Annotated in this window: 70 protein-coding genes, 1 pseudogene and 1 riboswitch; of the genes and pseudogenes, 27 read left to right on the plus strand and 44 right to left on the minus strand. The window is 73.8% G+C overall.

Features of this window, described 5'->3' with window-relative positions; genetic code table 11:
• Positions 1-444 precede the first annotated feature (444 nt).
• Positions 445-894, plus strand: a complete 450-nt coding sequence (locus ACIRSU_RS25750; protein ID WP_403796523.1) for a PTS glucose transporter subunit IIA — start codon at positions 445-447, stop codon at positions 892-894.
• Positions 895-978: 84 nt separating this feature from the next.
• Positions 979-2,649, plus strand: a complete 1,671-nt coding sequence (gene ptsP / locus ACIRSU_RS25755; RefSeq protein WP_403796525.1) for a phosphoenolpyruvate--protein phosphotransferase — start codon at positions 979-981, stop codon at positions 2,647-2,649.
• A gap of 72 nt (positions 2,650-2,721) precedes the next feature.
• Here ptsP and ACIRSU_RS25760 read toward each other — a convergent pair whose 3' ends face one another.
• The gene (locus ACIRSU_RS25760; RefSeq protein WP_403796527.1) at positions 2,722-3,657 is read right to left on the minus strand and encodes a hypothetical protein; all 936 of its coding nucleotides are present in this window, start codon (positions 3,655-3,657) and stop codon (positions 2,722-2,724) included.
• Between the two features lie 28 nt (positions 3,658-3,685).
• Entirely contained in the window at positions 3,686-5,038 is a 1,353-nt protein-coding gene (locus ACIRSU_RS25765; RefSeq protein WP_403796530.1) for an MFS transporter, read from the minus strand.
• 48 nt (positions 5,039-5,086) lie between these two features.
• On the opposite strand from ACIRSU_RS25765, the gene ACIRSU_RS25770 reads away from it, so the two are divergent.
• Positions 5,087-6,406 carry an aminotransferase class I/II-fold pyridoxal phosphate-dependent enzyme gene (locus ACIRSU_RS25770; RefSeq protein ID WP_403796533.1) on the plus strand — a complete coding sequence of 440 codons (1,320 nt, stop codon included), beginning with the start codon at positions 5,087-5,089 and terminating at the stop codon, positions 6,404-6,406.
• Between the two features lie 105 nt (positions 6,407-6,511).
• Here ACIRSU_RS25770 and ACIRSU_RS25775 read toward each other — a convergent pair whose 3' ends face one another.
• On the minus strand, positions 6,512-8,485 hold the full coding sequence (locus ACIRSU_RS25775) for an acetoacetate--CoA ligase (RefSeq protein WP_403796536.1): 1,974 nt from the start codon (positions 8,483-8,485) through the stop codon (positions 6,512-6,514).
• Positions 8,486-8,700: 215 nt separating this feature from the next.
• Between ACIRSU_RS25775 and ACIRSU_RS25780 the strand changes: the two genes are divergently transcribed.
• A complete protein-coding gene (locus tag ACIRSU_RS25780; protein ID WP_403796539.1) occupies positions 8,701-11,196 on the plus strand; it encodes a TIM-barrel domain-containing protein in 2,496 nt (831 codons plus the stop codon).
• A 179-nt stretch (positions 11,197-11,375) separates the two neighbouring features.
• Here ACIRSU_RS25780 and ACIRSU_RS25785 read toward each other — a convergent pair whose 3' ends face one another.
• Positions 11,376-11,894, minus strand: coding sequence for an NUDIX domain-containing protein (locus tag ACIRSU_RS25785; RefSeq protein WP_403796542.1), 519 nt, complete (start codon positions 11,892-11,894; stop codon positions 11,376-11,378).
• 68 nt (positions 11,895-11,962) lie between these two features.
• Here ACIRSU_RS25785 and ACIRSU_RS25790 point away from each other — a divergent pair, with 68 nt between their 5' ends.
• From ACIRSU_RS25790 to ACIRSU_RS25800, 3 genes are all read left to right on the plus strand, one after another.
• On the plus strand, positions 11,963-12,832 hold the full coding sequence (locus ACIRSU_RS25790) for a M15 family metallopeptidase (RefSeq protein ID WP_403797485.1): 870 nt from the start codon (positions 11,963-11,965) through the stop codon (positions 12,830-12,832).
• A gap of 184 nt (positions 12,833-13,016) precedes the next feature.
• Positions 13,017-13,487, plus strand: a complete 471-nt coding sequence (locus ACIRSU_RS25795; RefSeq protein WP_403796545.1) for a Zn-ribbon domain-containing OB-fold protein — start codon at positions 13,017-13,019, stop codon at positions 13,485-13,487.
• Positions 13,484-14,671 carry a lipid-transfer protein gene (locus ACIRSU_RS25800; protein WP_403796548.1) on the plus strand — a complete coding sequence of 396 codons (1,188 nt, stop codon included), beginning with the start codon at positions 13,484-13,486 and terminating at the stop codon, positions 14,669-14,671. Before ACIRSU_RS25795 ends, ACIRSU_RS25800 begins: the two co-directional genes overlap by 4 nt.
• 41 nt (positions 14,672-14,712) lie before the next feature.
• Here ACIRSU_RS25800 and ACIRSU_RS25805 read toward each other — a convergent pair whose 3' ends face one another.
• The 4 genes from ACIRSU_RS25805 to ACIRSU_RS25820 are packed head-to-tail and all read right to left on the minus strand — an operon-like array spanning position 14,713 to position 19,055.
• The gene (locus ACIRSU_RS25805; RefSeq protein WP_403796551.1) at positions 14,713-15,324 is read right to left on the minus strand and encodes a GTP-binding protein; all 612 of its coding nucleotides are present in this window, start codon (positions 15,322-15,324) and stop codon (positions 14,713-14,715) included.
• Positions 15,305-15,724 carry a DUF742 domain-containing protein gene (locus ACIRSU_RS25810; RefSeq protein ID WP_403796553.1) on the minus strand — a complete coding sequence of 140 codons (420 nt, stop codon included), beginning with the start codon at positions 15,722-15,724 and terminating at the stop codon, positions 15,305-15,307. Before ACIRSU_RS25810 ends, ACIRSU_RS25805 begins: the two co-directional genes overlap by 20 nt.
• 14 nt (positions 15,725-15,738) lie before the next feature.
• The gene (locus ACIRSU_RS25815; protein ID WP_403796555.1) at positions 15,739-16,179 is read right to left on the minus strand and encodes a roadblock/LC7 domain-containing protein; all 441 of its coding nucleotides are present in this window, start codon (positions 16,177-16,179) and stop codon (positions 15,739-15,741) included.
• Positions 16,176-19,055, minus strand: coding sequence for a nitrate- and nitrite sensing domain-containing protein (locus tag ACIRSU_RS25820; RefSeq protein ID WP_403796557.1), 2,880 nt, complete (start codon positions 19,053-19,055; stop codon positions 16,176-16,178). Before ACIRSU_RS25820 ends, ACIRSU_RS25815 begins: the two co-directional genes overlap by 4 nt.
• A 460-nt stretch (positions 19,056-19,515) precedes the next feature.
• Here ACIRSU_RS25820 and ACIRSU_RS25825 point away from each other — a divergent pair, with 460 nt between their 5' ends.
• Positions 19,516-19,899 (plus strand): hypothetical protein, encoded by a 384-nt coding sequence (locus ACIRSU_RS25825; RefSeq protein WP_403796559.1) that lies wholly within the window; start codon positions 19,516-19,518, stop codon positions 19,897-19,899.
• A gap of 22 nt (positions 19,900-19,921) precedes the next feature.
• On the opposite strand, the gene ACIRSU_RS25830 is transcribed toward ACIRSU_RS25825, so the two are convergent.
• Together ACIRSU_RS25830 and ACIRSU_RS25835 are read right to left on the minus strand one after the other, a co-directional pair.
• Complete coding sequence (locus ACIRSU_RS25830; protein WP_403796562.1) at positions 19,922-20,569, minus strand: response regulator; 648 nt, start codon at positions 20,567-20,569, stop codon at positions 19,922-19,924.
• Positions 20,554-21,834: a sensor histidine kinase gene (locus ACIRSU_RS25835; RefSeq protein ID WP_403796563.1), complete on the minus strand. Its 1,281-nt coding sequence runs from the start codon at positions 21,832-21,834 to the stop codon at positions 20,554-20,556. Before ACIRSU_RS25835 ends, ACIRSU_RS25830 begins: the two co-directional genes overlap by 16 nt.
• 152 nt (positions 21,835-21,986) lie before the next feature.
• On the opposite strand from ACIRSU_RS25835, the gene ACIRSU_RS25840 reads away from it, so the two are divergent.
• Entirely contained in the window at positions 21,987-22,433 is a 447-nt protein-coding gene (locus ACIRSU_RS25840) for a hypothetical protein (protein ID WP_403796566.1), read from the plus strand.
• Between the two features lie 7 nt (positions 22,434-22,440).
• Here ACIRSU_RS25840 and ACIRSU_RS25845 read toward each other — a convergent pair whose 3' ends face one another.
• The 5 genes from ACIRSU_RS25845 to ACIRSU_RS25865 all read right to left on the minus strand — a co-directional run bounded on the left by ACIRSU_RS25845 (position 22,441) and on the right by ACIRSU_RS25865 (position 31,091).
• Positions 22,441-27,297 (minus strand): hypothetical protein, encoded by a 4,857-nt coding sequence (locus ACIRSU_RS25845; RefSeq protein WP_403796569.1) that lies wholly within the window; start codon positions 27,295-27,297, stop codon positions 22,441-22,443.
• A gap of 59 nt (positions 27,298-27,356) precedes the next feature.
• A complete protein-coding gene (locus ACIRSU_RS25850; RefSeq protein ID WP_403796572.1) occupies positions 27,357-28,256 on the minus strand; it encodes a hypothetical protein in 900 nt (299 codons plus the stop codon).
• Entirely contained in the window at positions 28,253-28,765 is a 513-nt protein-coding gene (locus ACIRSU_RS25855) for a hypothetical protein (RefSeq protein ID WP_403796576.1), read from the minus strand. Before ACIRSU_RS25855 ends, ACIRSU_RS25850 begins: the two co-directional genes overlap by 4 nt.
• Positions 28,762-30,288: a hypothetical protein gene (locus ACIRSU_RS25860; protein WP_403796578.1), complete on the minus strand. Its 1,527-nt coding sequence runs from the start codon at positions 30,286-30,288 to the stop codon at positions 28,762-28,764. The genes ACIRSU_RS25855 and ACIRSU_RS25860 overlap by 4 nt, the downstream gene beginning before the upstream one ends.
• Before the next feature lie 107 nt (positions 30,289-30,395).
• Positions 30,396-31,091, minus strand: a complete 696-nt coding sequence (locus tag ACIRSU_RS25865) for a GntR family transcriptional regulator (RefSeq protein WP_403796581.1) — start codon at positions 31,089-31,091, stop codon at positions 30,396-30,398.
• A 65-nt stretch (positions 31,092-31,156) separates the two neighbouring features.
• Between ACIRSU_RS25865 and ACIRSU_RS25870 the strand changes: the two genes are divergently transcribed.
• The 3 genes from ACIRSU_RS25870 to ACIRSU_RS25880 are packed head-to-tail and all read left to right on the plus strand — an operon-like array spanning position 31,157 to position 33,410.
• Positions 31,157-31,927 (plus strand): LamB/YcsF family protein, encoded by a 771-nt coding sequence (locus ACIRSU_RS25870; protein ID WP_403796584.1) that lies wholly within the window; start codon positions 31,157-31,159, stop codon positions 31,925-31,927.
• The gene (locus ACIRSU_RS25875) at positions 31,924-32,550 is read left to right on the plus strand and encodes an allophanate hydrolase subunit 1 (protein ID WP_403796586.1); all 627 of its coding nucleotides are present in this window, start codon (positions 31,924-31,926) and stop codon (positions 32,548-32,550) included. The genes ACIRSU_RS25870 and ACIRSU_RS25875 overlap by 4 nt, the downstream gene beginning before the upstream one ends.
• Positions 32,547-33,410, plus strand: a complete 864-nt coding sequence (locus tag ACIRSU_RS25880) for a biotin-dependent carboxyltransferase family protein (RefSeq protein ID WP_403796589.1) — start codon at positions 32,547-32,549, stop codon at positions 33,408-33,410. The genes ACIRSU_RS25875 and ACIRSU_RS25880 overlap by 4 nt, the downstream gene beginning before the upstream one ends.
• 9 nt (positions 33,411-33,419) lie before the next feature.
• On the opposite strand, the gene ACIRSU_RS25885 is transcribed toward ACIRSU_RS25880, so the two are convergent.
• The 6 genes from ACIRSU_RS25885 to ACIRSU_RS25910 form a co-directional block, all read right to left on the minus strand.
• Complete coding sequence (locus ACIRSU_RS25885; protein ID WP_403796591.1) at positions 33,420-37,025, minus strand: hydantoinase B/oxoprolinase family protein; 3,606 nt, start codon at positions 37,023-37,025, stop codon at positions 33,420-33,422.
• Positions 37,022-37,909: an SGNH/GDSL hydrolase family protein gene (locus ACIRSU_RS25890; protein WP_403796594.1), complete on the minus strand. Its 888-nt coding sequence runs from the start codon at positions 37,907-37,909 to the stop codon at positions 37,022-37,024. Before ACIRSU_RS25890 ends, ACIRSU_RS25885 begins: the two co-directional genes overlap by 4 nt.
• Positions 37,906-39,033: a glycosyltransferase gene (locus tag ACIRSU_RS25895; protein ID WP_403797487.1), complete on the minus strand. Its 1,128-nt coding sequence runs from the start codon at positions 39,031-39,033 to the stop codon at positions 37,906-37,908. The genes ACIRSU_RS25890 and ACIRSU_RS25895 overlap by 4 nt, the downstream gene beginning before the upstream one ends.
• Before the next feature lie 119 nt (positions 39,034-39,152).
• Entirely contained in the window at positions 39,153-40,283 is a 1,131-nt protein-coding gene (locus ACIRSU_RS25900) for a glycosyltransferase family 4 protein (RefSeq protein ID WP_403796597.1), read from the minus strand.
• Positions 40,284-40,692: 409 nt separating this feature from the next.
• Positions 40,693-42,114, minus strand: coding sequence for a HEAT repeat domain-containing protein (locus tag ACIRSU_RS25905; RefSeq protein ID WP_403796600.1), 1,422 nt, complete (start codon positions 42,112-42,114; stop codon positions 40,693-40,695).
• Between the two features lie 240 nt (positions 42,115-42,354).
• A complete protein-coding gene (locus ACIRSU_RS25910; RefSeq protein WP_403796602.1) occupies positions 42,355-42,753 on the minus strand; it encodes an ankyrin repeat domain-containing protein in 399 nt (132 codons plus the stop codon).
• Positions 42,754-43,106: 353 nt separating this feature from the next.
• Here ACIRSU_RS25910 and ACIRSU_RS25915 point away from each other — a divergent pair, with 353 nt between their 5' ends.
• Positions 43,107-43,301 (plus strand): hypothetical protein, encoded by a 195-nt coding sequence (locus ACIRSU_RS25915; protein ID WP_389213023.1) that lies wholly within the window; start codon positions 43,107-43,109, stop codon positions 43,299-43,301.
• Positions 43,302-43,338: 37 nt separating this feature from the next.
• On the plus strand, positions 43,339-44,961 hold the full coding sequence (locus tag ACIRSU_RS25920) for a hypothetical protein (RefSeq protein ID WP_403796605.1): 1,623 nt from the start codon (positions 43,339-43,341) through the stop codon (positions 44,959-44,961).
• Between the two features lie 257 nt (positions 44,962-45,218).
• On the opposite strand, the gene ACIRSU_RS25925 is transcribed toward ACIRSU_RS25920, so the two are convergent.
• Positions 45,219-46,718 carry a PLP-dependent aminotransferase family protein gene (locus ACIRSU_RS25925; RefSeq protein WP_403796608.1) on the minus strand — a complete coding sequence of 500 codons (1,500 nt, stop codon included), beginning with the start codon at positions 46,716-46,718 and terminating at the stop codon, positions 45,219-45,221.
• Between the two features lie 140 nt (positions 46,719-46,858).
• On the opposite strand from ACIRSU_RS25925, the pseudogene ACIRSU_RS25930 reads away from it, so the two are divergent.
• From ACIRSU_RS25930 to ACIRSU_RS25945, 4 genes and pseudogenes are all read left to right on the plus strand, one after another.
• Positions 46,859-47,485 (plus strand): annotated as a pseudogene (locus tag ACIRSU_RS25930) (YitT family protein); the annotation flags it as partial.
• Between the two features lie 227 nt (positions 47,486-47,712).
• Positions 47,713-48,477 carry a glycerophosphodiester phosphodiesterase gene (locus tag ACIRSU_RS25935; RefSeq protein WP_403796611.1) on the plus strand — a complete coding sequence of 255 codons (765 nt, stop codon included), beginning with the start codon at positions 47,713-47,715 and terminating at the stop codon, positions 48,475-48,477.
• A 50-nt stretch (positions 48,478-48,527) separates the two neighbouring features.
• A complete protein-coding gene (locus ACIRSU_RS25940; protein WP_403796613.1) occupies positions 48,528-49,904 on the plus strand; it encodes an MFS transporter in 1,377 nt (458 codons plus the stop codon).
• A 255-nt stretch (positions 49,905-50,159) separates the two neighbouring features.
• On the plus strand, positions 50,160-50,534 hold the full coding sequence (locus tag ACIRSU_RS25945; protein ID WP_389213013.1) for an RNA polymerase-binding protein RbpA: 375 nt from the start codon (positions 50,160-50,162) through the stop codon (positions 50,532-50,534).
• Between the two features lie 281 nt (positions 50,535-50,815).
• On the opposite strand, the gene fxsA is transcribed toward ACIRSU_RS25945, so the two are convergent.
• The 4 genes from fxsA to ACIRSU_RS25965 all read right to left on the minus strand — a co-directional run bounded on the left by fxsA (position 50,816) and on the right by ACIRSU_RS25965 (position 54,801).
• Positions 50,816-51,409, minus strand: a complete 594-nt coding sequence (fxsA, locus tag ACIRSU_RS25950; RefSeq protein WP_403796616.1) for an FxsA family membrane protein — start codon at positions 51,407-51,409, stop codon at positions 50,816-50,818.
• Positions 51,410-51,489: 80 nt separating this feature from the next.
• Complete coding sequence (locus ACIRSU_RS25955) at positions 51,490-52,266, minus strand: polyprenol monophosphomannose synthase (RefSeq protein ID WP_403796619.1); 777 nt, start codon at positions 52,264-52,266, stop codon at positions 51,490-51,492.
• 404 nt (positions 52,267-52,670) lie between these two features.
• Positions 52,671-54,293, minus strand: coding sequence for an amidohydrolase (locus ACIRSU_RS25960; protein WP_403796622.1), 1,623 nt, complete (start codon positions 54,291-54,293; stop codon positions 52,671-52,673).
• Between the two features lie 67 nt (positions 54,294-54,360).
• A complete protein-coding gene (locus ACIRSU_RS25965) occupies positions 54,361-54,801 on the minus strand; it encodes an Lrp/AsnC family transcriptional regulator (protein ID WP_189976755.1) in 441 nt (146 codons plus the stop codon).
• A gap of 224 nt (positions 54,802-55,025) precedes the next feature.
• Here ACIRSU_RS25965 and ACIRSU_RS25970 point away from each other — a divergent pair, with 224 nt between their 5' ends.
• Positions 55,026-55,418 carry a hypothetical protein gene (locus ACIRSU_RS25970; RefSeq protein ID WP_403796624.1) on the plus strand — a complete coding sequence of 131 codons (393 nt, stop codon included), beginning with the start codon at positions 55,026-55,028 and terminating at the stop codon, positions 55,416-55,418.
• A gap of 82 nt (positions 55,419-55,500) precedes the next feature.
• On the opposite strand, the gene ACIRSU_RS25975 is transcribed toward ACIRSU_RS25970, so the two are convergent.
• Both ACIRSU_RS25975 and ACIRSU_RS25980 read right to left on the minus strand, forming a co-directional pair.
• Complete coding sequence (locus ACIRSU_RS25975) at positions 55,501-56,601, minus strand: phosphotransferase family protein (protein ID WP_403796626.1); 1,101 nt, start codon at positions 56,599-56,601, stop codon at positions 55,501-55,503.
• Positions 56,602-56,611: 10 nt separating this feature from the next.
• Complete coding sequence (locus tag ACIRSU_RS25980) at positions 56,612-57,733, minus strand: hypothetical protein (protein WP_403796629.1); 1,122 nt, start codon at positions 57,731-57,733, stop codon at positions 56,612-56,614.
• Between the two features lie 277 nt (positions 57,734-58,010).
• Here ACIRSU_RS25980 and ACIRSU_RS25985 point away from each other — a divergent pair, with 277 nt between their 5' ends.
• Positions 58,011-58,253: a hypothetical protein gene (locus tag ACIRSU_RS25985; RefSeq protein ID WP_403796632.1), complete on the plus strand. Its 243-nt coding sequence runs from the start codon at positions 58,011-58,013 to the stop codon at positions 58,251-58,253.
• Here the strand turns inward: ACIRSU_RS25985 and ACIRSU_RS25990 are convergent.
• The 3 genes from ACIRSU_RS25990 to ACIRSU_RS26000 form a co-directional block, all read right to left on the minus strand.
• A complete protein-coding gene (locus tag ACIRSU_RS25990) occupies positions 58,216-59,409 on the minus strand; it encodes an acyl-CoA dehydrogenase family protein (protein WP_403796635.1) in 1,194 nt (397 codons plus the stop codon). The genes ACIRSU_RS25985 and ACIRSU_RS25990 overlap by 38 nt on opposite strands.
• A gap of 571 nt (positions 59,410-59,980) precedes the next feature.
• Positions 59,981-63,169, minus strand: coding sequence for a DEAD/DEAH box helicase (locus tag ACIRSU_RS25995; RefSeq protein ID WP_403796637.1), 3,189 nt, complete (start codon positions 63,167-63,169; stop codon positions 59,981-59,983).
• 82 nt (positions 63,170-63,251) lie between these two features.
• Complete coding sequence (locus ACIRSU_RS26000; RefSeq protein ID WP_403796640.1) at positions 63,252-64,637, minus strand: peptidase C39 family protein; 1,386 nt, start codon at positions 64,635-64,637, stop codon at positions 63,252-63,254.
• Between the two features lie 186 nt (positions 64,638-64,823).
• Here ACIRSU_RS26000 and ACIRSU_RS26005 point away from each other — a divergent pair, with 186 nt between their 5' ends.
• Together ACIRSU_RS26005 and ACIRSU_RS26010 are read left to right on the plus strand one after the other, a co-directional pair.
• A complete protein-coding gene (locus ACIRSU_RS26005) occupies positions 64,824-65,453 on the plus strand; it encodes a uridine kinase (protein ID WP_403796643.1) in 630 nt (209 codons plus the stop codon).
• A gap of 306 nt (positions 65,454-65,759) precedes the next feature.
• Positions 65,760-67,649, plus strand: a complete 1,890-nt coding sequence (locus tag ACIRSU_RS26010; protein ID WP_403796646.1) for an AAA family ATPase — start codon at positions 65,760-65,762, stop codon at positions 67,647-67,649.
• On the opposite strand, the gene ACIRSU_RS26015 is transcribed toward ACIRSU_RS26010, so the two are convergent.
• The 10 genes from ACIRSU_RS26015 to ribD all read right to left on the minus strand — a co-directional run bounded on the left by ACIRSU_RS26015 (position 67,646) and on the right by ribD (position 76,253).
• On the minus strand, positions 67,646-68,716 hold the full coding sequence (locus tag ACIRSU_RS26015) for a hemolysin family protein (RefSeq protein WP_403796649.1): 1,071 nt from the start codon (positions 68,714-68,716) through the stop codon (positions 67,646-67,648). The two genes, ACIRSU_RS26010 and ACIRSU_RS26015, sit on opposite strands and share 4 nt — an antisense overlap.
• Positions 68,713-70,053 (minus strand): hemolysin family protein, encoded by a 1,341-nt coding sequence (locus ACIRSU_RS26020; RefSeq protein WP_403796652.1) that lies wholly within the window; start codon positions 70,051-70,053, stop codon positions 68,713-68,715. Before ACIRSU_RS26020 ends, ACIRSU_RS26015 begins: the two co-directional genes overlap by 4 nt.
• Before the next feature lie 231 nt (positions 70,054-70,284).
• Entirely contained in the window at positions 70,285-70,737 is a 453-nt protein-coding gene (locus ACIRSU_RS26025) for a PH domain-containing protein (protein ID WP_403796655.1), read from the minus strand.
• 120 nt (positions 70,738-70,857) lie between these two features.
• On the minus strand, positions 70,858-71,706 hold the full coding sequence (gene hisG, locus ACIRSU_RS26030) for an ATP phosphoribosyltransferase (RefSeq protein ID WP_403796658.1): 849 nt from the start codon (positions 71,704-71,706) through the stop codon (positions 70,858-70,860).
• A gap of 51 nt (positions 71,707-71,757) precedes the next feature.
• Positions 71,758-72,030: a phosphoribosyl-ATP diphosphatase gene (locus tag ACIRSU_RS26035; RefSeq protein ID WP_116162050.1), complete on the minus strand. Its 273-nt coding sequence runs from the start codon at positions 72,028-72,030 to the stop codon at positions 71,758-71,760.
• A 34-nt stretch (positions 72,031-72,064) separates the two neighbouring features.
• Positions 72,065-72,550 (minus strand): 6,7-dimethyl-8-ribityllumazine synthase, encoded by a 486-nt coding sequence (ribH, locus tag ACIRSU_RS26040; RefSeq protein WP_046907436.1) that lies wholly within the window; start codon positions 72,548-72,550, stop codon positions 72,065-72,067.
• A 34-nt stretch (positions 72,551-72,584) separates the two neighbouring features.
• Positions 72,585-73,865 (minus strand): bifunctional 3,4-dihydroxy-2-butanone-4-phosphate synthase/GTP cyclohydrolase II, encoded by a 1,281-nt coding sequence (locus ACIRSU_RS26045; protein ID WP_403796662.1) that lies wholly within the window; start codon positions 73,863-73,865, stop codon positions 72,585-72,587.
• Complete coding sequence (locus ACIRSU_RS26050; protein ID WP_403797490.1) at positions 73,862-74,458, minus strand: nicotinamide riboside transporter PnuC; 597 nt, start codon at positions 74,456-74,458, stop codon at positions 73,862-73,864. Before ACIRSU_RS26050 ends, ACIRSU_RS26045 begins: the two co-directional genes overlap by 4 nt.
• 44 nt (positions 74,459-74,502) lie before the next feature.
• A complete protein-coding gene (locus tag ACIRSU_RS26055) occupies positions 74,503-75,123 on the minus strand; it encodes a riboflavin synthase (protein ID WP_403796665.1) in 621 nt (206 codons plus the stop codon).
• Positions 75,124-75,125: 2 nt separating this feature from the next.
• The gene (gene ribD, locus ACIRSU_RS26060) at positions 75,126-76,253 is read right to left on the minus strand and encodes a bifunctional diaminohydroxyphosphoribosylaminopyrimidine deaminase/5-amino-6-(5-phosphoribosylamino)uracil reductase RibD (RefSeq protein ID WP_403796669.1); all 1,128 of its coding nucleotides are present in this window, start codon (positions 76,251-76,253) and stop codon (positions 75,126-75,128) included.
• 180 nt (positions 76,254-76,433) lie between these two features.
• Positions 76,434-76,563, minus strand: a riboswitch (FMN riboswitch).
• Between the two features lie 253 nt (positions 76,564-76,816).
• Here ribD and ACIRSU_RS26065 point away from each other — a divergent pair.
• Positions 76,817-79,183 (plus strand): chitinase C-terminal domain-containing protein, encoded by a 2,367-nt coding sequence (locus ACIRSU_RS26065; protein WP_403796672.1) that lies wholly within the window; start codon positions 76,817-76,819, stop codon positions 79,181-79,183.
• 117 nt (positions 79,184-79,300) lie between these two features.
• Here ACIRSU_RS26065 and ACIRSU_RS26070 read toward each other — a convergent pair whose 3' ends face one another.
• Positions 79,301-80,425 (minus strand): ROK family transcriptional regulator, encoded by a 1,125-nt coding sequence (locus tag ACIRSU_RS26070; protein WP_403796674.1) that lies wholly within the window; start codon positions 80,423-80,425, stop codon positions 79,301-79,303.
• A 128-nt stretch (positions 80,426-80,553) separates the two neighbouring features.
• Here ACIRSU_RS26070 and ACIRSU_RS26075 point away from each other — a divergent pair, with 128 nt between their 5' ends.
• The 3 genes from ACIRSU_RS26075 (at position 80,554) to ACIRSU_RS26085 (ending at position 84,066) form a co-directional block, all read left to right on the plus strand.
• Positions 80,554-81,762 carry an MFS transporter gene (locus ACIRSU_RS26075; protein WP_403796676.1) on the plus strand — a complete coding sequence of 403 codons (1,209 nt, stop codon included), beginning with the start codon at positions 80,554-80,556 and terminating at the stop codon, positions 81,760-81,762.
• Between the two features lie 89 nt (positions 81,763-81,851).
• Positions 81,852-83,291 (plus strand): uracil-xanthine permease family protein, encoded by a 1,440-nt coding sequence (locus tag ACIRSU_RS26080; RefSeq protein ID WP_403796678.1) that lies wholly within the window; start codon positions 81,852-81,854, stop codon positions 83,289-83,291.
• A gap of 73 nt (positions 83,292-83,364) precedes the next feature.
• Positions 83,365-84,066 (plus strand): DUF5995 family protein, encoded by a 702-nt coding sequence (locus tag ACIRSU_RS26085; protein ID WP_403796681.1) that lies wholly within the window; start codon positions 83,365-83,367, stop codon positions 84,064-84,066.
• Positions 84,067-84,075: 9 nt separating this feature from the next.
• Here the strand turns inward: ACIRSU_RS26085 and ACIRSU_RS26090 are convergent, their stop codons facing one another.
• On the minus strand, positions 84,076-85,773 hold the full coding sequence (locus tag ACIRSU_RS26090; protein ID WP_403796684.1) for a flavin monoamine oxidase family protein: 1,698 nt from the start codon (positions 85,771-85,773) through the stop codon (positions 84,076-84,078).
• Between the two features lie 58 nt (positions 85,774-85,831).
• Positions 85,832-86,638, minus strand: a complete 807-nt coding sequence (locus ACIRSU_RS26095; protein WP_403796685.1) for a carbon-nitrogen hydrolase family protein — start codon at positions 86,636-86,638, stop codon at positions 85,832-85,834.
• A gap of 349 nt (positions 86,639-86,987) precedes the next feature.
• Between ACIRSU_RS26095 and ACIRSU_RS26100 the strand changes: the two genes are divergently transcribed.
• On the plus strand, positions 86,988-87,539 hold the full coding sequence (locus ACIRSU_RS26100) for a Repetin (protein WP_403797492.1): 552 nt from the start codon (positions 86,988-86,990) through the stop codon (positions 87,537-87,539).
• Positions 87,540-87,680: the final 141 nt, after the last annotated feature.

The following is an 87,680-nucleotide window of genomic DNA, read 5'->3' on the forward strand; positions in this document are numbered from 1 at the left end:
TCACCCTCGCGGGCTTTCCTCCGGGCGCTTCCTTCGTTTCCGACTCTATCAGATCTTTCCGATCCGATTTCCTCGGTGCTTTCCGGTCCCTTTTCCTGGCGTTTGCCTTTCGGGCCCTTCCGGCGGGGTCAAACACTACCAGGCTTTCTCGGCCCCTCTGACCACACCCTCCGCGAGCATGCAGAGGTGTAGACCACTGAGGTTAGGATCTGGCTTGATAGGCGCTGCGGACTCACGACTCAGCGTCGCGTTGGAGTCACGCAGGAGTACGACAGTACATCCCACCGTCACTAGACGCAAATCGTTTCCGGTAGTCCCTAGGTCCGCCAACCGGTACATCTCGTGCGGAACTAGGACTTCCTATGACATAGGCTTCTGAACCAGTACGCCGTCCAGGACAGGTAGTGACGGCGTAACACGATCTCCGCCCCTGGGAGGCATCCCATGACATCCGTGACGTCGCCACTCGCTGGACGCGCCATCGGTCTCGCCGCTGTACCCGACCCCGTCTTCTCCGGTGCGATGGTCGGTCCTGGCACCGCCATCGACCCCGTCCGTGAGCCCGGCGAGGCGGTGTCGCCCGTCGACGGGATCATCGTCTCTCTGCACCCGCACGCGTTCGTCGTGGTGGACGACCAGGGCCACGGTGTGCTCATCCATCTCGGCATCGACACCGTTCAGCTCAACGGCGAGGGCTTCGAGCTCCTCGTGAACAAGGGCGACACCGTGCAGCGCGGACAGGCGGTCGTGCGGTGGAACCCCGGCGCTGTCGAAGCGGCCGGCAAGTCCGCCATCTGTCCGATCGTGGCGCTCGAAGCCACGGCCGACTCTCTCTCCGATGTCGTCGAGGCCGGGGACGTGAAGGCCGGCGACGCGCTCTTCTCCTGGAAGTGACCGCCGGCTCGTCCTTCCGACGAGCGCGCATACGACATTGAAACGACGCGGCGGCCCGGCCGCCGCTCTATCGGAGACGGTGAGATGGAGACAACGCTGCGAGGCGTCGGTGTCAGCCATGGGGTGGCCATCGGCGAGGTCCGGCACATGGGCACGGCGGTCCTGGAACCGCCGGCCAAGCAGATTCCGGCCGATGAGGCGGAGCGCGAACAGGGGCGCGCCCGTCAGGCCGTGGAGGCTGTGGCAGCCGACCTGATCGCTCGGGGCAATCTGGCCGGCGGCGAGGCCCAGGCGGTGCTCGAGGCCCAGGCGATGATCGCGCAGGACCCGGAGCTGATCGCCGACGTCGACCGTCGGATCGCGGTCGGCAGCACTGCCGAACGCGGTATCTACGACGCGTTCTCGCACTACCGGGAGCTGCTCGCGGGTGCCGGTGAGTACATGGCCGGCCGGGTGGCAGACCTGGACGACGTGCGGAACCGGATCGTGGCGCGCCTGCTGGGCGTACCGATGCCGGGTGTGCCGGACAGCGACGAGCCGTACGTGCTGATCGCCCGGGACCTGGCGCCGGCCGACACCGCGCTGCTGGACCCGGCGCTCGTGCTCGGTTTCGTGACCGAGGAGGGCGGGCCGACCAGCCACAGCGCGATCCTCGCGCGGGCGCTGGGTGTGCCGGCCGTGGTCGCGCTGCCGGGTGCGGGCGAGCTGGCCGAGGGCACGGTCATCGCGGTGGACGGTTCCACGGGAGAGATCTTCGTGGAGCCGAGCGAGGAGAAGAAGGACGCGCTGACCCGCGCGGCCGAGGAGCGGAAGGCCGCGCTGGCCGCCTCCAGCGGTCCGGGGGCGACCTCGGACGGGCACAAGGTGCCGCTGCTCGCGAACGTGGGCGGTCCGGCGGACGTGCCGGCGGCGGTCGAGGCCGGTGCCGAGGGCGTGGGTCTGTTCCGTACCGAGTTCCTGTTCCTGGACGACAGCGCGAAGGCGCCGTCGGAGGAGAAGCAGATCGAGGCGTACCGCAAGGTGCTCGAGGCGTTCCCCGAGGGCCGGGTGGTCGTGCGGGTGCTCGACGCGGGAGCGGACAAGCCGCTGGACTTCCTGACGCCGGCGGACGAGCCGAACCCGGCGCTCGGCGTGCGGGGTCTGCGGACGCTGCTCGACCACCCCGAGGTGCTGCGGACCCAGCTGACGGCGCTGGCGAAGGCCGCCGAGGGTCTGCCGGTGTACCTGGAGGTCATGGCGCCGATGGTGGCCGACCGTACGGACGCCAAGGCGTTCGCGGACGCGTGCCGTGCGGCGGGGCTGCGGGCGAAGTTCGGCGCGATGGTGGAGATCCCGTCCGCCGCGCTGCGGGCGCGCTCGATCCTGCAGGAGGTCGAGTTCCTGTCCCTGGGCACGAACGACCTGGCGCAGTACACCTTCGCCGCCGACCGTCAGGTGGGTGCGGTGTCGCGGCTGCAGGATCCGTGGCAGCCGGCGCTGCTCGATCTGGTGGCGCTGTCCGCGGAGGCCGCCAAGGCCGAGGGCAAGAGCTGTGGTGTGTGCGGTGAGGCCGCCTCGGATCCGCTGCTCGCGTGTGTGCTGACGGGTCTGGGTGTCACCTCCCTGTCGATGGGTGCGGCGTCGATTCCGTATGTGCGGGCGACGCTGGCGAAGTACACGCTGGCGCAGTGCGAGCGTGCGGCGGCCGCGGCGCGTGCGGCGGACACGGCGCACGACGCCCGGATGGCCGCGCAGGCGGTGCTGTCCGGGGAGTGATCCGGCGGACCGTGACCGGTTCGGTTGTCTAAGGGGCTTCCCGCCACGAGGTGGCGGGAAGCCCCTTCGGCGTCAGTGGGGGTGGTGGCCTGGGTCGTCGGGGGTGAGGGGGAAGCCGGCGCGGTAGTCGACGTGGGGTTCGGGGCTGATGGGTTCGCCGGTGCGGGCGTCGGTGCAGTAAGCGTCGAAGACCTCGGCCTCGGTGAGCGGGACGAGCCGGCCCTGGTGGAGGCGCCAGCCGTGGAGGCGGTCGGGGGCGCCGGGGGTGCTGGTGCGCAGGACGACGCCGCCGGGGGTGGAGCGGGCGATGCCGGCGGCGAGCACGGTGACGAACTCGGCGCCTTCGGCGGTGTCGAGGCGGGCGGGGCCGGAGCTGTCGCGGGTGGTGTGGAGGAGGGCGATGAGCTGGTCGCCCTCGGCGGGGACGCTGCAGACGAGGTGGTGGGTGCCGGGTCCGGCGGCGTCGAGGAGGCGCAGCAGGAGCTGGGAGGCACGGTCGAAGGAGGCGCGGCCGATGTCCTGTCCGCAGTCGGCGCAGGTGCCGGCGTCGGTGAGGAGCATGGTGGCGTACTCCCAGGTGGCGCGGCGGACGGCGGTGTCGACGAGGAGCGGGACGAGGGCGTCGAGGGGCTGTCCGGTGTAGGTGACGCGGGGGCCGCCGGCGGCGCGTTCTGCGGTGTAGCGGCTGCGGCTGGCGGGGTGGTCGGGGTCGAGGCCGGTGTCGGCGCAGTAGTCGGCGTACTCCTCGGGGTCGAAGAGGGCGACGGTGGTGTGGCCGACCTGGGCCGCGAGGGTCTTGAGGAGTTCGTCGACGTGGGCGAGGTAGCGGGCGTGGTCGTCGAAGGCGAAGGACGCGTACTGCCTCATGGCGGTGAAGTCCTCCTCGTCGGCGAGGAGGGCGACGGTGCCGGCGATCTCGCGGCGCAGCGCGCGGCGGAGCGCGGTCGTGGTGGTGCGGGTGGTGCGGGCCTGGCCGGAGGCGCCGGGTGTGCGGTGGTGCTGGTTCATCTCTCCCCCTGGGTGTGGGCACGGTCGATCAGTGCTCACTCACCGTAACTGTCGGCACTGACAGTGACGACTGCTCGGCCGGGGCGGTCGGGGCGGTCGGGGCAGCTGGGGCAGCCGGTTCGGCCGGAGCCGGGGGGTCCGCCCGTTCGACGCGGTCGCGGATCAGCCGGTACTGGGCGGCTCCGGTGGCGACGAGGGCGAGGCCGAGGACGGGCCAGGCGAGGGCGCCGGCGGTCATGACTCCGGTGACGAGGAGGGGTCCGGCGAAGCGCTGGCCGGACTGGGCGAGGCCGTGCACGCCGAGGTAGGAGCCCTGGGCCTCGGCGGGGGCGAGGGCGACGGAGAGTTCCCAGGAGGCGGTGGCGTGGATGATCTCGGCGAAGGTCAGCGCGATGACGGCGACGGCGAGGGCCGTGATGGCGAGGGCGCGGCCGCCGGCCGCGGAGGCGGCGAGGGCGAGGGTGCCGACGATCCAGAGGCCGACGAGCGGGACGATCAGGCGCCGGGCTGCGCGGGTGGTGGCGCCGAAGCGGGCGAGCGGCACCTGGAAGAGGACGACGAGGACGGTGTTGAGGACCAGGAGCAGCGGAGCGAGGCCGACGGGGGCGGTGGTGGCGTGGACGATCCAGAGCGGGACGGCGACCTGGAGGATCGTGTCGTCGAGGAAGAGGGCGGCGTCGGTGGCGGTGTAGGCGAGGAAGGTGCGGTCGCGCCAGGGGTTGGCGGGGCGGGCGGCCTTGGTGTGCCCGTCGGTCGCGGTGGCGACGACGCGGGCGGGGGCCGGGGGTTCGGCGCAGCGCAGGGTGAGGAGGGCGATGACGAGGTAGGTGACGACGTTGCCGACGAGGAGCAGTCCGTAGGCGCGGGTGCTGCCGGTGGCGAGCGCGGCGGCGGCGCCGAGGCCGCCGAGGGACCAGCCGATGTTGACGGTGGTGCGCTGGATGGCCTGGTAGCGGACGCGGTCGGGACCGGCGATCCGGGCGGCGTAGAGCTTGATGAGGACGCTGCCGGCGCGGTCGGGCAGGGCGCCGAGTGCGGAGTAGAGGGTAAGGAGGAGGAAGTTGTCCGTGGTGAGGAGGGCGAGGAGGGCGGCGCCGCGCATGAGTTGGGCGGCGGCGATGATCCGGACGAGGGGGAAGCGGTCGGCGATGCGGCCGGCGAGCGGCGCGCCGGCGATGCCGACGCCGCCGGCGACGGTCATGAGGAGGCCGACCTGGCCGAGGCCGAGCCCGGACACGTAGGTGAAGTAGAGCGCGGTGCAGCCGGCCCAGAGGCCGGTGCCGGTCTTGTCGATGATGCTGACGACGAGCATCCGGCGGCCGTCGCGGCCTCCGGGTATGCGGTCGAGAGCGGTGCGGTGCCACGCGGTACGACGGCTCACTCGGTTCCCCCTTGACAACGAGCTTTGTATTGATACATAGTTCAGTACGTGGCAACACAATATGCGATCACAGGGGCGACGGCCAAGGGGATTGCCGCGTCCGTCGAGCGCGGGGTGACCGAGGGCGAGCTCGCGCCGGGTGACGCGCTGCCTCCCGTACGACGGCTCGCCGACGAGCTCGGCGTGAGTCCGGGCACGGTGGCGACGGCGTACAAGGAGCTGCGGCAACGCGGTCTCGTCGTCACGCGCGGCCGGGGCGGCACGGTGGTCGCGGAGGCGCCGTCGGTGGCCTCGCGGCGCCCGCCGCGGGTGCCGCCGGGCCTGGTCGACCTGGCCACCGGCCTGCCCGACCCCGCCTTCCTGCCGGTGCTCCGGCCTCCCGCCGAGGTGCGCCCCGCCTTCGGCTCGCACCGCGCCGTGCCCCGGCTCACCGCGCTCGAGGAGCTGACCGTCGCCTGGTTCGCACGGAGCGGCGTACCGGCGGAGCGGGTGACCTTCGCGCACGGAGCGCTCGACTGCATCGCCCGGCTGCTCTCGGTCGAGCTGCGCCCGGGGGACGCCGTGGCCGTGGAGGATCCCGGCTTCCATCATGTCCTGGACCTGGTGCCGGCGCTGGGGCTCCGGGCGGTTCCGGTGACCGTGGACCGCGAGGGCATGGTGCCCGAGGCGCTGCGGGTGGCGCTGCGGGCCGGGGTGCGGGCGGTGGTCGTCACCCCGCGCGCCCAGTGCCCCACCGGAGCCTCCTTCTCCCCCGCCCGGCGCGACGAACTCGTGGCGCTGCTGCGGGAGTACCCAGAGGTGCTCGTCGTCGAGGACGACTACACCGTCGAGATCGAGGCTCCGCCCGCGCCCACGCTGGCCGCGGCCGGCCTGGAGCGGTGGGCGCAGGTGCGGACCGTCTCGAAGCGGCTCGGCGTCGATCTGCGGTGGGCCGGGGTCGCGGGTGATCCGGTGACCCTCGCACGGCACGACGGCCGGATGGTGATGACGTCGGGCTGGGTCAGCCACATCCTGCAGGAAACCGTCCTCGGGCTGTTCTCCGACCCGGCGGTTTCCCGCCTGGTGGCGGCCGGGGAGGCCGCGTACACGGAGCGGCGGCTGGCGCTGGCCGGCGCGCTCGGCTCGTACGGGATCCGCACGGTCGGGGACAGCGGGATGAACCTCTGGGTGCCGGTCCGCGACGAGTCCGCGGTCGTGAACGGGCTTCGGACGCACGGCTGGTGGGTGGCGGCGGGCGCCCGGTTCCGGATCGCCGCCCCCACGGCCGTACGGATCACCACGGCGACGCTGCAGCCGGCGCAGGCGGAGCGCCTCGCCGCGGACTTCGCGGCGGTGCTCGGCGACGTGCAGGCGACGTACGGGGGTTGAGCCCCGGGGCCGGGAAGCCGAGAAGGCGAGCCGGCGGGACGGCGGGACGAAAAGGCAAGGCGAGAAGGGCCCCGCGCACCCGCGCGGGGCCCTTCGTCGGGTGGCTTACTGGGACTTGCGGGTGCGGGCCAGCTCCTCGTAGAAGGAGAGCAGGTCGATGTTGTCGACCGAGCCCGGGTTGACCGCCTTGGCCATCGGGGTGCCCTGGAGGAGGCGCTTGACCGGGACCTCGATGCGCTTGCCGGTGAGGGTGTGCGGGACCGCCGGGACCTCGATGATGTCGTCGGGGACGTGGCGCGGGGAGAGCTCGGTGCGGATCGTGCGCTTGATGCGGCCGATCAGCTCCTCGTCGAGGGTGGCGCCGTCGGCGAGGTGGACGAAGAGCGGCATCCAGTAGCCGCCCTCCGGCTCCTCCAGGCCGATGACGAGGGACTCGCGGATCTCCGGGAGGCGCTCGACGGCCTCGTAGATGTCGGCGCTGCCCATGCGCACGCCCTGCCGGTTCAGGGTGGAGTCGGAGCGGCCGTGGATGATCACCGAGCCGTGGTCGGTGATCGTGATCCAGTCGCCGTGCCGCCACACGCCCGGGAACATCTCGAAGTAGCTGTCGCGGTAGCGGCTGCCGTCGGGGTCGTTCCAGAAGTGGATCGGCATGGACGGCATCGGGTTGGTGACGACGAGCTCGCCCACCTCGCCGACGAGCGGCTTGCCCGAGGGGTCCCAGGACTGCAGGTCGGTGCCGAGGCAGGCGGCCTGGAGCTCGCCGATGTGCACCGGGAGCGTCGGAACGGCTCCTGCGAAGCAGGAGCAGACGTCGGTGCCGCCGCTCACGGAGGCGATCCACAGGTCCTCGCGGACCTCGTCGTGCAGCCAGCGGAAGCCGTCGGGCGGCAGCGGGGAGCCGGTGGTGGCCACGCACTTCACCCGGGACAGGTCGAAGTCACGGCCGGGGTGCACCTCGGCCTTGGCGCAGGCCATGACGTACGCGGCGGAGGTGCCGTACAGGGTGGCGCCGGTGCGCTCGGCGACGCGCCACTGGGCACCGGTGTCCGGGTAGCCGGGGCTGCCGTCGTACAGGACGACGGTGGTGCCGGTGAGCAGACCGGAGACGAGGAAGTTCCACATCATCCAGCCCGTGGAGGTGTACCAGAAGAACACGTCGTCCGGGCCGAGGTCGCAGTGCAGGCCCAGCTGCTTGACGTGCTCGACGAGGATGCCGCCCTGGGACTGCACGATCGCCTTGGGCAGGCCGGTGGTACCGGAGGAGTACAGCACCCACAGCGGGTGCGAGAACGGGACGTGCTCGAAGACCGGCTCGGTGTCGGCGGCGGTCAGCGCGGACCACTCCAGGGTGCCCTCGGGGGCCGGGGTGCCGAGCAGCGGGATGTGCACGACTGCGCGCAGCGACGGCAGCTCGGCGCGCAGCTCGGCGACGGTGTCGCGGCGGTCGTGCTCCTTGCCGCCGTAGCGGTAGCCGTCGACGGTGAACAGGACGACCGGCTCGACCTGCTGGAAGCGGTCGAGGACGCTGCGGGCGCCGAAGTCGGGGGCGCAGGAGGTCCACACGGCGCCGACGGCGGCGGTGGCGAGGAGGGCGACGACCGACTCGGGGATGTTGGGCAGATAGCCGCTGACGCGGTCGCCGGGCCGGACGCCGAGGCCGCGCAGCTCGGCGGCGAGGGAACCGACCTGGCGGCGCAGCTCGGCCCAGGTGACCGGCTTCGGCTCATGTGTCTCGTCCACATGGAGCAGGGCCGTGTCGTGGGGGCGCTGCTCGGCGGCGCGCAGCGCGTGCTCGGCGTAGTTGAGGGTGGCGCCGGGGAACCAGTCGGCGCCGGGCATGGCGCGGTCCCCGAGGACGCGCTCGTACGGGGTGGCGAAGCGGAGGTCGAACCATTCGGCGACGGCTGCCCAGAAGGCTTCGAGTTCCTCGACGGACCAGCGGTGCAGGGCCGCGTAGCCGCCGTCCGCGGGCGCTCCGTGGCGCTCGGCGGCCCAGGCCTGGAAGCGGGTGACGGCGGCCGCGGCGACGCGGTCCTCGTCGGGCTGCCAAAGCGGCTCGGTCTGCGCTGATGTCATTGGGTCGGCTCCCTGGCTGTACGCGGGGTCTGCGTGTGTCGCGCGCACGTGCGGGGTGTGCGCGTGACGCGGCTGACAGGGACGATGCCATGTGATCCTCTTTCGCACCAGGGTTCCCCGCCCATGGTCCGGTAGCTGAATATGTGCTCCCACCACGGGTGAACGGCAGTTGAACGAACCTCGCACGCCCCTTCGCGGATGGCAGGGTGAGCTGCATGGACGGTCGTGAACTGGTGCGTTCGGTGCGGGAGCTGGGTTCGGTGCAGGGGTTGCGGGCGGTGCGGTCCGCGTGGCGGCAGCGGCGTGCGGACGCGCGGGCGCTGCCGCGGCGGGGTGCGGAGAGGGCCCGGGTACCGGGTGCGGTGGCGGACGTGGAGTCGCTGCCGGGCGGCGGAATCATCCGTTTCGCCCGCTCCGAGCTGCGGGTTTCGGTGTCGGCGGGCGGCACCGTGTTCTGGGGCTGGGACGGGGCGGGGCCGCTGCCGTCGTACGCGCTGGCGGGCGAGCCGCCCGAGCCCGACCCACGGGCCGTCCTGGAGCCGGACACCGACGGCGGCTGGCGGGTGGTCTCGGAACGGGTGACGGTCGCGGTGTCCCGGCACGGGGCGGTGGAGGTGCGCACGCCCGGCGGGGTGGTGCTGCGCCGGGACCTGCCGCCGCGCTGGTGGGAGCCGGTGCGGGAGGGCTCCATAGGGCAGGGCGCGGAGGGCGGGGTCAAGAGTCCCGCGGGGCAGGGCGGGGCGGCGAGTCCCGCAGGGCAGGGCCAGGCGGCGAGTCCCGCAGGGCAGGGCCAGGCGGCGAGTCCCGCGGGGCAGGGCCAGGCGGCGCGGTGGGTGCAGCGCAGTGAGGTGCCGGCGGACGCGCGGTTCTTCGGGCTCGGCGGGCGGGCCGCCGGGCCGCGGCTGCGGGACGGCTCGTACCGGCTGTGGAACACCGACCCCAAGGGCAGCTTCTCCCCCGGCGACGACCCGCTGTACATCACCATGCCGGTGCAGCTGGTGGTCGCGGACGCCGGCACGCATCTGGCCTTCTACGACAACAGCTGGGACGGGCGGGTGGTCCTCGCCGAGGGCGAGGAGGGCGCCGGATCCGGGCACGACCGGCCGGGCACCAGCGAGGTGCGGATGGACGGCGGCCCGCTGCGCTGCTGGGTGGTCGTGGGCCCGCCCGCGCGGGTGCTGCACGGCTGGGCGGCGCTGACCGGCGCGCCCGCGCTGCCGCCGGCCTGGGCGCTCGGGCCGCAGCACGCGCGCTGGGGCTTCGGCAGCGAACGGGAGGTGCGGCGGGTGGTCGACGGCTACCTGGACCGGGGCCTGCCGTTGTCCGTGCTGCACCTGGACATCGACCACTACGACGGGCACCGGGTGTTCACCGTCGACCGGGAGCGGTTCCCCGATCTGCCCGGGCTCGCGGCGAAGCTGCGCGAGCGCGGGGTGCGGCTCGTGTCGATCGTCGACCCGGCGGTGAAGGCGGAGCCGGGCGATCCGGTCTACGACGGCGGGCGGGCCGCCGGGGCCTTCGTCCGCGACGACCGGGGCGACGAGGTGCACGGCGTGGTGTGGCCGGGCGAGTGCGCCTATCCGGACTTCACCGATCCGCAGGCGCGCGAGTGGTGGGGCGCGCTCTACGAGGAGCGGCTGCGACAGGGCTTCTCCGGGTTCTGGCACGACATGAACGAGCCGGTCTCCTTCGCCCCCTTCGGCGACCAGACGCTGCCCCGCTCCGCCCGGCACAGCCTGGAGGGCCGCGGCGGCGACCACCGCGAGGCACACAACGTCTACGGGCTGACGATGGCGCGCGCCGGTTACGAGGGGCTGCGCCGGCTGCGGCCGGAGGAGCGCCCGTTCCTCTTCTCGCGCTCCGGGTGGGCGGGGATGCAGCGGTACGGGGGGACCTGGTCGGGCGATGTCTCTTCGGGCTGGCCGGGGCTCCGGGCGTCGCTGGCGCTCGTCCTGGGGCTCGGGCTGTGCGGGGTGCCGTACTCGGGGCCGGACGTGGGCGGCTTCGACGGCAGCCCGACGCCGGAGCTGTTCCTGCGCTGGTACCAGCTGGGGGCGTGGCTGCCGCTGTTCCGCACCCATGCGGCGATCGACGCGGGCCGTCGCGAGCCGTGGGAGTTCGGGCCCGAGGTGCTGGAGCACGCGCGTGCCGCGCTGACCGAACGGGAGCGGCTGCGGCCGTACTTCGTCACCCTGGCCCGGCTCGCCCGGATGACCGGCGCGCCGTACGTACGGCCGGTGTGGTGGGGCACGCCGGAGGACCGCGCGCTGCGGGACTGCGAGGACGCCTTCCTGCTCGGCGACTCGCTCCTCGTCGCCCCGGTGCTCTCACCGGGCACGGACCGGCGGGCGGTGCGGCTGCCGCGCGGGCGTTGGTACGACACGGCGACCGGCCGGTCGTACGAGGGCCCGGGCCAGGTCCTCCTCGACGCGCCCCTGTCCCGGGTGCCGGTCCTCGCGCGGGCCGGCGCGGTGGTCCCGGTGCGGGGCGAGGACGGCGAGGAGCTGGTCCTGGAGGTGTGGGCGCCGGCGGCGGGGCGTACGGGCGGCGGACTGGTGGTGCGGGACACCGGGGACGGCTGGGAGCCGGCGGAGATCGAGCGGTACCAGTCGCGCCTGGTGGACGGGCGGGTCGTGGTGGAGCGGGTGACGGACGAGGGGGTGGAGGAGGCGGGGCTGCCGGTGCGGGTGCGGGGGCTCGGGGAGGGGTGACGGGATCCGGGATCCCGGATTTCGGATCCAGGATTTCGGATCCAGGAGCCCGGGTCCGGGGCGCTGGATCCGGGGCGCTGGATCCAACGTCCGGGATACAGGAGCCAGGGGATTGGATCCGGGAGATTGGATCCAGCGCCCCAGATCCCGGATCCCGGACGTTGGATCCAACCGCCCACTCAGCCGTACGCCCCCGCGAAGAAGCGCCGCACCGCCTCCGTGTGCAGCGGGAACGCCAGCTCCTCCGGTCCGTACAGCAGGTGGTGGCCGCTCGTCTCGTCCGTCACGGTCGACGGCGGGAGGGCGCCCGCCGGGCGGGGCGGGAGGAGGCCGAAGAGGAGGAGGTGGCCGGGCGGGGAGCTGAGGGCGTCGGCGAGGCGGACGTCGTCGGCGGCGGCCTCGATGCCGGTCTCCTCGCGCAGTTCGCGGACCACGGCCTCGTGCCAGTGCTCGCCGTAGTCGACGAAGCCGCCGGGCAGGGCGATGCGGCCGACGTGGGGCCGGATGGCCCGGGTGATGACGACGAGGGCGGTGCCGCGGGGCGTGGTGACGGGGAGCAGGGCGACGGCGACCGGGAGGGGGTTGCGGTAGGCGGTGGTGCCGCAGGAGGGGCAGGTGCGCGGCCAGTCGGCGTCGGCCGGGTAGCGGGCGCCGCACGTGGAGCAGTGGGCGTGCGGGGACAGCGGGGATTCGGTCACGGGGCCGACGGTATGCGATCACCCTTTCCCGGCGCTGCCGGAACTGGTAGACGGGGCGCATGACTCGACTGACTGGACTCGCCTCCGCCTTCCGCGCGCTCGGCGCGCTCGCCGCCGCCGGTCTGCTCGCCGCCACCGCCGCCGTACCCTCCGCCGGTGCCGCGCCGGGTGCGGCCCCGGGTGCGGCCCTGGTTGCGACCCCGGATACGGCAGCGGGTGCGACGCCGGAGCCCAAGGCGCCGCCGGAGTTCGTGGCGCTCGACCGGGTGGACCCGACGATCCTTCAGGAGATGCGCTATCCGACGGCGCACAACTTCGTCGGGGATCCGGTCGACGGGTACCGGCAGCCGGTGTGCATCCTGACCCGGCCGGCCGCCGCGGCGCTGCACCGGGCGCAGGTGGGGCTGCTGGCCCGGGGCTACACGCTGAAGGTCTACGACTGCTACCGGCCGCAGCGGGCGGTGGACCACTTCGTGCGGTGGGCGAAGGACCTGGCGGACGAGCGGATGAAGAAGGAGTTCTATCCGCTGGTGGACAAGTCGCGACTGTTCGCGGACGGTTACATCGCGGAGAAGTCCGGGCACAGCCGCGGTTCGACGGTGGACCTGACGATCGTGCGGCTGCCCGCCGCGCCCACGCGCCGCTATGTGCCGGGCGAGCCCCAGGTGGAGTGCTTCAGGCCGCAGGCGGAGCGGTTCCCGGATAACTCCGTGGACATGGGCACCGGTTTCGACTGCTTCGACACGCTCTCCCACACCGACGACCCGCGGATCCAGGGCGTTCAGCGCGCCAACCGGGACCTGCTGCGCGGCGCTCTCACCGAACAGGGTTTCGTCAATCTGCCGGAGGAGTGGTGGCACTTCACGTTCAAGCCGGAGCCGTTCCCGTCGACGTTCTTCGACTTCCCAGTGGCGCGGCGGTCGGTCGCGGGGCGCTGACGGAGGCACCGACGCACCGTCACCGGAGCGCACGGGAGTCATCCCCCGGTCCCGCCCGGGAGTCTTCTCCCCTCCCGCGCGGGCGTCTCCCCTTCTCCCACGCGGGCGTCTTCCCTCCTCCCGCACGGCCGTGCCAGACTTCTGATGCTCCGTCAGATGCCGGAGCCGACGGGAGGGACTACGGATGGCAGGCACGCGCAGGCCCGTGGTGACTGGCTGGTTCACCGACGACGTCCCGGACAGCGGGTTCCGGCTGCTCGGCACCCGCTGCACCGCCTGCGCGTCGGTCTTCTTCCCGCGCGTGGACGACTGGTGCCGCAATCCGCGCTGCCCCGGCGGGGGCGAGCTGGCCGGGACCCCGCTCTCCCGGCGCGGCACGATCTGGTCGTACACCGACGGCCGCTACCGCCCGCCCGCGCCGTACGTCTCCGATCCGGACGCGCCCTGGGAGCCGTACACGCTGATCGCGGTGGAGCTGGCGGCCGAGGCCATGGTGGTGCTGGGGCAGGCGGCGCCGGGGGTGCGGACGGCGGATCTGGCCGTCGGCGCGGAGGTCGAGCTGGTGCCGGGGGTCCTGAACGAGGACGACGAGCACACCTGGACCACCTGGCAGTGGCGCCCCGTGGGTCCGTCCGTGGAAGGGGGCCGGGCATGAACGACGTCGCCGTGCTCGGTGCCGGGATGCATCCGTGGGGCAAGTGGGGCCGCAGCTTCGTCTCGTACGGCACGGCGGCGGCCCGGGCCGCGCTCGCCGACGCCGGTCTCGACTGGTCCGACGTCACGTCGGTCGTCGGCGCCGACACCGTGCGCGGCGGCTACCCCGGTTACGTGGCCGGGGCCACCTTCGCGCAGGCGCTGGGCTGGCAGGGCGCGCGGGTGACCAGCGTGTACGCGGCGTGCGCGTCCGGGGCGCAGGCCGTGGGCACGGCCCGGGCGCAGATCCTCGCCGGGCTCGCGGACGTGGTCCTCGTGGTGGGCGCGGACGCGGCGCCGAAGGGTTTCTTCGCGCCGGCGGGCGGCGACCGGCCGGACGACCCGGACTGGCTGCGGTTCCGCGTCCTGGGCGCGACCAACCCCACGTACTTCGCGCTCTACGCCCGGCGCCGGATGGCGCTGTACGGGGACACGCCGGAGGACTTCGCCCTGGTGAAGGTGAAGAACGCGGCGGCGGGCGCGCTCAATCCGCTGGCCCGGTACCGGAAGGCGGTGAGCGCGGCGGAGGTGGCGGCGTCGGCGGTGGTCGCCGATCCGCTGCGGCTGCTCGACATCTGCGCCACCTCGGACGGGGGCGCGGCGCTGGTCCTGTCGAGCATGGAGTTCGCGCGGCGGCACGGGCGGCCGGACCCGGTGCGGATCCGGGCGGTGTCGACGGTGACCCCGACCTACCCCAGGACGGTCCTCGACCTGCCCGACATCGCCACCGACTCGGCCGTCGCCTGCTCCCCCGCGCCGCACACCTTCCGGGCGTCGATCGCCCGCGCCGCGTACGAGGAGGCCGGGCTCGGGCCGGAGGACCTGTCGCTCGCGGAGGTGTACGACCTGTCCACGGCGCTGGAGCTGGAGTGGTACGAGGACATCGGGCTGTGCGGGGCCGGTGAGGGCGCGAAGCTGGTACGGGACGGGGTCACCGCCCTCGGCGGGCGCGTCCCGGTCAATCCGAGCGGTGGCCTCGCCTCCTTCGGCGAGGCCGTGCCCGCGCAGGCCATCGCGCAGGTCTGCGAGCTGACCTGGCAGCTGCGGGGCACGGCGGGCGACCGGCAGGTGCCGGGCGCGCGGGCCGGGATCACCGCGAACCAGGGCCTGTTCGGCCATGGTTCGGCGGTGGTGGCGGTCCGGTAGGACGTACGGGACGGTCGGGCCCGCGGGTTACGGCGGGTGGCCTAGCGGGTCGCGGCGGCCGTGGGGTGTTCGGCCAGGACCAGGGCGTGCTGGACGACGGCGACGAGGACGTTCTTGACGGACTCGCGGTCGCGGGCGTCGCACATCAGCAGTTCGACCTCGGGGTCGAGGTCCAGGGCGCCGCGGACGGCGTCCGCCGGGAAGCGGCGGGCGCCCTCGAAGCAGTTGACGGCGACGGTGAAGGGGATGCCCCGGCGTTCGAAGTAGTCGATGGCGGCGAAGCTGTCCTCCAGGCGCCGGGTGTCGGCGAGGACGATCGCGCCGAGCGCGCCCTGGGCGAGCTCGTCCCACAGGAACCAGAAGCGGTCCTGGCCGGGCGTGCCGAACAGGTAGAGGACGAGGTCGTCCCGGAGCGTGATGCGGCCGAAGTCCATGGCGACGGTGGTCGTGGACTTGTTCTCGATGCCGTGCAGGTCGTCGACCGGCCGGCCCGCCTCCGTGAGGACCTCCTCGGTCCGCAGCGGCCGGATCTCGCTGACCGCGCCCACCAGCGTGGTCTTGCCCACCCCGAAGCCACCCGCGACAAGGATCTTCAGGGTCATCGGCTCGACCGGCGGGTGGGTGCGGCTGGTGCTAGAGCGCCCGAAGGCCATTGATCACCTCGCGAAGGATGCTCACGTCCGGCAGTTCGGCCGGCGGAACGGGGCGGGTCACATGGACAAGCTGGTCGTCGACGAGGTCGCCGACGAGGACCCGTACCACCCCTACGGGGAGGTCGAGTCCGGCGGCGAGTTCGGCGATCGACTGCGGCTGCTCGGAGCAGCGTTCGACGATATCCACGTGCTCGGGGGACAGCGTCTGGTCGCGGCCGGGGTCGTCGGCCGCCGGTTCGGGCACGACCACCGCGATCAGGTCCATCCGGTGCTGGCCCGCGGCGCTGGTGCGGCCGCGGGTCATGGCGTACGGGCGGACCACCGGGCCCGCCTCGTCGTCGTACCAGTGGCGTGCCGGGTCCTCGTGGGACCGGTCCGCGCCTCTCATGCCGTCACTCATGCCGTCCCCCTTACTCATCCTCCGGTGGGCAGCCCGGACCGGGGCGCCGTGGTGAGGTGGGCACCGACCCTCTTGACCATGAGGGTCATCTCGTACGCGACCTGGCCGACGTCCGAGTCGGCGTCGGCGAGCACGGCGAGGCAGCTGCCGTCACCGGCGGCGGTGACGAACAGGAAGGCGTCCTCCAGCTCGACGACGGTCTGCCGGACCCTGCCCGCCTCGAAGTGGCGTCCGACGCCCTTGGCCAGGCTGTGGAAGCCGGAGGCGACGGCGGCGAGGTGCTCGCCGTCCTCGCGGGTGAGGTCCTGGGAGGCGCCGGTGGGCAGGCCGTCGCTGGAGAGCACCAGCGCCTTGCGGATGGAGCCGACGCGCTGGACCAGTTCGTCGAGGAGCCAGTTCAGCTCCCCGTTGCCGTGGGTGGAGCTGTGCGGTGCTGCGGCGTTCGGTGCGGTCATCGACCGTCCCCCTCGGGTGTCGTTCCTGGTGCTGTCGTTCCTGGCGCTGTCGTGCCGGCCGCGGTCGTGCCGGCTGCCGTCGTGCCCGGCGGCGTCGTGCCCGGTGCCGTGATGTCGGACCCCGTCGTGCCGGACCCCTTCGTCCCGGGTCCCGCCGTGTCCGGTCCCGCCGTGTCCGGTCCCGACATGTCCGTTCCCGCCGGGCAGGCCGGTGTGGCCGGTTCGGCGTTGCGGCGCCGGCCGCGCTGCCAGCCGCGCTGCATGGCGGCCATCCGGCTGCGCACCTCCTCGGCGTCGCGCTCGAAGGAGTCGGGCTCGGCGGCGCCGGCGGCCGGGAGCGGTTGCTCGCCGGTCCGTTCGCCGCTCTCGCGCAGCTGGGGCGCGAGGCTGGCCTGGCGGACGCGGCGGGGCAGCCCGGCGAACGGGGCCGGTCCCTCCTTCGGTCCCGGCGCCGGTGCCGTTCCCTTCCCTGGTCCCGATCCCGGTCCGGGTACGGGGACGAGCGTGGGCGCGGGGCGGACGCGGGCCAGCTCCATCGTGTCCTCGGGGCCGGGGGCGCCGGAGGTGCCGGAACCGGTGTGCGACCGGCCGCCCGGCTCGTCGAGGCGGCGGCCGTGGTCGACGACGAGCGTCGGCGGGCGGCGGCGGGGCAGCGGGCCGGCGTCGTCGGCCGACTCGCCGGCCGCGGTCGGGTGGTGCCGGTGCTGGTCGCCGCGGCGGCGGTGTTCGCGCGCCCGGAACAGGCCGCCGCGCTCGCTGTCGGTGTCGAGGAGGTCGTCCGCCCCGCCGAGCAGCTCGTCGAAGGCGTCGCTGCCGAGCGGCGGTTCGAGTTCGACGGGGCCGTCCAGGGCCGGGCTCGGCACCTTGGTGAGCGCGGGGCGCCGGCTGGGCAGTACGTCCGGGCCGGTGGCGTGCCCGCTCTCCGCGTCCGCGCGGTCGAGGTTCTTGCGGTCCAGGCGGAAGCCGGCGCCCTGCGTCTCGGGGGCGTCGGTGAGCAGCGCGGCCGGGATGAAGACGACCGCGGTGGTGCCTCCGTACGGCGAGGGCTGCAGCGAGACGCGGACGTTCTGGCGCTGGGCGAGCCGGCTGACCACGAAGAGGCCGAGGCGGTCGGTGTCGGAGAGCTCGAACTCGGGGGTCTCGGCGAGCCGGAGGTTGGCGTCGAGCAGGGCGTCGGGGTTCATGCCGAGGCCGCGGTCGTGGATCTCCAGGGTGAAGCCGTTGGCGACGCGCTCGCCGAGCACCTGGACCGCGGTGTGCGGGGGCGAGAACACGGTGGCGTTCTCCAGGAGTTCGGCGATGAGGTGGGTGAGGTCGGCGACGGCGGGGCCGCCGACGCCGAGCCGGGGCAGCCGGCGGACCTCGATGCGCTCGTAGTCCTCGACCTCGGCGACGGCCGCGCGGACCACGTCCATCAGCTGGACGGGCTTGCGCCACTGGCGCGAGGGGGCGGCGCCGGAGAGGATCACCAGGCCCTCGGCGTGCCGGCGCATACGGGTGGTGAGGTGGTCGAGCCGGAACAGGTCGGCGAGTTCGTCGGTGTCCTCGGTGCGCCGTTCCATGGTGTCGAGCAGGGTGAGCTGGCGGTGCAGCAGGACCTGGTTGCGGCGGGCCAGGTTGACGAAGACCTCGGAGACGCCGCGGCGCATGTCGGCCTGCTTGACGGCGGCCTCGACGGCGGCGCGCTGGAGGGTGTTGAGGGCCTGGCCGACCTGGCCGACCTCGTCCTCCTCGTACCGCAGGTGGGGCACCTCGGTCTCGACGTCGACGGGTTCGCCGGCGGCGAGGCGGCGCATGACGCTGGGCAGCCGGACGCCGGAGACCTCCTGGGCCTCCTTGCGCAGCCGGCGCAGGTCGCGGACGAGTTCGCGGCCGATGCGGACGGAGACGATGACGGAGACGAACAGGGCGACGAAGCCGAGGACGCCCGCGATGCCGGCCTTGATCAGCACGTTGTACGCGACGGGCTGGACGCGCTCCTGATAGCGGTCGCCGGCCGCGGTGTTGTCGTGGGCGAGGGCGTCCAGGACGGGCGTCGCCTGCTGCTGCCAGCGTTCGGCGGAGACGGCGCGCGGGTGGTCGGTGGCGCCGGCGTCGATGAGCGACTCCTCCGCCTTGCGCAGCGGCGCGGTGTCGGCGCCGGCCCAGTACTGCTCGAAGCGGTCGCGCTCGGAGACCGGCAGGATCTCCAGGTTGGTCTCGTAGAGCAGCTTGCGGCCGGCGACGAGGTCGGTGATGGTGCGGACCTCTTCGGCGGTGACGCGTTCGGCGATGAGCGCGGAGACGGCGAGGGCGTCCTCGCGGGAGAGGAGTTCGCGGGCGCGGGTGATGCCGACGAGGGCACGGCCCTGCTTGTCCATCTCGACGTTCTCCAGCGCGTGGAGGCTGAGCAGGAGGCTGTAGCAGGGGTCGACGAGCCGGCTGTAGAAGTCGAGGGCCTGCATCCGGCCGATGCTGCGGTTCTCGACGGAGCGGCGCAGCGCGGAGAGTCCGTCGAGGCCGTCGAGGACGGTGGCGAGCCGCCGGGCGGTGATCGGGTCCATGTCGCCCTTGACGCCGGGTTCGGCGGCGTTGCGGCGGATGAGGGCGATCTGCCGGTCGGTGGCCTCGCGTTGTTCGCGCAGCCGGGTCATGGCCTCGGCGGCGCGGGGGTCGGCGAGGTAGACGAGGGACTGGCGGCGTTCCTTCTGGATGACGCGCGCGGTGTCCTCGATCGGGTAGCCGATCTTCTTGACGATGTAGCCGACGTCGAGGAGCTGACGGGCCTCCCGGCCGGTGAGTACCGTCGCGAAGCCCCACAGGCCGGTGAGGGAGACGAGCGGCACGAGCAGCAGTGCCACGATCTTCCGGCGGATGGACTTCCCGCGAAAGCGCATGGCCTCCCCCAGCTCGGCCTCCGCGGCCGCGGAGGCTCCTCACATCGTCGCGACCGGCGTCAACACGTGGGGTCAACACGCGGCGTCAATCTTCGGCTTCAAGTAAACGGCGGCGCGAGCCTACTACTGCATCACAGCCATCTCGAAGACACGTCCGGACGATTTTCAGCCGGTCGAGTGAGTGTTGATCATGAGATGTCCCGGTATTCGGGGAGTTGGGTTCCGCCAGTGTGGCGTAGGACACCTGACAGTCCGGTGACAGTCCGGCATTTTCCGTCCCTGGACAGATGGCTGGAATTGTTCGTTCCGCTCGCACGCGCTGATCAGGCGGCGAGGACCCCGGCGAAACCTTTTCCCACCCTCGTGCGTCATTCTGTACCGGGGAGGGTTGTGTCCGCGTAAAGCGGCCGAAGACGGGCAGCCGACCTGAAGACGTTCGGTGGTGGGGAGTGACAGCGCGATGGAGCACGAGGCGCGGCCGGTGCGGCAGTTGTGGGTGGAGGACGAGAAGGGCCGGCGCCGGATGCCCGATCCCGTGCGCACGGCCGCGGTCCGGGCCGTGCTGCTGACCTCGGTGACGCTGATCCTGGCGACGGTGGCGTTCCTCTGCTCGGTCACCGGATCGTGGATCGCGTTCCCGGCGACCGTCGCGGCGGTGGCGGGCACGGTGGTGACGACCTGGAGCGTGCTCGACGTCTGGATCACCCGCCAGGTGTGGCGGCAGCGCAACGGGGTCGTCTCGGAGCCGAGCAGCGCGGAACGCAAGCCGCGGCGCCAGCGCCGCAAGGAGGAGCGGGCCGCCGAACGGACCGCCGACGCGGGGGCGCTGTCGGAGGCGACCTAGCCCGACTCCCGCCCGACTGCTCCTAGTTGTTCTCCAGGTACGTGAGGACCGCGCGGACGCGACGGTTGGTGTTGTCGTCGTCCGTGATGCCCAGCTTGCCGAAGAGCGACGTCGTGTACTTGCCGACGGAGCCCTCGCTGAGGAAGAGGCGCCGGGCGATGGCCTGGTTGGACAGTCCCTCGGCCATCAGGCCGAGCACGGCGTGCTCGCGCTCGGTCAGCCGCTGCAGGCCGCGGTCCGGGGCACCGCCGGACAGCAGCTTGGCGATCACCGCCGGGTCCAGGGCGGTCCCGCCGTCCGCGACGCGTTCCAGGGCGTCGATGAACTGGTCGGCGTCGAAGACGCTCTCCTTCAGCAGATAGCCGACGCCCCCGGAACCGTCGGCGAGCAACTCACGAGCGTACAACTGCTCGACGTGCTGGGAGAGGATCAGGACCGGCAGTCCGGGCATCTCGGCGCGGGCGGCGAGGGCCGCCCGCAGACCCTCGTCGGCCTGGGCCGGCGGCATACGGACGTCGATGACGGACACGTCGGGCCGCCAGGTCCGCAGGGCGTCGAGCGTCTCGGGCCCGGTGGCCGCGGTGGCGACCACCTCGTGCCCGAACGCCTCGATCAGGCGGACGAGTCCGTCTCGCAGGAGGTAGAGGTCTTCGGCTACGAGTACGCGCATGGCACCGCCATCCTGACACGGGTCGGGCCGTCGGCGGGGCTGGTGATCTCCAGAGTGCCGTCGAAGACCGCGAGGCGGCGGCGCAGTCCGTCGAGCCCGCCGCCGGGCCGCGGTTCGGCGCCGCCGCGCCCGTCGTCCTCGACCTCGGCGACGATGCCGTGGTCGTCGCGGGTGAGCGTGACGCGGGCGCGGCCGGCCCGGGCGTGCTTCACGGCGTTGGTCAGCAGCTCGGCGACGCCGAAGTAGACGGCGGACTCGATGGGCGGCTCCAGGCGGTGCGGGTCGTTCCCCAGGCCCTCGGCGAAGGTCGCGGTGACGGTCACGTCGAGCGGGACGTCCAGGGCGAGGGCGCGGACCGCGTCGACCAGCCCCCGCTCGTTCAGTACGGGCGGGCTGATCCCCCGGACGAGCTCGCGCAGTTCGGCGAGCGAGGCGGTGGCGCCGGCCCGGGCGTCCCGCATGAGGGCCCTGGCCACCTCGGGGTCGGTCGCCATCAGCCTCTCGGCGGTGGCCAGGGAGAGCCCGAGCGCGACGAGCCGGGCCTGGGCGCCGTCGTGCAGGTCCCGCTCGATACGGCGGAGCTCGGCGGCCTGCGCGACCGTCACGTCGGCGCGCTGGGCGGTCAGTTCGTCGACCCGCTCGGCGAGGGCCATCGCCCGGGAGGGGCGCAGGAAGCGGACGGCGACCGGCCGGACGGGCCGCCAGGCGTACGGGGCGGAGCCGACGGCCAGGCACAGGCCGAGCGCTCCGGCGAGCCGGGCCGCGGGCTCCGGCCGGGTGAGCCCGAGGACGGCCGCCGCCAGCCCGGCCGGCGGGAGGGCCGCGACCAGTCCCGCCGTCCAGGGCGCGAGGACGGTGAAGCGGACGTCACGCCAGACGGCCGGGTCGCGCAGGCGGAGCCGTAGCCTCTGGTCCATGAGGGCGTCGCGGCGGGTGCGCTCGTACGAGAAGCCGTTCCACCAGAAGCCGGTGGACAGCCGCGTCACCGGCGCCGCCTGCAGATACCCGTCGGGGACGACGGTGCCGGTCCAGCGCGCGACGAGGAAGCGGACCGCCCCGCAGACCGGGCGGGACAGGGCGAAGGTGCCCACGGCCACCAGCACGAACGGCAGCAGCCAGGACCAGGGGTTGGCCGCTCCCCCGTGGATGCCGAGGGCCACGGCGGCGGCCCACACGGCCGGGACGAGCAGGGTCACGGCCGCGACGAGGCAGGCTCGTACGAATCCCACGCCTGCCCGTGCCGCCCACGCGCCCAGCTGTCTCATGGCTCTCCCCGTCGCGATGCCGATCAGTGGTTCCACTGTGCACCGCGCGGGGCCCGCCCGTGGCCTGCTCGGCCGGGGAGTGGGGCCGGCCCCACCCTGTCGTGGGTCCAGGCCGATACCGGGTCCTGGGCCCGCTTCGTAGCGTCGTCGGCATGGAAACCGAGACGAACACGAACGCCCACGCCGGCCTCGACGCCGGGGCCCGTACCGCCGTCAACACCGCCTTCGCCACCGTCAGGCGCTGCTTCGCGCTCTACGGCGCGCTCGCCACCGCCGGTCTCGTCGGCGTCGTCGTCCTCGCCGCCACCGGCCACATGGTCAACACCTTCATGTGGATCAGGGCGGTGCTGCTGCCCCTGGTCGCCGTCGTGCTCCACCGGCAGGCCGTCGCCGCCTCGCGGGGCTCGCGGCGGGCCTACGAGCGGGTGAGCCAGGTCTCCGTCGTCCTGCCGGTCGCGATCGTCGGCGTGGACCTGATCCCGGGTGTCTGCCCGCTCTGGTACGCGGCGACGCAGGTGGTCTGCATGCTGCCGGTCGTCGCCGTCGCGGTCGTCTCCCGGGGATCCGCGGTGCGTGCCGCGTTCCCCGGGAAGCGCTGAGCCCTCGTCACTCCTCGGCCGAGGCGGCCGCCTCCACCGGGGTGCGGCGGAACATCCGGGTCGCCGTGATCTCGCCGTGGATGGTCTCGCCCTCCGCGCTCGGCTGCGGCAGGCCCGGCCGCAGGTGCTCCTCGACGCTGATGTACTTCAGGCCCGCCCGCAGGTCGGCGTCGTTGCGAAGCCGGATGACCAGCGGGAACTCGGCGAGGGCCGTGGTGTCGAACAGGCCGGTCGTGTAGAGCAGCTGGACGCCGAGCGCGTCGGACACGGCCCGCTGGAGTTCCAGGAGGTACGTGGCGTTGGCGCGGCCGATGGGGTTGTCGAGGAACAGGGTGCCGGCGTGCCGGTGCTTGTCGCGGCCGCGGTCGTTGGAGCGGAGCGCGGCCATCGTGCAGTAGAGGGCGATGGCCGCGGTGAGCAGCTGGCCGCCGGAGAAGACGTCGCCCATCTGCCCGACGGGGACGCGCTCGGCGCGCAGCACCGCGTCCGGCTTGAGGATCTCGACGGCGATGCCGCGCGGTTCGAGCGCCGCCTGGACGCCGCGGAGCAGCAGGGACATGCCGTCGCGGCGCAGGTCGGAGTTCTTCTTCACGGCGGCGCGGGTGGCCTCGTCGATCACCTCGCCCAGGCGCTCGGTGAGCGTGGCCTGGTCGGGCTCCTCGAAGCGGATGCGCAGGAACTCCTGGCCCGACCACTCCCCCAGGCCCTCGGGCAGCCGGGAGAGGCGCTGGGCGGAGCGGAGCGTGGCGAGCGAGGACTCGACGAGCCCGCGCAGCCGGTCGACGATCGAGTCGCGGTTGCGCTCCAGCTGCGCCAGCTCGTCGGTGAGCACCCGCAGCCGGGGCGCGAACGCCTCGGCCCACTTGGCGGCGTGCTCCGGCAGCGCGGCGGCGGGCAGTTCGCGGATCTGCTGCCGGGCCGGGGTGCGGACCTGCTCGAAGCGGTTGGAGTTGGCGTGCCGGACGAGGATGTCGCCGGCCTCGCGGACGGCGGCGTCGGCGGCCGACAGCTCGGCGGCGCAGCCGCGCAGCGAACGGCGGGCCTCGGCGGCCGAGTCGCGGGCCTCGGCGAGCGGGCCGGGGTACGGCTCGGGCTCGTCCTGCTCCTCCTCCGTGTGGTCGCGGAGCAGGTCGCGAAGGAGCGCCGCGGTCTCGTCGAAGCCGCCGGCGGCGTCCTCGGCGGCCCGGTGGGCCTGGAGCAGTCCGGCGTGGGCGGCGCGCGCGGCCTCCAGGGCGTCGGTGCGGGCGCCGAGTTCGGTGGTGGCGGTCCGGAGCAGGGCCTGGGCGTGCTCGGCGTCGGCCGGGATGAGCTCCTCGGGCAGCTCGGTGTGCGCCTCGCCGTCCTCGGGCGCGAGGCGCTCGGCCTCGCCGCGCAGCCGGCCGAGCTTCTCGCTCGCCTCGGAGGTGCGCGTCTCCAGCTTCTGGACCAGGGCCTCCGCGCGGGCGGCGGCGGCCTGCCGGGACGGGCCGTCGGCGCCGTCGGTGGACTCCAGGAGCTGCTCGGCGCGGGTGCGGACCTTGTTGGTGAGCCGGTCGAGCTCGGCGAGGGCGGCGGACTCGTCGCTCTCGGCGCGGGCCTGCTCGGCGCGCAGGTCGGCGCCGACGCCGACCTTCTCGTACACCTGGGAGGCGGCGCGGTACGCCTCGCGGAGGGTGGGGAGCGCGGCGCGCGGGGCGTCGGCGTCCTCCTCCGGGAGGTTCTCGGGGGCGCCGGCGATCTCGGCGCGCTCGGCGCGCAGCGCGCGGGCGGTGCGGTGGGCGTCGTCGGCGGCGCGCTGGGCGGCGCGGCGGTCCTCGTCGGCGGCGCGGGCGCGCTCCAGGCAGGTCTGGGCGCGGGCCTCGGACTCGGCGGCCTCGTCGGCGAGTTCGCGGAGCTTCGCCTGCCAGGCGGAGCGCTCGCGCAGCCGGAACGCGAGGCCGGCGAGGGCGTCGGCGGCGCGGCGGGCGCGCTGGGCGGCCTCCTGGCGCTCGTCGCGCACCCGGGTGGCGTCCGCGGCGGCCTCGTCGGCCTCCGCCCGGACCGTACGGGCCTCGGCCAGCGCGGCGATCGCCGCCTCGGCGGCCGTGCGGGCGGTGGCGGCGGCGGCCGCGAGCTCGGCGAGCATGCCCGGCGGGCAGTCGGCGCGCCAGGCGCCGATGCGGGCGGCCAGCGAGCGGTCGCCGGTGAGCCGGGCGGCGAGGGTGCGGATCTCCTCGTCGCGGGCGGCGGCGCGGGCGCGCAGCGCCTGGCGCTCCTCGTCGGCGGCGTGCTCGTCGTGCATGGCCGGGTTCGGCGGGACGAGGAAGACGTCCGTCTCCTGCCCGCTCTCCGGCGCGGGCACCGGGGCGAGCAGGGCGGCGGCGGTACCGACGGCGACGGTGGAGCGGGGCAGCAGTGCGGCGCCGCCGAGCACCTCGCGGGCGCGGGTGTACGAGACGGGGTCGGTGATGACGACGCCGTCGACCAGCTCGGGGCGGGCGGCGAGGACGGCCGCGTGGTCGGCCGGGTCGACGGCCTGGGCCAGGTAGCGCCAGCCGGGGAGGGCCGGGATGCCGTGCTCGCCGAGGTACTCGACGGTGGCGAGGACGTCGGGGCCGGGCGGCAGCAGGCCGCCGTCGCCGAGGGCGCCGAGGATGCGGTTGTCGTCGGCGGCGGCGGTGCGCAAGTCGAAGAGCTGGCGCTCGGCGGAGGCGATGGACTGGTCGAGCAGGGCGCGCAGGTCGTCGGCGGTGCGGTCGAACTCGGTGACGGTGAGGGCGCCTCGGGCTGCGGGCTCGGAGCCGGCCGCGAGGCCGAAGGCCGCGCCGGCGACGGGCGCACCGGCGGCCGTGGTGCCGGCCGCGGCGCCGGAACCGTCCGGGGCACCGCCGCCGGTCACGGAACCGGCGCCCGGGCCGCGGGCGCCGTCGCGGTGGCCGTGACCGTCTTCGGCGCGGCCGGCACCCGCGTCGCCCTGCGCGCCACCGGCGGCCGGGGAGCCGGCGCCCGAGGCGGCGGACCGCTGGCCCGGCAGCGCCGAGCCGCCGGTGCCCGGCGTCGCGCCGGGCAGGGAGAGCAGTTCGGCCAGGCGCGGGTCGGCGGCCAGGGACTCGGCGGCGCGGCGCTCGGCGTCGTAGGCGTTCTCGGCGGCCTCGGCCGCGTCGGAGGCGCGGGCGGCGGCGAGTTCGGCGCGGGATTCGGCGGCGGCTGCCTCGCGGGCGCGCTCGGTGGCGGTACGGGCGGCCTCGCGGGCCGCGTCCCAGGCGGCGACGGTGGTCTTCTCGGCGTCGCTGGCGGCGAGCGCGGCGCGGGCCGGGTCGGCGTCGGGCGCGGTGTCGTCGAGCCAGCCGGCCCGGACGGCCTCGGCGGTCTCCTGCTCGACCTCGGCGAGCCGCTGGCGCAGGTGGCCGGCCTCGCTGCGGGCCCGCTGGGCCTCGGTGGCGGCGGCGGTGGCGTCGCGGTGGGCGGTCTCGCCGGCCTCCTGGAGGGCGGCCGAGCGCTCCTCCTCCTCGGCGGCGTGGCGCTCGCCCTCCTCGGCGGCGGAGGCGAGGGCCCGGACGAGGTCGGCGGCGGCCTTGGCGCGGGCGGCGAGGGCCGGGGCGGCGTCCCGCTCGGCCTCGCGGATGGCGGCCGCGACGCGCGCGGAGCGGTCGCTCGCGGCGCGGTGGCGGAGCACGGACTCCGCGGCCTGCCAGGCGGAGTGCAGGGTGCGGGCGTCGATGAGCTCGCGGCGCTGCGCGGCGGCACCCTTCTCGGCGGCGGCGAGGGCCAGCGAGGCGTGCCGGTAGGCGAGTTCGGCGGCGACGAGGGAGGCGCGGCCGCGCGCGGTCTCGGCGTCGGAGACTGCGTGCGCGGCGGAGGTGACCTGCTGGGCGAGTTCGGCGGCGCGGCCGCGTTCCTCGCCGGCGCGGGCGGTGAGCCGGCGGGCGAGGGTGCGGGTGCGGCGCTCGGCGCCGGCGTGCACGTCGCGGGCGCGGGCGCGGGTCTCGGCGGCCTCGACGATGCGGTTGAGGAGGTCGACGGAGCCGGCGGTGAAGTCGCGTTCGGCGGTGAGTTCGGCGCGCCGGCCGAGCTTGTTGCCGAAGCCGCTGACGAGGTCGGCGAGGCCGTCGGTGTCGCGGGTGTCGGTGACGGCGCGCAGCAGCAGGTCGGTGAAGTCGGAGTCCTTCTTGACCGCGAAGAGGCCGGCGGCCTCGCCCTCGTCGGCGTTCATCTCCCGCTGGTAGCGGAAGAGTTCGGGGTCGAGGCCGAGGTCGCCGAGGTGCTCGTTCCAGCGGTCGTGGATCTCCTCCCAGGAGACCTCCAGGTGCGGGTACGCCTTGCCGGCCTCGGTGAGGGCGTCGCGGAAGCCCTTCATGGTGCGGCGCCGGCCGGTGGCGCCGGAGGCGCCCTCGACGGGCGGGCGGACGGAGGTGGCCTCGGCGACGGGCAGGTTGTCGAGGCTGAGCCCGGGGCCGGGGCGGAAGGAGTACCAGGCCTCGGCGAACTTGCGCGGGTCGTTGGAGACCTGGCGGCCGCGCCACTCGCTGACCTTGCCGACGACGACGAGTTCGCCGGTGAGGGTGTGCTGCCACTCCAGGGCGACGTGGCCGCAGTCGTCGGCGAGCAGGAACTTCCGCAGCACGCCGGAGCTGGCGCCGCCGAGGGTGTTGCGGTGGCCGGGGAGCATGACCGAGAAGATCAGCTTGAGCAGGACGGACTTGCCGCCGCCGTTCTCCAGGAAGAGCACGCCGGCGGGGGCGGGGCGGCGCGGCGGGCCGACCGGCTCCTCCTCGAAGAACTCCGCCTGGGTGGGCGCGGGGTGGGGCACGGGCGCGCCGACCCCGCGCAGGTCGAGGACGGTGTCGGCGTAGCGGGCACCGGCCGGGCCGATGGAGTAGAGGCGGACCCGGGACAGCTCGTACATTGCGGCGGACTCTCGTGCTGGGAGTGGTCGGTTACGCGGGGCGGTGACGCGGGGCGCTGTTACGCGTGGAAGGGCAGGCCGGCGTCGGCGGCGAGCTCCAGGTCGTCGCCCTCGGGCGGCGGCAGGAGGGTCGCGGAGCCGTCGCTGACCGGGACGACGCCGAGTTCGAGGAGTTCGGCCATGGCGGCGCTGCCGGCCATGTCGCGGACCTGGAGCTGGTAGCGGGCGGTGGTGCGGTAGGAGCCGCCGGACTCGTCGCCGGTGCGCTGGAGGAAGCCGGAGTCGGTGAGGAAGGCGACGGCCTTGCCGACGATGCCGGTGGTGGAACCGGCCAGGCGGCGGGCGTCCTTCGTGGCGCCGGTGGAGCTGCGCCGGGCGTAGATCCGCCAGGCGGCCTCCAGACCGGGGGCGTCGGTCTCCGGATCGGTGTTCTCGCCCTGCTGCTCGGCGCGCTCTTCGAGGCGGCGGCACGCCTGGCGGACGAAGGCGTCGACGCCGTTGACGGTGAGGCGGCCGATGTAGCCGTCGTCGGCGAGGTCCTCGGGACGCGGGAAGGCCATGGTGGCGACGGCGAGGTGGGCGAGGCCGTGCAGGAAGCGGTCGGCGGAGTCGGTGGAGGCGCGGCGGGCGTAGTCGCCCATACGCACGGCGAAGACGGAGTCCTCGGCGGCGGTGACGGCCATGCCGGCGCGCGGGGAGACCTCCAGGACGACCAGGCCGAGGCCGGTGGCGACGGCGTCGGCGAGCCGCGCGAAGCCGGGGTCCTCGCGGTAGCGGCGGAGCAGTTCGCCGTACTCGGCGTCACGGGCGGGCAGCAGCTTGGGCTGCAGCCCGAAGGCCACGAGCCGGGCGGCGTCGGCCGCGTCGGCGGGGGTGAGCGCCGCCGGGGCCGCGGCCGGCGTCTGCGGGGCCTCCGGCTCGCTCCACGCGTCGGTGTGCTCGACGTGGTGTTCGCTCACGGCTGGGGCTCCTCGGTGCGGCGGTTCGGTGACTCGGTGGCGGGGGCGGGGGCGGGCAGGGGCAGTCGTACGGGCGTCACGGTGACGGGCGGCACGGTGGCGGCCGGCTCGGCCGCGGGCCGCTGGTTCCGCGGCAGCGGTACGGGCCGCACGAAAGCCCGCGGGGTGGGCGCGGCCGGGGTGCGGACGTCGACGCCGCGCACCCGGGGCCCGTCGCCGGGCACCGGCTCCTCCACCGCGTCGCCCGCGCTCGGCCGGCCGACGGTCACATGGGCCACGCGGGGGCCGGGGACGGGGCGGGAGGGGGTGGCGGGTGCCACGTCGGGGGCGGTCGCGTCGGGGGCGGTCGCGTCCGAGGGGCTCTCGCCCGCCGCGGTCGCGTCCGCGGGATTCTCGGACTGCAGGGCCTCGCCCGCCGGAGTTCCGTCCGTCGACGTCTCGCCCGCCCGGGTCTCCTCCTGCGCCGTCTCGTCCTGCGCCGTCTCGTCCTGCGGGCCGGGCGGGGTCACGTGGCCTCCGTGCGGTCGGCGGCCATGCCCACGGCGTCGAGGAGGGCGGTGCCGACGATGAGGTCGGCGCCGCCGAACTCGGGGTCGTCGAGGGTGGTGCCGTCGTCGACGGCGAAGAGGAGGCGCTCCTCTCCCTGGCGGTAGGCGGTGCCGACCGGCGGGCTGGCGGCGTGCACGGCGAGCAGGGCGACGAGGTAGGGCAGGTCGGGGTCGAGGCGGCGGGCGTCGGCGAGGAGGCCGGAGAGCCGGCGCGGGGCGTCGTGCTCCAGGTCGAGCAGCTCCATCGCGGTGGCCAGCTGCTCCTCGCTGAAGCGGCTGTCGTCGGGGGTGGCGATCAGGTCCGGCTCGGGCATCTCGGCGCCGAGGTGCTGGCGCTCCACGGGCGGGGTGAGGAGCAGGTCGACGAGGTCGGTGACACGGACCGCGGTGGGGGTGCGCAGGCCGGTGCCGTGGGCGAAGAAGGCGTCGGTGACCCTGGTGGCCTGCTCGACGGGGAGCGGCAGGATCGGGGCGACCAGCTGCCCGTACAGGTCGAGCCCGGTGTAGACGGTCGGTGTGGCGAACGCCTGCCGGTCCTGTTCGGCGCGGAAGAGCGGTCCGGCCTCCAGGAGGCGGGACTGGAGCTGGGTGTGGCGCCGGATGCAGTCCTTGACGATGTCGACGAGCTCGGCGGCGCGCCGCTTGTGCTCTTGGTCCTCGGCCTCGTCGCGGGCCTTGCGGATGTTGGTGAGGATCGCGTTCTCGTGGCGGTAGCGGTCGGCCACGTGGTCGAGCGCCTCGGCGATCATGTCGGGCACGGCGTTCAGCCAGTCGACCGCGCGGACGTTGCGCCGGGTGGCCTCCAGGGTGCGGCGGAGGGTCTCCGCGTACTGCACGGTCCGGTAGCGGGCCTGCTCGGCGGCGAGCTGGGCGTCGGCGAGCCGGCCCCGGCTGATCAGGACCTCCAGCTTGACCTCGGCGGCGATCTGGGCGCTGGTGACGTCGGTGTCGAGGGCGCCGACCAGCACGTTGACGGCCTCGTCGGTGGTGCGCAGATAGACCCCGCCGCCGTAGCCGGGGACCTCTTCGACGAGCTTGAAGTCGTAGTCACGGCGGGTGTAGACGCCGTCGGCGCCGAAGGTGCCGTAGACGGCGCGGAAGCCGCGGTCGACGCTGCCGACGTTGATCAGGTTCTCGAGGACCCAGCGGGCGACCCGCTCGTGCTCGGCGGCGGGGCGCTCGGGGGCCTGGGCGGCGACGCGGGGCAGCAGCCTGGCGATTATCTGCTCGTGGTCGGCGCCGGTGTCGAAGTCCATGTTGAGCGTGACCAGGTCGATCGCGGCGAGGGCGACCTCGGCCATCGCGTAGACCGAGTACTCGCCGGCCAGGTTCGCCTTGCGCACGTCCAGGTCGTGCAGCGGGGCGGTGCACGCGAGCGCGCGGAGCCGCCGCGCGAGCCCTTCGTCGGCGGCCGGGCCCTGCGCGGGGCGCGGCCCCGCGCTGAGCTGGGGCGGAGCGAAGTCCGTCGAGGCAGGCGAAGTCACGGTGCACAGATTAGGTCCTCGCACTGACAACGGTCGAAACGGCGCTTATACGGCCCGGGTCGCGGCCCCGGCCCGCGCGCCGCCCCGCCGCGCACCCGTGAGCCTCGTCACTTTCCCCGCTCGTCGACCGCCCTGGCGTACGCGTCCGTGATCAGTGTGCGGGAGTCGTCGAGGTAGCGGGCGAGGAGCCGTTCCGCCCGGTCGCGCCGACCCGCCTGCAATTCGTCCAGAATCTCCCGGTTTCGGGCGAGGTAGGGCTCGTGGAGTCCGCGGGGGTCGCCCACGGTGTGGAAGGCGAGCCGGAGTTCGGCGAGCACGCCCCGCATCAGTTCGTCGGTGCGGGCGCTGCCGGCCAGGGCGACGAGTTCGCGGTGGAAGTGGATGTTGGCGGTGGAGACGCCCGTCCAGTCCCCGGCCGCGGCCGCGCGCTCGCCCTCGGCGACGGCGGCGGCGAGCTCGTCGAGCGGGTACGGCGGCTCGCCGAGGCCGCGTACCACGGCGCACTCGACGAGCCGCCGGGTGCGGTGGATGTCGGCGACGTCGTCGACGGTGAGGACCCGGACGAAGACGCCCCGGTTGAGCCGGTGGACGAGCAGCCGTTCGTGCGTGAGCAGCCGGAACGCCTCGCGCAGGGTGTTGCGGGAGACGCCGAGCGCGCCGCAGATGCCGTCCTCGGAGAGGCGGGTGCCGGGTGCGAAGAAGCCCTCGGCGATGCGGCTGCGCAGGATGTCGGCGACCCGTTCCGCCGTGCTGGTGCGGCCCAGCAGGGCGCGGTCCTCGTGGAGTTCGCCGGTTCCGTCCATGGTGCCTTTCTTACATCGCGGACCCGACTCTTGTCGGATTGTTGAACGATCCTTACATTGCCTGAATGACCCGGGACTCGATCGACCTCAACGCCGACCTCGGCGAAGGCTTCGGCCGCTGGACGCTGACCGACGACGAGCGGCTGCTCTCGGTGGTCACCAGCGCCAATGTGGCCTGCGGCTTCCACGCCGGCGACGCGGCCACCATGCGGCGCGTCTGCGAGCTGGCGGCGGAGCGCGGGGTACGGATCGGGGCCCAGGTCTCCTACCGCGACCTGGCCGGTTTCGGGCGGCGCGCCATGGACGTACCGGCGGCGGAGCTGGCGGCGGAAGTGGCGTACCAGATCGGGGCCCTGGAGGTGTTCGCCCGCGCGGCCGGCTCCACGGTGGCCTATGTGAAGCCGCACGGGGCGCTCTACAACCGGGTGGTGCGCGACGAGGAGCAGGCGGCGGCGGTCGTCGACGGGGTGCTGCTCGCCTCGGGCGCCGCCGCCCTGCCCGTCCTCGGGCTGCCCGGCTCCCGGCTCCACGAGGCCGCTGTGAGGGCCGGACTGCCGGTGGTCGGCGAGGCGTTCGGCGACCGCGCCTACCGGGCCGACGGCACCCTGCTGCCAAGGGACCGGGAGGGCGCCGTGCTGCACGACGCCGACCAGGTCGTCGAACGGTCCGTGTCCATGGCCCGGTTCGGGACGGTCACGGCCCACTGCGGGCAGGCGGTGGCCGTACGGGCGCGCTCGCTGTGCCTGCACGGCGACACGCCCGGCGCCGTGGACCTGGCCCGGCGGGTGCGGTCCACCCTGGAGTCCGCCGGGGTCGTGGTGGAGGCGTTCGCGTGAGGGCGCGCGAGGTGTTCCGGGTCGGCGAGCACGGGCTGCTCGTCGAGCTGGCGAGCGGCGAGGCCATGGAGGCGTTCCACGCGGAGCTGCTGCGCCGCCGGGCGGAGGGCGTGCTGCCCGGTGTACGGGAGATCGTGCCGGCGGCCCGGACCGTGCTCCTGGACGGGGTGGCCGCGCCGGAGCGGCTGGCGGCCGAGCTGCGCTCCTGGGAGGTTTCCGAGGGGCACGCGCGCGTGGCGGCGTCCGTGGAGCTGCCGGTGCGCTACGACGGACCGGATCTGGCCGAGATCGCCGCGCTGTGGGGGGTGTCCGTGGAGGCGGCGGTGCGGATCCACTCGGAAACCGAGTTCCGGGTCGCCTTCTGCGGGTTCGCGCCGGGCTTCGGCTATCTCACGGGCCTCGGCGCGCGGTACGAGGTGCCGCGCCGGGCCACGCCGCGCACCGCCGTGCCGGCCGGGTCGGTCGCGCTCGCGGGGCCGTACACGGGCGTGTATCCGCGCTCCTCGCCGGGCGGCTGGCAGATCGTCGGCACGACGGACGCCGTCCTGTGGGACACCGGCCGCGAGCCGGCCGCGCTGCTCTCCCCCGGCACCCGGGTGCGCTTCACGGCGGCGGGCCGATGACCGGCCGCGAGCTCGCCGTCGTACGGGCCGGGGCGCTGACCACCGTGCAGGACCTGGGCCGCCCGGGCCACGCCCATCTCGGGGTGCCGCGCTCGGGTGCGCTCGACCCGGACACGGTACGGCTCGTCAACCGCCTGCTCGGCGACGACGAGGACCGCGCCGTCCTGGAGACCACGCTCACCGGCTGCGCGGTGCGGCCGCGCTGCGCGGTGACGGTGGTGGTGGGCGGCGCGCCGTGCGCGGTGACCGTGGACGGCCGGCCGGCCGCCTGGGGCGCGCCGGTACGGGTCGGGCCCGGGCAGTTGCTCGACGTGGGCGCGGCGGTGCGCGGGCTGCGCTCGTACGTCGGGTTCGGCGGCGGGATCGCCGTCGAACCGGTGCTCGGCAGCCGGTCCACCGACCTGCTGTCCGGCCTCGGGCCGGCGCCGCTGGCGGACGGGGCGGTGCTGCCGCTGGGGACGGACCCGGCCGTGCGGGGTCGGGTCGACGCTCCGCCGTGGCCGGGCCCGGCGGACGAACTCGTCCTGCGGGTCCGGCTCGGCCCGCGCGACCGCTGGTTCACGCCCGATGCCCTTCGGGCGCTGTCCACGCGCGCGTGGCGGGTCTCCGCGGCGAGCAACCGCATCGGACTGCGCACCGAGGGCCCGGCCCTGGAGCGCGCCGTGGCGGGTGAACTGCCCAGCGAGGGCATGCCCCTGGGCGCGGTGCAGGTGCCGCCGGACGGGCGTCCGGTGGTGTTCCTCGCCGACCATCCGACGACCGGCGGCTATCCGGTGGTCGCGGTGGTGCGGGAGGAGGACCTGGCACGGGCGGCGCAGGCGGTGCCGGGGACGGCGGTGCGTTTCGCCCCGTACTGCTGACAACCCGGCTCACAGCGGTGGCGGGCCGTAGCCCCCGCCGCCGGGCGTGCGGACGACGAGGACGTCGCCGGGGCCGACGTCGGTCGTGTCGACGCCTTCGAGGCGGTCGACGGTGCCGTCGGCGCGCTCCACGGTGTTGGCGCCGAGCGCGCCCGGTTCGCCGCCCGCCATGCCGTACGGGGGGACGCGGCGGTGGCCGGTGAGCAGGGCGACCGTCATGGGCTCCAGGAAGCGGATGCGGCGCTCGACGCCGGCGCCGCCGTGCCAGCGGCCGCGGCCGCCGCTGTCCTCGCGGACGGCGAAGGAGTCGACGCGGACGGGGTGGCGCCACTCCAGGATCTCGGGGTCGGTGAGCCGGGAGTTGGTCATGTGGGTCTGGACGGCGTCGGCGCCGTCGAAGCCGTCGCCGGCGCCGGAGCCGCTGGCGACGGTCTCGTAGTACTGCGTGCGGTCGTTGCCGAAGGTGACGTTGTTCATCGTGCCGGAGCCCTCCGCCTGGACGCCGAGGGCCGCGTAGAGCGCGCCGGTGACGGCCTGGGAGGTCTCGACGTTGCCGGCGACGGTGGCGGCGGGATGGGCGGGGGCGAGCATGGAGCCGGGCGGGACGCGGACGTCGAGGGGCTCCAGGCAGCCGCTGTTGAGCGGGATGTCGTCGGCGACCAGGGTCCGGAAGACGTAGAGGACGGCGGCCATGACGACGGAGGTGGGCGCGTTGGCGTTGCCGTCCTGCTGGGGCGAGGTGCCGGTGAAGTCGAGGACGGCGGAGCGCTGTCGGCGGTCGACGCGGACGGCGACCCGGATGACGGCGCCGCCGTCGGTCTCGTATCGGCAGGAGCCGTCGTGGAGCCCGGCGACGATCCGGCGCACGGACTCCTCGGCGTTGGCGCGCACGTGCCGCATGTAGGCGTGGACGACGTCGAGGCCGAACTGGGCGACGGTCTTGCGGAGCTCCTCGATGCCCTTCTCGTTGGCGGCGATCTGGGCGCGCAGGTCGGCGAGGTTGGTGTCGGGGTCGCGCGAGGGGTAGGGGGCGCCGGTGAGCAGCGCGCGGGTCTCGGCCTCGCGGAACCTGCCGTCGCGGACCAGGAGCCAGTTGTCGAAGAGGACGCCCTCCTCGTCGACGGTGCGGCTGAAGGCGGGCATGGAGCCGGGGGTGATGCCGCCGATCTCGGCGTGGTGGCCGCGGGAGGCGACGAGGAAGCGCAGTTCGCTTCCTGCTTCGTCGAAGACGGGGGTGACGACGGTGACGTCCGGGAGGTGGGTGCCGCCGTGGTACGGGTCGTTGATGGCGTACACGTCGCCGGGGCGCAGCCCGCCCTCGTTGCGGCGCAGCACCTCTTTGATGGACTCGCCCATGGAGCCGAGGTGGACGGGGATGTGGGGGGCGTTGGCGATGAGGTTGCCGTCGGGGTCGAAGAGCGCGCAGGAGAAGTCGAGGCGTTCCTTGATGTTGACGGAGTGGGCGGTGTTCTCCAGGCGCACGCCCATCTGCTCGGCGATCGCCATGAAGAGGTTGTTGAAGACCTCCAGGAGGACGGGGTCGACGTCGGTGCCGGCGGCGGTGCGCGTGGGGCGCGGGGTGACGCGGCGCAGCAGCAGGTGGCCGCCTTCGGCGGCGGTGGCGGCCCAGCCGGGGTCGACGACGGTGGTGGCGTCGGCCTCGGCGAGGATCGCGGGGCCGGTGACGGTGTCGCCGGGGCGCAGCTCCTCGCGGCGGTGCAGCGGGGTGTCGGCGGCCGCTCCGCCGCTGTACATGGTGACGGTGGCGCGGGCCGTGGGGGCGCCCTCGCGGCTGCTTTCGGACGCCTCTGTGGGGACGACGACGGGGCCGTGCGGTCCGGCGGTTCCGACGGCCTCCACGGAGACGGCCTCGACGACGATCGGCACGTCCATGGTGAAGGCGTACCGCTCTCGGTGGAGGGCTGTGAACCGGGTTTTCATCTCTTCTGCCGGAGCGAGCGGCACCGCGAGGCTCGCGTCGGTTTCGGCGTAACGGAGCAGCACGCGCGCGCGGGTGCTGATCGCCTCCTCGGGCAGTCCGTCGGCGCGCAGCTCCTCGCTCGTGCGGTCGGCGAGCTCGGCGCACAGCCGCTGGACGCGCTCGGCCGTGCCGTCGGCGTCGAGTTCGGCCTCGACCGACCGCTCGCGCATGGCGGTGGCGTCGGCGAGCCCGATCCCGTACGCGGAGAGGACACCGGCGAGCGGCGGTACGACGACGGTGTCGATGCCGAGCGCGTCGGCGACGGCGCAGGCGTGCTGGCCGCCGGCGCCGCCGAAGCTGGTGAGGGCGTAGCGGGTGATGTCGTGGCCGCGCTGGACGGAGATCTTCTTGACGGCGCTGGCCATGTTGAGGACGGCGATCTCCAGGAAGCCGGCGGCCACCTGCTCGGGGGTGCGGCCGCCGCCGACCTCGGCGGCGAGGGCGGTGAACCTCTCGCGGACGACGTCGGCGTCGAGCGGCCGGTCGCCGTCGTCACCGAAGACGGCGGGGAAGTGGTCCGGCTGGATCCGGCCGAGCATCACGTTGGCGTCGGTGACGGTGAGCGGGCCGCCGCGCCGGTAGCAGGCGGGCCCGGGGACGGCGCCGGCCGAGTCGGGGCCGACGCGGTAGCGGCTGCCGTCGTAGTGGAGGACGGAGCCGCCGCCCGCGGCGACGGTGTGGATGCTCATCATCGGGGCGCGCATCCGCACGCCGGCGACCTGTGTACCGAGTTCACGCTCGAACTCGCCCGCGTAGTGCGACACATCGGTGGAGGTGCCGCCCATGTCGAAGCCGATGACCCGGTCGAAGCCCGCTTGTCCGGAGGTACGGGCCATGCCGACGACGCCGCCGGCGGGGCCGGACAGGACGGCGTCCTTGCCGCGGAAGTGCGCGGCCTCGCGCAGGCCGCCGTTGGACTGCATGAACATCAGGCGGATGCCGGCGAGTTCACGGGCGACCTCGTCGACGTACCGGCGCAGGATCGGCGACAGGTAGGCGTCGACGACGGTGGTGTCGCCGCGCGGGACGAGCTTGATGAGCGGGCTGACCTCGTGGGAGCAGCTCACCTGGGTGAAGCCGGCGGCGCGGGCGAGTGCGGCGACGCGGGTCTCGTGGGCGGGGTGGCGGTAGCCGTGCAACAGGACGACGGCGGCGGAGCGCAGCCCGTCGCGGTGGGCCGCGGCCAGGGCGGCGGCGACGGCGTCCTCGTCGAGCGGGGTGACGGTCCCGCCGCGGGCGTCGACCCGTTCGGGGACCTCGATCACGCGCGCGTACACGGCCTCGGGCAGCACGATGTGCCGGTCGAAGAGGCGCGGGCGGTTCTGGTAGGCGATGCGGAGGGCGTCGCGGAAGCCGCTGGTGATCAGCAGGACGGTGGGTTCGCCGCGGCGCTCCAGGAGGGCGTTGGTGGCGACGGTGGTGCCCATCTTGACGACCGCGACCCGGTCGGCGGGCACGGCCTCGCCGGGGTCGAGGCCGAGCAGCAGCCGGATGCCGGCGACGGCGGCGTCGTCGGGCCGGGCGGGATCGTGCGAGAGCAGTTTGCGGGTGACGAGCCGCCCGTCGGGGCGCCGGCCCACGACGTCGGTGAAGGTGCCGCCGCGGTCGATCCAGAACTCCCAGCGTCCGGTCATGCCCTCATTGTGGCCGCCAGCGCCTGGGCGAGGGCGTGGTCGGCGCGCGCGTCGAGGCGGTCGCGGGTGCCGGTGGCGGAGTAGCGGACCTCGGTGGCGGCGAGCGCGAGCAGCTGGGGCAGCAGGTCGCCGCAGCGGCGTACGACCCAGGCGGTGCCGGCCGTCGCCAGCCAGACGACGGCGTCGGCGCGGGTGGGCGGCGGTTGCCTGGGTTCGCGGGAGGGCGCCGCGCCGTGGGCGAGGCCGCGTTCGCGGAGCAGCGCGTGGAAGGCGGCGGCGATGGTGCGGTGGCCGCGTTCGCCGGGGTGCAGCCGGTCGGCGCTCCACAGGGTGCGGTCGTCGGTCCAGGCGGGCGCGTCCAGGTGCAGATGGACGGCGCCGTAGCGGGCGGACAGTTCGTGCGTGACGGCGTTGACGGCCCGTTGCCGGCGGGCGAGGGGCCGGGCGAGCGGCGCGGGCAGGCCGAGCATCCGCCCGGGATCGGGCAGACAGGCGGTGAGCAGGACGGTGCCGGTCGCGGTGAGTTCGGCGCAGACCCGGTCGAGGCGGCGCGCGAGCAGGCCGATGTCGAAGGTGCGGCGCAGCGTGTCGTTGACGCCGACGACGACGGACGCGAGCTGGGGCCGCAGCGCGAGCGCCGCGGGCAGCTGGGTCTCGGCGACGTCCCGGCTCTGCGCCCCGCTCGACGAGAGGTTGCTGAAGGCGACCTGCCCGTGCTCGCCGGCCAGGCCTTCGGCGAGCAGTGCGGCCCAGCCGCGCCAGGCGTCTCCGACGCGGTCGCCGACGCCCTCGCTGAGGGAGTCGCCGAGCACGACGAACCGGGTGATCCGGGGTGCGGTCGGCGGCGCGGCCTTCTCCTCCACGCCGGAGAGGCCGGCGGTCATCGCGGCGCCTCCTGGCGGGCGTCGTGGGCGGCGAGGAAGGCGGCGGTGGCGCGGGACCAGGAGAAGAGTTCGGCGCGGCCGCGGGCGGCGGCCCGGCGGGCGGGTTCGTCGCGGGCGAGGAGCGTGCGGACGGCGCGGGCGAAGGAGACCGGGTCGTCGGCGGCGCAGGCGCCCGCGTCGGCGACGACCTCGGGGAGCGCGGAGGAGGCGCTGCAGACGACGGGCGTGCCGCAGGCGAGGGCTTCCAGGGCGGCGAGGCCGAACGTTTCCGCGGGCCCCGGGGCGAGGCACACGTCGGCCGCGGCCTGGAGGTCGGCCAGCTCCTCGCGGTCGCCGACATGGCCGAGGAACCGGACCGGAAGCCGCTGCTCCCGGGCCCGCCGCTGCAGGGCGCCGCGCAGCGGTCCGTCACCGGCCACCACGAGCGCGGCCCGCAGCCCCTGCGCGCGCAGCACGGCGAGGGCGTCGAGGGCGGTGCCGGGGCGCTTCTCCACGGAGAGCCGGGAGCACATCACGAGCAGCGCCCGCTCGCCGGCCGCGTACCGCGCCCGCAGGACGGCGCTGCGCCGCCCGGGCCGGCAGCGGTCCAGGTCGACGCCGAGCGGCGCCCGGACGACGTTGCGCGCCCCGATCCGTACGAACTCCCGCTCCGCCCACTCGGTGGTGCAGACGATCCGGGAGTACACCCACGCGGTGCGGCGGTTCAGCCGGTCGGCCGCCCGGGCCGCGACCGGTGCCGGCAGGCCCCAGGTGCGGAGCACGCCGTCGGCGGTCTCGTGGGAGACCATCACGGAGGGCACCCGGGCGCGCCGGGCCCACTCCCCCGTCCAGCGCAGGGTGGTCCGGTCGGAGACCTCCAGGCGGTCGGGGGCGAGCTCCTCCAGGAGCCGGCGCAGCCGGCGGCGGTCGGCGAGGACGCGGTAGCCGCCGGTGCCGGGCAGCTCGGGGCCGGGCAGGGTGATCACCCGGCCCTGCGCGGTCTCCCGGTCGCTCGGCCGGTCGCCGGGGACGACGAGGACGGGTTCGTGACCGGCGGCCAGGTAGCCGCGGCCGAGCTGGTCGAGAGCGGTGCGCAGGCCGCCGGAGGTCGGGGTGACGAAGTTGGCGAGCCGCACGATCCGCAACGGGCCTCCGGCGCTGTCGCGCGTGCCGTGACGGTCGCCGTGCCGCGTGCCGTCGCCTCGCTGCCCGCCCTGGTGGTTGCCGTGCCGGTGGCCGCGAGGGGTGTCATGGCGGGTGTCGGTCACGCCGCCACCGCCGTCCGCTCCCGCAGCACCTCCAGGTAGTGGCCGATCAGCTCGTCGCCGACCGCCTCCCAGGTGCGCTGTTCGACCGCGGCGCGCCCGGCCCTGCCGTATGCGGCCCGGAGCGTCGGTGCGGCGGCCAGCGAGGCGACGGCCTGGCGCAGCGCGTCCGCGTCCTCGGGCGGGACGAGGAGTCCGGTGCGGCGGTGGGCGACCAGGTCGAGGGGGCCGCCGGCGGCGGGCGCGACGACCGGGACGCCGCTCGCCATGGCCTCCTGCACGGTCTGGCAGAACGTCTCGTACGGGCCGGTGTGCGCGAACACGTCGAGCGAGGCGAAGATCCGCGCGAGCTCGTCGCCGGTGCGGCGGCCCAGGAAGACGGCCCCGGGCAGGGCCGCCCGCAGCCCCGGCTCGCTGGGGCCGTCGCCGACGACCACGACCCGTACCCCGGGCAGCCCGCACACCGCCGCGAGCAGGTCCACCCGCTTCTCGGGCGCGAGCCGCCCCACGTACCCGAAGAGCGTCTCCCCGCCCGGCGCGAGCTCGCGCCGCAGGGCCGCGTCGCGCAGCTCCGGCCGGAAGCGCGCGGTGTCGACCCCGCGCCGCCAGATCCGGACCCGCCCGATCCCGTGCGCCTCCAGGTCGCGCGCGGCGGCGGTGGAGGGCGCGAGGGTCCGGTCGGCGGCGCCGTGCACGGCCCGCAGCCGGCGCCAGGCGGCGGACTCGCCGCCGCCCACGTACGTACGGGCGTAGCCGGCGAGATCGGTCTGGTAGACGGCGACGGCGGGCAGCCCGAGCCGGGCGGCGGCGTTCATTCCGCGCACGCCGAGCACGAACGGGCCGGCCAGGTGCACGAGGTCCGCGCGGTGCGCGGCGATGGCGTGGGACACCCGGCGGCTGGGCAGCGCCACCCGCACCTGCGGATAGCCGGGCAGCGGCAGCGACGGCACCCGCACGACGGGGCAGGGTGCGGCGGCGTCCGGGTCGCCGGCGGCGGTGACGGGGACGGCGGGGGCGACCACGAGCGGGGCGTGGCCGCGGCGGACGAGGTGGCGGGCGGTCTGCAGGGCGGTGTGGGCCACACCGTTGACATCGGGCGGGAAGGACTCGGTGACGATGACGACACGCATACGGGTGTTCTCGTCGCGTTCGGCGTGTCCCCGTCAAAGTGGATCTGGACGGGCGGGGAACGTCCCATGAGCGTTTACCGCGCCGAGGGCACGGGGGACGCCGACGCCCGCGCGGCCGCGGGGGTGGCCGGAAAGCGGCCACCCCCGTCGTACCGCGGAAACGCGGAGCCCCGAGGGGCGTGCGGATCCTAGGGGGTGTCTTGTCGATCAGGCCGGATCAGGGAGCGGCGTCTGGTGCATGGGGTCTCCCCAGGCCCGCAGGGCCTAGGGGACGCATCGCAAGGCGGAGGAGGGAGTCCATGCGGAGCATCGGCGACCGACGACAACGCGGCGAGGCGCGGTGCTGGGGGCACCTCCCAGGCGAAGCTCTGGGGGAGTCGCGAGCCCGGCATGATCGGCGAGACACCCCCTAGACCTGGAGGTCCAGGTCCGGTCCTATCCGCTGGCGCACGGCCGTCTGGACCTCCGCCTCCTCGGCGGGGTCGACGGCGAGGCGGCGCAGTCGCTCGGCGACCCGGACGTCACCGGTCTCGGCGTGCAGGGCCGCGACCTCGCGGGTGGTCTCCTCGCAGTCCCAGAGGCATTCGACGGCGAAGCCGGTGGGGAAACCGGCGTCCGTGGCGGCGAGGGCGCGGGCCGTGCGGCCGCGCAGCTCGGAGGAGGCGGTCTCGCGGTAGACGTGGCGCAGTACGGGCGCGGCGCAGGCGATGCCGAGCCGGCCGGCGCCGTCGACGAGGGGGTAGAGCGCGGGGGCGTCGGGGCCCTGGGAGCGGATCGTCTCGCGGAGGGCGCCGAGGACGAGGGGGGAGTCCTCGGAGCCGCCGCGGCAGGCGAGCGTCCCGGCCGCGGCGGCGCCGAGCGCGTCGGGGCGGTGGATCCAGCCGCGGGCGCGGTCGACGGCGGCCTCGCCGCTCATCCTCCCGTACGCGGTGACGGCGGCGTCCGCGACGGTGCGCGGGCCGTCGTTGACAGCGAGTTCGACGAGGTCGAGGACGGCGGGGTCCTGGGCCTCGGCGAGGTAGTGCAGGGCGGCGCAGCGGGCGCCGTCGGGGCCGCTGCGGGCCGCGTCGAGGATCGTCCCGCGGTCTTCGGGGCCGGCGACGGCGACCAGGCAGCGGGCGGCGGGCAGATGCAGCTCGGCGCCGCGTTCGTGGCCCTCCTGGGCCCAGTCGAGGACGGCCCGGACGCTCCAGCCGGGGCGCGGCCCGGTCGGGGTCAGCTGCCGCTGCCAGCGGTCGAAGGAGCCCTGTTCGCGGGCGGCCCGGATGCGGGCGCCCACGGATGCGCGCGGGTCCTCGGCCCACAGCCGCCACGGCCGCGGCTCGTAGGCGTCGCGGACGGTGGCGGCGAGCTCGGCCTCGCCCTCGGGGGTGGCCGGGAAGCGGGCGAGCACGGGCAGGGCGAGGGCGCGCAGGCCCGCGTCGTCGTCGCGCAGCGCGAGCTCGTCGAGGGCCCAGGCCCAGTTGGTCCCGGCGGCGGCGTAGCGCCGCAGGAGCAGCAGGGCGTCCTGGCGTCCGTACGAGGCCAGGTGACCGAGGACGGAGAGCGCGAGCCCGGTCCTGGACTCCTCGTCGTCGAGGTGGTCCTCGGCGCCGAAGAGGTGTGCCTCGATCTCCTCCAGACCTCCGGCGAGGTCCAGGTAGAGCCGGGCGTAGTAGAGGGAGCGGTTCTCGACCCGCCAGTCCTGGCGCGGGTCGTCGAGAACGCAGTGGTTGAGGGCCGCGAGGGCCTCGGCACGTGGCGCGGCGAGCGCATGCAGGGTGCCGTCGCCGCGGCCCCGCTGCAGCAGACCGAGCAGGGTGCCGCTCGGCGCTATGACTGGATCGAACATGGAAGACGCCTCACATCAAGCTGTCGACACGACCGGGGGGAATCCGGGATGAACCGGGTCAGGCTGTTCGCCTAGGCCGTGCGGCAACATGTCGGCCGCCCGTCGTCCTGCGCTTGCCAGTGACCATCTTCCTCTGCCTCTCGTCGGTGGCCCCATCCGGGCCCGACGTCATGATGACCCACCCATTTCGCCACCGCGACCACATTTACGGCACCGTCTCACCTGGGGTTCAGCCCGCGTTCACCGAGCTCCGAACAGTTCCAGGAGTTCGGTCTTGCCAAACATCCGCGCGGTGTCCACGGCGGACGGAGTCCCGGCTTCCGGATTCGCCCCGCCGGCGAGCAGGGCCCGGACGACGGTGTCCTCGCCCTTGAAGACGGCACCGGCGAGCGGGGTCTGGCCTCGGTCGTTGGCGCGGTCGGCGTCGGCGCCGCGGGTCAGCAGGGCGGTCACGGCCTCGGCGTGGCCGTGGTACGCGGCGAGCATGACGAGCGAGTCGCCCTTCTCGTTGCTGAGGTTCGCCGGGACACCGGCGTCGAGGTACGCGGCGAGGGTCACCGCGTCGCCGGTGCGCGCGAGGTCGAAGACCTTGGAGGCCAGCTCGACGACCTCGGGGTCCGGGGTCTCGTTCTCGCTCATGGTTCACAACCGCCCTTCGTGCTTGACCTGCCGCCTGCCCGGCCTGCTATCTGCCCGGCCTGCTGCCTGCTTGACCTGCGACGCACGGCAAGCGCGGCCGTACGAGTGAATCGACAGGGTACTGCCCGCGACACGACATGAGGCGGCGTGTCCGCGGCAAGGATGATCGCGGTCCACGACGGCGGGGCGCACTATCGCAAACCATGCGATTCGCCACCCGGAGAGGGGCCCGGCGTCCGCCGGTCAAGTGAAAACGCGAATGATTCACCCATTTGCACCTTTAGTCATATAGATACTTGCCGTGAACTTGGAAGGACTCATCGTGACTGTCCCCTCAATCAGGAGAACCGCTCATGATCCTGTCCTTCTCAGTCGTCGTCCTGCTCGGCATCGTCTCCTTCCTGTTCTTCAAGAAGGACGGCCTCAAGGTCTCGCACGCGCTGGTCTGCTCGCTCTTCGGGTTCTACCTGGCGGGCACCGCCATCGCGCCGAGCATCACCGCCGGCGGTCAGAGCCTCGCCAGCCTCCTCGGCGGGATCAAGTTCTGACGCCTCTCCACCCCTTCCACCCCTCCAGGAGTACGACGTGGCCCGGCGACCACTCCCCCGCATTCTGAGCAGCGGCACCGCACAGATCGCTCGCAGCCGAGAGATCGCGCGCACGGCCGCCGACAGCGCCACCGACGTGCTCCATCCGCTGATCACCATCTCGCGTGGTCTGCGGAAGCTGGCCGCGACCGCGCGCGCCAAGTGGGCCGCGACCCCCAAAGAACGGCGTGGTCCCACGCTGTTCCTGGTCGCGGCCTGCGTCCTCGTCGTCGCCCTCGTGCCGTACGGACCGCTCCTCGCGCTCGTCGCGCTGATGGGCGCGGCCGCCTGGCAGGGGCGGGAGCGCCCGGTCGTCAAGACCGGACCCGACGACGCCGAGGTCGCCCGGCTCCAGGGCCTCTACGAGGCCCTGGTGCCCTATCTGTCGCTGCCCGAGGACCCCGAGCCGCTCTTCACGCACGGCGGCGACTGGGCCGCCGCCTTCGCGGACCACGCCTTCGACGAGGACGGGCGGCTCACCCGGCTGCGCATCTCCTACCCCCCGTACTTCCCCGACGGCGAGCCCGCCGCCCGGGCGCGCGTCGAGCAGCTGCTGCACGCCAAGTCGGGGCGCGGCCGCGAGTACCTCTTCGAGTGGGACGAGGAGGGCAACCGGCTCACGATGCGGGTGCTGCCCGCCCTGCCCACCACCATCGCCGCCCAGCGCTTCGTCACCGTGCCCGGCGAGACGGTGCTCGGCTTCACCGACGCCGACGCCGTGCAGCGGACCGTGCCGGTCCGGGCCTCCGACGGCACCGAGGACGCCCCGGCCGTCGTCTGGCGCACCGGCCCCCGCTCCACCGAGCCGCACCTGCTCGCCGTCGGCCAGCCCGGCAGCGGCACCACCTCCCTGCTCCGCTCGATCGCTCTCCAGGCGCTCCCGCACGGCGACGTCCTCGTCATCGAGGGCGGCGGCACCGGCGAGTACGCGTGCCTCGTCGGCCGGGACGGCGTGCTCGCCGTCGAGTGCGGCCTCACGGGCGCCCTCGCCAGCCTGGAGTGGGCCGCGCACGAGACCGAACGCCGGCTCGTCGCCGCCAACCGGGCCCGCCAGTCCGGCCACCCGGCTCCCGAGGACACCCGGCGCCCGCTGTGGATCCTGCTCGACCGGCCGAGCGTCCTCGGCGACCTCGCCGCCGCCGACGGCCGCCCCGACCCGCAGGACCTGCTCCAGCTGCCGCTCCGGCACGGGCGCGCCGCCCAGGTCACCGTGGTGGTCGCGGAACAGTTCGACAGCCTGGACACGCTGACCGAGACGGTACGGAGCCACACCCGCGCCCGGGTCGTGCTCGGCCCCGCCGCCCCCGACCAGATCGCCGCGGTCCTCGGCACCCGCCCGCACACCACCCCGGTCCCCGACGTCCCGCCCGGCCGCGGCTACGCCCGCCTCGGCACCGGCCCGGTCCTCCGCCTCCAGGTGCCGGCCACCCCGGACCCGTACGACGACGCCACCAGCGAGGCGCACCGCCAGGCCGTCCTGGAGCTGCTCCCCGAGCGCCGGACGACCGCGGGCTCGGCCCCGGAGCTCGGCCTGGAACCGGACCTGGACGCGGACACGGCCCCGACGCTGCGCAAGGAGCCGGGGGCGGCGGTGCCGTCGCCGGTGCCGGCGGAGGGCTGAGGCCGGATCGGATAGTGGATGCGGGATGTCGGATCCATGGCGTTGGATCCAACATCCCGCATCCCGGATCCCGGATCCCGCATCCTGGATCCCGCATCCTGGATCCCGGATGTTGGATCCCGGATGTTGGATTCCGGACTCGGGATGTTGGATCCCGGACTCGGGATGTTGGATCCCGGATGTTGGATACGGAAGAGGGCGGCCGCACGTGATCGGTGCGGCCGCCCTCTTCGTACGCCCTGCCGCGTACCCCGCCGTCAGGCCACGAAGGAGCGGGGGCTCTCCACGCCCGCCCCCGCGCCCGACTCGACCAGGCGGGCCGCGGCGGCGAGGCGGGCGGCCGCCTCCTCGGCGACCGGGCCGCTGACCGTGAACGGCAGCCGGATGTAGCCCTCGAAGGCGCCGTCGACGCCGAACCGCGGGCCCGAGGGGACCCGGACGCCGACCCGCTCGCCCACCTCGGCGAGCCGCGAGCCGGAGAGACCGCCGGTGCGCACCCAGAGCGTGAGGCCGCCGCGCGGCACCTCGAACTCCCAGTCGGGCAGCTCCTTGCGGACGGCGGCCACCAGGGCGTCGCGGTTCTCCCGGGCCTGGGCGCGGCGCAGGGACACGGCCTGCTCCCAGCCGCCGGTGTGCATCAGCCAGTTGACGCCGAGCTGCTCCAGGACGGGGGTCCCGAGGTCCGCGTAGGCGCGGGCGGCGACGAGCGCGCGGATCACGTCGGGCGCGGCCCGCACCCAGCCGATCCGCATGCCCGCCCAGAACGCCTTGCTCGCCGAGCCCACGGTGAGCACGGTGGCGCCGGACGGGTCGAAGGCGCAGACGCGGCGGGGCATCTCCAGGTCGTCGTCGAGAAACAGCTCGGTCATGGTCTCGTCGACCACGAGCACCGTGCCGGCCGAGCGCGCGGCCTCGACCAGCTGGCGTCGCTGGTCCTCGTCGGCGAGGGCGCCGGTGGGGTTGTGGAAGTCGGCGACGACGTACGCGAGGCGGGGCGCCGCATCCCGCAGGACCTGCCGCCAGCGGGCCAGGTCCCAGCCGCGCAGCCCCTCGGCCATGGCGACGGGGACGAGCCGGGCGCCGGTCTCGCGCATGAGCTGGAGGATGTTCGCGTACGACGGGGACTCCACGGCGATCCGCTCGCCGCGGCCCGCGAAGAGATGGCAGATCGCGTCGATGGCACCCATGGCGCCGGTGGTGACCATGATCTGCTCGGGCATGGTGGGGATACCGCGCTCGGTGTAGCGCTCGGCGAGCATCTGGCGCAGCGCGGGCAGCCCGGCCGGGTAGTCGCCGTGGGTGTGCGCGTACGGCGGCAGTTCCTCGAGGGCGCCCTGGACGGACCGGGTGAGCCAGGGCTCGGGCGCGGGCAGCGCGGCGCAGCCCAGGTCGATGAGGGAACCGAGGGACTCGGGCGGCAGTGGTTCCAGGCCGCGGGCGGGCAGCGGGTTGCCGGCCGGGACGGCGGTCCAGCTGCCGGCGCCGCGCCGGGACTCCAGGAAGCCTTCGGTGCGCAGCGCCTCGTAGGCGGCGGCTACGGTGGTACGGCTGACGGTGAGGGCGAGCGCGAGCTCGCGCTCGGCGGGCAGCCGGGCGGCGACCGGGACGCGTCCTTCGAGGACGAGCAGCCGGATGCCGTCGGCGAGGGCGCGGTAGGCGGGCGGCTTGCGTGCGCCGGGCGTGGCGGGCCTGGTCTGCTGGGCCTGGAGTTGCCGGGCGAGCTGCGCCGCACCCACGGCCGAAGTCCACTGGGCCATGGAAATCAGTCCACCTTCCGCGAATTGGCCATGGTTGGCGTGATGCCCCCCGCCACAGAGTGGCATGCGCCAGTCCACCTGCACCACCCGGGCCCTCATCCACGCCCTGGTTCGACGCCATCACCCAAGGGGGCATTTCCTTGTCCATCGCCTCCGGTCTCCGCGGCCGGCACCTCACCCGCCGGCTCGTCCAGCTCTACGCCGGCCTCACGCTCTACGGGGTCAGCTCGGCGCTGCTCGTCCGCGGCGGCCTGGGCCTGGAGCCCTGGGGCGTGCTCCACCAGGGCATCGCCGAGCGCGCCGGGCTCAGCATCGGCGTCGTGTCGATCATCGTCGGCGCGATCGTGCTGCTGCTGTGGATACCCATCCGGCAGAAGCCGGGCCTCGGCACGGTCTCCAACGTCTTCGTCATCGGCCTCGCGATGGACGGCACCCTCGCGCTCGTGCCGGAGACGGACGGCCTGCCGACCGGAATCGCCCTGATGGTGCTCGGCATCGTCCTGAACGGCGTCGCGACCGGCCTCTACATCGCGGCCCGCTTCGGGCCCGGCCCGCGCGACGGTCTGATGACCGGCCTGCACCGGCTGACGGGGCGGTCGATCCGGCTGGTCCGGACCGCGATCGAGGTGGCGGTGGTCGCGACGGGCTTCCTGCTCGGCGGTTCGGTGGGCGTGGGGACGGTCGTGTACGCGCTGTCGATCGGCCCGCTGGCGCAGTTCTTCCTGAAGGTGTTCGCGGTGGCGGAGCCGGATCCTGGATCCGATGTCCGGGAGGTTGGATCCACGATCCAGGAGGCTGGAGCCACGATCCAGCAGGTTGGATCCACGATCCCGGAGCTTGGATCCACGATCCACGACGCTGGATCCACGATCCCGGAGCTTGGATCCACGATCCACGACGCTGGATCCACGATCCCGGAGGTTGGATCCAATCCTCACGTTCCGGCGTTCAGCCCGTCTACCGCCGAGTAACCCGGGCAGGCCATACTGCGCCCGTGACTCGCGAACGCCACCCCTACCTCGACCACCCGGCCACCCTCCCCTTCGCCCACCGTGGCGGCACGGCGGACGGTCTGGAGAACACGGCGGCCGCCTTCCGGCGGGCCGCCGCTGCCGGTTACCGCTATTTCGAGACCGATGTGCACACCACCGCGGACGGCCGGCTCGTCGCGTTCCACGACTCGACGCTGGACCGGGTGACGGACGCCAAGGGCCGGATCCGGGATCTGCCGTGGTCGGAGGTCCGGCAGGCGCGGGTGGCGGGCAAGGAGCCGCTGCCGCTCTTCGCGGACCTGCTGGACGAGTTCCCGGAGGCCCGCTGGAACGTGGACCTGAAGGCCGAGTCCGCGCTGGTCCCGCTCGTCGAGCTGATCCGCAGGGCGGATGCCTGGGACCGGGTCTGCGTGGGCTCCTTCACGGAGTCCCGGATCGCGCGGGCCCACAAGCTCGCCGGGCCGCGCCTCGCGACCTCGTACGGCGTGAAGGGTGTCCTGGGCCTCCGGCTGCGCTCGCTCGGGATCCCGGCGGCGCTGCGCGCGGGCGCCGTCGCCGCGCAGGTGCCGGAACGGCAGGCGGGCATCCCGGTGGTGGACCGCCGCTTCGTCCGGGAGGCGCACGCGCGCGGCCTGCAGGTCCACGTCTGGACCGTGAACGAACCGCAACGTATGCACGCCCTCCTGGACCTTGGCGTGGACGGCATCATGACCGATCATCTGGAGACGCTGCGCGACGTCCTCACGGACCGAGGACTGTGGTTCTGAGCGCGCGGACCACCACGGGGACCCACGGGGACGAACGAAAGGGCGCGGCCTTGACCGACGTCGACACGACCGAGCAGCGGGACGACGGCCAGGCCGCCGATCCGGCCGCCCGGCGGCGCGAGCAGCACGGCTGGTATTTCTACGACTTCGCGTGCTCGGTCTATTCGACCAGCGTCGTCACGGTCTTCCTGGGCCCGTATCTGACCGCGATCGCCAAGGCCGCGGCGGACCGGGACGGCTTCGTCCACCCGCTCGGCATCCCGGTGCGGGCCGGTTCCCTCTTCGCGTACTCCGTCTCCTTCTCCATCGTCGTCGCCGTCCTGGCGATGCCGCTGGTCGGCGCGGCGGCGGACCGTACGGGCCGGAAGAAGCCGCTGCTCGCGGCCTCGGCGTACGTGGGCGCGGCGGCCACGACCGGGATGTTCTTCCTGGACGGGCACCGCTATCTGCTCGGGGCGTTCCTGCTCATCGTGGCGAACGCGTCGCTGTCGGTGTCGATGGTGCTCTACAACGCGTACCTGCCGCAGATCGCGGAGCCGGACGAGCGGGACACGGTCTCCTCGCGCGGCTGGGCGTTCGGCTACACCTCGGGTGCGCTCGTCCTAGTGCTCAACCTGGTCCTGTTCTCCGGCCACGACTCCTTCGGCCTGTCCCAGGGCATGGCGGTGCGGATCTGTCTGGCCTCGGCCGGGCTCTGGTGGGGCGCGTTCACGCTGGTGCCGCTGCGACGGCTGCGCGACCGGCGGACCGAGCGCGCGGACGGCGGACACGGTGAGGGTGCGGTCGGCAGCGGCTGGAAGCAGTTGGCGGCGACACTGCGGGACATGCGGCGGCATCCGCTGACGCTGTCGTTCCTGCTGGCGTACCTGATCTACAACGACGGGATCCAGACAGTGATCTCGCAGGCGTCGGTGTACGGCTCCGAGGAGCTGGGCCTGGACCAGACGACGCTGATCACCGCGGTGCTGCTCGTGCAGATCCTCGCGGTGGCGGGCGCCCTCGCGATGGGGCGGCTGGCCCGCTCGTACGGGGCGAAGCGGACCATCCTCGGCTCGCTGGGCGTGTGGACGACGATCCTGGCGGCCGGCTACTTCCTGCCCTCCGGGGCGCCGGTGGCGTTCTTCTGCCTGGCGGCGGCGATCGGCCTGGTCCTGGGCGGCAGCCAGGCGCTCTCGCGGTCGCTTTTCTCACACCTGGTGCCGCGCGGCAAGGAGGCGGAGTACTTCTCCGCGTACGAGATGAGCGACCGGGGGCTGAGCTGGCTGGGTCCGTTGGTGTTCGGTCTCGCGTATCAGCTGACCGGGAGCTACCGGGATGCCATCATCTCTCTGGTGATCTTCTTCGCCGTCGGTTCCGTGCTGCTCGCGCGGGTCCCGGTGAGGCGCGCGGTGGCCGAGGCGGGCAACCCCGTACCTGCCCGGATTTAGACGCGGAAGTGAATGGGCGGTAGTGTACGCCTTTGGCCTGCCAGGCGGACCGTTACTGCGTGCTGACTTAGTGAAGACGCTAGGTGACATCTGCTGCCAGATGTGACAAAACGGGCAATGGTGGGTACAAAAACGGGCGGCACGACGGGCGACGCATGACCGGGAACGGGAATCTTTACCGCCGACCGGACGTTGACCGGATGACGACGACAGCGACACCTGTCCTGTGGGCGACAAGCCCGGGAGGCACGATTCATGAGTGAGCGAGCTCTTCGCGGCACGCGCCTCGTGGTGACCAGCTACGAGACGGACCGCGGCATCGATCTGGCCCCGCGCCAGGCCGTGGAGTACGCATGCGAGAAGGGCCATCGTTTCGAGATGCCCTTCTCGGTCGAGGCGGAGATTCCGCCGGAGTGGGAGTGCAAGGTCTGCGGAATCCAGGCACTCCTGGTGGACGGAGACGGCCCCGAAGAGAAGAAGGCCAAGCCGGCGCGTACGCACTGGGACATGCTCATGGAGCGGCGTACCCGCGAGGAGCTGGAGGAGGTGCTGGCCGAGCGGCTGGCGGTCCTTCGGTCCGGCGCCATGAACATCGCCGTGCATCCGCGCGACAGCCGGAAGTCCGCCTGACCCCAGTCGGGCGGAGGGCCGCACGGCCATACGAGAAACGCCGCGGGGCCCGGTACACGATGTGTGTACCGGGCCCCGCGGCGTTGCCGTATCCCGCGCGTCGCCGTAGCCCGCGCGCTGCCGGGGCCCCGTGGCGTTGCCGTACCCCGTCGCACGAGCCCGTTGCCGTACCCCTCGTACGAGCCGGAGAGCCGCGCGTACGAGCCCGAGCCGGGGCCCGGCCGGCGCCGTATACGCCGCGAGGGCCCGGGTAAGCCGGGCCCTCGCGGCGCTCAGGAAGCTCAGGGCATCAGCGGCGGGCGGTCGTCCCGGGGCTCACGCGGGCCCTGGGACGCGTCCTCGCGGATGACCTCACCCTGCACGACCTTCCCGTCCGGGCGGTGCATGCGGGCCTGCCGGAAGGCGTCCTGGAGGCTGCCCGGCGCGGCGGCGCCCATCCGCCGCTCCACGGTCTTCTCCGCGTACCGCCCGACGGCCGTGCGGACCTGCGGGATCAGGAGCAGCAGACCGGCCGCGTCGGAGAACAGGCCGGGGATCATCAGGAGCAGTCCGCCGAGCATCAGGAAGCCGTTGCGGTCCGCCGCGCCGGCCCGGTCGTCGGGCTGCGGCACCTCGCCGCGCCGCGCCGCCTCCTGGGCCCGCTGGAAGGTCCCCGTGAGGTTGGCGAAGGCGCGTCGGCCGGCCCGCTTGATCACGGCGGCACCGAGCACGGCACCGGCGACGAGCAGCAGGAAGACGGTGACGCCGCCCACCGCGTTCGCCACGACGGTGAGCAGCCAGATCTCCAGGACCAGCCAGACGGCGAGGCCCAGCGGGAGGAACGTGCGCGCCCGGGAGCGCTGAGGGGCGAGGGGGGCAGATGCGCCGGTCGTCATGCCCCCCAGTGTGCCTGGGAGCCCGCAGGAACGTCGTAAAGGAGACATCAGTACGGGATCGGCCCCCCGGGGGCGGCGCCTCAGGAGGACTTGCGGCCGAGCAGCCTGCCGACCTTCTCGGCCCGGGCGGTGAGGCCCCAGCCGGTGACCCGCCACAGCGCCTCGACGACGATGTTGCGGCTCATCTTGGAGTCGCCGATCTCGCGCTCCACGAAGGTGATGGGGACCTCCACGACGTGGAAGCCGGCGGCGACGGCGCGGCGGGCGAGGTCCACCTGGAAGCAGTAGCCGGCCGAGGCGACGTCGTCGAGGCCGAGGCCCTCCAGGGTCTCCTTGCGGAAGGCCCGGTAGCCGCCGGTGACGTCGCGGATGGGGACGTCGAGCATCAGGCGGGAGTAGAGGCTGCCGCCGCGGGAGATGAACTCGCGGGACTTGGGCCAGTTCACGATGCGGCCGCCCGGCACCCAGCGGGAGCCGAGCACCAGGTCGGCGCCCTTGAGGGCGGTGAGCAGCCGGGGCAGCTCCTCGGGCTGGTGGGAGCCGTCGGCGTCCATCTCGACGAGGACGCCGTAGCCGTTGTCCATGCCCCAGCGGAAGCCGGCCAGGTAGGCGGCGCCGAGCCCCTCCTTGCCCTTGCGGTGCAGGACGTGGACATGGTCGTCGTCGGCGGCGATCTCGTCGGCGAACTTGCCCGTGCCGTCGGGGCTGTTGTCGTCGGCGACGAGGATGTGCGCCTCCGGCACCGCCTTCCGCACGCGCGCGACGATCGGCCTGATGTTCTCCGCCTCGTTGTACGTGGGGATGATCACCAAAGCCTTGCCGAGCGGGCCGTAACGCCTCTGGCCACCGTCGTTCACTACTGCCCCTTCGGGATACGTACGCGAGCCCCCACCATAGCGAGCCCCACGCACGAAGTGCGGGATCGGGGCCCGGCGTCCTTCGGGCCGACCCGGGACCCGCTGGCTGCGGATCGGCCGAGGCCGTTGTCTACTGAACGCCGGTACCCCACCCGGGTCGCACCCTCCGCCGGAAAAACCTTCCCTCGCCCCCGAGGCGCGGGCGGCGTTCGGTGCCTGCGTGGAGGTCTGCAACCGGTCGGACGTCCGTGGTGGACGGGCCGAACCTACCGGCCGCCGACGGCCTGCTGTCAACACCCGTTTGACCTGCGGCGATGAGCCGTCCCTGCTGACGCCCCAGGAGGATCCGCAGGTCAATGGGCGGGCCCGGAAAAAGCCGGACGGCCGTACGAAATGTGCTCACATCACTCGTTCGGCCGGACGAACACGGTCTGCCCGGAGACGACGGTCGAGAGGCAGACCGGGAGCTCGGATCCGGGGGACAGATCCGGCAGGCCGGGCGTTCCGGAGCGCGGGTCGGTCGACCAGCGGGCCACCCGGTCGTCGGGCGCCTGCACCACCAGCTCACCGGTGCGCCAGATCGCGTAGTCGGCGGGCGCGCCGGGCACCAGGGTGCCGGCGTCGTCGCGGCCGACCGCGCGCCAGCCGCCGCGGGTGTGCGCGGTGAAGGCGGCACGGACGGAGACCCGGTGCTCGGGCGTCCGGTGGAAGGCGGCGGCGCGCACGGTGCCCCAGGGGTCCAGCGGGGTGACGGGGCTGTCCGAGCCGAAGGCGAGCGGCACGCCGGCGCGGAGCAGTGCGGCGTACGGGTTGAGGGTGCGGGCCCGCTCCACGCCGAGGCGGTCGGCGTACATGCCCTCGTCGCCGCCCCAGTACGCGTCGAAGGCCGGCTGCACGGAGGCGGTGAGGCCCAGCTCGGCGAAGGCGGCGATCGACTCGGGGCTGAGCATCTCGGCGTGCTCGACGCGGTGCCGGGCGGAGCGGATGCGGGCGAGGCCAAGCTTCTCGGAGGCGGTGCGGACGCCCTCGACGACCGCGTCGACGGCGGCGTCGCCGATGGCGTGGAAGCCGGCCTGGAGTCCGGCCTCGGTGCAGGCGACGACATGGGCGGCGATCGCGGCCGCGTCGAGGTGGGCCACGCCGGCGTGTCCGGGGCCGGCGTGGTCGGCGTACGGCTCGTGCAGGCAGGCGGTGTGGGAGCCGAGGGAGCCGTCGGCGAAGAGGTCGCCGGCCGCGCCGAGCGCGCCGAGCGCGCGGGCCCGCTCGATGTCGAGGTCGGCCCAGTAGCCGACGATCCGGGGGCCGGGCTCGCTGCGGGCGAGGTCCATCAGGCCGGTGAAGTCGTCCTCGGAGGAGATCTCCGGACCGCCGCACTCGTGCAGGGTGCCGATGCCGAGCGAGGCGGCGTGCTGCCGGGCGGCGCGCTGGGCCTCGCTGCGCTGCCGCGGGGAGAGCGCGGCGTAGGCGGCGGCGCGAGCGGCGTGGTGGGCGTCGCCGGTGAGCGGCTGCTGCCCGTCGTGGAAGCCGTCGAGCGCGCGGATTCCGGGGACGAGGTCGAGCAGGGCGGTGGTGACGACGGCCGAGTGGACGTCGATCCGGGTGAGGTAGAGCGGGCGGCCGCCGGTGAGCTCGTCGAGCTCGGAGCGGGTCAGCGGGCGGCGCTCGGGCCAGCGGGCGGCGTCCCAGCCGTGGCCGATGAGGATCCGGTCGGCGGGGCGGGCCGCGGCGTGGGCGCGGATCCGCTCGGCCGCGTCGGCGAGCGAGGCGGCGGCGGACAGGTCGAGGCCGGTGAGGGCGAGACCGGTCGCGGTGGTGTGCACATGGGCGTCGACGAACGCGGGGGTGACGAGCGCACCCTCCAGGTCGACCACCTCGTCCACGCCGGTGGCGAAGGCGTCGGCGGCGCCTTCCGAGCCCACCCAGGCGACGTGCCCGCGCTCCACCACCATGGCGGTGGCGAAGGGGTCGGCAGGGCTGTGGACTTCTCCACCGCGCAGCAGCACGGTGCGGTGTTCGTACGCGCTCATCCCACCAGGCTAGGACCTGGTGGGGGCCGCTTTGTCCGCCGGGCCCCGGATGCGGGGCCCCGGCCCCCTAGATGCGGGGCGGCCTGGCCTCGTACGGGGTGGACAGGACGACGGTGGTGCGGCTGGAGACGTGGGCCTGGGAGCGGATGCGGCTGAGCAGGTGCTCCAGCTCCAGGGGGGTGGCGACGCGCACCTTGAGGATGTAGTTCTCCTCCCCCGCGACGCTGTGGCACGCCTCGATCTCGGGGATGTCGGCGAGCCGGTCGGGGGTGTCGTCGGGGGCGCTGGGGTCGAAGGGTTTCACCGAGATGAAGGCGGTGAGCGGCAGGCCGACGGCCTCCGGGTCGACGACGGCGGCGTAGCCGCGGATGACTCCGCGCTGCTCGAGCCGGCGGACACGCTGATGCACGGCCGAGGTGGACAGGCCGGTGGCCTTGCCCAGGTCGGTGTAGCTCATGCGCCCGTCCTTGACCAGCAACTCGACGATCTGACGATCCAGCTCCTCCATGCGGTGACCCTATTGCCCCGGAGGGGCCGGAGGACAGCCGGGGGCGACCCGTATGCCACGGATCGGACATCCGCGGGGCACCTGCGAGCGGCATGTGACGAACGCCACAGGATTCGAGAGGCCTCGGGCGGGACCTCACGGTTATGCAGTGGCCCGTATGGGAATTGCTTGTTGTGGTCGAGGCCGATCGGATCCGGCCGACCCGTTCGAGGGGGAGATTCTCCATGCAGGAGCCTGTTGATTCCGTCGGCACGTCCGTCGACCCGTCCGAAGAGACGCCCGACGAGCTCGACGCGTACGACACCTTTGAGATGTTCCGGGTGATCTGCCCGGAGTGCGACCAGCCGATCGCGCTGCTCGCGGACGAGGACGTCCTGCCGGAGCACGCGCTCTGCCCGACGCCGTGGAACCCCTTCGTCCTCACCGTCTGCTCCGGTACGGGCCGGCCCGCCGCCGACCTCAGCCCCGCCGACGAGACCCTTGAGGTCCAGGAGCAGGACACCGCGCTGCTCCTGACGCTGCCTCAGGGCCTGGACTGGCGGATGCAGCCGTTCTCGCACGTCGGCGGCCCGGGTTCGCGCCCGGTCAAGCGGACCTCGCTGCGCCGCGCCGCCTGACGCGCGACTCGCCGGACCGGCTCGCGCCGGTCCGGCTGTCACCGGTCCCTCGCCACGGGTCCGGCCGTCACGGGACCGGCCGTCACCAGTAGCGTCCCCGCACCATCGCCGCGAGCGTGGCGTGGTGCAGGATCAGGCCGTCGGGATTCTCCGGCACCTCCACCTCGCCGAAGTACGCCTGGCGGTACGCGATCCTGAGCATGACGATGGCGTGCCGCAGCGCCGCGTAGAGGGTGTGGAACTCCATGTCCCGGGGCGTGTGCCCGGTGAGTTCGGCGTACCGCCGCTCGATCGCGTCGCGGCGCAGGAAGTCCGGCAGGCCGGGCTGGCCGAAGCCCACCGTGAGGTCCTGGAAGAAGCGGTGCAGGTAGACCGTCCAGCCGAGGTCGACCTCGCGCGGGGCGAAGGCGGCCATCTCCCAGTCGAGTACGGCCGCGGGCCTGAACCCGTCGTAGACGATGTTCCCGATCCGGGCGTCGCCCCAGGTCAGCACCGCCGGCCCGGGGTCCGCGGGCCAGTGCCGCTCCAGCCAGTCGAAGGCCGACTCGATGAGCGGTGAGGGCGCGAGGCCCTCCACCACCCAGGCGTAGTACGCCCGTTGGGCGTCGACGTGCCGTCGCAGCGGGTCCCCGGCGCCTTCCGGACCCTCCGGAAGCAGGAACTCCGCCTCCTTCGCCGGGAACTGGTCGTGCAGCCGCGCCAGGATGCCGACCGACTCGGCCTCCAGGACGGCCCGTTCGGCGTCGCTCGCCGCGTGCAGCCAGTTTCCCTCGTACGTGTAGGGCATCACGTCCGGCGGCACCCGTCCCTCCGCCCGCGCCATCACGAAGAAGGGCGCACCGAGCGGTCCGGGGTCCTCCTCCAGCCACAGCACCCGGGGCACGGGCACGTCGGTGTGCTCGGCGACCAGCCGCATCACGCGGTGCTGGCGGGCCATGTCGTACACGGGGAAGACGGTGTACGCGGCGGGGTCGGCGGCCAGCCGCAGCGCGCAGCCGCGGACCGGGGCGTCCGGATGCTCCAGGTCGAAGAGCAGCGTCTCGCTGGACATGCCGTTCGAGCCGGGTACGGCGAGGCCGGCGACCCGCGCGCCGGGCAGGCGTGCGTCGAGCCAGGCGGTGAGGCGGCGGCCGAGTTCCTCGGGGTCGCGGGTGGTGGTGCGGGGGCGGGGCGCCGATGTCATGTGCGGCTCCTCACGGGGCTGTCGAGGTGTGGTCGGCGAAGCCGCTGGGGTCGTGGCGGCCGAAGGAGCCGTGCTCGAAGATGCCGTGACCGACGCGGCCGTCGAGGGTGAAGCGGGCGGCGTGGTCGGTGACGCCGAACGCGGCCAGGGGATGGGCGGACGGGTCGGAGAGGTCGTACACGCGCCGGTCGGTCCAGTCGCGGCCCTGCCAGCTGCCGTGCTGCCAGTCGGGCGCGGGCGGGTAGCCGGCTCCGACGGCGAGCGGGGAGGACGCGAGGATCTCGACGCCTATCTCCAGGGGTTTGCCGGCCGGGTCGGTGAGGTGGACGACGGCGCGTTCGGGGTCGCGGGTGCCGGAGCGGTAGGTGATGTCGGTGCGGGGCCAGCCGAGTTGGGTGTCACGCCGGCCGTCCCGTACCAGCAGCGCCTCGTTCAGCGTGCGGTAGCCGTCCGCGTCCTCCTGGGCGATGACCATGAGGAAGCGGTCCTCGAAGCGCATCGGGATCCAGAGCCAGTGGAATCCCTCGGGGCGGAACTCCTCGGCGCGGCCCGGCTCTTCGCCGGGCAGCGGCCGGACGCCCCAGCTGCGGTCGCGGGTGCCGGTCCACTCCCCCGCCGTGACGGTGAACTCCTCGCCGCCCGCCCGGATCACGCCCGCGCAGTGGCCGGCCTGCACGAAGCGGCGGCCCTCCAGGGTGAGGCGGTCGCCGCGGCGCTGGGTGTGGTGGGGCTCCCAGACGGCGGGGAAGTCGCCGGTCCAGGTGAGGTCGAAGGAGAGCCCGTCGGGGTCGTGCGGGTCCGGGTCGCAGTGCAGGCCGAGCCGGCGCAGCGGTTCGTCGACGGTGATGCGGAGCGGGCCGACGGCCAGGTTCATCCGGTCGTCGCCGAGGGCGTCGGAGGCGCGGACGGCGTGCAGCCGGTCGCCGGTGCGCAGGGTCGCGTAGGCGTCGACGACGCCGGCGTTGGGGTAGACGCCGAGGCCGGCGATGAGCAGGGCGCGGCCCTGGTGGTCGAAGACGTGGAAGATGCACCGGTCGTAGGCGTTCCGGTCGCCGCTGACGTGGTGCTTCATGGAGAGCGGTGCCTGGTGCACGGGGTATTCGTCGAGCGGGACGGGCCGGTCGTCTGACACGTGTTACCTCCTCGGCGTCGAATCGGATCTGACGGTATGTCAGATATCCTGCCGAGGGCCAGAGTCGTGCACGGCGGGAAGGTCCGGGGACGCGTCGAACTGCCTCTCGACCACGTCCGGCGGTGACCGGGGGTACGGCCGGACCGTTGGTCACGGCATGACCACGCTGTATACGACACCCAGCGGATACGGCCGGCACCGACAGTCCGAGCCGCGCTTTGAAGAATCGGTTCAGCAGGCGGCGTCCGCAGCGGCGCCGACGCCGGTGCCCACACCTGTGCCCGTACCCACGCCCGTGCCCGTACCCGCGCAGGCGGCGCCCGCTCCTCCGCCCCCGCCCGCACCGCACCCGTCCGACCCGCCCATCTACTCGGCGGTGCTCCAGCTGTGGGCCAGCCACGGCCGGACCCTGCCCGGCCACCGCGACCAGGAGTGGAGCCGGCTGGCGGCCGGACCCGTCTGGGCCGACCGGACCGTGCGGGTCAGCGGGATTCTGGTCCGGCCAGGTGACGCGCGATGACGACCCGCTGGATCTGATTGGTGCCCTCGACGATCTGGAGCACCTTCGCCTCCCGCAGAAACCGTTCGACGGGGAAGTCCGCGGTGTAGCCGTAGCCGCCGAGCACCTGCACCGCGTCCGTCGTGACCCGCATCGCCGCGTCCGAACAGAACAGCTTCGCCATGGCCGCCTGCTTCCCGAACGGCCGGCCCTCGTCCCGCAGCCGCGCGGCCTCCAGATACAGCGCCCGCCCGGCCTCGATCTGCGTCGCCATGTCCGCGAGCAGGAAGCGCAGGCCCTGGAAGTCCGCGATCGGCCGGCCGAACTGGCGCCGCTCCCGCGCGTACGCCACGGCCGCGTCCAGCGCGGCCTGCGCGACGCCCACCGCGCACGCGGCGATCCCGAGCCGCCCCGAGTCCAGGGCGGCCAGCGCGATCGCGAAGCCCTGGCCCTCCGCCCCGATCCGCCGCGCGTCCGGCACGCGGACGCCGTCCAGATGCACCTGCGCCGTCGGCGAGCCCTTCATGCCCATCTTCCGCTCCGGCGCGGCAGCGCTCAGGCCGGGCGCGTCCCCCGGCACCAGGAAGGCGGTGATCCCCTTCGGGCCCGCGCCGCCCGTGCGCGCCATCACGGTGTAGAAGTCCGCGATGCCGCCGTGCGTGATCCACGCCTTCGTGCCGTCGAGCACCCAGTCTCCCCCGCCGTCCCGGACCGCGCGGGTGCGCAGCGCGGCCGCGTCCGAACCGGAGGACGGCTCGGACAGGCAGTACGCGCCGAGCAGTCCGCCGCCCAGCATCGCCGGGAGGTGCGCGGCCCGCTGCTCGTCGGTGCCGAACGCGGCGAGCGCGTGGCAGGACAGGCTGTGCACGCTCACCCCGAGCGCCACGGTGAGCCGGGCGGCGGCCAGCTCCTCCAGGACCTGGAGGTAGACGGCGTACGGCTGGTCGCCGCCGCCGTACGCGGATTCGTACGGGAGGCCGAGCAGGCCGGAGGCGGACAGCAGCGAGAACAGCTCGCGCGGGAAGTGCCCGGCCGCCTCCTCCTCGGCGGCGCGCGGCGCGATCTCGCGTGCGGCGATCTCCCGTACCAGGGCGAACAGCTCCCTCGCCTCCTCGGTGGGCAGCCGCCGCTCCACGGGCTGCGGGGCGTGATCGGCGCGGTCGGCGCGGTCGGGCATGGCGGCGCACTCCTCCCTCTCGGGGCCCGGCCGGCGCCCTCACGGGCCCGCCCGGGCTTCGACACTGCGCCGATGCTGCCTCGGGACAAGGCGCGCGAGGGGGCGGCGGGCGCGGTGGCGGGTGGAGTATGCCCGTTCGGCGGGCGGCTGAGACGGTACGGGCACGGGCCGGCCGCCGGCGCCGCCTCACTCCCGGCCCGGTCCGGGAACCCGGCTGTCCCCGCCGCGCACGCATCAGCGTCCGGTCCGCGACCGCGGCCGTCCGAGGCAGGCGCGGATCAGCCGTCCGGTCCGCGACCGCGGCCGTCCGGGGCGGGCGCGGATCAGCCGTCCGGTCCGCGACCGCGGCCGTCGCCGCCACGCGCACCTCAGCCATCCAATCTCCGGCCGCGGCCGTCCGGAGCGGCCGGCATCAGCCGTCCGGTCCGCGGCCGCATCTGTCCGAGGCGGTCGCGCCGTAGCCGTCCGGTCCACGGCCTGGCTGTCGCGCCGCGCACCCATCAGCCGTCCGGTCCCAGACCTCGGCCGCCCGTGTCGGGCACGGCCGCCCGCGTCAGCCGCGGCCGCCCGGTCAGGCGCGCATCGCCGCGTACTCCCCGAGCCACCCTGCCGCCAGCCGGTCGCTGCGGGTGAAGACGGCCGCGCCTCGGCGGCCCGCCGACGGGTCGGCCGGGTCGGCGGGCGGCAGGAGCAGTGTGGTCTCCTCTCCGTCGGCGACGTGCCGGGCGGTCGTCGCGCCGTTCCACAGGTGGACCACGGCTCCGGGCGGGGCCCATACGTGGACCGCGTCGTCCGTCAGGGTGAGGCGCGTGCCGGTGGCGCGCTCCGCGAGGAGGGCGCGGTAGCGGTCCGGGGGCAGGGCGCAGTCGCCGGGCGGGGTCGTGCCGTTCCAGTCGGGCGCGTCGATGCCGCGGGCCCGGGCCGCGCTCCACAGCCGAGGGACGAGTTCGGGCGCGAGCGGGGCCGTGGCCATGCGCTCGCACATCCAGAGCAGGCGTCCGGCTCCTCGGCGCACCCCCAGGGTGCGCCAGCGGATGCGCAGCGCGAGGTCGCCGGCGACGACGGCCACCCAGGGGTGGACGGTGCCGAGCGGGCCCTGCGCACCGAGCCAGGCCAGATAGCGCCGGGCCTCCTCCAGGATGCCGGTCATGGAGTCCATGGGGATGCCGAGGACGTAGCCGGGGCGGCCGCGGAAGAGGCGCGGACGGGTCGCCACGAGGAGCAGGACCGCGCGGGACAGGTCTCCGGCCTGTGGCCGCTGCTCGTCGTCGGCCGGAGCCGCTCCGGCCACCGGTTCCTCCGCCGGGCCGAGGCCCCAGGGATCGCCCGGCTCGCCGTCCGACGCGTCCGCCTGCTCGGTGTCCCGCAGGACGCGGCGCAGGGCGGCCTTCGCCCGCTCGGTGAACGGCGCCTGTTCGAGTACGGGCAGGCGGGTGCTGAGCAGGGCCGCGAGCAACTGCTCGGCGGCGCGCGGATCCTCGGGGACCGGCGCTTCCCGCAACGCCGTCGTGAGGTCGTCGGCGAGCATGGCGTCGACCATGAAGCGACTGGTCAGCCGGCCCAGCGGGCTGGGCTCCAGGCGGTCACCGTCGTCGGCGGGCCGCAGACAGCCCACGGAGGTGAGGAACTGCGCCGCCTCGTGCAGCGGTTCGACGCTGTCGTGGCCCTGGTACGCGGCGAACGTCCCGGCCCACCAGCGCTCGGCCTCGTCGAGCGTCGACAGGCGCTCCTGCACGGCCTCGGCGAGGAGATGGTCGGCGAGGTGGTCGTCGAGCCGCGACCGCACGGTGTATCCGGCGGCCAACCGCGCCTGCCAGTGCGCCCGTTCGGCCGGGTCGGTGAGCAGGAACGCCCAGCCCTCGCGCTCTCCGGCGCCGATGCGGCCGGCCCGGCCGAACATCTGCTGGACCATGGACACCTCGACGCGGTCCAGGCCGATGGTGGTGTCGGCGACGATCACCGCGCGGGCGGGCAGGTTGACGCCGGCCGCGACGGTGGAGGTGGCGACCAGGACGTCCGCCTCGCGGGCGCGGAAGGCCTGCTCGGCCTCGCGCTTGTACGGCCAGTCGCGGTAGTGCAGCCGTACGCCGGCCTTGGTGCACAGCCGCTCCACGGCCTCGGCGTCGTCGGCGTCCACGCCGACGACGGGCACGCCGCGGTCGGCGGCCAGCGCGAGCGCCGTGGACCGCACCCGGCGCTTGCTGCCGCAGAAGACGAGGACGCTGCCGCCGTCCTCGGTGACCTGCCGGGCGATGCGTACGGTCGCCTCGGTGCGGACGGCGGCCCGTGCGGCCCAGTCCGTCTCGTCGACCGGGGGCAGCAGGGGCAGTTGCCAGGTGAGCCGGGTGGGGCGCCAGGTGGTGCGGACCAGGCGGGCGCCCAGCCACTGGGCGACCTCGTCCGCGTTGGCGACCGTCGCGGACAGGCCGACGATCCGGGTGGCGGCGCTGTCCTCGCGTACCCGGGCGAGCAGCGCCTCCAGTACGGCTCCGCGCGTCGGGTCGCCGAGCAGATGGATCTCGTCGACCACCAGGCAGCCGACCTCCGCGAGGGCGTCCCGCAGTGAGCCCGCGCGGCAGATCGCCTCGAACTTCTCGGTGGTGGCCACCCACACGTCGGCCGACCGGATCAGCTCCGTGTCCACCGCGGCCTCACCGGTCAGGCGCACCACCCGCAGCCCGCGGCGGCGCCACAGCGCGAGCTCGCGGTCGAGTTCGTCGGTGAGCGAGCGCTGCGGCACCAGCCAGGCCGCCTTGCGTCCGCGGGCGTGCGCCTCAAGGGCCGCGACCATTCCGATCGGGGTCTTTCCGGCGCCCGTCGGCGCCACCACGACCAGATGCCCGGTGCCTTCGAGCACCACCGGGACGGCGGCGGCCTGCACCGGGTTGAAGGACGGGTGCGGCAGCAGCCCGGCCCAGTCGTGCGGCACCAGTTCGCCGACGGGCAGGTACGTGTCACCGTTACCGTCGCCATCGCCGTCCGGTAACTCCTCCAGCGCGTCCCACTGGGCGGCGAAGGCGTCCCTGGCCGCCGTCGCCCAGGGCCCGGCGGCGGGCGCCGCGCCGCCAGGACCGGCCACGACCAGCTCCGTACGGCCACCGGTGTCGCCGACCGTGCCGACCTGACCGGCCTCCTCCCAGTAGCGGCTGACCCGGTACGGGACAGCCCGCTCCTTCAGCCACGTCCGCAGCGGCTCGTACTCCGGGCCGTCCGGAAGGATCACCCGCACGTCCTCGGCCGCCGCGAGCGCCGCGTCGGCCGGGCGCCACGCGGGATCGGCCACCGTGCACCACAACAGCGCGCGCTGCTCGGTCCCGTCCGGCACGGCCAGGTCGTCCGGCCACGCCGGGCCACGGCCCGCGCGCGTCCCCGGGCGCGGCTGCGCCGGGACCCGGACGGTCACGGTCACGGCCCGCGCCGGACGGGAAGACCCGGTCCCGGTCGCCTTCCCGGCCTGGCGGGGCACGGCGTCGGTCAGCTGGTCGTACCGCTTCACGCCGAGATCCGCGAGGGTGAAGGCCGTCGGGCAGGCGGGGCAGACGAGCGCCGTGTACTGGTAGGTGCGGCCCTGGGACTCGTACGGTCTGCGCAGCGCGTGCAGTTCGCCGCCGCAGGCCGGGCAGCGGCGGTCGACGGTCTCCTCATGGCTCCACCCCGGCTCCGCGAACCGCGCCGGGAACTCTCCGCCCAGCGTGACCCCCCACCGCTCCCGAGCCAGGTCGGTGACGGATCCCTGCACGCCGGCCTCGTCACTACGCATGATCCGACTGTGGCATCCCAAGATCACGGCGCGCACGCGGTTCGCGAGGTTTCCCCCGATCAAGCGGCCGCCGCGAGCCCGCTCACCACACCCCCACCGCCTCAAGCGCCTTGCGCTGTACGGGAGTCGGGCGGTCCGGGAAGTACAGGTAGCAGACGCCTCCGGTGCCCGAGACCACCTTCCCGCTCGCGTTGTAGCGCTTGGTGCGGAGCCAGATGTTCTCCCATTCGCGCCGCTTGTAGATCCGGCGGACGGCCTCGTCGCCGGGTGAGGCCGGGTCGTTGGCGATCACGTCGCCGTCGGCGGTGAAGCCGATGACGGTCATGAGGTGACCCGAGGTGCCGTAGCCGGCGCCGGTCAGTTCGTCCTTGCGGAAGGACTGGGAGGTGATGGCCGGGATGCCGGCCCGGATCAGGGTCTCCAGGTCGGTGAGCGAGCGGAGCCGGGTCACGACGGCGTTCATGTCGGGGTAGGTGGCGGCGTAGGCGGCGTTGAAGGGCCAGTTGCCGCAGCCCGCGTACTGGTAGTCGTAGGTGAAGCGGGCCGCGTGGCAGACCTGGGGGTCGGCGTACGACGGGTTCACCCAGGCCAGGTCCTCGGCGGCGGGGCGGCGGCCCCAGTACTCGACGATCATCTGGGAGGAGGTGGGGCTGCACCACGCCTCGCCGCCGTTGTCGTACTCGGGGTACTGCCCGACGTGGATGTTCTGCGAGTAGCGCGGCACGACCAGCTCGTGGCCGGGGCCGGGCTCGGAGGCGGGCACGGTGAAGCGGTCGGGGATGTCCGAGGCCATGGCGCCGATGCGCCACACCGTGGGGGTGAGGGTGGTGCCGGGTCTGCGGTGGAGGGTGAGGCGCAGGCGGTACGAGACGAGCCGGAGGCCGCTCGCCGGGTCGTCGATCGAGAAGGTGTCGGTCCAGACGGTCGCCTTGCCGTCGCTCTGGTCGTCGACGGAGGTACGGCGGATGTCGGCGTCGCCCGCGGCCCAGCGGCCCATCACGAACCAGGGGGTGTCGGTGCCGTCGCCGTACGTGCCGCGCAGCTCGACCTGGAGCCAGGTGCCGGGCGGGGTGTGGGCGTTCCAGGAGGCGATGACCTCGGTGGCGGGGACGGTGGAGGTGTGGACGGGCGAGGTCCAGCCGGCGTACTCCCAGGTGCTGGTCCGGCCGGTGTGCGGGTCGGTGTAGTCGGTGCGGCCGGCCGGAGTGTCGATCTCCAGTCCGGGGCGGTGGCTGGCGACGGCCCTGGTGCCGGCCGGGGTGCCGCAGCGCCAGTCGGTGTACGTGGACCAGAAGCGGTTGTCGACGAGTCCGGGCGCCGGGGCGTGGCCCGCGGGCTCGTCGGTGCACGTCTCACGGTCGGCGCAGGCCTGCGCGTCCGCGGCGGAGGCGGCCGGGGCCGTGGTGGCGGTGGCGGCCGCCGCGGCGAGGGCGGCGAGGACGGTTCTGCGCGGGGTGGCAGGAGGCATGGGCGGTGACCCTCCAGTCGGTGGTGGCGAACGGACGGGCTGCGCGCCCATAATCGCGGCACGCGGACGGCTTCTGCCAGCGATTCGACACGTGCCGCGCGAGCAATATTGGTCTTCACCACTGGCGGCCCCTGCCGTGCTGACCTGCGGCGGACCCGGGCGGCGCCGCTCCCCTACCCTGGGGCCATGAACGATCTCGACCGCGTGGCCGCCTCCTTGCGCCGGCTGCCGCCCTCCTGCGGCCCGGTGCGGCTCGTCGCGGTCGACGGGCACGCGGGGTCCGGCAAGTCGACGCTCGCCGGCCGGCTCGCGGCCGCCCTGGGCGATGCTCCCGTGCTCCATCTCGACGACCTCGCCACGCACGAGGAGCTCTTCGAGTGGACCGGCCGGCTCCTGGGTGAGGTGATCGAGCCGCTCTCCCGGGGCGAGACGGCGCTCTACCACCCGTACGACTGGGTCCTGCGCCGCTTCGGCGCGCCCCGGCCGCTGGCGGCCGCACCCGTGGTGCTCATGGAGGGCGTGGGGGCCGGGCGGCGGGCGGTGCGCCCGTATCTGGCGCGGCTGCTGTGGATGGAGCGCGGGCCCGAGGATTCCTGGGCGCGCGGCCGGCGCCGCGACGGGCCCGGGCTCTCCGACTTCTGGGACGGCTGGACGGTGGCGGAGTCTCGCCATTTCTCCGGGGACCCTTCACGGCCGTTCGCCGACGCCCTGGTGCGGGAGCGCGGAGAGGGTTACGAGTGGCTGCCAGGGCCTGCCGTGGCGGCAAGCCCGAACCAGATCATCACTCACCGTGACGACTCCCCGACCGCAAACTGAGTGGCCCGCACCCCGCTTCCGCAAGTGCCTCAACTCCGCTTGACCCAAGGGGCGTACAGGTCTTACGTTCTCAATGTGCGGCCCTTCGGAGCCGCCGCGGACGCGAAGCCCCCGGTTGTTCCCCCGTGATCGGGGGCTTCGTTCCGCCCCCACGCTCACCGTGGGTCACCGCCCGTGGGCAGCCGACGGATCGCGTCGATCACGGGAGATCGGCTTCTTCACCCTCATCACGCACCCCCTGCGCAGGTACGATGCCCCTCGGTGCGGTCAATTCCCGTCCACGTGTAGACGGTTGTGGGGGACCCGATGGACTTCGGCACACAGGGCGCACACGCCCCCGCCGAACTCGCCTGGCTGCGCGGAGTCGACGCCTACACCATGGGCGCCTATCCGCAGGCCGAGGAGGAGTTCCGTACGGCGGTGCGCATCGACCCCGGCATGGCCGACGGCTGGCTCGGCCTGCACGCGCTGCGGGTCGACACCACGACCGCGCTGCTGCGCATGTACCGCAACCGCGAGCGCTTCGGCGAGCAGCGGTCCCGGCACCGCAGGACGCTCAACTCCTGGTACTGGCTGGGCTGGTGGGTGCAACCGGTCCTGGAGAGCCCGCGTGATCTGCTGCTCGCGCACGCCTCGCACTGGCTCGACGGCCGCCATGTGGCCGAGCTGGACCGGGCCCTCGCCGGGCTCCCGCCGGTCGACACCGACCCGCAGGTGCGCTTCCTGCACGCCTGCCGCGCCTATCTGGTCAAGGACTGGGACCAGCTGGTCCGGCACACCGAACCACTCGTCGACGACCCGCTGCTCGGCATCGAGGCGGGGCTCTTCGGCGGCATGGCGCGGGTGCGCCTGGAGATGTACGGGCAGGCCGAGCCGCTGCTCGCCGCGGCGCTGATGCGCTGCCGCAGCGAACAGCCGCAGCGCAAGGAGCTGCGCTACTGGCTGGCCCGGGCCCACGAGGGCACCGGCCGGAGCGCCGCCGCGCTCCCTCTGTACCGGGCGGTGCACCGGATCGACCCGGCGTTCATGGACACGGCGGCGCGGCTCGCGGCGATCGCCGAGTACGACGGTTTCGAGGGCCCGGACGACCCGGCGGGCCTCACCACCGCGGTGTACGGCGGGCTCGGCCAGGACATGGTGGACGGCGACCGGTTCGTGCCCGAGGCGCCGGTCGGCGACGGGCTGCTGCTCAAGCCCGAGGCCGTACCGCCGCCCGCGCCGCCGGAGCCGCCCGACGTCGTCCGGCAGAAGGCGGCGGTCCCGCCGCAGCCGGTGCCGCCGCGCTTCCCCGCCAGCCCGACCGACCCGGCGCTGCTCGCCGAGGCGCTCGCCGAGCTGGAGCGGATGGTCGGCATGGAGCCGGTCAAAAGGCAGGTCAAGGCCCTGTCGGCACAGCTGGAGATGGCCCGGCTGCGCGCCGGACAGGGCCTTCCCGTCCAGCCGCCGAAACGTCACTTTGTCTTCTCGGGCCCCTCCGGCACCGGCAAGACCACCGTCGCCCGCATACTCGGCCGGGTGTTCTACGCCCTCGGGCTGCTCGGCGGCGACCATCTCGTGGAGGCCCAGCGCGCCGACCTGGTCGGCGAGTTCCTCGGCCAGACGGCGGTCAAGGCGAACGAGCTGATCGACTCGGCCGTCGGCGGCGTGCTCTTCGTCGACGAGGCGTACTCGCTCTCCAACACCGGCTACAGCAAGGGCGACGCCTACGGCGACGAGGCCCTCCAGGTCCTCCTCAAGCGCGCCGAGGACAACCGCGACCACCTGGTGGTGATCCTGGCCGGCTACCCGGAGGGCATGGACCGGCTGCTCGCCGCCAACCCCGGGCTCTCCTCCCGCTTCACGACCCGGGTCGACTTCCCCTCGTACCGCCCGCTCGAACTGACCGAGATCGGCAAGGTGCTCGCCGCCGCGAACGGCGACTGCTGGGACGAGGAGGCCCTGGAGGAGCTGGGCTCGATCAGCGGGCACGTCGTCGAGCAGGGCTGGATCGACGAACTCGGCAACGGACGCTTCCTGCGCACCCTGTACGAGAAGTCCTGCGCGTACCGGGATCTGCGCCTGTCCGGCTACGCGACCACCCCGACCCGCGACGACCTCGCGACGCTGCGCCTGCCGGACCTGATGCAGGCGTACGGCGAGGTCCTGTCGGGCCGCGGCCCGATGGACCGCGGCCCGCAGGAACCACCGGGCATCTAACCTGCCAGCGCCTCCGCCGGCCGTTCCGGCCGTGGCGCCGGGGCGAGGCGGTGGGCCGGGTCGCGGACCTCGCCCACCAGCATCTCCAGGACGTCCTCCAGGGCGACCAGGCCGAGCACCCGGCCGGAGGCGTCCGAGACCTGGGCCAGGTGGGTGGCGGCGCGGCGCATCACGGTGAGGGCGTCGTCGAGCGGCAGCTCGGACCGCAGCGTGGCCATGGGGCGCCAGAGGTGCTGGGGCACCGCGCGCTCGCGGTCCTCCAGGTCGAGGACGTCCTTCACGTGGACGAAGCCCATGAAGGTGCCGCGGCCCTTGCGGCAGACCGGGAAGCGGGAGTAGCCGGTCCGGACGGTGAGTTCCTCGATCTCGCGCGGGGTGACGGACGGGGAGACCGTGACCAGCGAGGCCGAGGGGATGAGGACGTCCGTGACGGGGCGGGTGCCCAGTTCCAGGGCGTCCTCCAGGCGCTCCTGCTCGGCCGGGTCGAGGAGTCCGGCCTGGCCGGCGTCCTCGACGAGGCGTCCGAGCTGGGCGCTGGTGAAGACGGCCTCGACCTCGTCCTTGGGCTCCACCTTGAAGGCCCGCAGCACCAGCCGGGCGCAGGCGCCGAGGGCGGTGGTGACGGGCCGGCAGAGCCGGGCGAAGCCGACCAGGCCGGGGCCGAGGAGGAGCGCGGTGCGCTCGGGGTCGGCCATGGCCAGGTTCTTCGGGACCATCTCGCCGATCACCAGGTGGAGGAAGACCACCACGGCGAGCGCGAGCACGTACCCGAGGGGGTGGATCAGGCCCTCCGGCACGTGCACGGCGTGGAAGACGGGTTCGAGCAGCGCGGCCACGGTCGGCTCGGCGACGGCGCCGAGGGTGAGCGAGGCGACGGTGATGCCGAACTGGGCGGCGGCCATCATCTGCGGCAGGTTCTCCAGGCCGTACAGGACCTGGCGGGCCCGCTTGCCGCCGAGCGGCTCGATCTGGCTGCGGCGCACGGAGACGAGCGCGAACTCGGCGCCGACGAAGAAGCCGTTGGCGAGCACGAGGAGGACGGCGAAGAGCAGCGGGAGCAGACTCATCGGGCGGCCTCCACGGCGACGGGCACCTGGGCGGTGCGCATGATCCGCACCCGTTCGGCGCGGTAGCGGTCGACCTGGCGCACCGAGAGCCGCCAGCCCGGGAGTTCGGCCCGGTCGCCCGGGGCGGGGATGCGCCCGAGCAGGTCGGCGACGAGCCCGGCGACCGTCTCGTACGGTCCGTCGGGCACGTCGAGTCCTATCCGGTGCAGGGTGTGCACCCGGCAGGAGCCGTCGGCCTCCCAGACCTCCTTGCCGTCCTCGGAGGGCACGGGGGCGAGTTCGGGCCGCTCGTCGGCGGCGGTGTCGTGCTCGTCGCGGACCTCGCCGACGAGTTCCTCGACGATGTCCTCCAGGGTGACGACGCCGGCGGTGCCGCCGTACTCGTCGACGACGACCGCGATCGGCTGCTCGCGGCGCAGCCGCTCCAGGAGGGCCTGGGCCGGCAGCGACTCGGGGACGAGCAGCGGCGGCACGGAGATCCGGCCGACCGGGGTGCGGTGCCGCTCGTGCGGGACGACGGCGAGGGCGTCCTTGAGGTGGACCATGCCGACGATCTCGTCGATCCGCTCGCGGTAGACCGGGAAGCGGGACAGGCCGGTGGCCCGGGTGAGGTTGAGGACGTCGGCCGCGGTGGCGTCCGACTGCAGGGCGCTCATCTTCACCCGCGGGGTCATGACCTGCTCGGCGGTGAGCCCGCCGAGCGACAGGGTCCGTACGAAGAGGTCGGCGGTGTCCTGTTCGAGGGCGCCGGCCTGGGCCGAGTGGCGGGCGAGGGAGACCAGCTCCCCCGGGGTGCGCACCGAGTCGAGCTCGTCGGCCGGTTCGACGCCGAAGAGCCGGACGAGCCGGTTGGCGACGGTGTTCAGTACGGAGATCACCGGACGGAACAGCGTGGAGAAGACGTGCTGCGGGCCGGCGACGAAGCGGGCCACCTGGAGCGGCCTGGAGACCGCCCAGTTCTTGGGCACGAGTTCGCCGACCACCATCTGCACGGCGGACGCGAGCAGCATGCCGACCAGCACCGAGATGCCGGAGACGGCCCCTTCGGGCAGTCCGGTCGCGGCGAGCGGCCCGTCGAGCAGGCCGGCGAGCGCGGGCTCGGCGAGCATGCCGGTGACGAGCGAGGTGATGGTGATGCCGAGCTGGGTGCCGGAGAGCTGGAAGGACAGCTCGCGCAGCGCCGTCACGACGCCGCGGGCGCGGCGGTCGCCTTCGGCGGCGGCGCGCTCGGCCTCGGCGCGTTCCACGGTGACGAGGCCGAACTCGGCGGCCACGAAGAAACCGTTGGCGAGGATCAGAAGGAAGGCTGCGGCGAGCAGCGACAGAGAGACGATCATGCCGCCGCCTCCAGGGAGGGGGCGGCGCAGGTACTACCGGACGATCCGTCCATTGCCGGAGGGAGTCACTCCTCGGGTCGAAGGGCGGCCTCGCGGGCCGCCGGCGGGCGGCCCTGCACATGCGAGGCGGTGGTGCCGCTCGGCACCACCGCCTCAAGAGTAGTCACGCCCGCGCCGTGTCGGGCAGGGGGTCGGCCCCGTATGGGGGACGGATCAGGGTTGCCCGGCCGTTCAGGCCGCTTCCGAGCCGCTGCCGTGGCTCTCGGCGAGCGCGCGCAGGGCGCGCGCGTCGCTGATGGCCTTCTCCTTGGCGATGCCCGGCTGGATACCGAGGACGGGCAGGCTGGTGCCGTCGCTCAGGTCGAGGAAGACCCAGGGGTCGCCGTGGCGCAGGTTGACCCGCAGGATCTGGGCCCACGCGAGTCGGCGCGTCCGGGTGATGTTGACGACCGTCACACCCTCGTCGTCGGCGACGACCTTGGGCCGGGCGAGAAGCACCAGGACGCCGAGGAACAGCGCGGCGGTGGAGAGGAAGCTGGCCCGCTCCCCCGGTCCGACGTTCTCCAGGACCAGCCCCACGGTCGCGACGACGACGAAGATCGTCACACCGAGCGTCAGCAGGACGACCCGGGTGCGGGCCGGCCGGAAGGTGACCGGGAGGGCGGGCGGCGTGGCGTCGGACATCGGGGGTTCCTCGCGGAGGTGCGTCAGGCGGGTCGGCGGGCGGGCCCGGCGGCGCCGGGCCGGCTCAGCGGCCACCGGCCGGCTCAGCGGCGAGCGGCCGGCTGAGCGGCGACAGGCTGGTCAGAGGCGGCAGGCGTGGATGGCCGTGGTGAGGATGGCGCGCGCGCCCAGCTCGTACAGGTCGTCCATGACCTTCTGCGCCTCCTTGGCGGGGACCATGGCGCGCACGGCGACCCAGCCCTCGTTGTGCAGCGGCGAGACGGTGGGCGACTCCAGGCCCGGGGTGAGGGCGACGGCCTGCTCCAGGTGCTCGGCGCGGCAGTCGTAGTCCATCATCACGTACGAGCGGGCGACGAGGACGCCCTGGAGGCGGCGCAGGAACTGCTGCACCTTGGGGTCGTCGGGCGTGGCGCCGGTGCGGCGGACGACGACGGCCTCGGAGGTGAGGATCGGCTCGCCGATGACCTCCAGGCCGGCGTTGCGCAGGCTGGTGCCGGTCTCGACGACGTCCGCGATGACCTGGGCGACGCCCAGCTGGATCGCGGTCTCGACGGCGCCGTCGAGGTGCACGACGGAGGCGTCGACGCCCTGCTCGGCGAGGTGCTTGGCGACGATGCCCTCGTAGGAGGTGGCGATCGTCATCCCGTGGAAGTCCTCGGGACCCTTCGCGGTGCCGGGGCGGGTGGCGTAGCGGAAGGTGGAGCGGCCGAAGTTCAGCGGCAGGATCTCCTCGGCGTTGGCGCCGGAGTCCAGGAGCAGGTCGCGGCCGGTGATGCCGATGTCGAGCCGGCCGGAGGCCACGTAGATCGCGATGTCCTTGGGACGGAGGTAGAAGAACTCCACCTCGTTGTCCGGGTCGACGGTGACGAGCTCCTTGGACTCCTTGCGCTGCCGGTAGCCCGCCTCATGGAGCATCTCCATCGCAGGTCCGGAGAGAGAACCCTTGTTGGGGACGGCGATGCGCAGCATGGGGTGGGCTTCCTTTGCCTCAGGAGTTTCGGGGTGTCGGGTGCTGGGTGCTCAGAGGTGGGCGTAGACGTCGTCGAGCGAGATCCCGCGGGCGACCATCATCACCTGGACGTGGTACAGCAGCTGCGAGATCTCCTCGGCGGCGGCTTCCTTGCCCTCGTACTCGGCGGCCATCCAGACCTCGGCGGCCTCCTCGACGACCTTCTTGCCGATGGCATGGACGCCCTTGCCGACCAGTTCCGCGGTACGGGAGGTCGCCGGGTCGCCGGTCTCGGCCTTGAGCTTGAGCTCGGCGAAGAGCTCTTCGAAGGTTTTGTTCGCCATGATGTCCTAAGAGTACGGGGTGCGAAGCTTGCACTCAGCGCCAGGGTTCGCTGACCGTGCGCAGCGTGGTCGCGGTGGCGACGGCGGCGGTGACGGCCTCGTGGCCCTTGTCCTCGCTGGAGCCCTCCAGGCCGGCCCGGTCCAGGGCCTGCTCCTCGTTGTCCACGGTCAGGACGCCGAATCCGACGGGTACGCCGGTGTCGATCGAGACCTGGGTGAGGCCGTGGGTGACGCCCTGGCACACGTACTCGAAGTGCGGCGTCCCGCCGCGGATGACGACGCCGAGGGCCACGATGGCATCGTAGCCGCGCCCGGCGAGCACCTTGGCCACGACGGGGAGCTCGAAGCTGCCGGGGACGCGCAGCAGGGTGGGCTCCTCGATGCCGAGCTCGCTGAGCGCCCGCAGGGCGCCGTCGACGAGGCCGTCCATGATCTTCTCGTGCCACTGGGCGGCGATGACCGCCACACGCAGGTCGCCGCAGTTCTTCACGCTGAGGACGGGTGCGCCCTTGCCGCTCATGTTTCTCCTTGGTCGGTCTTCGGTACGTGCCGAGTTACTGGTTTCCGCAGGTGGACGCCGGGGTGCCGTCCAGCCAGGGCAGGTCGTGGCCCATCCGGTCGCGCTTGGTGCGCAGGTAGCCGAGGTTGTGCTCGCCGGCCTGGACGGGCATGGGCTCGCGGCCCTCGACGGTGAGGCCGTGGCGGGTGAGCGCGTCGACCTTGTCGGGGTTGTTGGTCATCAGGCGCAGGGTGCGGACGCCGAGGTCGGCGAGGATCTGCGCGCCGGCCGCGTAGTCGCGGGCGTCGGCGGGCAGGCCGAGCTCCAGGTTGGCGTCGAGGGTGTCGCGGCCGCGCTCCTGGAGCTCGTACGCGCGGAGCTTGGACAGCAGGCCGATGCCGCGTCCCTCGTGGCCGCGCAGATAGACCACGACACCGCGGCCGGCCTCGGTGATGCGGTCCATGGACGCCTGGAGCTGGGGGCCGCAGTCGCAGCGCAGCGAGTGGAAGACGTCGCCGGTGAGGCACTCGGAGTGGACCCGGACCAGCACGTCCCGGCCGTCGCCGATCTCGCCGTGGACGAGGGCGACGTGCTCGACGCCGTCGACGGTGGAGCGGTAGCCGTACGCGGTGAACTCGCCGTGCGCGGTGGGCAGGTGGACCTCGGCCTCGCGGCGGACGGTCGGCTCGGCGGAGCGACGGTAGGCGATCAGGTCCTCGATGGAGATGATCGTCAGGCCGTGCTTGCGGGCGAACGGGATCAGCTCGGGCAGCCGCAGCATCGCGCCGTCCTCGCCGGCGATCTCGACGATCGCGCCGGCCGGGCGGAGCCCGGCGAGCCGGGCGAGGTCGACGGCGGCCTCGGTGTGCCCGTTGCGGGCGAGCACGCCGCCGTCCTTGGCGCGCAGCGGGAAGATGTGGCCGGGGCGGACGAAGTCGCCGGGCTCGTGCACGCCGCTCGCGAGCATCCGCAGGGTGGTGGCGCGGTCGGACGCGGAGATGCCGGTGGTCACGCCGTGGGCGGCGGTCGCGTCGACGGAGACGGTGAAGGCGGTCTTCATCGACTCGGTGTTGTGGTCGACCATCTGCGGCAGCCGGAGGCGGTCGAGCTCGTCGCCCTCCATGGGGGCGCAGATCAGGCCGCGGCACTCGCTCATCATGAAGGCGACGACCTCGGGGGTGGCCTTCTCGGCGGCGATGACGAGGTCGCCCTCGTTCTCGCGGTCCTCGTCGTCCACGACGACGACGGGGCGGCCGGCGGCGATGTCCGCGATGGCCTGCTCGACGGGGTCGAGGGTGAGGTCGGTGGCGTCCCAGAGAGGCAGCGCACTGGTCATGCGTGGGCTCCTTCCAGAGTGGCGGGGGCGGCGGCGCGGGACCTGAGCCACCAGTCGCGCATGCCCCAGATGACGAGGGCGAAGTAGATGACGTAGACGAGGCCGGAGAAGGCGAGGCCGCTGCTGAAGGCGAGCGGGACGCCGACCAGGTCGACGAGGAGCCAGGCGAACCAGAACTCGACCAGGCCGCGGGCCTGGGCGACCATCGCGACGAGGGTGCCGACGAAGATGTACGCGTCGGCCCACGGGCTCCAGGAGAGCTGCGGGTAGAGGGTGAACAGGCCGCCGACGGCGAGGGTGCCGAGGACCGCGCCGCCCAGGAGCACCCCGCGCTCCTTCCAGGTGGCGAAGCGGACGGCGATGGAGCCGTCCTGCGCCTGCTGCCTGCCGCGGTTCCACTGCCACCAGCCCCAGGCGGCGACGCCGATGACGAGGAGCTGCTTGCCGACGCCGCCGGCCAGGTGGGCGGAGGCGTAGGCGCCGACGAGGATCAGGCCGGAGAGCAGCTGGGCGGGCCAGGTGAGGATGGAGCGGCGCCAGCCGAGGGCCAGGGCGATCAGGCCGATCGTGTTGCCGATCATGTCGGACCACATGATGTGCTGGCCGAAGACGGCGAACGCCTCGGAGTTGAGCCAGTTCACTTGACGTTCTCCTGTCCGTTCGACTGTCCGTTCGGGCCGAGCAGCCGCTCGACGTACTTGGCGATCACGTCCACCTCGAGGTTGACCGGGGCGCCGGGCTGCTTGATGCCGAGCGTGGTCAGGGCGAGGGTGGTGGGGATGAGGCTGATGGTGAACCAGTCGTCGCCGACCTCGACGACGGTGAGGCTGACGCCGTCGACGGTGATGGAGCCCTTCTCGACGACGTAGCGGGCGAGCTGCGCGGGCAGGCCGACCTTGACGATCTCCCAGTGCTCGGAGGGCTCGCGCTCCAGGATGGTGCCGGTGCCGTCCACGTGGCCCTGGACGATGTGGCCGCCGAGGCGTCCGCCGACGGCCATGGGCCGCTCCAGGTTGACGCGGGAGCCGACCTCCAGGGCGCCCAGCGAGGAGCGCTTGAGGGTCTCGGCCATCACGTCGGCGGTGAACTCGCCGTCGCCGAACTCCACGACCGTGAGGCAGACGCCGTTGACGGCGATCGAGTCGCCGTGCCGGGCACCCTCGGTGACCACGGGGCCGCGCAGGCGGAAGCGGGAGGCGTCCTGCAGCTGCTCGACGGCGACGACCTCGCCCAGCTCTTCGACGATTCCGGTGAACACGGTCAGGCTCCCTTGGGGGTCAGGACGGCAGGGGCGGTGGGGCCGGCGCTGGGGACGGCGCCGGGAACGGCGGTGATGCGGATATCGGATCCGATGCGCGCGGTGTCGATGACGTCGAGGCGCAACGCACGCGTGAGGGTGGTGATTCCGGCGTCGGCGAGGGCGGCGGGGCCCGCGCCGAGCAGCACCGGGGCGAGATAGCCGACGACCTGGTCGACGGCGCCCGCGGCGACGAAGGCGCCCGCGAGGGTGGGGCCGCCTTCGAGGAGGACGGAGCGGATGCCACGGGCGTACAGCGCGGTGAGCAGCTCGTGCACGCCGACGCGGCCGTCGTGCAGGGGCAGCCGGAGCAGCTCGACGCCGGGCAGGTGCCGGGTGTCGGCGTCCTCGCCGACCACGAGCAGGGTGGGCGCGGCGTCGTCGAGGATCCGGGCGGTGGGCCGCAGCTCGGCGCGGGTGTCGAGGGCGATCCGCAGTGGCTGGGTGACGCCCTCGATGCCGCGGACGGCGAGGTGCGGGTCGTCCGTGCGCAGCGTCCCGCCGCCGACGAGGACGGCGTCGGCCTCGGCGCGCAGCCGGTGGACGTCGGCGCGGGACTCGGCGGAGCTGATCCAGCGGGAGGTGCCGTCGGCGGCGGCGATCCGGCCGTCGAGGGTGGCGGCGTACTTCCAGCGGACGAAGGGGCGGCCCTCGCGTACGGAGGTGAGCCAGGCGGTGTTGCCGGCCTCGGCCTCGTCCCGCAGGAGGCCCTGCTCGACCTCGACGCCCGCCTCGCGCAGCGTGTCGGCACCGCCCGTGGCCTGCGGGTTCGGGTCGCCGACCGCGTAGACGACGCGGGCGATCCCGGCCTCGATCAGGGCCTGTGCGCAGGGGCCGGTGCGGCCGGTGTGGTTGCAGGGTTCGAGGGTGACGTACGCGGTGCCGCCGCGGGCCAGGACGCCGGCCTCGCGCAGGGCGTGGACCTCGGCGTGCGGGCCGCCGGCGCGCTGGTGCCAGCCTTCGCCGACCTGATGGCCGGAGGCGTCGGTGATGACGCAGCCGACGACGGGGTTGGGGCTGGTGGAGCCGAGTCCGCGGGCGGCGAGCGCGATCGCGCGTCGCATGGCGGTGATGTCGGCTGGCGTGGCCACCGGGTCCTCCTGCCTCTTCGGGCACGGACTCCGGGGCCTGTCGATGACGACAGAGAGCGGATACGACGGCCTCGCGCAGGGTGCGCCGAAGCCGAGAGCCCTCCTGGTGCGCCGGGACCGGAAACCGGTACGGCGACCAGCGGACGTACGGCCGGCTCACCCCGGTGAAGGGGTCGCCCGCCGCGCACTGCCTCCCATCCGGACTTTCACCGTCGGTCCAGGAATCTCACCTGGTCAACCGGCCGCTGGCTGCGGACGGGTCGCGGACTATACCGCCGGTTCGGAATTACACCGACCCCGGAGTGCGCTGCTGCTGATACAGGGCCAGTGTGCCACGGACGGCGACCGGTCATACGGGTGAGGTCCTGTGGGCTGACTCACAGCCCGGCTCACCCTCCCACGGAACACGTCTTTGGTCCAGACCTATTGACGCACTGGTCTAGTCCTCTTAATCTCCGAGTCACCTCCGAGGTACGGCCCGCCGGTGTGCGCACTCCACGGGCCCAACACGACCCACCCCCTTGTTCGTTGTGTTCCGATGACCTCCCCTGGAGGAACCGATCGTGTTGTCCCCCACGAAGAAGCGAGCGTCGCTGTTCGCGTCCGGCGCGGCCGTCGCCGGGCTGCTGATCAGCTCGCTCGCGTCCGGCGGCGTCTCGTACGCGGCCGACAACGAGAGCTGTCGCCCCGACGGGCTTTACAAGACCCCCGGCGTCGACGTCCCGTACTGCTCGGTCTACGACACCGAGGGCCGCGAGAAGATGGGCGCGGACCACCAGCGCCGGGTCATCGGCTACTTCACCGGCTGGCGCACCGGCAAGAACGGCGAGCCGGCCTATCTGGCCTCCGACATCCCGTGGGACAAGGTCACCCACATCAACTACGCCTTCGGTCACGTCGGCAGCGACAACAAGCTGTCCGTGGGCGCGGACGGCCCGGACAACGCGGCCACCGGGATGACCTGGCCCGGTGTCGCGGGCGCCGAGATGGACCCCGCGTACCCCTACAAGGGCCACTTCAACCTGCTGAACAAGTTCAAGAAGAGCCATCCGAACGTGAAGACGCTGATCTCGGTCGGCGGCTGGGCGGAGACCGGCGGCTACTTCGACGACAGCGGCAACCGGGTGAACTCCGGCGGCTTCTACGCGATGGCCACCAACGCCGACGGGTCGGTCAACCAGGCCGGGATCGACACGTTCGCGAACTCGGCCGTCGACTTCGTCCGGAAGTACGGCTTCAACGGCGTCGACATCGACTACGAGTACCCGACGACCATGAAGGACGCCGGCAACCCGCTCGACTGGCAGCTCGCCAACGCCCGCCGCGCGGGCCTCGTGCAGGGCTACGCGGCGCTGATGAAGTCGCTGCGCGAGAAGCTCGACCGGGCCGGCGCCGCCGACGGCAGGCACTACCTGCTGACCGTCGCCGCGCCCTCCTCGGGCTATCTGCTGCGTGGCATGGAGACCTTCCAGATGCAGCGGTACCTGGACTACGTCAACATCATGTCCTACGACCTGCACGGCGCCTGGAACGAGTACGTCGGCCCGAACGCCTCGCTCTTCGACGACGGCAAGGACGCCGAGCTCGCCGCCGCGAACGTCTACGGCTCCTCGCAGTACGGCTCCATCGGCTACCTGAACACCGACTGGGCGTACCACTACTTCCGCGGCTCGATGCCGGCCGGCCGGATCAACATCGGCCTGCCCTACTACACCCGCGGCCACAAGAACGTGCAGGGCGGCACCGACGGCCTGTGGGGCAAGGCCGCCTCGACCGCCTGCCCGGCCGGCTCCGGCCTGACCAAGTGCGGTGACGGCGCCTCCGGCATCGACAACCTGTGGCACGACAAGGACACCAACGGGCAGGAGTCGCCCGCCGGCTCCAACCCGATGTGGCACGCCAAGAACCTGGAGAAGGGGATCGTCGGCGACTACGTCACCAAGTACGGCTTCCCCGCCGGCACGAAGCTGACCGGCACCTACGCCCGCAAGTACGACCCGACGCTGGTCGCCCCGTGGCTGTGGAACGCCGACAAGAAGGTCTTCCTGTCCACCGAGGACGAGCAGTCGGTGGGCGCCAAGGCCGACTACGTGGTCGACCGCGGCATCGGCGGCACGATGGTCTGGGAGCTGGCCGGCGACTACGGCTGGAACGCGGCCAAGGGCCAGTACGAGATGGGCTCCACGCTCACCTCGCTGATGTACGACAAGTTCAAGGCGGCCGGCCCGTACGGCGCGAAGAAGTCGAACCGGGCGCTGCCGGCGCAGGCCGTGAACGTGGGCGTGGAGTTCACCGACTTCAAGCTGGGCGACTCCAACTACCCGATCACGCCGAAGCTGCGGATCACCAACAACACGCAGACGACGCTGCCGGGCGGCACGGAGTTCCAGTTCGACTACGCCACCTCGGCCCCGAACAACGCCTCCGACCAGTCCGGCTTCGGTACGAAGGTGATCAGCAGCGACCACACGGGCAGCAACGTGGGCGGCCTGAAGGGCGACTTCCACCGGGTCTCCCTGAAGCTCCCGGCCTGGCAGTCGCTCGCCCCCGGCGCCACCGTCGACGTGGCCTTCAACTACTACCTGCCGGTCTCGACGCCGTCGAACTGGACGGTGACGGTCAACGGCACGGCGTACGCGCTCGCCGCCGACCTGGCGCGCGGCACGACGGTGGTGGAGCCGGGCGGCTCGACCGCGACCCCGACGCCGACCCCCACCACGCCCACGCCGACCCCCACCACCACGTCGCCGACCCCGACGCCGACCGGTGGCACCTGCACCGCCCCCGCGTACGTGGCCGGGCAGATCTACACCGCGGGCCAGACCGTGTCCCACAAGGGCCACAACTGGAAGGCCAAGTGGTGGACGCAGAACGAGGAGCCGGGCACGACCGGTGACTGGGGCGTCTGGCAGGACCTCGGCGCCTGCTAGCGCACGCGCTCCCGAGAAACCCCCGGCGGCGGTCTCACGGCCCTTGCCGCCGCCGGGTCTCCCGCGCCCGCGCCGCGCCCCCCTGTCCGGGGCGCGGCGCGGGCGCGTTCGCGGGGTCTACGGGAAGAGGGCGTCCTGCGCCACGTCGCGGGCCCGCAGGAGGGCGCCGCGCAGGACCGCCGCGTCGCCCAGGGCGGTGGCGCGGACCTCGGTGCGCAGGGGCGAGAGCGTGGCGAGCGCGGTCTCGACGCGGGCGGCGAGCTCCGGGCCGCCCTGGTGGCCGGTCTCGCCGGCCAGGACCAGGCAGCCCGGGTCCAGGACGGCGGCCACGGCCGCCGCGCCGACGGCCAGGCGGTGGGCGAGGGCGTCCAGGAAGGGGCCGTGGCCGGAGCCGAGCGCGGTCGCCGGGTCGAGGCCGTGTGCGACGGCCAGCGCCTCGACGGCGGCGACGCAGGCCAGCTCGTGGAAGCCGCCGTCGCAGCCGAAGGCCGACGGCAGCCCGGAGGTGCCGGGCACGGGCAGGAAGCCGATCTCGCCGGCGCCTCCGGAGGCCCCGCGGCGCAGCCGCCCGTCGAGGACGACCGCCGCGCCGACGCCCTGGCCGAGCCAGAGCAGGACGAAGTCGTCCCGGTCGCTGGCCGCGCCCTCGCGCAGTTCGGCGACGGCGGCGAGGTTGGTCTCGTTCTCGACCAGGACGTGCGCCGGGAGCCGCTCCTGGAGGGCGCCGACGAGCCGGCGGTGCCAGGCGGGCAGCCCGCTGGAGTCGCGCAGTTCGCCGGTGGCCGGGTCGATGAGGCCGGGCGCGCCGACGGCCACGGTGTGCAGCCGCTCGGCGCCGGCCTCCCGCGCGGTCCGCTCCAGGAGCGCGACGGCCTTCTCCACGGCGGGGCCGGTGCCGACGTCGTCGCCGACGGGCGCGGCCGCCTCGGCCAGCGTGGCGCCGAGGAGGTCGGTGACGGTGACCGCCACGGACCGGGTGCGCACGTCGAGCGCGGCGAGATGGGCGCGGTCCGCGACGATCCCGTACAGCTTGGCGTTGGGGCCGCGGCGCTCGGCGCCGGCCTCGCCGACGACATGGACGAGTCCGGAGCCGCTGAGCCGCTCGACGAGGTCGGCGACGGTGGGGCGGGAGAGTCCGGTGAGCGTCTTGAGCTGGGTGGCCGTCAACGGGCCCTCGTCCTGGAGCAGGCGCAGGGCGAGCCGGTCGTTGATGGCCCGGGCGGTGCTCGGGGATGCGGCCATGCGGTGATCCTCTCAGATGCCCGGCGGGGCACGGGGCCGTCTGCGCACTATTTATCAGGCAGGGTTCCTGATAGTTTACGGCGACCGAGGGGCGACCACTCAAGCGACCACTCTCAAGGGGAGGGCCCATGGCGGCGGAGACCGAATTCACCACCGAGCGGCTGCGACGGGCCCGGTTCGCCGTCGCCGCCGTCTTCTGTGTTCACGGCGCGGTGACCGGCAGCTTCGCGACCCGGATCCCGTGGATCCAGGAGCACGCGGGCGTCAGCGCGGGCCAGCTGGGGCTCGCCCTCGCCTTCCCGGCGGTCGGCGCCTCGCTCGCGATGCCGCTGGCCGGCGCGATCAGCCACCGCTTCGGCGCCCGCACGGCGCTGCGCGGGCTGCTCGCCCTGTGGACCCTGGCCCTGACGCTGCCCTCGCTCGCGCCGAACGTGTACGGGCTGTGCGCTGCGCTCTTCGTCTACGGCGCCACGGCGGGCATGTCCGACGTCGCCATGAACGCGCTCGGCGTCGAGACCGAGAACCGGCTCGGCCGCTCGATCATGTCCGGCCTGCACGGCATGTGGAGCGCGGGCGCCTTGCTCGGCTCGGCGGCCGGCACCGTCGCCGCCCAGCTCGGCGGCGACGCCCGCGTCCACCACCTGCTCGCCGCCCTGGTCCTCACCGCCCTCGGCCTGGTCGCCTGCCAGGGCGTGCTCGACCTGCGCAGCGCGCCGGAGGAGGAGGCCCCGCCGCGCTTCGCGCTGCCCCCGAGGTCCGCCCTGGTCATCGGCGCGATCGGGTTCTGCGGAGTCTTCGCGGAGGGCGCGAGCCTCGACTGGTCGGCCGTCTACCTCAAGCAGGAGCTGAGCACCTCGGCCGGCCTCGCCGCCGCCTCGACCACCGCCTTCGCGCTCACCATGGCCGTGGCGCGGCTGGCCGGCGACCGCGTGGTGGACCGCTTCGGCGCGGTCCGTACCGTACGGGTCGGGGGCGCGGCCGCCACCCTGGGCGGGCTGCTCGTGGTCCTCGCGCCGCACGCGGCCGTGGCGATGGCCGGTTTCGGGCTGATCGGCCTCGGGGTCGCGGTCGTCGTCCCGCTCGCCTTCGCCGCCGCGGCCCGCAGCGGCCCCAACCCGAGCCAGGCGATCGCGGGCGTCGCCACCATCACGTACACCTCGGGTCTGATCGCCCCGTCCGCGATCGGCGGCATCGCGGACGCGACCTCGCTGGTGGGCTCGTTCGCTCTGGTCACGCTGCTCACCTTCGGCCTGGTGCTCGGCGCCGGGGTGCTCAGGTCCGGGGCGCGCGCCGGAGCGGGCGCGGCCGGGGCGCGTACGGCGGAAGAGGTGCGCTGACCTGCGGCCCTTACCATGTGGCTGGTCTTCACCTGCGGATCGACCGCCGCATTCACCCCCTGAGAACCCCTGAGAACTGGAGCGAGCACATGAGCCTCGGCGTGCGCTGGACCCTGCACGGCGACGGGAGGACACCCGCTCCCGGGGCCGTCGTCCGGCCCGACGAGCGCCTGTCCTGGCCGCGTACGGTCGGGCTCGGCGCCCAGCACGTGGTGGCCATGTTCGGGGCCTCGTTCGTGGCCCCGGTGCTCATGGGTCTCGACCCGAACCTCGCGATCATGATGTCCGGTGTCGCCACCGTGATCTTCCTGCTCGCGACGCGCGGCACGGTCCCCTCGTACCTCGGCTGCTCGCTCTCCTTCGTGGGCGTCGCCGCCGCGATCCGGGCGGCCGGCGGCACCAGCGCCACGGTGACCGGCGCGGTGTTCGTGGTCGGCGCGGTGCTGTTCCTCGCGGGTCTAGCGGTGAAGAGGTTCGGCGCGCGGATCATCCACGCGGCCATGCCGCCGGTCGTCACGGGCGCCGTGGTCATGCTGATCGGCTTCAACCTGGCGCCGGTCACCGCCTCCGTCTACTGGCCGCAGGACCAGTGGACGGCGCTCCTCGTGATGCTCTTCACCGGCCTCGCCGTGGTCTGTCTGCGCGGCTTCTGGTCGCGGATCGCGATCTTCCTCGGCCTGATCTTCGGCTACACGATCTCCTGGGTCTTCGACCTGGTCTTCGGCAAGATCCACTCGGTGTCGCCGAGCGGCCAGGTCACCGACCACTGGCGGCTCGACCTCTCCGGCGTCGCCAAGGCCGACTGGATCGGCCTGCCCTCGCTGCACGGGCCCAGCTTCGAGTGGTCCGCGATCCTGGTGGCGCTGCCCGTCGTCATCGCGCTGATCGCCGAGAACGCCGGTCACGTCAAGGCCGTCGGCGAGATGACCGGCACCTCGCTCGACGACAGGCTCGGCACCGCGATCGCCGCCGACGGCGTCGCGTCCATGCTCTCCACCGGCGTCGGCGGCCCGCCGAACACCACGTACTCCGAGAACATCGGCGTCATGGCCGCCACCCGCGTCTACTCCACCGCCGCCTACTGGGCCGCGGCCGGCTTCGCGCTGCTCTTCGGCCTCTGCCCGAAGTTCGGCGCGGTCGTCGCCGCCATCCCCGGCGGTGTGCTCGGCGGCATCACCGTGATCCTCTACGGCATGATCGGCCTGCTCGGCGCCCAGATCTGGATCAACGCCAAGGTCGACCTGCGCAACCCGCTCAACCTGGTCCCGGCCGCGGCCGGCATCATCATCGGCGTCGGTGGCGTCAAGCTGACCTTCACCGACACCTTCGAGCTCGGCGGCATCGCGCTCGGCACGATCGTGGTCATCACCGGCTACCACGTGCTCCGCGCCTTCGCCCCGGCACACATGAAGCAGCAGGAGCCGCTGCTCGACTCCGGCACCAGCTCGTACGAGACGGGCGAGGACACCGCGGGGAGCACCGGGGACACCGGAAGCACCTCCGGCGACGCGTCCGCGGCGAAGTCCTGACGCATTCGCCCGTTCTGGGGAAGCCGGGCGGCGGAACCGCTCCGTCCGGCTCTCCGGCTGCCACCCTGCACCCATGGCGCAGACGCAGCACCTCCAGCTCGGACCCTTCACGGCCGTCGACCCCGTGGTGGACCGGATGCGGAAGCTCCGCGCGGCCTGGCATCCGGCCGACGGGGTCGCCGTGTTCAACCGGGTCTATCTGACCGTCACCGAGGAGATCGGCCGGGCCATCGAGGCCGGCACCTTCGCCGACCGGCGGGCCGCCGCCACCCTCGACGTGCGGTTCGCCCAGCGCTATCTCGCGGTGGTCGACACCGTCGCCACCGGCCGCCCGGCCCCCGCCTGCTGGCGGCCGCTGTTCCACTACCGCCGCCATCCCGGCGTACGGCCGCTCCAGTTCGCCCTCGCCGGGATCAACGCGCACATCGGGCACGACCTGGCCCTCGCGGTGGTCGACACCTGCCGGACCCTGGACTGCGCGCCGAAGGAGCTGGAGGACGAGTTCGACCGGGTCGGCGACGTCCTCGTCCTCCTGGAGGAGCGCATCCGGGACGAACTGATGCCGGGCCCGGACCTCCTGGAGGTCGCGGACCCGCTGACGCATCTGCTCGGCTGCTGGAGCCTGGACCGGGCCCGCGACGGAGCCTGGCTCGCCGCCCGCTCGCTGTGGCAGCTGCGGCGGCTGCCCGACCTGGCCGAGGAGTTCACCGAACGCCTCGACCGGTCGGTCGGCCTGGTGGGGCGGATGCTGCTCACCCCACTGGCACGCCCTTAGGCGCCGGGATCAGTCCTCCGGCAGCTCGACCGGGGCGATCTCGTCGTACACGTCGCCCGGGCCCGGGTTGGTGGCGTCGGTCGCGCCGCCGAAGTGGTGCATGACGCCCCACACCGCGTTGAGCGCCGTCTGCACCGCGCCCTCGGCCCAGCCGGCCGTCCACGAGATGTCGTCGCCGGCGAGGAAGATGCCCCGCTTGTCCTCCGGCAGCCGGTCCTGCATGAAGTGCGTGAACAGGCGGCGCTGGTAGCGGTAGTGGCCCGGCAGGTTGGCCTTGAAGGCGCCCATGAAGTAGGGCTCGTTCTCCCAGGAGACCGTCACCGGGTTGCCGATGATGTGCTTCCGGATGTCGACCTTCGGGTAGATCTCGCCGAGCGACTTCAGCATGACCTCCATCCGCTCGGTCGCGGAGAGCGGCAGCCACTTCAGGCTGTCGTCGCACCACGTGTACGAGAGGCAGATGACGGCCGGCTTGTCCGGGCCGTCGTCCAGGAGGTACGTGCCGCGGGTCATCCGGTCGGTCAGCGTCATCGACATGACGTCCCGGCCGGTCTCCTCGTCCTTGTCCAGCCAGAACGGCCGGTCCACGGGCACGAAGAGCTTCGAGGACTCCATGTAGTGGGTGCGCTCGATCGCGGTCCAGTGGTCGATCGGGAAGAGCGAGTCGTCACAGGCGATCTTGGAGAGCAGCATCCAGGACTGGGCGGTGAAGATCGCCGCCTGGTACGTGCGGATGTCGCCGGACGCGTCGGTGACCGTGATCCGGTTGCCGGCGGCGCGGGTCAGGCGGGTGACGGCCGGCTTCGGCTGCCCGTTCTCGTGCAGCGAGGCCAGCGAGGTGCCCTGCATCCAGTGGACGATCTTCTCCGGCTCGCGCTCCCACAGGCGCAGCGGCAGCTGCTGCGAGCCGCCGACGATGCCGCGGTGGTGGTCGTCGGCCTCGGTGTAGACGACCCGAAGGATCTCCAGGATGGAGTTCGGGAAGTCGGTGTCCCAGCCGCCGGTGCCGAAGCCGACCTGGCCGAAGATCTCACGGTGCCGGAAGGACTTGAAGGCCTCGGACTCGCAGAGGAAGCCGTAGAAGGTCTGGTTGTCGAGCTTCTCGACGAGCTTCGCCCAGATCTCGCGGATGCGCGGGACGTCGCGCTCGCGCATGGCGCGGTTCATGTCGGAGAAGTCGGCGCCCTCGTCGAGGCACTTGTTCCATGCCTCGGCGACGTCGCGGTAGACCTGCGGCAGGTCGGCGATGGTCTCGGCGTAGTGCGACTCGCCCTTGAGGTCGACGACGGTCGACGGGGTGGCCTCGGCCAGCGGGTTCGGGAACGGCCGGGTGGTCAGGCCGACCAGGTCGATGTAGTGCTGGAGCGCCGTGGAGGAGGGCGGGAAGCGCATCGCGCCCATCTCGGCGGTCAGACCCTCGGTCTCCGGGCCCTCGAAGCCGACCGTGCGCAGCCGGCCGCCGATCTGGTCGGCCTCGTAGACGACGGGCTTCATGCCCATCTTCATCAGCTCGTAGGCGGCGATGATGCCGGACAGGCCGCCACCGATGATCGCGACCTCGGTGCCGTGCTCGGTGGCCGGGATCTGGCCCAGGCCGGCCGGGTGGGCCAGGAAGTCGTCGTAGGCGTACGGGAAGTCCGGACCGAACATGGTGATCGGCGGCTGGCCGTCGGTGTGCTGGACGGCAGTGGGCACCGTGGACGTCATGGGGTACGGACTCCTTGCACAAAAAGGGTGATCGCAGGGGGGCGGGCGGGGGACGGCTCTAGACGAGGGAGCCGTACAGGCCCGGGCGGCGGTCGCGGAGATAGGGGTTCTCCGCGCGGGAGGCCGCGAGGAAGTCGGTGTCGGCGTCGCCGAGGACGAGGTCCTCGCCGCGCCCGGCGCGGGCCCGGGCGGTGCCGTCGGGGCCGGCCAGGACGGACAGGCCGACGAACTCGAAGTCGCCCTCGGGGCCGGTCCGGTTGGCGTACGCGATGTAGAGCTGGTTCTCGAAGGCGCGGACCGGGACGACGGAGAGCGGGATGATCTCGGCCGGGTGCATCAGCGCGGTGGGCACCAGGAGGAGGTCGGTGCCGGCCAGCGCGTGCGCCCGTACGTTCTCGGGGAACTCGACGTCGTAGCAGATCATCAGGCCGACGGTGAGGCCGCCGAGCTGCGCCTGTACGACGGACTCGTTGCCGGGCGTGAACCACTTCGCCTCGAACTCGCCGAAGAGGTGGGTCTTGCGGTAGTGGATCAGCCGGGCGCCGTCGGGGCCGAAGAGCTGGGCGGAGTTGTAGATCACGCCGTGCCGCTCGGTGTCGCGCTCCGGGTAGCCGTAGCCGACGGCGAGGCCGTGGCGGGCGGCGATCCCGGCGACCGCCTCGGCGGAGGGGCCGTCGGCCGGCTCGGCCAGACGGGCCATGGCGTCGCCGATGGCGTACCCGGTCAGGAACAGCTCGGGAGCGAGCAGCACGTCGGCGCCGGCGGCGGCCGCGCGGGCGGCGGCCTCGTCGAGGACCTTGAGGTTGGCGGCCACGTCACCGAGCTCGCCGGAGCTCTGGAGCAGGGCGGTGCGCAGCGCGGGCATGGGCCGTCCTCGGAGGTCGAAGTTGAAGGGGAAGACGTCAAAAACGGTACGGTTTCGGGCGCGGCCGGGACAAGGCGGGAGCGTTGCGGACCGACCGTCGAAGCGTTGCGCGATCACCAGCCCCGGCGGCGATTCGTTGCGCGTGGCGTGAACCATGATCGTCCTGCCGGTGTACGGCTCCCCCGCCGCGCGGCGGAGACGGGGACCGTTCCGCGGCGCGATGTACGGGCGGGGCCGGGCCGGAAGAGTAGGGGGCGTCCGGTCGAGGGGGCCGGACGACCTGCCGAAAGGACCGCCACCGATGGACCGTCTGATGGACCACCCGACGAAGCGCCGCACCGACCGCCGCATGAACCGGCGTACGAGGATCGCCGCCGTCGCCGCCGCCCTGCTGATCACCGCCGGCGCCGCCGGTTCCGCCACCGCCGACGCCGACCGGTCGGGCAGGGGCCCGCGCGAGGCGGCCGCGCTGACCGGCACCGCGAAGCTGTACCGGCCGGCCGGCGACGACATCACGTTCACCTTCGACGCGCATCTGGCGGCGAACGACAACATGCATCCGGAGAACGCGACCGGCACCTTCCGGTTCAGCCACTACAAGCCCGGCCACCCGGGCGGCTACTCGGTGGTGAAGGTCGACTGCCTGGCCACCGGAGGCAAGGTGGCCGTCGTGACGGGGCGGGTCGTGGAGACCGACGTGCCGAAGTTCATGGGCCGCCGCGTCGGCGTCTCGGTGCACGACCTGGGCAGCCACGACCGCCTCGGCTACAGCTGGATGACCCAGGACCCGGAGGCCGGCGACGTCCCCCTGTGCCAGACGGCACCGCCCTTCGAGAAGGTCAAGGAAGGCACCGGCGACTTCCACGTGCTGCCCTGGATCCCCGACTACCCGACCGAGTAGACGCCGGAAGGGGGGGCCCCCCCCCCGGGGGGGGGGGGGCCCCCCCCCCCGCCCCCCCACGCCCAAACCGGGGGCGGCCCACGCGAAACCCCCCCACAGCGGGGGCCCGCCCATGCCCCACTTTGTGGGCGACCCCAAAGG

It is taken from the genome of Streptomyces sp. NPDC101160 (assembly GCF_044768205.1).
GTDB lineage: Bacteria > Actinomycetota > Actinomycetes > Streptomycetales > Streptomycetaceae > Streptomyces.

Bases quoted from the DNA above. Each gene is read 5' to 3' on its own strand.
- ACIRSU_RS26100 (WP_403797492.1), top strand. From the start codon at position 86,988: ATGAACCGGCGTACGAGGATCGCCGCCGTCGCCGCCGCCCTGCTGATC.
- ACIRSU_RS25900 (WP_403796597.1), bottom strand. From the start codon at position 40,283: ATGCGTGTCGTCATCGTCACCGAGTCCTTCCCGCCCGATGTCAACGGT.
- ACIRSU_RS25905 (WP_403796600.1), bottom strand. From the start codon at position 42,114: ATGTTCGATCCAGTCATAGCGCCGAGCGGCACCCTGCTCGGTCTGCTG.
- ACIRSU_RS25820 (WP_403796557.1), bottom strand. From the start codon at position 19,055: ATGCGCTTTCGCGGGAAGTCCATCCGCCGGAAGATCGTGGCACTGCTG.
- ACIRSU_RS26035 (WP_116162050.1), bottom strand. From the start codon at position 72,030: ATGGCGAACAAAACCTTCGAAGAGCTCTTCGCCGAGCTCAAGCTCAAG.
- ACIRSU_RS25835 (WP_403796563.1), bottom strand. From the start codon at position 21,834: ATGAGACAGCTGGGCGCGTGGGCGGCACGGGCAGGCGTGGGATTCGTA.
- ACIRSU_RS26095 (WP_403796685.1), bottom strand. From the start codon at position 86,638: ATGCCCGCGCTGCGCACCGCCCTGCTCCAGAGCTCCGGCGAGCTCGGT.
- ribH (WP_046907436.1), bottom strand. From the start codon at position 72,550: ATGAGCGGCAAGGGCGCACCCGTCCTCAGCGTGAAGAACTGCGGCGAC.
- ACIRSU_RS26080 (WP_403796678.1), top strand. From the start codon at position 81,852: ATGAGCCTCGGCGTGCGCTGGACCCTGCACGGCGACGGGAGGACACCC.
- ACIRSU_RS25830 (WP_403796562.1), bottom strand. From the start codon at position 20,569: ATGCGCGTACTCGTAGCCGAAGACCTCTACCTCCTGCGAGACGGACTC.
- ACIRSU_RS25990 (WP_403796635.1), bottom strand. From the start codon at position 59,409: ATGCCCGACCGCGCCGACCGCGCCGATCACGCCCCGCAGCCCGTGGAG.
- ACIRSU_RS26050 (WP_403797490.1), bottom strand. From the start codon at position 74,458: ATGTGGTCCGACATGATCGGCAACACGATCGGCCTGATCGCCCTGGCC.
- ACIRSU_RS25880 (WP_403796589.1), top strand. From the start codon at position 32,547: ATGACCGGCCGCGAGCTCGCCGTCGTACGGGCCGGGGCGCTGACCACC.
- ACIRSU_RS25870 (WP_403796584.1), top strand. From the start codon at position 31,157: ATGACCCGGGACTCGATCGACCTCAACGCCGACCTCGGCGAAGGCTTC.
- hisG (WP_403796658.1), bottom strand. From the start codon at position 71,706: ATGCTGCGCATCGCCGTCCCCAACAAGGGTTCTCTCTCCGGACCTGCG.
- ACIRSU_RS25750 (WP_403796523.1), top strand. From the start codon at position 445: ATGACATCCGTGACGTCGCCACTCGCTGGACGCGCCATCGGTCTCGCC.
- ACIRSU_RS25970 (WP_403796624.1), top strand. From the start codon at position 55,026: ATGCAGGAGCCTGTTGATTCCGTCGGCACGTCCGTCGACCCGTCCGAA.
- ACIRSU_RS25960 (WP_403796622.1), bottom strand. From the start codon at position 54,293: ATGAGCGCGTACGAACACCGCACCGTGCTGCTGCGCGGTGGAGAAGTC.
- ptsP (WP_403796525.1), top strand. From the start codon at position 979: ATGGAGACAACGCTGCGAGGCGTCGGTGTCAGCCATGGGGTGGCCATC.
- ACIRSU_RS25800 (WP_403796548.1), top strand. From the start codon at position 13,484: ATGAACGACGTCGCCGTGCTCGGTGCCGGGATGCATCCGTGGGGCAAG.
- ACIRSU_RS25995 (WP_403796637.1), bottom strand. From the start codon at position 63,169: ATGCGTAGTGACGAGGCCGGCGTGCAGGGATCCGTCACCGACCTGGCT.
- ACIRSU_RS25815 (WP_403796555.1), bottom strand. From the start codon at position 16,179: ATGACCGCACCGAACGCCGCAGCACCGCACAGCTCCACCCACGGCAAC.
- ACIRSU_RS25910 (WP_403796602.1), bottom strand. From the start codon at position 42,753: ATGAGCGAGAACGAGACCCCGGACCCCGAGGTCGTCGAGCTGGCCTCC.
- ACIRSU_RS26010 (WP_403796646.1), top strand. From the start codon at position 65,760: ATGGACTTCGGCACACAGGGCGCACACGCCCCCGCCGAACTCGCCTGG.
- ACIRSU_RS26020 (WP_403796652.1), bottom strand. From the start codon at position 70,053: ATGATCGTCTCTCTGTCGCTGCTCGCCGCAGCCTTCCTTCTGATCCTC.
- ACIRSU_RS25965 (WP_189976755.1), bottom strand. From the start codon at position 54,801: ATGGAGGAGCTGGATCGTCAGATCGTCGAGTTGCTGGTCAAGGACGGG.
- ACIRSU_RS25925 (WP_403796608.1), bottom strand. From the start codon at position 46,718: ATGGCCCAGTGGACTTCGGCCGTGGGTGCGGCGCAGCTCGCCCGGCAA.
- ACIRSU_RS25780 (WP_403796539.1), top strand. From the start codon at position 8,701: ATGGACGGTCGTGAACTGGTGCGTTCGGTGCGGGAGCTGGGTTCGGTG.
- ACIRSU_RS26075 (WP_403796676.1), top strand. From the start codon at position 80,554: ATGGCGGCGGAGACCGAATTCACCACCGAGCGGCTGCGACGGGCCCGG.
- ACIRSU_RS25795 (WP_403796545.1), top strand. From the start codon at position 13,017: ATGGCAGGCACGCGCAGGCCCGTGGTGACTGGCTGGTTCACCGACGAC.
- ACIRSU_RS25775 (WP_403796536.1), bottom strand. From the start codon at position 8,485: ATGACATCAGCGCAGACCGAGCCGCTTTGGCAGCCCGACGAGGACCGC.
- ACIRSU_RS26090 (WP_403796684.1), bottom strand. From the start codon at position 85,773: ATGACGTCCACGGTGCCCACTGCCGTCCAGCACACCGACGGCCAGCCG.
- ACIRSU_RS26085 (WP_403796681.1), top strand. From the start codon at position 83,365: ATGGCGCAGACGCAGCACCTCCAGCTCGGACCCTTCACGGCCGTCGAC.
- ACIRSU_RS25840 (WP_403796566.1), top strand. From the start codon at position 21,987: ATGGAAACCGAGACGAACACGAACGCCCACGCCGGCCTCGACGCCGGG.
- ACIRSU_RS26000 (WP_403796640.1), bottom strand. From the start codon at position 64,637: ATGCCTCCTGCCACCCCGCGCAGAACCGTCCTCGCCGCCCTCGCCGCG.
- ACIRSU_RS25865 (WP_403796581.1), bottom strand. From the start codon at position 31,091: ATGGACGGAACCGGCGAACTCCACGAGGACCGCGCCCTGCTGGGCCGC.
- ACIRSU_RS25845 (WP_403796569.1), bottom strand. From the start codon at position 27,297: ATGTACGAGCTGTCCCGGGTCCGCCTCTACTCCATCGGCCCGGCCGGT.
- fxsA (WP_403796616.1), bottom strand. From the start codon at position 51,409: ATGACGACCGGCGCATCTGCCCCCCTCGCCCCTCAGCGCTCCCGGGCG.
- ACIRSU_RS26070 (WP_403796674.1), bottom strand. From the start codon at position 80,425: ATGGCCGCATCCCCGAGCACCGCCCGGGCCATCAACGACCGGCTCGCC.
- ACIRSU_RS25760 (WP_403796527.1), bottom strand. From the start codon at position 3,657: ATGAACCAGCACCACCGCACACCCGGCGCCTCCGGCCAGGCCCGCACC.
- ACIRSU_RS25885 (WP_403796591.1), bottom strand. From the start codon at position 37,025: ATGACCGGACGCTGGGAGTTCTGGATCGACCGCGGCGGCACCTTCACC.
- ACIRSU_RS25890 (WP_403796594.1), bottom strand. From the start codon at position 37,909: ATGACCGCCGGCCTCTCCGGCGTGGAGGAGAAGGCCGCGCCGCCGACC.
- ACIRSU_RS25825 (WP_403796559.1), top strand. From the start codon at position 19,516: ATGGAGCACGAGGCGCGGCCGGTGCGGCAGTTGTGGGTGGAGGACGAG.
- ACIRSU_RS26025 (WP_403796655.1), bottom strand. From the start codon at position 70,737: ATGTCCGACGCCACGCCGCCCGCCCTCCCGGTCACCTTCCGGCCGGCC.
- ACIRSU_RS26015 (WP_403796649.1), bottom strand. From the start codon at position 68,716: ATGAGTCTGCTCCCGCTGCTCTTCGCCGTCCTCCTCGTGCTCGCCAAC.
- ACIRSU_RS25945 (WP_389213013.1), top strand. From the start codon at position 50,160: ATGAGTGAGCGAGCTCTTCGCGGCACGCGCCTCGTGGTGACCAGCTAC.
- ACIRSU_RS26045 (WP_403796662.1), bottom strand. From the start codon at position 73,865: ATGACCAGTGCGCTGCCTCTCTGGGACGCCACCGACCTCACCCTCGAC.
- ACIRSU_RS25805 (WP_403796551.1), bottom strand. From the start codon at position 15,324: ATGGCCTTCGGGCGCTCTAGCACCAGCCGCACCCACCCGCCGGTCGAG.
- ACIRSU_RS25810 (WP_403796553.1), bottom strand. From the start codon at position 15,724: ATGAGTGACGGCATGAGAGGCGCGGACCGGTCCCACGAGGACCCGGCA.
- ACIRSU_RS26005 (WP_403796643.1), top strand. From the start codon at position 64,824: ATGAACGATCTCGACCGCGTGGCCGCCTCCTTGCGCCGGCTGCCGCCC.
- ACIRSU_RS25915 (WP_389213023.1), top strand. From the start codon at position 43,107: ATGATCCTGTCCTTCTCAGTCGTCGTCCTGCTCGGCATCGTCTCCTTC.
- ACIRSU_RS25975 (WP_403796626.1), bottom strand. From the start codon at position 56,601: ATGACATCGGCGCCCCGCCCCCGCACCACCACCCGCGACCCCGAGGAA.